At 58.8% G+C, this 115,343-nt stretch carries 109 protein-coding genes, 1 tRNA gene and 1 other RNA gene (1 of these 111 running past the window's edge); 37 read left to right on the plus strand and 74 right to left on the minus strand.

The annotated features are described in order from the left end of the window. Positions 1-68 precede the first annotated feature (68 nt). From guaA to DJ564_RS26650, 4 genes are all read right to left on the minus strand, one after another. The gene (gene guaA, locus DJ564_RS26635) at positions 69-1,646 is read right to left on the minus strand and encodes a glutamine-hydrolyzing GMP synthase (RefSeq protein WP_109634585.1); all 1,578 of its coding nucleotides are present in this window, start codon (positions 1,644-1,646) and stop codon (positions 69-71) included. A 99-nt stretch (positions 1,647-1,745) separates the two neighbouring features. Continuing rightward, on the minus strand, positions 1,746-3,215 hold the full coding sequence (gene guaB, locus DJ564_RS26640) for an IMP dehydrogenase (RefSeq protein ID WP_109634587.1): 1,470 nt from the start codon (positions 3,213-3,215) through the stop codon (positions 1,746-1,748). 117 nt (positions 3,216-3,332) lie between these two features. After that, positions 3,333-3,881, minus strand: coding sequence for a sugar ABC transporter ATPase (locus DJ564_RS26645; protein ID WP_109634588.1), 549 nt, complete (start codon positions 3,879-3,881; stop codon positions 3,333-3,335). A gap of 225 nt (positions 3,882-4,106) precedes the next feature. After that, on the minus strand, positions 4,107-4,874 hold the full coding sequence (locus DJ564_RS26650) for a sulfite exporter TauE/SafE family protein (protein ID WP_109634590.1): 768 nt from the start codon (positions 4,872-4,874) through the stop codon (positions 4,107-4,109). 100 nt (positions 4,875-4,974) lie between these two features. On the opposite strand from DJ564_RS26650, the gene DJ564_RS26655 reads away from it, so the two are divergent. From DJ564_RS26655 to leuA, 4 genes are all read left to right on the plus strand, one after another. Then, positions 4,975-5,925 carry a LysR family transcriptional regulator gene (locus DJ564_RS26655; RefSeq protein WP_109634592.1) on the plus strand — a complete coding sequence of 317 codons (951 nt, stop codon included), beginning with the start codon at positions 4,975-4,977 and terminating at the stop codon, positions 5,923-5,925. Between the two features lie 87 nt (positions 5,926-6,012). Continuing rightward, positions 6,013-7,392, plus strand: coding sequence for an exodeoxyribonuclease VII large subunit (gene xseA / locus DJ564_RS26660; protein ID WP_109634594.1), 1,380 nt, complete (start codon positions 6,013-6,015; stop codon positions 7,390-7,392). A 3-nt stretch (positions 7,393-7,395) separates the two neighbouring features. Beyond that, entirely contained in the window at positions 7,396-8,217 is an 822-nt protein-coding gene (locus DJ564_RS26665; protein ID WP_109634596.1) for a M23 family metallopeptidase, read from the plus strand. Between the two features lie 503 nt (positions 8,218-8,720). After that, positions 8,721-10,400, plus strand: coding sequence for a 2-isopropylmalate synthase (gene leuA / locus DJ564_RS26675; RefSeq protein ID WP_109634598.1), 1,680 nt, complete (start codon positions 8,721-8,723; stop codon positions 10,398-10,400). Between the two features lie 205 nt (positions 10,401-10,605). Here leuA and DJ564_RS26680 read toward each other — a convergent pair whose 3' ends face one another. From DJ564_RS26680 to trmJ, 21 genes are all read right to left on the minus strand, one after another. Continuing rightward, positions 10,606-11,397: an amidohydrolase gene (locus tag DJ564_RS26680; RefSeq protein ID WP_109634599.1), complete on the minus strand. Its 792-nt coding sequence runs from the start codon at positions 11,395-11,397 to the stop codon at positions 10,606-10,608. Beyond that, complete coding sequence (locus DJ564_RS26685; protein ID WP_109634601.1) at positions 11,385-12,533, minus strand: pyridoxal phosphate-dependent aminotransferase; 1,149 nt, start codon at positions 12,531-12,533, stop codon at positions 11,385-11,387. The genes DJ564_RS26680 and DJ564_RS26685 overlap by 13 nt, the downstream gene beginning before the upstream one ends. A 310-nt stretch (positions 12,534-12,843) precedes the next feature. Then, on the minus strand, positions 12,844-14,313 hold the full coding sequence (gene der / locus DJ564_RS26695; RefSeq protein WP_109634602.1) for a ribosome biogenesis GTPase Der: 1,470 nt from the start codon (positions 14,311-14,313) through the stop codon (positions 12,844-12,846). 140 nt (positions 14,314-14,453) lie between these two features. After that, positions 14,454-15,605 carry an outer membrane protein assembly factor BamB gene (gene bamB / locus DJ564_RS26700; protein WP_109634604.1) on the minus strand — a complete coding sequence of 384 codons (1,152 nt, stop codon included), beginning with the start codon at positions 15,603-15,605 and terminating at the stop codon, positions 14,454-14,456. Further along, a complete protein-coding gene (locus DJ564_RS26705; protein ID WP_109634605.1) occupies positions 15,598-16,239 on the minus strand; it encodes a tetratricopeptide repeat protein in 642 nt (213 codons plus the stop codon). Before DJ564_RS26705 ends, bamB begins: the two co-directional genes overlap by 8 nt. 42 nt (positions 16,240-16,281) lie before the next feature. After that, on the minus strand, positions 16,282-17,571 hold the full coding sequence (hisS, locus tag DJ564_RS26710) for a histidine--tRNA ligase (protein WP_109634607.1): 1,290 nt from the start codon (positions 17,569-17,571) through the stop codon (positions 16,282-16,284). A 37-nt stretch (positions 17,572-17,608) separates the two neighbouring features. Further along, complete coding sequence (gene ispG, locus DJ564_RS26715; RefSeq protein ID WP_010457850.1) at positions 17,609-18,718, minus strand: flavodoxin-dependent (E)-4-hydroxy-3-methylbut-2-enyl-diphosphate synthase; 1,110 nt, start codon at positions 18,716-18,718, stop codon at positions 17,609-17,611. A 3-nt stretch (positions 18,719-18,721) separates the two neighbouring features. Further along, positions 18,722-19,768, minus strand: coding sequence for a RodZ family helix-turn-helix domain-containing protein (locus DJ564_RS26720; RefSeq protein WP_109634609.1), 1,047 nt, complete (start codon positions 19,766-19,768; stop codon positions 18,722-18,724). Further along, the gene (gene pilW / locus DJ564_RS26725) at positions 19,768-20,526 is read right to left on the minus strand and encodes a type IV pilus biogenesis/stability protein PilW (RefSeq protein ID WP_109634611.1); all 759 of its coding nucleotides are present in this window, start codon (positions 20,524-20,526) and stop codon (positions 19,768-19,770) included. Before pilW ends, DJ564_RS26720 begins: the two co-directional genes overlap by 1 nt. A 17-nt stretch (positions 20,527-20,543) precedes the next feature. Next, the gene (gene rlmN / locus DJ564_RS26730) at positions 20,544-21,686 is read right to left on the minus strand and encodes a 23S rRNA (adenine(2503)-C(2))-methyltransferase RlmN (protein WP_007948172.1); all 1,143 of its coding nucleotides are present in this window, start codon (positions 21,684-21,686) and stop codon (positions 20,544-20,546) included. 28 nt (positions 21,687-21,714) lie between these two features. After that, positions 21,715-22,140 (minus strand): nucleoside-diphosphate kinase, encoded by a 426-nt coding sequence (gene ndk, locus DJ564_RS26735; RefSeq protein ID WP_007916882.1) that lies wholly within the window; start codon positions 22,138-22,140, stop codon positions 21,715-21,717. A 92-nt stretch (positions 22,141-22,232) separates the two neighbouring features. Beyond that, a complete protein-coding gene (iscX, locus tag DJ564_RS26740) occupies positions 22,233-22,433 on the minus strand; it encodes a Fe-S cluster assembly protein IscX (protein WP_017340315.1) in 201 nt (66 codons plus the stop codon). A gap of 14 nt (positions 22,434-22,447) precedes the next feature. Further along, entirely contained in the window at positions 22,448-22,789 is a 342-nt protein-coding gene (fdx, locus tag DJ564_RS26745; RefSeq protein ID WP_109634612.1) for an ISC system 2Fe-2S type ferredoxin, read from the minus strand. A 2-nt stretch (positions 22,790-22,791) separates the two neighbouring features. Beyond that, entirely contained in the window at positions 22,792-24,654 is a 1,863-nt protein-coding gene (gene hscA, locus DJ564_RS26750) for a Fe-S protein assembly chaperone HscA (protein ID WP_109634614.1), read from the minus strand. 51 nt (positions 24,655-24,705) lie between these two features. Continuing rightward, positions 24,706-25,227, minus strand: coding sequence for a co-chaperone HscB (gene hscB, locus DJ564_RS26755; protein ID WP_010457866.1), 522 nt, complete (start codon positions 25,225-25,227; stop codon positions 24,706-24,708). Between the two features lie 8 nt (positions 25,228-25,235). Continuing rightward, entirely contained in the window at positions 25,236-25,559 is a 324-nt protein-coding gene (gene iscA, locus DJ564_RS26760; RefSeq protein WP_007903589.1) for an iron-sulfur cluster assembly protein IscA, read from the minus strand. Between the two features lie 28 nt (positions 25,560-25,587). Further along, entirely contained in the window at positions 25,588-25,974 is a 387-nt protein-coding gene (gene iscU, locus DJ564_RS26765; RefSeq protein ID WP_003443374.1) for a Fe-S cluster assembly scaffold IscU, read from the minus strand. A gap of 82 nt (positions 25,975-26,056) precedes the next feature. After that, on the minus strand, positions 26,057-27,271 hold the full coding sequence (locus DJ564_RS26770) for an IscS subfamily cysteine desulfurase (protein ID WP_010457878.1): 1,215 nt from the start codon (positions 27,269-27,271) through the stop codon (positions 26,057-26,059). 51 nt (positions 27,272-27,322) lie between these two features. After that, positions 27,323-27,814, minus strand: a complete 492-nt coding sequence (gene iscR / locus DJ564_RS26775) for a Fe-S cluster assembly transcriptional regulator IscR (RefSeq protein ID WP_007903581.1) — start codon at positions 27,812-27,814, stop codon at positions 27,323-27,325. Positions 27,815-28,051: 237 nt separating this feature from the next. Then, entirely contained in the window at positions 28,052-28,828 is a 777-nt protein-coding gene (gene cysE, locus DJ564_RS26780) for a serine O-acetyltransferase (RefSeq protein WP_008147732.1), read from the minus strand. 2 nt (positions 28,829-28,830) lie between these two features. Next, positions 28,831-29,601: a tRNA (cytosine(32)/uridine(32)-2'-O)-methyltransferase TrmJ gene (trmJ, locus tag DJ564_RS26785; protein ID WP_109636211.1), complete on the minus strand. Its 771-nt coding sequence runs from the start codon at positions 29,599-29,601 to the stop codon at positions 28,831-28,833. 145 nt (positions 29,602-29,746) lie between these two features. Here trmJ and suhB point away from each other — a divergent pair, with 145 nt between their 5' ends. Continuing rightward, on the plus strand, positions 29,747-30,565 hold the full coding sequence (gene suhB / locus DJ564_RS26790) for an inositol-phosphate phosphatase (RefSeq protein WP_008014726.1): 819 nt from the start codon (positions 29,747-29,749) through the stop codon (positions 30,563-30,565). A 251-nt stretch (positions 30,566-30,816) separates the two neighbouring features. Here the strand turns inward: suhB and DJ564_RS26800 are convergent, their stop codons facing one another. The 6 genes from DJ564_RS26800 to queA form a co-directional block, all read right to left on the minus strand. After that, positions 30,817-31,365 carry a glycine zipper 2TM domain-containing protein gene (locus DJ564_RS26800; protein ID WP_010457893.1) on the minus strand — a complete coding sequence of 183 codons (549 nt, stop codon included), beginning with the start codon at positions 31,363-31,365 and terminating at the stop codon, positions 30,817-30,819. A 120-nt stretch (positions 31,366-31,485) separates the two neighbouring features. After that, on the minus strand, positions 31,486-32,400 hold the full coding sequence (gene secF / locus DJ564_RS26805) for a protein translocase subunit SecF (protein ID WP_109634618.1): 915 nt from the start codon (positions 32,398-32,400) through the stop codon (positions 31,486-31,488). A gap of 9 nt (positions 32,401-32,409) precedes the next feature. Then, positions 32,410-34,278, minus strand: a complete 1,869-nt coding sequence (gene secD / locus DJ564_RS26810) for a protein translocase subunit SecD (RefSeq protein WP_109634619.1) — start codon at positions 34,276-34,278, stop codon at positions 32,410-32,412. A gap of 63 nt (positions 34,279-34,341) precedes the next feature. Continuing rightward, positions 34,342-34,680 (minus strand): preprotein translocase subunit YajC, encoded by a 339-nt coding sequence (gene yajC / locus DJ564_RS26815; protein ID WP_109634621.1) that lies wholly within the window; start codon positions 34,678-34,680, stop codon positions 34,342-34,344. A gap of 43 nt (positions 34,681-34,723) precedes the next feature. Continuing rightward, entirely contained in the window at positions 34,724-35,839 is a 1,116-nt protein-coding gene (gene tgt / locus DJ564_RS26820) for a tRNA guanosine(34) transglycosylase Tgt (protein WP_162130724.1), read from the minus strand. 14 nt (positions 35,840-35,853) lie between these two features. Then, a complete protein-coding gene (gene queA / locus DJ564_RS26825) occupies positions 35,854-36,903 on the minus strand; it encodes a tRNA preQ1(34) S-adenosylmethionine ribosyltransferase-isomerase QueA (protein WP_109634623.1) in 1,050 nt (349 codons plus the stop codon). A 107-nt stretch (positions 36,904-37,010) separates the two neighbouring features. On the opposite strand from queA, the gene DJ564_RS26830 reads away from it, so the two are divergent. Together DJ564_RS26830 and DJ564_RS26835 are read left to right on the plus strand one after the other, a co-directional pair. Next, positions 37,011-37,095 (plus strand) — tRNA-Leu (locus tag DJ564_RS26830). Between the two features lie 149 nt (positions 37,096-37,244). Then, positions 37,245-37,574, plus strand: a complete 330-nt coding sequence (locus DJ564_RS26835; RefSeq protein WP_109634625.1) for a hypothetical protein — start codon at positions 37,245-37,247, stop codon at positions 37,572-37,574. Positions 37,575-38,007: 433 nt separating this feature from the next. Here the strand turns inward: DJ564_RS26835 and DJ564_RS32105 are convergent, their stop codons facing one another. From DJ564_RS32105 to DJ564_RS26850, 4 genes are read right to left on the minus strand one after another with little or no spacing between them, the layout of a single operon-like run. After that, a complete protein-coding gene (locus tag DJ564_RS32105; RefSeq protein ID WP_162556245.1) occupies positions 38,008-38,973 on the minus strand; it encodes a hypothetical protein in 966 nt (321 codons plus the stop codon). Then, positions 38,970-40,751, minus strand: a complete 1,782-nt coding sequence (locus DJ564_RS26840; RefSeq protein WP_109634627.1) for a hypothetical protein — start codon at positions 40,749-40,751, stop codon at positions 38,970-38,972. Before DJ564_RS26840 ends, DJ564_RS32105 begins: the two co-directional genes overlap by 4 nt. 5 nt (positions 40,752-40,756) lie before the next feature. Continuing rightward, the gene (locus DJ564_RS26845; protein WP_109634629.1) at positions 40,757-42,004 is read right to left on the minus strand and encodes a metallophosphoesterase; all 1,248 of its coding nucleotides are present in this window, start codon (positions 42,002-42,004) and stop codon (positions 40,757-40,759) included. A 15-nt stretch (positions 42,005-42,019) separates the two neighbouring features. Next, positions 42,020-42,817 carry a Dam family site-specific DNA-(adenine-N6)-methyltransferase gene (locus DJ564_RS26850; protein WP_109634630.1) on the minus strand — a complete coding sequence of 266 codons (798 nt, stop codon included), beginning with the start codon at positions 42,815-42,817 and terminating at the stop codon, positions 42,020-42,022. 737 nt (positions 42,818-43,554) lie between these two features. On the opposite strand from DJ564_RS26850, the gene DJ564_RS26855 reads away from it, so the two are divergent. Next, positions 43,555-43,866 (plus strand): DUF3077 domain-containing protein, encoded by a 312-nt coding sequence (locus DJ564_RS26855; RefSeq protein ID WP_109634632.1) that lies wholly within the window; start codon positions 43,555-43,557, stop codon positions 43,864-43,866. On the opposite strand, the gene DJ564_RS32225 is transcribed toward DJ564_RS26855, so the two are convergent. Further along, a complete protein-coding gene (locus tag DJ564_RS32225) occupies positions 43,755-44,132 on the minus strand; it encodes a hypothetical protein (protein ID WP_371921997.1) in 378 nt (125 codons plus the stop codon). The genes DJ564_RS26855 and DJ564_RS32225 overlap by 112 nt on opposite strands. A gap of 54 nt (positions 44,133-44,186) precedes the next feature. Next, on the minus strand, positions 44,187-44,546 hold the full coding sequence (locus DJ564_RS26865; RefSeq protein WP_109634633.1) for a potassium channel family protein: 360 nt from the start codon (positions 44,544-44,546) through the stop codon (positions 44,187-44,189). Positions 44,547-44,982: 436 nt separating this feature from the next. On the opposite strand from DJ564_RS26865, the gene DJ564_RS26870 reads away from it, so the two are divergent. The 4 genes from DJ564_RS26870 to DJ564_RS26885 are packed head-to-tail and all read left to right on the plus strand — an operon-like array spanning position 44,983 to position 50,115. Further along, on the plus strand, positions 44,983-45,459 hold the full coding sequence (locus DJ564_RS26870) for a formate dehydrogenase subunit gamma (protein ID WP_109634635.1): 477 nt from the start codon (positions 44,983-44,985) through the stop codon (positions 45,457-45,459). Then, the gene (locus DJ564_RS26875; protein ID WP_178082326.1) at positions 45,456-47,018 is read left to right on the plus strand and encodes an NADH-quinone oxidoreductase subunit NuoF; all 1,563 of its coding nucleotides are present in this window, start codon (positions 45,456-45,458) and stop codon (positions 47,016-47,018) included. The genes DJ564_RS26870 and DJ564_RS26875 overlap by 4 nt, the downstream gene beginning before the upstream one ends. Next, positions 47,015-49,897, plus strand: coding sequence for a formate dehydrogenase subunit alpha (fdhF, locus tag DJ564_RS26880; RefSeq protein WP_109634637.1), 2,883 nt, complete (start codon positions 47,015-47,017; stop codon positions 49,895-49,897). The genes DJ564_RS26875 and fdhF overlap by 4 nt, the downstream gene beginning before the upstream one ends. Beyond that, positions 49,894-50,115 (plus strand): formate dehydrogenase subunit delta, encoded by a 222-nt coding sequence (locus DJ564_RS26885; protein ID WP_109634638.1) that lies wholly within the window; start codon positions 49,894-49,896, stop codon positions 50,113-50,115. The genes fdhF and DJ564_RS26885 overlap by 4 nt, the downstream gene beginning before the upstream one ends. A 133-nt stretch (positions 50,116-50,248) precedes the next feature. Here DJ564_RS26885 and DJ564_RS26890 read toward each other — a convergent pair whose 3' ends face one another. From DJ564_RS26890 to DJ564_RS26900, 3 genes are read right to left on the minus strand one after another with little or no spacing between them, the layout of a single operon-like run. Next, a complete protein-coding gene (locus DJ564_RS26890; protein ID WP_083375797.1) occupies positions 50,249-50,617 on the minus strand; it encodes a PH domain-containing protein in 369 nt (122 codons plus the stop codon). A gap of 28 nt (positions 50,618-50,645) precedes the next feature. Beyond that, complete coding sequence (locus DJ564_RS26895; RefSeq protein ID WP_109634640.1) at positions 50,646-51,986, minus strand: ATP-binding protein; 1,341 nt, start codon at positions 51,984-51,986, stop codon at positions 50,646-50,648. Next, positions 51,983-52,693 carry a response regulator gene (locus DJ564_RS26900; RefSeq protein WP_109634641.1) on the minus strand — a complete coding sequence of 237 codons (711 nt, stop codon included), beginning with the start codon at positions 52,691-52,693 and terminating at the stop codon, positions 51,983-51,985. Before DJ564_RS26900 ends, DJ564_RS26895 begins: the two co-directional genes overlap by 4 nt. A gap of 166 nt (positions 52,694-52,859) precedes the next feature. Between DJ564_RS26900 and DJ564_RS26905 the strand changes: the two genes are divergently transcribed. The 5 genes from DJ564_RS26905 (at position 52,860) to DJ564_RS26925 (ending at position 56,944) form a co-directional block, all read left to right on the plus strand. Continuing rightward, positions 52,860-53,651, plus strand: a complete 792-nt coding sequence (locus DJ564_RS26905; RefSeq protein WP_109634643.1) for a VacJ family lipoprotein — start codon at positions 52,860-52,862, stop codon at positions 53,649-53,651. Continuing rightward, a complete protein-coding gene (locus tag DJ564_RS26910) occupies positions 53,641-53,904 on the plus strand; it encodes a hypothetical protein (protein WP_109634645.1) in 264 nt (87 codons plus the stop codon). Before DJ564_RS26905 ends, DJ564_RS26910 begins: the two co-directional genes overlap by 11 nt. A gap of 147 nt (positions 53,905-54,051) precedes the next feature. Beyond that, positions 54,052-55,974 (plus strand): alkaline phosphatase D family protein, encoded by a 1,923-nt coding sequence (locus DJ564_RS26915; RefSeq protein ID WP_109634646.1) that lies wholly within the window; start codon positions 54,052-54,054, stop codon positions 55,972-55,974. Positions 55,975-55,988: 14 nt separating this feature from the next. After that, a complete protein-coding gene (locus tag DJ564_RS26920; RefSeq protein ID WP_109634648.1) occupies positions 55,989-56,498 on the plus strand; it encodes an adenylate kinase in 510 nt (169 codons plus the stop codon). An 11-nt stretch (positions 56,499-56,509) separates the two neighbouring features. Further along, the gene (locus DJ564_RS26925; RefSeq protein ID WP_109634649.1) at positions 56,510-56,944 is read left to right on the plus strand and encodes a VOC family protein; all 435 of its coding nucleotides are present in this window, start codon (positions 56,510-56,512) and stop codon (positions 56,942-56,944) included. A 140-nt stretch (positions 56,945-57,084) separates the two neighbouring features. Here the strand turns inward: DJ564_RS26925 and DJ564_RS26930 are convergent, their stop codons facing one another. After that, positions 57,085-58,260, minus strand: a complete 1,176-nt coding sequence (locus DJ564_RS26930) for an aspartate aminotransferase family protein (RefSeq protein ID WP_109634651.1) — start codon at positions 58,258-58,260, stop codon at positions 57,085-57,087. A gap of 102 nt (positions 58,261-58,362) precedes the next feature. Between DJ564_RS26930 and DJ564_RS26935 the strand changes: the two genes are divergently transcribed. The 3 genes from DJ564_RS26935 (at position 58,363) to DJ564_RS26945 (ending at position 60,755) form a co-directional block, all read left to right on the plus strand. After that, the gene (locus DJ564_RS26935) at positions 58,363-59,268 is read left to right on the plus strand and encodes a LysR family transcriptional regulator (protein WP_109634652.1); all 906 of its coding nucleotides are present in this window, start codon (positions 58,363-58,365) and stop codon (positions 59,266-59,268) included. A 72-nt stretch (positions 59,269-59,340) separates the two neighbouring features. Continuing rightward, on the plus strand, positions 59,341-60,354 hold the full coding sequence (locus DJ564_RS26940; protein ID WP_109634654.1) for a sensor domain-containing diguanylate cyclase: 1,014 nt from the start codon (positions 59,341-59,343) through the stop codon (positions 60,352-60,354). Continuing rightward, a complete protein-coding gene (locus DJ564_RS26945; RefSeq protein ID WP_109634656.1) occupies positions 60,351-60,755 on the plus strand; it encodes a GNAT family N-acetyltransferase in 405 nt (134 codons plus the stop codon). Before DJ564_RS26940 ends, DJ564_RS26945 begins: the two co-directional genes overlap by 4 nt. A 12-nt stretch (positions 60,756-60,767) precedes the next feature. Here DJ564_RS26945 and msrA read toward each other — a convergent pair whose 3' ends face one another. Genes msrA through msrB form a run of 3 tightly spaced genes read right to left on the minus strand, consistent with a single transcriptional unit; the run spans position 60,768 to position 63,832 of the window. Next, complete coding sequence (gene msrA, locus DJ564_RS26950) at positions 60,768-61,475, minus strand: peptide-methionine (S)-S-oxide reductase MsrA (RefSeq protein ID WP_109634658.1); 708 nt, start codon at positions 61,473-61,475, stop codon at positions 60,768-60,770. 31 nt (positions 61,476-61,506) lie between these two features. Continuing rightward, positions 61,507-63,270: a cytochrome c biogenesis protein DipZ gene (locus DJ564_RS26955; protein ID WP_109636214.1), complete on the minus strand. Its 1,764-nt coding sequence runs from the start codon at positions 63,268-63,270 to the stop codon at positions 61,507-61,509. A gap of 43 nt (positions 63,271-63,313) precedes the next feature. Continuing rightward, the gene (gene msrB / locus DJ564_RS26960) at positions 63,314-63,832 is read right to left on the minus strand and encodes a peptide-methionine (R)-S-oxide reductase MsrB (RefSeq protein WP_109634659.1); all 519 of its coding nucleotides are present in this window, start codon (positions 63,830-63,832) and stop codon (positions 63,314-63,316) included. A 152-nt stretch (positions 63,833-63,984) separates the two neighbouring features. Between msrB and DJ564_RS26965 the strand changes: the two genes are divergently transcribed. From DJ564_RS26965 to DJ564_RS26980, 4 genes are all read left to right on the plus strand, one after another. Beyond that, the gene (locus DJ564_RS26965; protein WP_109634661.1) at positions 63,985-64,701 is read left to right on the plus strand and encodes a response regulator transcription factor; all 717 of its coding nucleotides are present in this window, start codon (positions 63,985-63,987) and stop codon (positions 64,699-64,701) included. Continuing rightward, positions 64,698-66,215: a HAMP domain-containing sensor histidine kinase gene (locus DJ564_RS26970; RefSeq protein WP_109634663.1), complete on the plus strand. Its 1,518-nt coding sequence runs from the start codon at positions 64,698-64,700 to the stop codon at positions 66,213-66,215. Before DJ564_RS26965 ends, DJ564_RS26970 begins: the two co-directional genes overlap by 4 nt. Before the next feature lie 53 nt (positions 66,216-66,268). Next, positions 66,269-67,012, plus strand: coding sequence for a DUF72 domain-containing protein (locus DJ564_RS26975; protein ID WP_109634665.1), 744 nt, complete (start codon positions 66,269-66,271; stop codon positions 67,010-67,012). 116 nt (positions 67,013-67,128) lie between these two features. Further along, on the plus strand, positions 67,129-67,833 hold the full coding sequence (locus DJ564_RS26980) for a hypothetical protein (protein WP_109634666.1): 705 nt from the start codon (positions 67,129-67,131) through the stop codon (positions 67,831-67,833). 174 nt (positions 67,834-68,007) lie between these two features. On the opposite strand, the gene DJ564_RS26985 is transcribed toward DJ564_RS26980, so the two are convergent. Then, on the minus strand, positions 68,008-68,502 hold the full coding sequence (locus DJ564_RS26985; RefSeq protein WP_109634668.1) for a RidA family protein: 495 nt from the start codon (positions 68,500-68,502) through the stop codon (positions 68,008-68,010). 121 nt (positions 68,503-68,623) lie between these two features. Between DJ564_RS26985 and DJ564_RS26990 the strand changes: the two genes are divergently transcribed. Then, positions 68,624-70,027 carry a PLP-dependent aminotransferase family protein gene (locus DJ564_RS26990; RefSeq protein ID WP_109634669.1) on the plus strand — a complete coding sequence of 468 codons (1,404 nt, stop codon included), beginning with the start codon at positions 68,624-68,626 and terminating at the stop codon, positions 70,025-70,027. Between the two features lie 101 nt (positions 70,028-70,128). On the opposite strand, the gene DJ564_RS26995 is transcribed toward DJ564_RS26990, so the two are convergent. The 9 genes from DJ564_RS26995 to hmpA all read right to left on the minus strand — a co-directional run bounded on the left by DJ564_RS26995 (position 70,129) and on the right by hmpA (position 79,101). After that, positions 70,129-70,581: a hypothetical protein gene (locus DJ564_RS26995; protein WP_109634671.1), complete on the minus strand. Its 453-nt coding sequence runs from the start codon at positions 70,579-70,581 to the stop codon at positions 70,129-70,131. Next, the gene (locus DJ564_RS27000) at positions 70,565-71,203 is read right to left on the minus strand and encodes a DUF6036 family nucleotidyltransferase (protein WP_178082327.1); all 639 of its coding nucleotides are present in this window, start codon (positions 71,201-71,203) and stop codon (positions 70,565-70,567) included. The genes DJ564_RS26995 and DJ564_RS27000 overlap by 17 nt, the downstream gene beginning before the upstream one ends. A 258-nt stretch (positions 71,204-71,461) precedes the next feature. Continuing rightward, positions 71,462-72,349, minus strand: a complete 888-nt coding sequence (gene cyoE, locus DJ564_RS27005) for a heme o synthase (RefSeq protein WP_109634673.1) — start codon at positions 72,347-72,349, stop codon at positions 71,462-71,464. A gap of 11 nt (positions 72,350-72,360) precedes the next feature. After that, positions 72,361-72,696, minus strand: coding sequence for a cytochrome o ubiquinol oxidase subunit IV (gene cyoD / locus DJ564_RS27010; protein WP_096481055.1), 336 nt, complete (start codon positions 72,694-72,696; stop codon positions 72,361-72,363). Beyond that, positions 72,697-73,323: a cytochrome o ubiquinol oxidase subunit III gene (locus DJ564_RS27015; RefSeq protein WP_109634674.1), complete on the minus strand. Its 627-nt coding sequence runs from the start codon at positions 73,321-73,323 to the stop codon at positions 72,697-72,699. A gap of 3 nt (positions 73,324-73,326) precedes the next feature. After that, positions 73,327-75,357: a cytochrome o ubiquinol oxidase subunit I gene (gene cyoB, locus DJ564_RS27020; RefSeq protein WP_109634676.1), complete on the minus strand. Its 2,031-nt coding sequence runs from the start codon at positions 75,355-75,357 to the stop codon at positions 73,327-73,329. A gap of 3 nt (positions 75,358-75,360) precedes the next feature. Then, a complete protein-coding gene (gene cyoA, locus DJ564_RS27025; RefSeq protein ID WP_109634678.1) occupies positions 75,361-76,305 on the minus strand; it encodes a ubiquinol oxidase subunit II in 945 nt (314 codons plus the stop codon). 826 nt (positions 76,306-77,131) lie between these two features. Beyond that, positions 77,132-77,641, minus strand: a complete 510-nt coding sequence (locus tag DJ564_RS27035) for a disulfide bond formation protein B (RefSeq protein ID WP_109634679.1) — start codon at positions 77,639-77,641, stop codon at positions 77,132-77,134. A 278-nt stretch (positions 77,642-77,919) separates the two neighbouring features. Further along, positions 77,920-79,101 (minus strand): NO-inducible flavohemoprotein, encoded by a 1,182-nt coding sequence (hmpA, locus tag DJ564_RS27040; RefSeq protein ID WP_109634681.1) that lies wholly within the window; start codon positions 79,099-79,101, stop codon positions 77,920-77,922. A gap of 156 nt (positions 79,102-79,257) precedes the next feature. Here hmpA and norR point away from each other — a divergent pair, with 156 nt between their 5' ends. The 5 genes from norR (at position 79,258) to DJ564_RS27070 (ending at position 83,777) form a co-directional block, all read left to right on the plus strand. Further along, positions 79,258-80,811, plus strand: coding sequence for a nitric oxide reductase transcriptional regulator NorR (gene norR, locus DJ564_RS27045; RefSeq protein WP_109634682.1), 1,554 nt, complete (start codon positions 79,258-79,260; stop codon positions 80,809-80,811). A 265-nt stretch (positions 80,812-81,076) separates the two neighbouring features. After that, on the plus strand, positions 81,077-81,979 hold the full coding sequence (locus DJ564_RS27055; protein ID WP_010458072.1) for a chemotaxis protein CheV: 903 nt from the start codon (positions 81,077-81,079) through the stop codon (positions 81,977-81,979). A gap of 27 nt (positions 81,980-82,006) precedes the next feature. Then, positions 82,007-82,465 carry a GNAT family N-acetyltransferase gene (locus DJ564_RS27060; protein WP_109636218.1) on the plus strand — a complete coding sequence of 153 codons (459 nt, stop codon included), beginning with the start codon at positions 82,007-82,009 and terminating at the stop codon, positions 82,463-82,465. A 152-nt stretch (positions 82,466-82,617) separates the two neighbouring features. Beyond that, a complete protein-coding gene (locus DJ564_RS27065; RefSeq protein ID WP_109634685.1) occupies positions 82,618-82,944 on the plus strand; it encodes a hypothetical protein in 327 nt (108 codons plus the stop codon). 83 nt (positions 82,945-83,027) lie between these two features. Continuing rightward, positions 83,028-83,777 carry a YkgJ family cysteine cluster protein gene (locus tag DJ564_RS27070; protein WP_109636219.1) on the plus strand — a complete coding sequence of 250 codons (750 nt, stop codon included), beginning with the start codon at positions 83,028-83,030 and terminating at the stop codon, positions 83,775-83,777. A gap of 155 nt (positions 83,778-83,932) precedes the next feature. On the opposite strand, the gene DJ564_RS27075 is transcribed toward DJ564_RS27070, so the two are convergent. Next, a complete protein-coding gene (locus DJ564_RS27075) occupies positions 83,933-84,190 on the minus strand; it encodes a hypothetical protein (RefSeq protein ID WP_109634687.1) in 258 nt (85 codons plus the stop codon). Positions 84,191-84,422: 232 nt separating this feature from the next. Further along, the gene (locus DJ564_RS27080) at positions 84,423-84,794 is read right to left on the minus strand and encodes a DUF6124 family protein (RefSeq protein WP_109634688.1); all 372 of its coding nucleotides are present in this window, start codon (positions 84,792-84,794) and stop codon (positions 84,423-84,425) included. A gap of 1,386 nt (positions 84,795-86,180) precedes the next feature. On the opposite strand from DJ564_RS27080, the gene DJ564_RS27090 reads away from it, so the two are divergent. From DJ564_RS27090 to DJ564_RS27120, 7 genes are all read left to right on the plus strand, one after another. After that, a complete protein-coding gene (locus DJ564_RS27090) occupies positions 86,181-87,341 on the plus strand; it encodes an efflux RND transporter periplasmic adaptor subunit (RefSeq protein WP_109634690.1) in 1,161 nt (386 codons plus the stop codon). Further along, entirely contained in the window at positions 87,338-90,439 is a 3,102-nt protein-coding gene (locus tag DJ564_RS27095) for a multidrug efflux RND transporter permease subunit (protein WP_109634691.1), read from the plus strand. Before DJ564_RS27090 ends, DJ564_RS27095 begins: the two co-directional genes overlap by 4 nt. A 9-nt stretch (positions 90,440-90,448) precedes the next feature. Further along, positions 90,449-91,126: a heavy metal response regulator transcription factor gene (locus DJ564_RS27100; protein ID WP_003228008.1), complete on the plus strand. Its 678-nt coding sequence runs from the start codon at positions 90,449-90,451 to the stop codon at positions 91,124-91,126. Further along, positions 91,116-92,477, plus strand: coding sequence for a heavy metal sensor histidine kinase (locus DJ564_RS27105; protein WP_109634693.1), 1,362 nt, complete (start codon positions 91,116-91,118; stop codon positions 92,475-92,477). The genes DJ564_RS27100 and DJ564_RS27105 overlap by 11 nt, the downstream gene beginning before the upstream one ends. A gap of 287 nt (positions 92,478-92,764) precedes the next feature. Then, complete coding sequence (locus tag DJ564_RS32970) at positions 92,765-92,989, plus strand: hypothetical protein (RefSeq protein WP_109634694.1); 225 nt, start codon at positions 92,765-92,767, stop codon at positions 92,987-92,989. 194 nt (positions 92,990-93,183) lie between these two features. Continuing rightward, the gene (locus DJ564_RS27115; RefSeq protein ID WP_109634696.1) at positions 93,184-94,521 is read left to right on the plus strand and encodes an OprD family porin; all 1,338 of its coding nucleotides are present in this window, start codon (positions 93,184-93,186) and stop codon (positions 94,519-94,521) included. A gap of 148 nt (positions 94,522-94,669) precedes the next feature. After that, a complete protein-coding gene (locus tag DJ564_RS27120; protein ID WP_109634698.1) occupies positions 94,670-96,166 on the plus strand; it encodes a sensor domain-containing diguanylate cyclase in 1,497 nt (498 codons plus the stop codon). 192 nt (positions 96,167-96,358) lie between these two features. On the opposite strand, the gene lpxC is transcribed toward DJ564_RS27120, so the two are convergent. From lpxC to rsmI, 18 genes are all read right to left on the minus strand, one after another. Continuing rightward, the gene (gene lpxC / locus DJ564_RS27125; RefSeq protein ID WP_095130494.1) at positions 96,359-97,270 is read right to left on the minus strand and encodes a UDP-3-O-acyl-N-acetylglucosamine deacetylase; all 912 of its coding nucleotides are present in this window, start codon (positions 97,268-97,270) and stop codon (positions 96,359-96,361) included. 112 nt (positions 97,271-97,382) lie between these two features. Next, complete coding sequence (gene ftsZ, locus DJ564_RS27130) at positions 97,383-98,576, minus strand: cell division protein FtsZ (protein ID WP_007943486.1); 1,194 nt, start codon at positions 98,574-98,576, stop codon at positions 97,383-97,385. A 71-nt stretch (positions 98,577-98,647) separates the two neighbouring features. Beyond that, complete coding sequence (gene ftsA, locus DJ564_RS27135) at positions 98,648-99,907, minus strand: cell division protein FtsA (RefSeq protein WP_033061341.1); 1,260 nt, start codon at positions 99,905-99,907, stop codon at positions 98,648-98,650. 15 nt (positions 99,908-99,922) lie between these two features. Beyond that, positions 99,923-100,792, minus strand: coding sequence for a cell division protein FtsQ/DivIB (locus tag DJ564_RS27140; protein WP_109634700.1), 870 nt, complete (start codon positions 100,790-100,792; stop codon positions 99,923-99,925). Positions 100,793-100,796: 4 nt separating this feature from the next. After that, entirely contained in the window at positions 100,797-101,753 is a 957-nt protein-coding gene (locus DJ564_RS27145; protein ID WP_095130490.1) for a D-alanine--D-alanine ligase, read from the minus strand. After that, positions 101,750-103,210: a UDP-N-acetylmuramate--L-alanine ligase gene (murC, locus tag DJ564_RS27150; RefSeq protein WP_109634701.1), complete on the minus strand. Its 1,461-nt coding sequence runs from the start codon at positions 103,208-103,210 to the stop codon at positions 101,750-101,752. Before murC ends, DJ564_RS27145 begins: the two co-directional genes overlap by 4 nt. Beyond that, on the minus strand, positions 103,203-104,273 hold the full coding sequence (gene murG, locus DJ564_RS27155; RefSeq protein ID WP_109634703.1) for an undecaprenyldiphospho-muramoylpentapeptide beta-N-acetylglucosaminyltransferase: 1,071 nt from the start codon (positions 104,271-104,273) through the stop codon (positions 103,203-103,205). The genes murC and murG overlap by 8 nt, the downstream gene beginning before the upstream one ends. Continuing rightward, positions 104,263-105,480, minus strand: coding sequence for a putative lipid II flippase FtsW (ftsW, locus tag DJ564_RS27160; protein ID WP_109634705.1), 1,218 nt, complete (start codon positions 105,478-105,480; stop codon positions 104,263-104,265). Before ftsW ends, murG begins: the two co-directional genes overlap by 11 nt. Continuing rightward, positions 105,477-106,823 carry a UDP-N-acetylmuramoyl-L-alanine--D-glutamate ligase gene (gene murD, locus DJ564_RS27165; protein WP_109634706.1) on the minus strand — a complete coding sequence of 449 codons (1,347 nt, stop codon included), beginning with the start codon at positions 106,821-106,823 and terminating at the stop codon, positions 105,477-105,479. Before murD ends, ftsW begins: the two co-directional genes overlap by 4 nt. 5 nt (positions 106,824-106,828) lie before the next feature. After that, positions 106,829-107,911: a phospho-N-acetylmuramoyl-pentapeptide-transferase gene (gene mraY, locus DJ564_RS27170; protein ID WP_109634708.1), complete on the minus strand. Its 1,083-nt coding sequence runs from the start codon at positions 107,909-107,911 to the stop codon at positions 106,829-106,831. Continuing rightward, positions 107,911-109,278, minus strand: a complete 1,368-nt coding sequence (gene murF / locus DJ564_RS27175; protein ID WP_109634711.1) for a UDP-N-acetylmuramoyl-tripeptide--D-alanyl-D-alanine ligase — start codon at positions 109,276-109,278, stop codon at positions 107,911-107,913. Before murF ends, mraY begins: the two co-directional genes overlap by 1 nt. After that, on the minus strand, positions 109,271-110,734 hold the full coding sequence (locus DJ564_RS27180) for a UDP-N-acetylmuramoyl-L-alanyl-D-glutamate--2,6-diaminopimelate ligase (protein ID WP_109634712.1): 1,464 nt from the start codon (positions 110,732-110,734) through the stop codon (positions 109,271-109,273). The genes murF and DJ564_RS27180 overlap by 8 nt, the downstream gene beginning before the upstream one ends. Further along, positions 110,734-112,473, minus strand: a complete 1,740-nt coding sequence (locus tag DJ564_RS27185; protein WP_178082359.1) for a penicillin-binding protein 2 — start codon at positions 112,471-112,473, stop codon at positions 110,734-110,736. Before DJ564_RS27185 ends, DJ564_RS27180 begins: the two co-directional genes overlap by 1 nt. Then, positions 112,473-112,766, minus strand: a complete 294-nt coding sequence (gene ftsL / locus DJ564_RS27190; RefSeq protein ID WP_010458132.1) for a cell division protein FtsL — start codon at positions 112,764-112,766, stop codon at positions 112,473-112,475. Before ftsL ends, DJ564_RS27185 begins: the two co-directional genes overlap by 1 nt. Beyond that, complete coding sequence (gene rsmH / locus DJ564_RS27195; protein ID WP_162556246.1) at positions 112,763-113,710, minus strand: 16S rRNA (cytosine(1402)-N(4))-methyltransferase RsmH; 948 nt, start codon at positions 113,708-113,710, stop codon at positions 112,763-112,765. The genes ftsL and rsmH overlap by 4 nt, the downstream gene beginning before the upstream one ends. Continuing rightward, positions 113,707-114,162 carry a division/cell wall cluster transcriptional repressor MraZ gene (gene mraZ, locus DJ564_RS27200; RefSeq protein WP_008147486.1) on the minus strand — a complete coding sequence of 152 codons (456 nt, stop codon included), beginning with the start codon at positions 114,160-114,162 and terminating at the stop codon, positions 113,707-113,709. Before mraZ ends, rsmH begins: the two co-directional genes overlap by 4 nt. A 354-nt stretch (positions 114,163-114,516) precedes the next feature. Beyond that, positions 114,517-114,870: RNase P RNA component class A (gene rnpB, locus DJ564_RS27205), an RNA gene on the minus strand. A 76-nt stretch (positions 114,871-114,946) separates the two neighbouring features. Continuing rightward, positions 114,947-115,343 carry the 3' end of a 16S rRNA (cytidine(1402)-2'-O)-methyltransferase gene (gene rsmI / locus DJ564_RS27210; protein ID WP_167362276.1) on the minus strand. The gene runs 509 nt beyond the window's last position, so the window shows 397 of its 906 coding nt (coding positions 510-906); its start codon lies beyond the right edge, outside the window; its stop codon occupies positions 114,947-114,949.

The raw sequence follows: 115,343 nt of genomic DNA on the forward strand, positions 1-115,343 counted from the left end.
GCAAAAGGCCCCGTGAACTCACATTCACGGGGCCTTTCGGTTGTCACGGACGATCAGTCAGACCGGGATCACTCCCACTCGATCGTCGCTGGCGGCTTGCTCGACACGTCGTAAGTGACGCGGGAGATGCCTTCGATTTCGTTGATGATCCGGCCGCTGACGGTTTCCAGCAGTTCGTAAGGCAGGTGCGCCCAACGCGCGGTCATGAAGTCGATGGTTTCCACTGCACGCAGGGCCACGACCCATGCGTAACGACGGCCATCGCCTACAACGCCAACCGATTTCACCGGCTGGAACACCACGAATGCCTGGCTGACCTTGTGGTACCAGTCGGCCTTGCGCAGTTCTTCGATGAAGATGTGGTCGGCGCGACGCAGCAGGTCGGCGTATTCCTTCTTCACTTCACCGAGGATCCGCACGCCCAGGCCCGGGCCCGGGAACGGGTGACGGTAGACCATGTCGTACGGCAGGCCGAGTTCCAGGCCCAGACGACGGACTTCGTCCTTGAACAGCTCGCGCAGGGGTTCAACCAGCTTGAGGTTCATTTCTTCCGGCAAGCCACCCACGTTGTGGTGCGACTTGATCACGTGAGCCTTGCCGCTTTTGGCGCCAGCCGACTCGATCACGTCCGGGTAGATGGTGCCCTGAGCGAGGTACTTGATGTTGTCCAGTTTGTTGGACTGGGCATCGAAGACGTCGATGAAGGTACGGCCGATGATCTTGCGCTTCTTCTCTGGGTCGCTTTCGCCAGCCAGGTTGTCGAGGAACTGGTCTTCAGCGTTGGCGCGGATCACCTTGACGCCCATGTTCTCGGCGAACATGGCCATCACTTGCTCGCCTTCGTGCAGACGCAGCAGGCCGTTGTCGACGAAGACGCAGGTCAGCTGGTCGCCGATGGCTTTGTGCAACAGCGCGGCAACCACCGAGGAATCAACACCGCCGGACAGGCCGAGCAAGACGTTGTCGGTGCCGACCTGAGCGCGCACTTGAGCGATGGCGTCTTCAGCGATCTTCGACGGCGTCCACAGGGCTTCACAGCCGCAGATGTCGAGGATGAAGCGCGACAGGATGCGACCGCCCTGCTTGGTGTGGGTCACTTCCGGGTGGAACTGCACGCCGTAGTAGCCGCGAGCGTCGTCGAACATGCCGGCAATCGGGCAGCTCGGGGTGCTGGCCAGGATGTGGAATTCCTGAGGCATCTTGGTAACTTTGTCACCGTGGCTCATCCACACGTCGAGGCCGAACAGGCCGTCAGCGTCGATGTGGTCTTCGATGCCGTCGAGCAGGCGGCTCTTGCCGACCACGTCGACACGGGCGTAACCGAACTCACGCAGCTCGGAACCTTCGACCTTGCCACCCAGCTGTTCAGCCATGGTCTGCATGCCGTAGCAGATACCGAAGACCGGTACGCCCAGGTCGAACACCGCTTGCGGGCAGCGAGGGCTGTTGGCTTCGTGCACGGACTCGGGGCCGCCGGCGAGAATGACGCCTTTTGGAGCGAATTCGCGAATCGCTTCTTCATCCATATCGAACGGATGCAGTTCGCAGTACACGCCGATTTCACGCACGCGGCGGGCAATCAGTTGGGTGTACTGGGAACCGAAATCGAGGATCAGGATGCGGTGAGCGTGAATGTCGAGGGCCATGATTCAGTCTCGTCTAAGTAATTCAGAAACAGTCGTGATTCAGAAACAACTCGGGGCTGAATAAAACAGCCCCGGTTACTTAACTTTTTGCTGGAAGCCTCAACCTACGCGGTAGTTTGGCGCTTCTTTGGTGATTTGTACGTCGTGGACGTGGGACTCGGCCATGCCAGCGCCGGTGATCCGCACGAACTCAGGCTTGGTGCGCATTTCTTCGATGTCGGCACTGCCGGTGTAGCCCATCGAGGAACGCAGGCCGCCCATCAGTTGATGGATGATGGCGCTCAGGCTGCCCTTATAAGGAACACGCCCTTCGATGCCTTCCGGAACCAGCTTCTCGGCGCCCGCGGAGGAGTCCTGGAAGTAACGGTCGGAAGAACCTTGAGCCTGGGACATGGCGCCCAGCGAACCCATGCCGCGGTAAGCCTTATACGAACGACCCTGAAACAGTTCGATCTCGCCCGGCGCTTCTTCAGTACCGGCGAACATCGAGCCCATCATCACGCAGGAAGCACCCGCTACGATGGCCTTGGACAGGTCACCGGAGAACCGGATGCCGCCGTCGGCGATCAACGGAACGCCGGTGCCTTCAAGGGCAGCGGCGACGTTGGCGATGGCACTGATTTGCGGGACGCCGACACCGGCGACGATACGGGTGGTGCAGATCGAGCCTGGGCCGATACCGACCTTGACTGCGTCAGCGCCGGCTTCGGCCAGGGCCTTGGCGGCAGCGCCGGTGGCGATGTTGCCGCCGATGACCTGCACTTCAGGGAAATTCTGTTTGACCCAGCGAACGCGGTCGATCACGCCTTTGGAGTGACCGTGTGCGGTGTCGACCACCACCACGTCAACGCCGGCATTGACCAGGGCAGCGACGCGGTCACCGGTGTCTTTACCGGTGCCGACGGCAGCGCCAACGCGCAGACGACCTTGATCGTCCTTGCTGGCCAGCGGGTAAGCCTTGGCTTTTTCGATGTCGTTGACGGTCATCATGCCTTTGAGGGCAAATTTGTCGTCGACGATCAGGACGCGTTCGATGCGGTGTTTGTGCAACAGCTCGCGAACGTCGTTCTTGTCGGCGCCTTCCTTGACCGTGACCAGACGCTCTTTAGGCGTCATCACTTCGCGGACAGTGGCTTCCAGACGATTTTCGAAACGCACGTCACGGGAAGTGACGATGCCGACCAGGTCGCCATTGTGCAAAACCGGAACGCCGGAGATGTTGTGCTGGCGGGTCAGTTCGAACAGTTCACGAACCGTGGCGTCGGCCTCGATCGTGATCGGGTCCTTGACCACACCGGCTTCGTAACGCTTGACCTTGCGGACTTCGGCAGCTTGCTGCTCGATGGTCATGTTCTTGTGGATGATGCCGATGCCACCTTCCTGAGCCATGGCAATTGCCAGACGGGCTTCAGTGACGGTGTCCATGGCGGCAGAAACCAGAGGAATATTCAGCTCGATGCCACGGGTTAGGCGGGTCTTGAGACTGACTTCGTTAGGAAGCACCTCGGAATAACCAGGCACTAGGAGAATGTCGTCGAATGTCAGAGCTTCTTGGCTGATACGCAGCATCGCGGGGGCTCCCGAGCGGGAAAATGGAAGCGCGCCATTATAGTCAGACACCCCCTCGGGTTCAATGTAAAACTCTGTCTATTATTAGCATTACTGATATACGGGGATTGTCGCTTCCTACAGCTCGACTTTCACCCAACTGACAGGCTGATCGAGCCAATCGGCAAATTCATCGATAAAGCTCTGCTTGAACCCGGCCTCGGCCCAGTTGTTGAAGATGAAACCCAGGTTGGAAAAACCGCACTCCTGCAGAAAAAGAAAGCCGTTGATGTCGTCTTCATGCCCGCATTCAGGGCAGGTGAAGTTATCGGTGCGCCCCGGCATCCAGTCTTCCAGGCTTTCGAACAGCGCTTCGCCGACTTCCTTGCGGCACTCGGCGCAACCCGCCTCCTCCAGGAAACCCTTGGCCGGCGTGTAGATGCAACGCTTGGTGATGATTTCCAGGCCATTGATCGGCTCGCCGAAAGGCAGGGCTTCCGGGTGAAGCACCACAGCGCGGGCACCGTCGCCGATGGCGTGAGCCATGCGATTACCCGTGCGGCCACAGGTGGTCAGTTCTTCTTTGACGATGTTCTTGCGCACCAGCCAGCGCACGACCGCCCGGGCCCGGGGTTCATGCACCGGCAGCGTGGAGATTTTCGGGACGATGATGCTTTGCGAATTCATGGATGCAGCCCTGCCAATACTGAATGACCACCCTTGTGGGAGCGAGCCTTTGTGGCGAGGGGATTTATCCCCGTTGGGTCGCGAAGCGGCCCCAGCACTTCAAAGTCCAATCGCATTAATGAGCTGACGTCTGCTTCGCAGCCGAACGGGGATAAATCCCCTCGCCACAAAGGCTCGCTCCCACAGGATTTTGCGGTCGGCAGCTTAATCCCTGAGGAAATCCGGTCAAGTACTCAAATAACGCCCGATCAAGGCAATCCCGCTGGCCAGCACCAGCCAGGTCACCAGCCGCACGAACGCCTCGCGGGACAATCTCATGGTCAATCGCCGCCCGACCCACAGCCCCAATGCCATGGCCGGCAACAAACACACGGCCAGCATCAATAAGGGTAGCTCGGCATAGACACCGGCGACGGCAAACAGGCTCAAGCGCACCACGGTGCTGCAACTGATCAGCGCACTCTGGGTCGCCCGCGCCGCCTCTTTCGGCAACCGGCTGTTCAGATAGATCGCATATAAAAAGCCGCCACTGCCAAACAATGCTCCGAACATCCCGCCCACCGTGCCCATCGGCACAGCCCAACCGGCGGACAATTGCGTCGGCCGGGTTTTGACCCACAAGCTGTAAATCGCGTAGGCGCTGATAAACAGCCCCATCAACAGCAACAACACATCGGATTTGAGGTTCAGCAGAAAGATCACCCCCAGCGTGCAGCCCACCGCCATGCAGGGCAGCAGCCGCAGCAACTCGGGTTTCGCCACATCCCGCCGCGAAGGCAGCAGATTGCCGAACGCCGCGACGAAATCCAGTAGCACCAGCAACGGCACAATCTTCGATAGCGGCATGAACAGAATCAGAATCGGCCCCGCCACCAACGCCGTGCCAAACCCGGCGATACCAAACACGATGTAAGCCAGTGCGATGCCCAATCCGATCACCAGCCAATCCGTGGCGCCGAATGGCCATTGGTGCAACAACTCAAGCACATTCATTTGCACGGCTTCCTTGAATAACTGTGATGACTTTAGCCAGCGCCGAGGCTTGCGACTAATATCTTCAACGCCACTCACCCATCTCAAAAAGGCATGCCTTGTGCTTTCAACCCGCCAATTGCGTTACTTCGTGGAAATCGCCGATTGCGGGAGTTTCAGTGCCGCAGCCGAACGGCTGTTCATTGCCCAGTCGGCCCTGAGCCGGCAAATAAAGGACATGGAAACCCGACTGCAAACGCCTTTGTTCCAACGTACTGCACGCCAGCCCCGACTGACGGCGGCCGGTGAAGCCTTCTTGCCCCGAGCCAGAAACCTGCTGAATGAACTGACTAAAGCCAGTGAGATGGCCACCCAGGTCGGCAGTGGAGAGCTCGGCACCTTGCGCCTCAGCCATTCCAGCACCGTGCCCATGAGTGGCCGTTTACTGCGAGGCATCAGCGACTATCTGGACCGGCACGTCGGCGTGTCCATGGAGATCGTCAAACTGTCTTCCGAAGCGCAACTCGAAGCGCTGGCCGACAATCGGCTGGATGTCGGACTGCTGCGCCTGCCGGTATTGCGCCAACGTGAAGGCGTGCAGATTGTTCCTCTATATAACGAGCGCTTGCTGCTGGCCGTGCCGCCCAATCACAGACTGGCTGTGGATAAGTCCGCGCAAGCCATCGACTTGGCGCAATTGAAGGATGAGGCCTTTATCTCCATTCCTCATCCGCAACGTGGCGGATTGAGCTATCTGTCCGCCGAGTTGTGCATGCGCCAGGGATTCTTCCCGAAAGCGGCGCGGGTGGTGTCGCGCAAAACCACGCAACTGCAATTGATTCAGGCCGGTTTCGGCATCGCCCTGCTGCCGGAATCGATGCAGGACATTGCACCGCCCGACATCCACTTCCTACCCCTGGCCGATCCGGATTGCCACAGCACCGTCGCCCTCGCCTGCAAGCAAAATCCCACCGCGCTGGTTCAACACTTCATCAATACCTGCACAAATCCCTGTGGGAGCGGGCTTGCTCGCGAAGACGGCGTGTCAGTCGACATACATGCTGAATGTTAATCCGCATTCGCGAGCAAGCCCGCTCCCACAAGGGGATTTTTGTTGGATCGTGGAGTTTGTTTGCCGAATGCCTTTAAACTGCGCCCCATGATTAAAGATCCCTTTGCAAGACTCGGCCTGGACCGTGAAGTCCTGACTGTCAGCCAGCTCAACGGCCGCGCGCGGGTGTTGCTTGAAGACGTGTTCAGCAACATCTGGGTCGAAGGCGAAATCTCCAACCTCGCTCGGCCGGCGTCCGGGCACGTGTATTTCACCTTGAAAGACAGCGGCGCCCAAGTGCGTTGCGCGCTGTTTCGGCAGAACGCGGCACGGGTCCGTCAGGCGCTGAAGGACGGCCTGGCGGTCAAGGTGCGCGGCAAGGTTTCGCTGTTCGAGGGGCGTGGCGACTATCAGCTGATCCTCGACACCGTCGAGCCGGCCGGTGACGGCGCGCTGCGTCTGGCTTTCGATGCATTGAAAGAAAAACTCAGCGCCGAAGGCCTGTTCAGCGCCGAGCGCAAAGTGCCGTTGCCGGCGCATCCGCAGCGCATCGGTATTATCAGCTCGCCGACTGGCGCAGTGATTCGCGACATCATCAGCGTCTTTCGCCGCCGCGCGCCGCAGGTTCAGCTGACGCTGATCCCGACCGCCGTGCAGGGCCGCGAAGCGACCGCACAGATCGTCCGCGCGCTGAAACTGGCGGACGCTCGTGGGTTCGATGCGCTGATCCTCGCCCGCGGCGGCGGCTCGCTGGAAGACCTCTGGTGTTTCAACGAAGAAGCCGTCGCCCGCGCCGTGGATGCCTGCGTAACACCGATTGTCAGCGCCGTCGGCCATGAAACCGACGTCTCGATCAGTGACTTCGTGGCCGACGTTCGCGCCCCGACGCCGTCCGCCGCCGCCGAATTGCTTGCACCGGATTCCAGCGACCTGGTGCGCCGGGTCGAAAGCCTGCATCGGCGCCTGGTGATGCGCATCCGCGACCGCCTGATGCGCGATCGGCTGCGCCTGGAAGGCATGTCCCGCCGTCTGCGTCATCCTGGCGAACGTCTGCGCCAACAAGCGCAACGTCTGGACGACCTGGACATGCGCATGCGCCGCGCCTTTGAACGCAGTTTGAATACCCGTCGCGAACGGCTGATTCGCCTGGAAACCCGCCTCGCCGGGCAACACCCGGGACGGCAACTGGCGATGCTTCGTCAGCGCCTCGACAGCTTCGCCGAACGCCTGCCGCGCGCCATGCGCGAAGGGCTCAAGGCTCGTCGCCTGCAATTGCAAAGTCAGGTGCAGACGTTGCAGGTGGTCAGCCCGCTGGCCACCCTCGCTCGTGGCTACAGCATTCTGCTGGATGAACGCGGCAACGCGATCCGCAGTGCCGAGCAAACCCACACCGGTCAGCGCCTGAAAGCCAAACTCGGCGACGGCGAGCTGCAAGTCCGGGTTGAAGACAATCACCTGACGCCTGTCACCCTTTCTTTACTGGATTGATCCATGTCGCGTTTTCTAGCTCCGCTGTTGTTGCTGTGCCTGACCTTCAATGCCCACGCCGACAGTTACATCACCCGCCTGTTGAACAAACCGGTGCCGGGTGGCGTGGCCGTGGTGGATCTGGGCGCTTCTGCCCAGGCACCGAAAGCCAGTTATCAGGGCAAACCGGTGCTGGTGGTCAAGGAACAGAACAACTGGCTGGCGATTGTCGGCGTGCCGTTGACCGTCAAGCCGGGCGCGCAGTCGATCAGCAGCGGCGGCCGTAATCTAGGTTTCACCGTCGGCAACAAGAAATACCCGGAACAGCGCATCACCTTGAAGAATACGCAGCAGGTCAATCCGAACCCGGAGAACCTTAAGCGCATCGAGCGCGAGCTGGCCGAGCAAATCGCCGCCTACCGCACGTTCAGTCCGAACACCCCGAGCAACCTGCTGCTGGACAAACCGGTCAACGGCCCGCTGTCGAGCAAGTTCGGTGTGCGCCGCTTCTTTAATGGTGAAGAGCGCAATCCGCATTCGGGCCTGGATTTCGCCGTGGGTGCCGGCACACCCATCAAGACCCCGGCGGCGGGCAAGGTGATCCTGATCGGCAACTACTTCTTCAATGGCAACACGGTGTTTGTCGACCATGGGCAGGGCTTTATCAGCATGTTCTGCCATATGTCGAAGATTGATGTGAAGGTGGGCCAGCAATTGGCTCGCGGTGGCGTGGTCGGGAAAGTCGGCGCCACCGGGCGGGCGACCGGGCCGCATATGCACTGGAATGTCAGCCTGAATGATGCGCGGGTGGATCCGGCGATTTTCATTGGCGCGTTTCAGCCTTAGTCATCTGTGAGTCTACTGGCCTCTTCGCGGGCAAGCCCGCTCCCACAGGTTCCGAGTTGGATTACGAATGTGTGATCCACACCCGTCCACTGTGGGAGCGTGGCTTGCCCGCGAAGACGGCCTCAAAATCGCCGAAGCATCTCCCGACAACTTGGGTCTTTGCATCGACACAGCTCGACTTCTTCAATTGCGCATCCCTCAAGCCTCGCGCAAACATAAAAACGATCATTCCCATTCAAAGCAATAAAATCGCGACAAAATCGCTTTTTCGGGTATTCCTCTCAATTTTTTTCGACTGCTTGCCATCCTCCACCCCCGAGGTTAGGGTTGAAGGCATGAAAACCTCTCACACCCTCATTCAGCTTCGCCAGCACCGCAGCCTGTGCCTCGTCAGCGCACGACTGCCGGGCTGAATCGCGGTGCCTCGCCCTACGCTTTTCCCCAAGAACAATTGATCCACCGGCAGGCCGCCTTTTTTCGGCCCACACAATAAGGATTTCCCGATGAGCATGCTCAAAGACCCGTCTTCGAAATACCGCGCGTTCCCGACCATCGATATCCCGGACCGCACCTGGCCATCGAAGACCATCACCGCAGCGCCGATCTGGTGCAGCTCCGACCTTCGTGACGGCAACCAGTCGCTGATCGAGCCAATGGACGCGGTGAAGAAGCTGCGTTTCTGGAAAACCCTGGTGCAGGTCGGTGTGAAAGAAATCGAAGCGTCGTTCCCGGCCGCGTCGCAAACCGACTTCGACTTCGTCCGTACCTTGATCGAAGGCAACCACATCCCGGACGACACCACCATTCAGGTGCTGACCCAGGGCCGTGAAGACTTGATCGAGCGCACTTTCGAATCCCTGCGCGGGGCGAAGAAAGCCATCGTTCACTTGTACAACGCGACCTCCCCGTCCTTCCGCCGCATTGTCTTCAACCAGGACAAGGAAGGGGTCAAGGCCATCGCCGTGAACGCGGCCAAGCTGTTCGTCAAATACGCCGCCCAGCAGCCGAACACCCAGTGGACGTTCGAATACTCGCCGGAAACCTTCAGCGCGACCGAACTGGAATTCGCCAAGGAAGTCTGCGACGCGGTGATCGAAGTCTGGAACCCGACGCCTGAGCACAAGGTGATCCTCAACCTGCCAGCCACTGTCGAATGCGCGACTCCGAACATCTATGCCGACCAGATCGAATGGTTCGGCCGTCACATCAACCGTCGTGACAGCGTGATCATCAGCCTGCACACGCACAATGACCGTGGCACTGGCGTTGCGGCCACCGAACTGGGCCTGATGGCCGGTGCGGACCGTGTCGAAGGCTGCCTGTTCGGCAACGGCGAACGTACCGGTAACGTCGACCTCGTGACCGTGGCGCTGAACCTCTACACCCAGGGCATTCATCCTGAGCTCGACTTCTCGGACATCGACGGCGTGCGCAAAGTCGTCGAAGAATGCAACCAGATCCAGGTGCACCCACGTCACCCGTACGTCGGCGATCTGGTTCACACCGCGTTCTCCGGCTCGCACCAGGACGCCATTCGCAAGGGCTTCGCCCAGCAGAAACCGGACACCCTGTGGGAAGTGCCGTACTTGCCGATCGACCCGGCCGACATCGGCCGCAGCTACGAGGCGGTCATCCGCGTCAACAGCCAGTCGGGCAAGGGCGGTATCGCCTACCTGCTGGAGCAGGAATACGGCATCAGCTTGCCGCGCCGCATGCAGATCGAGTTCAGCCAGGTCGTGCAGCGTGAAACCGATCGCCTCGGTCTGGAGATGACGGCACAACAGATCCACGCCTTGCTGCACAGCGAGTATTTGCAGGCCAACACCCCGTATGCGCTGGTCAGCCATCGCCTGCAGGAAGAGAACGGTCACAGCGCCGTGGAAGTGGAAGTCTCGGGCAAAGGCCAGGGCGAAACCAACCTGCACTGGCGTGGCAAGGGCAACGGCGCGCTGGAAGCCCTGGTGGCCGGCCTGCCAATTCCCGTGGAAATCATGGACTACAACGAACACGCAATCGGCGCGGGCACCAATGCCAAGGCCGCGGCCTACATTGAACTGCGTGTGAACGGTGAACGTGCGGTGCATGGCGTCGGCATCGATGAAAACATCACCACCGCGAGCTTCAAGGCCCTGTTCAGCGCGCTGAACCGCTCCCTGAGCCAGCCGGAAGCGAAAGCCGCGTAAAAGCGTTCGCTGAAATACAAAAGGCCCCTAGGTGAAAACCTGGGGGCCTTTTTGTTTGCCTGAAAATTATGCAGTGGCTGTCATGGCCTCTTCGCGGGCAAGCCCGCTCCCACAGTGATCGGGGTGAACATGATTTTTATGTACACCACCCATCCTTGTGGGAGCGGGCTTGCCCGCGATGGGGCCCTATCAGGCTGCCGAGATCTCAGGTGAACTCGAATGTATCGGCATCCAGATTCGCCGGAAACCGTGTGCGATAGGCTTGCAGATCCGCCGCATTCAGCACGACCTGGAACACACCATCGGCTTCGCCCGCACTGAGCAATGTCTCACCCTGGAAATCCAGCACCTGGCTATCACCAGTGTAGGCAAAGCCTTTGCCATCGGTACCAATGCGATTCACCGCCGCCACGTAGCACAGGTTTTCAATCGCCCGCGCCGGCAGCAAACGGTTCCAGTGCTGGCGACGTGCGCCGGGCCAGTTGGCGGTGTACAGCAACAGATCGGTGTCCTGTGCATCGCGGCTCCACACCGGGAAACGCAAGTCGTAGCAAATCAACGGTCGTACGCGCCAGCCCTTGAGCTCGAATTGCACCTGGCGCTCGCCCGGCGTGTAGTGGTTGTGCTCGCCGGCCATGCGGAACAGATGACGCTTGTCGTAATGCCAGACTTCCCCGTCCGGCCGTGCCCACAGCAGACGATTGCGATGGCTGCCATCGGCGGCCTGGACGATCACGCTGCCGGTTATCACCGCGTCGAGTTTCGCCGCCTGGACGCGCAGCCATTTGCTGGTCGGACCGTTTTCTGCTTCGGCGAGGGTTTCCGATTCCATGGAAAAACCGGTGGTGAACATCTCCGGCAGGATAATCAGATCCGCCCCGCGAGCCTGCTCAAGCAATTGCTCGAAATGCTCGAGGTTGGCCTGACGGTCGTGCCAGGCCAGGGTGGTCTGGATCAGCGCGACGTTCAGATTGGGCAGTGCACTCAGATCACGCATAGTTTTGCCGCTGCTTCACGCAACGTCTCCTCGCGTTTGGCGAAGCACAAGCGCACCAGGCGCTGGCCTTCAGGTGGTGTCTGGTAGAACACTGAAATCGGGATGCTCGCCACGCCATGTTCACGGGTCATCCACAGCGCCATCTCGACATCATTGAGGTCCGGGCGAATCTGCGAGTAATCGACCAGCTGGAAATAGGTGCCGGTCACCCGTTTGAAGCTGAAACGCGACGGTGCCAGCAGATCGCAGAACAGATCGCGCTTGGCCTGGTAGAAACCCGGCAGTTCTTCAATGTGTTCGGGATGTTCGGCCATGAAGTCGGCCAAGGCGTATTGCAGCGGGGTCACGCCGCAGAAACTGACGTACTGATGCACCTTGCGCAGCTCGGCGGTGAGCGCCGGCGGTGCGACCACGTAGCCGGTTTTCCACCCGGTGACGTGATAGGTCTTGCCGAAAGAACTGACCACGAAGGCGCGCTGATACAGCTCTTCGTGATTCAGCACGCTGACGTGAGGCACGCCGTCGAAGACCAGGTGTTCGTAGACTTCGTCACTGACGATGTAGATGTCGCGATCCCGAATCAACGCTGCCAACTGGTCCAGCTCGGCACGGCTGATCAGTGCGCCACTGGGGTTATGTGGCGAGTTGAGAACGATCATCCGCGTACGCGGGGTGATCGCTTCGGCGAGCTTTTCAAAGTCGATGGCAAAATCGTTCAGGCCCAACTGCACATGCACGCAACGACCACCGGCCAGCTCAACCGACGGCTCGTAACTGTCGTAGCACGGGTCGAACACGATCACTTCATCGCCGCTGTGGATAACCGCCTGAATCGCGCAGAAGATCGCTTGAGTGGCGCCGGGTGTGACCGTCACTTCATGGTCGGCATCCACGTTGACGCCGTAGCTGCGAGCAATCTTCGCCGAAATCTGCTGGCGCAGCCCCGGCAGGCCGGTCATCGGTGAATATTGGTTGTGGCCGTTGGCGATGTGCCGGCCGACCGCATCGCACAGGGCTTGCGGTGCATCGAAATCGGGAAAACCCTGGGACAGGTTGATCGCCCCGGTTTGCGCCGCGAGCTGAGACATCTGAGTGAAGATAGTGATGCCGACATTCGGCAGCTTACTGGTGATCATCGGTGATTCCCTGCTCTACACCCGGCTCTAACGGCGGCGCGGGAGAGCCCGAGGATAGCCCATCCGGCGCCCATAAAAAAAGGGCGCCTGGTGGGCGCCCTTCTTCTTATGCATTCACCACAGAACCTGTGGCGAGGGAGCTTGCTCCCGCTGGACCGCGAAGCGGTCCCATTACCTGCAACCGCGTTCGTTCAGCTAAACCGCGTGGGCTGCGTTGCGGCTGCTGCGCAACCGAGCGGGAGCAAGCTCCCTCGCCACATCAAGCTCGCTGACCACAAGATGCCCGCACCAATGTGCAGGCAGTAGTGAATCAACGCTTGTCGCGGCGCTTTTTGTCGGCCTTTTTGTGGTGCGACATCATGCGGCGTTTCTTGTTGACCTGACGGTCGGTGAGCGAGGTCTTGTTACCTTCATATGGGTTCTCGCCGCCCTTGAACTCGATGCGAATCGGCGTACCGACCAGCTTCAAGACACGACGGTAAGTGTTTTCCAGATAACGGACGTACGACTTCGGCACCTTCTCGATCTGGTTACCGTGGATCACGATGATCGGCGGGTTCGCACCACCCAAGTGGGCATAACGCAGCTTGATCCGGCGGTTGTTGACCATCGGCGGCGCGTGCTCACTGACCGCATCTTCCAGGATCGTGGTCAGGCGGTTGGTTGGCCAGCGGGTGACCGCAGACTTGAACGAGTTCTGTACGGAGGCGTAGAGGTTGCCCACGCCCGTGCCGTGCAGGGCCGAGATGAAGTGGATGTCGGCGTAGTCAACGAAGAACAGTCGACGTTGCAGCTCGACCTTCACGAAGTCGCGCTCGCTCGGCGTCATGCCGTCCCACTTGTTGATCGCGATGACCAGCGCACGACCCGACTCAATGGCGAAGCCCAGCAGGTTGAGATCGTGATCGACCACGCCTTCGCGGGCGTCCATCACAAAGATCACCACGTTGGCGTCTTTGATCGCCTGCAGGGTTTTGACCACGGAGAATTTTTCGACTTCTTCGTGGATCTTGCCGCGCTTGCGCACACCGGCGGTGTCGATCAGCGTGTACTTCTCGTCATTACGCTCGAACGGGATGTAGATACTGTCGCGGGTGGTGCCGGGTTCGTCATAGACGATGACCCGGTCTTCACCGAGCATGCGATTGACCAGGGTCGACTTGCCGACGTTCGGGCGGCCGATGATCGCGATCTTGATCCCGTCTTTTTCGCTTGGGCCAGGAATGCGCTTGGCTTCCTCGCCTTCGGCAACGATCTCTTCCTCGCCTTCTTCCAGCTCGTCATCATCTTTCGGGAAGTCGCTGAGGGCGATTTCCAGCATCTGGGTGATGCCACGACCATGTGCACCGGCGATCGGAATCGCGTGGCCCATGCCCAACGGGGCGAATTCGGCGCGGGCCATTTCAGGGTCGATGTTGTCGACCTTGTTGGCAACCACGTAGGAACGCTTGTTACGTTTGCGCAAATGCTCGGCGATCATCTGGTCGGCGGCGGTGAAACCGGCCTTGGCATCTACCAGGAACAGAACGACATCCGCTTCTTCAATGGCCAGCAGCGACTGCTCGGCCATTTTTTCGTCCATACCGTGCTCGTCACCGGAGATACCGCCGGTGTCGACCAGAATGTAGGAACGCCCTTGCCACTTGGCCTCACCGTATTGGCGATCACGGGTCAGACCGGACAAGTCGCCGACGATGGCGTCGCGAGTCCTGGTCAGGCGGTTGAACAAGGTGGACTTGCCGACGTTCGGTCGGCCCACCAGGGCGATTACGGGAACCATGCGGCTCTCCACTTCGTTATTTCAGAAAATACAAAAGCCGCTGCGAGGCAGCGGCTGGTGCTCGGGGCAGCGCTTGAAGGCGCCGCAAGCCTTGCAGAACAAGGCCGCCTGGGGGTTAAACCCCAAGCATAGTCAAATCTTTACTTAATGGTCAGGGCTTCCAGTTTGCCGCTGTTGCCATATACATAAATCGTGTCACCCACCACCAGCGGACGGGCACGCAGGCCGTCGCTGTCGATGCGCTCGCGGCCGACGAAACGACCGTCCACCTGGCTCAGCAGGTGCAGGTAGCCTTCCATATCACCGACTGCAACATAGCTGGAAAACACTTCCGGAGCCGACAGTTGACGACGGGCCAGCGAATCGTTGCTCCACAAGGCTGTGGTGGAACGTTCGTCGACGCCTTCAACGGTGCCCGAAGACAGGCTCACGTATACGCTGCCAAAACCTTGGGCGACGCCGGCATAGCTGGAAGCATCACGCTGCCAGAGCTGACGACCGCTTTCCAGATCCAGTGCCGCAACGCGACCCTGGTAGCTGGCGACATACAGCGTACCGCCGGACAGCAGCAAGCCGCCGTCGATATCAACCACACGTTCCAGTTCCGAACGGCCTTGTGGAATCGCGACCCGTTGTTCCCACACCGGCACGCCGTTGGAAATATCGAGAGCGACCACTTTACCGGTCGACAGGCCAGCCACCGCGAGGCGGTTGGTAACGATCGGTGCGCTGGTGCCGCGCAAGGTCAGGACCGCAGGGGTGCTGTCATACAACCAGCGCTGGTTGCCGGTAGCGGCATCCAGACCGATCAGACGGTCGTCCTGAGTCTGAACCACCACAACGTCACCGTTGTTGGCCGGCGGTGCGAGGACTTCGCTGGACACGCGAGCGCGCCATTTCTCTTCACCGTTGATCGCATCCAGGGCAACGATTTCGCCCTTGATGGTACCGAACATGACCAGACCGTAACCCACGCCAACGGCGCCGGAAACAGGCAGTTCAAGGTCCTTCTTCCATTTGACGTCGCCGTTGCTGCGATCCAGCGCCATCACCACGCCAGTGACGTCGGCGGCATAAATGGTATCGCCTTCGATCGCCGGAACCAGCATGTTGTAGGTTTCGCCCTGACCGTCACCGATCGAACGACTCCACTGCTTTTGCAGAACCACTTCTTCCTTGAAGTCGGTCAACTCGGCCGGTGGCAATTCTTTTTTGCTGTTGCTGCTGCAACCCGCGGCCAAAATGGCCAGAGCCAGCAATGCTGCATGTTTCCAACGGATCACGTCACGCATCCCCTTTGGCCAGGTCGTCCAGCTTGATTTGTAGGCCACCGACCGCCGCTTCATCCGACAGTGCCGCCTTGGCTTTTTGATACGCCGCGTTTGCTTCGTCAGTACGACCCAGCTGCACCAGCAGGTCGCCCTTGAGTTCTTCACGAGTGGCCAGGAACGCCTTGTCGGCATCGCCTTCGAGCAGCTTCAGGGCTTCATCGACCTTGTTCTGCGCGGCCAGCACCTGCGCCAGACGCTGACGGGCGATTTCGCCCAGCGCCGGGTTGGCCGGTTTGGCAACGATGGCTTTCAGCTCGGTGGCCGCGTCGTCCAGCTTGCCGCTGTCGACCGCGACTTTCGCCACGAACAGGCTGCCGTACTGCGCATAGGCGCTACCGCCGAACTCGCTGTTGAGCTTGCCGGCCAGGTCCGAAACGCGGGCGGCATCAGGCTTGCCGTCAGGCGTCAGCGTGGTTTCGAGCAATTGCTGATAGAGAATCGAGGCGCCTTGCGACTGATTGCTCTGATACTTCTGAAAGGCCTGCCAGCCGAACACGATGACCAGCGCCAACAGGCCGCCAGTGACCAGGGGCTTGCCGTTGCGTGTCCACCAGTCCTTTAAATCCGCCAGGTTTTCGTCTTCGGTACTCGACACCCCAATACTCCTTAATCGCTAAATCGGCTGTTTATGACAGCTTCAACCCTGCACGACGCAGGTGGCCAGGTGTGCAGCAAGCGCATCCCAGGCAATGCTTTGTTGTTCGCCCTGGCCACGCAGGGGTTTGAAACCTACCACTTGCTGGGCCATTTCGTCGTCACCGAGGATCAGCGCATACAGCGCACCGCTCTTGTCGGCCTTCTTGAACTGGCTTTTGAAGCTGCCGGCGCCGGCATTGACTTGCAGGCGCAGGTTGGGCAATTGATCACGAACACGTTCACTCAGGGCCAGACCGGCCAGCTCGGCGGCTTCACCAAAGGCGCAGAGGTAGACGTCGACCTGACGGGAGATCTCTTGCGGGATCTGCTCCAGGGTTTCAAGCAACAGCACCAGGCGCTCGATACCCATGGCGAAACCAACGCCGGGGGTCGGCTTGCCGCCCATCTGCTCCACCAGACCGTCGTAACGACCACCGGCACACACGGTGCCCTGAGCGCCCAACTTGTCGGTGACCCATTCGAAAACGGTCTTGCTGTAGTAATCCAGCCCGCGAACCAGCTTCGGGTTGATCACGTAAGGAATGCCGGCGGCGTCCAGGCGAGCCTTCAGGCCCTCGAAGTGCACGCGGGATTCTTCGTCCAGGTAATCAGCCATTTTCGGCGCATCGACCAGGACGGCTTGAGTGTCGGCGTTCTTGGTATCAAGCACGCGCAATGGGTTGGTCTTCAGACGGCGTTGGCTGTCTTCGTCCAGCTTGTCCAGGTGAGCGGACAGGAACTCGACCAGCGCTTCGCGATAACGACCACGGGATTCGCTGGTGCCCAGACTGTTGAGCTCGAGCTTGACCGCATCACGGATGCCCAACTCGCCCCACAGGCGCCAGGTCAGGATGATCAGCTCGGCGTCGATGTCCGGACCGTCGAGGTTGAACACCTCTACTCCGATCTGGTGAAACTGGCGATAGCGGCCTTTCTGCGGACGTTCGTGGCGGAACATCGGGCCGATGTACCAGAGTTTCTGCACCTGGCCACCGCCGGTGATGCCGTGCTCGAGCACCGCACGCACGCAAGCCGCCGTGCCTTCAGGGCGCAGGGTCAGGGAATCGCCGTTGCGGTCGTCGAAGGTGTACATCTCTTTTTCGACGATATCGGTCACTTCACCGATGGAGCGTTTGAACAGCTCGGTGAACTCGACGATCGGCATGCGGATCTGCTTGTAACCGTAGTTATCCAGCAGACGCGAGACGGTGCCCTCGAAATGACGCCACAGGGGCGTCTGTTCGGGCAGGATGTCGTTCATGCCACGTATGGCTTGCAGAGACTTGCTCACTATAAATCCTTAAATTCGTTCGGCTCTTCAGTCGGGCTCAGCCGCGGGCGATAACTGCCGCGTCGGCTTCGACCTTTTCGGCCGCTTTCTGGCGGATCAAGCGTTCAAGCTCATCCACCAGATTGTCATTCGTCAGTTTCTGCGACGGCTTGCCGTCGATGTAAATCAGGTTTGGCGTGCCACCGGTCAAGCCGATATGGGCTTCCTTGGCTTCGCCGGGCCCGTTGACCACGCAACCGATGACCGCGACATCCAGCGGCACCAGCAGATCTTCGAGGCGCCCTTCCAGTTCGTTCATGGTCTTGACCACATCGAAATTCTGCCGCGAGCAGCTCGGGCAGGCGATGAAGTTGATGCCACGGGAACGCAGGTGCAGGGATTTGAGAATGTCGTAGCCGACTTTCACTTCCTCGACCGGGTCGGCCGCCAACGAGATGCGAATAGTATCGCCAATCCCTTCGGCGAGCAGCATACCGAGGCCCACGGCGGATTTCACTGTGCCTGAGCGCAAACCACCGGCTTCGGTGATGCCCAGGTGCAGCGGCTGGACAATTTCCTTGGCCAGCAGGCGGTAGGCGGCGACGGCCATGAACACGTCGGAGGCCTTCACGCTGACCTTGAAGTCCTGGAAATTCAGGCGTTCGAGGTGCTCGACGTGACGCAGGGCCGACTCGACCAGCGCGGCCGGGGTCGGCTCGCCGTATTTCTTTTGCAGGTCTTTTTCCAGGGAACCGGCGTTGACGCCGATGCGGATCGGAATCCCGCGATCACGGGCGGCATCGACCACTGCACGCACGCGGTCTTCGCGACCGATGTTGCCCGGGTTGATTCGCAGGCAGTCAACGCCCAATTCGGCGACGCGCAGCGCGATTTTGTAGTCGAAGTGGATGTCGGCCACCAAGGGCACTTTGACCAATTGCTTGATCTTGCCGAAGGCTTCGGCGGCGTCCATGTCCGGCACGGAAATGCGCACGATATCGACGCCAGCGGCTTCCAGACGATTGATCTGGGCCACGGTGGCGGCCACGTCATTGGTATCGCTGTTGGTCATGCTCTGAACAGCGATGGGCGCATCGCCGCCAACGGGCACGTTACCGACCCAGATCTTGCGCGATTCGCGACGTTTGATTGGAGATTCGCCGTGCATGACTTATTGACCCAACTTCAGGCGAGCAGTCTCGCCACTGGTGAACGGAGCGACATCGACCGCCTGCCCGTTGTAGCTGACCTGCGCGCCACGGGCAAAGCCCAGACGTACGGCAAAGGGCGGCTTGCCGCTGACGGAAACGTTTTCGCCTTTACGCTTGAGACCGCTCAACAGCACCTTGCCAGTGCCATCAGTCACTTGGGTCCAGCAATCGGCGGTGAACTGCAATTGAACCTGGCCTTGGCCGGCCACCGGAGCAGCAGCTGGAGCGGGAATGGTCGGAGTGACCGATGCGCTTGCAGGCGGGGTCGACACAACAGGCGCAGTCGGTGCTGGCGCAACTGGAGTCGCGACAACGGGCGCAGTGCTGTGTGCCGGTGCAGCAGGCGCTGGGGCAGCAGGTGCAGGCGGGGCGGCAGCAGGCGGGGCGGCAGCAGGCGCGGTGGCTTCAGCCTCGGCCGGTGCTTCAGTGGAATTCTCGGCTTGCGGCAACGCGAGCGCGGTGGCGCCGTCAGCCTGACCTTCCGCGACGGCCTGGTCTTCCGGCTCGTCCAGCGGATGGATCTGGGTGGTCCCATCAGCGCCTTCGACTTCGACATGCTCCGGACTCGGGCTGATCAGGTCTTTGGTGCGCTGGGAGGTTTGATCCTGCCACCAGACAAAACCACCACCAATCACTGCAATCAGCAACAGCAGGCTGACAATGCGCAAAATAGTGTGTGAAACCCGAACCGGTTCTTCGATACGGCCCAGGCTGTGGACGCTGCTGCCCTGGGAGTCGGTGCCGGTGGATTGGTCGAACTGCTGCACCAGAACGGTCTGGTCCATGCCCAGCAACTTGGCGTACGCGCGAATATAACCGCGAGCAAAGGTGTGCCCTGGCAGCTTGTCGAATGCGCCGGCTTCCAGATTGCTCAAGGAATTAACGGTGAGGTTGAGCTTGAGGGCCACTTCGGCCAGCGACCAGCCATTGCTTTCGCGGGCCTGGCGTAAAGTCTCACCGGGGTTAACGCGATTCGCTGCTACAACTTCGGGATGCGCCGCTTTCATCATTGCTCCGACAGGTATTGCTGATATTCCGGCGTACCGGGATAGAGTCGTTTTAGTTGCAGGCCAAAACTGGCGGCCTTGTCGCGATCTTCAAACACTTTTGCCAGCCGAACGCCGAGCAATAGACTACGTGCATTTTGCTCGGTGAGCAGGCTAAAACGATCGTAGTAGTCACGCGCGGGCACATAATGCCTGTCTTCGAAGGACAACTCAGCCATTTCCAGCAATGCACGCGGTTGTTGGCGGTTCAAACGCAGGGCTTTTTCCAGTTGCTGCTGCGCCAGATCACGCTGACCCAGCTTTGAAGCGGTCATGCCCAGGTTCTCGAATACCCGCGAACGCTCAGGATACAGGGTATCGGCGGCGGCCTGTTCAAAGCGCTCGTAAGCCTCTTTGTAACGTTTTTCTTCGAAAAGAAAGCTGCCGTAGTTGTTCAGGATTCGAGCATCGTCGGGACGGGAAGACAGCGCCTTGCGAAAGTGCTGGTCTGCCAGCTCAGGTTCCATTTCCGCCTGGAACACCAATCCAAGCGCCGCATTGGCATCCGGATCGGAGTCATCCAGATCCAGGGCTTTCTTCAATGGCACTTTCGCCCGCTCGGTCATGCCTTGCTGAAAGTATCCCAAGCCCAGTTGCACGTAGGCATTACGCGCTTCATCGCGACCCTTGCTGGTTTTCATCGGGTTGAAATCGCCCGACAGGACGCAGCCAGCACACAGGCTGGCCAACAGCAAAAGCAGCGCGAAGCGCAGGGACATAGAGATCCTCTCTTGATTTATTTCGCGGCGTTTTGCGCCATATCGTTTTCGGCGCTCAATTCGCGCACGGCGATATAACGTTCGCTGCGACGGGTGCGATCCAGCACCTGCCCTACCAATTGGCCACACGCGGCATCGATGTCCTCACCGCGGGTGGTGCGTACGGTGACATTGAAGCCTGCATGGTGAAGCTGATCCTGGAACCGGCGAATCGCATTGTTGCTCGGGCGCTCGTATCCGGAATGCGGGAACGGGTTGAACGGAATCAGGTTGATCTTGCACGGGATGTTCTTGAGCAGCTCGATCATCTCGACGGCATGCTCGACCTTGTCATTGATATCTTTCAACAAGGTGTACTCGATGGTCAGCACGCGCTTTTCGCCCAGGGACGACATGTAGCGCTGGCACGACTCGAGCAGCATCTTAAGCGGATATTTCTTGTTGATCGGCACCAATTGGTTACGCAATGCGTCGTTTGGTGCATGCAGCGACAACGCCAGGGAGACGTCGATGTGCTTGGACAGCTCATCGATCATCGGCACCACGCCCGAAGTGGACAGGGTCACGCGGCGCTTGGAGATCCCGTAGCCCAGGTCATCCATCATCAGATGCATGGCGGCCACGACGTTGTCGAAGTTCAGCAGCGGCTCACCCATGCCCATCATCACCACGTTGGTGATGGCACGGTCGGCGGTCGCCGGGATGCTGCCGAACGATTTATTGGCAATCCACACCTGGCCGATGACTTCGGCGGCGGTGAGGTTGCTGTTGAAACCTTGCTTGCCGGTGGAGCAGAAACTGCAATCCAGGGCACAGCCTGCCTGGGACGAAACGCACAGAGTGCCGCGCTTGCCCTGGGGAATGTAGACGGTCTCGACGCAGCTGCCGGACGCCACGCGCACCACCCACTTACGGGTGCCGTCGGTGGAAATGTCCTCGCTGACGACTTCAGGACCACGAACTTCGGCAATAGCCTTGAGCTTGTCGCGCAAGGCCTTGCTGACGTTCGTCATGGCGTCGAAATCATCGACGCCAAGGTGGTGAATCCATTTCATTACCTGACCGGCACGGAAACGCTTCTCCCCGATTGAGTCGAAGAATTTTTCCATTTCCTGTTGGGTCAGACCCAGCAGGTTAGTTTTTACAGTCGATGTAGTCATGGATTCACCTTCACTCATAAGCCAATGCTTAGCGAGTGGTTACTTCAGTAGCTGCGAAGAAGTACGAGATTTCGCGAGCAGCAGCGGCTTCGGAGTCCGAACCGTGAACGGCGTTGGCGTCGATGGAATCAGCGAAGTCAGCGCGGATGGTGCCGGCAGCAGCTTCTTTAGGGTTGGTAGCGCCCATCAGCTCACGGTTCAGAGCGATAGCGTTTTCGCCTTCCAGAACCTGAACGACAACCGGACCGGAGATCATGAAAGCAACCAAGTCGCCGAAGAAACCACGAGCGCTGTGCTCAGCGTAGAAGCCTTCAGCTTCGGCTTTGGACAGTTGCTTCAGTTTCGAAGCTACAACGCGCAGGCCTGCTTTTTCGAAACGAGTGGTGATCTCGCCGATGACGTTTTTTGCAACAGCGTCAGGCTTGATGATGGAGAAAGTACGTTGAACAGCCATGGTGTAACTCCAGAAACGGTAATTTGCGAAAAATTAAACCCGCGAATTATACGCGGGTTCTTTGGTATTGCCTAACTGCGTACGGCGCAGACTCAGTCTGCTTCTTCGATCCAGGCGGCCTGAATGGCTTCAAGCACCTTCTCGCCACCGCGGGTCGGATCATCACTGAACTCCGGCAATGCCAGCACCCATTTGTGCAGATCGACGAAGTTCACGTAACGCGGGTCCACTTCCGGCTTGGATTCAGCCAGTTGGATCGCGATTTCCAGCACATCAACCCATTTCAGACTCATGTCACTTCCTTGAATCAGTGCGGCGCTTCGGCGGCATGGTTGAGCGAGTATTTCGGAATTTCAACGGTCAGGTCTTCAGTCCCGACTTTTGCCTGACAGGCCAGGCGCGACTGAGCTTCCAGCCCCCAGGCCTTATCAAGATAGTCTTCTTCCAGTTCATCAGCCTCTTCCAGCGAGTCAAAGCCCTCACGGATCAGGCAATGACAAGTGGTGCAGGCACAGACGCCACCGCAAGCGCTTTCCATCTCGATATGGTGCTCATGCGCCAGTTCGAGGATGGAGATGCCGGGTTCAGCCTCCACAACCATGCCGTCCGGGCAAAACTTCTCGTGTGGCAGAAAAATGACCTGCGGCATCGTTATTCCTCAATCTCATTCAGGTTGCGACCCGCCAGCGCGGCTTTCACCGTCGAATCCAGGCGGCGGGCAGCAAAGGCATCGGTCACTTGCGACAGACGCTTGGTCTGCTGCTCGATGGCGAAACCATCGGTGCCTTTCATCAGTTCGGTCAGTTCCTGCATCTGCAGCTCGATGACCATGCGCTCTTCGGCGTCGAGCAAGCGCTCACCGTCGACATCGATGGCGGCCTGCACCGCTTCGATCAGGCGCTGCGCATCGACCTGCTGCTCGCGCAGTACACGGGCAACCTTGTCGTCGTTGGCGTGCTGGAACGATTCCTTGAGCATCTTGGCGATTTCGCCGTCGGTCAGGCCGTAGGAAGGCTTGACCTGAATGCTCGCCTCGACGCCCGAACCCAACTCGCGGGCCGAAACACTGAGCAGACCGTCGGCATCGACCTGGAACGTCACGCGGATTTTTGCGGCACCGGCGACCATTGCCGGGATACCGCGCAATTCGAAGCGCGCCAGGGAGCGGCAGTCGCTGATCAGCTCACGCTCGCCCTGCAACACGTGAATCGCCATGGCCGACTGGCCATCTTTGTATGTGGTGAAGTCCTGGGCGCGGGCGACGGGGATGGTGGTGTTGCGTGGAATCACCTTCTCCATCAGCCCGCCCATGGTTTCCAGCCCCAGGGACAACGGAATGACGTCGAGCAAGAGCAATTCGCCGCCATCGCGCTTGTTACCAGCCAATGTATCGGCCTGGATCGCAGCACCGATGGCCACCACTTGATCCGGATCGATTTCAGTCAGCGGCTGGCGACCGAAAGCTTCAGCGACGGCTTCGCGAACGCGAGGTACGCGCGTCGAGCCACCAACCATCACCACGGCGTGCACTTCATCCAGCTCGATGCCGGAATCACGCACCGCGCGGCGGCAAGCTTTAAGGCTGCGGGCAACCATTGGCTCGATCAGCGCATCAAAAGCTTCGCGAGTCAGTTGCGCTTTCCAGTCACCGTAAGCGACTTCAACGGATGAGGCGTTGGTCAGGGCTTCTTTGGCTGCGCAAGCGGATTGCAGCAGATGGCGTTGCGCACCCGGATCAAGGTCGGCGGACAAACCGGCGCTCTCAATGATCCAGCCAGCGATCGCGTGGTCAAAGTCATCGCCGCCCAGGGCGCTGTCGCCACCGGTAGCGAGCACTTCAAACACACCGCCGGTCAGGCGCAGGATCGAAATATCGAAGGTACCGCCGCCCAGGTCGTAAATCGCGACCAGGCCTTCGGCGTGTTGATCCAGACCGTAAGCCACAGCGGCAGCGGTCGGCTCATTGAGCAAGCGCAGGACGTTCAGACCGGCCAGCTTGGCCGCATCCTTGGTAGCTTGACGCTGAGCATCGTCGAAATAGGCCGGAACGGTGATAACCGCCCCCACCAGTTCACCGCCCAACGCCTCTTCAGCGCGTTGACGCAGCACTTTCAGGATATCGGCAGAGACTTCGACCGGGCTTTTCGGGCCCTGAATCGTGTCGATGAACGGCATGTGCGACTCGCCACCGACAAAGCGGTACGGCAGTTGGTCGCCCAATTGCTTGACGTCGGACAGACCACGACCCATCAAGCGCTTGACCGACAGCACAGTGTTCAAAGGATCGGTCGCGGCCGCCAGCTTGGCGGTCTCGCCGACTTCGACGCGATCGGCGTGGTAGCGCACGGCGGACGGCAGAATGACCTGCCCGTCAGCGTCGGCCAGAGGCTCGGAAAGACCACTGCGCAATGCAGCGACCAGCGAATTGGTAGTGCCCAAGTCGATCCCCACAGCCAGACGACGCTGGTGCGGTTGAGGACTTTGGCCGGGTTCGGCGATCTGCAGTAGGGCCATCGTTATCAGGACTTATCTGTATATCAGGCGTGCGACCGGAGCGGCACTGGGTTAATCGTCGAGGCGCTCTTCTAGCTGGCGCACTTCGTAGGTGAGCTTGTCGAGGAACTGCATGCGTCGCATCAGGCGTTCGGCCTGCTCACGTTGCGCTGCATCATCCCAACAGGCTGCGAAGCTTTCGTTCAGTTCATCCTGAGCGGTCTTCAGGCGACGCTTGAACACTGCAACACCCGCCAGGTCGGCGCTGTCTTGCAGGTCTTCGAGCTCTTCACGCAATTCCATCTGCTGCAGAAGGAACTCCGGATCATGCACCGTGACCTCCAGCGGCAGCTCGCCCCCATTCAAAGCGAGCAGGTATCGCGCGCGTTTCGGGGGACTTTTGAGCGTCTGATAGGCCTCGTTGAGGCTCGCGGATTGCTCTAGCGCCAGCCGTTGCTCGCGCTCCGAAGCGTCTGCAAAGCGGTCCGGATGAACACCGCGCGCCAACTCACGATAGCGCGTGGCCAACTGATCGAGATCCAGACGGAAGCTCGGCTGCAGTTCAAATAAAGCGAAATGACAAGGAGTACCCACGAGCAGCCTCAGATGTTGAAGCTTTCGCCGCAGCCACATTCACCGCGTACGTTAGGGTTGTTGAACTTGAAGCCTTCGTTCAACCCTTCCTTGACGAAATCGAGTTCGGTGCCGTCCAGGTAGGCCAGGCTTTTCGGGTCGATGATCACTTTCTCGCCGTGACTTTCGAACACCTGATCCTCTGCAACCACCTCGTCGACAAACTCCAGCACGTAGGCAAGGCCGGAACAGCCCGTGGTGCGAACACCCAGACGAATCCCTTCACCTTTGCCGCGCCCGTTGAGGGAGCGTCGCACGTGTTGAGCAGCCGCTTCTGTCATGCTGATAGCCATCGTTGACTCCTTACTCGTCGCTTAATGCTTAGATCAAGCCTTTCTTCTGCTTGTAGTCACGAACGGCCGCTTTGATAGCGTCTTCAGCGAGTACGGAGCAGTGAATTTTTACTGGCGGCAGGGCCAGCTCTTCAGCCAGCTGAGTGTTCTTGATGGTCTCTGCTTCATCCAGAGTCTTGCCTTTCATCCACTCGGTTGCCAGGGAGCTGGAAGCGATTGCCGAACCGCAACCGTAAGTCTTGAACTTGGCGTCTTCGATGATGCCTTGCTCGTTGACCTTGATCTGCAGACGCATCACGTCGCCGCACGCCGGAGCGCCGACCATGCCGGTGCCGACATCAGGATCTTCCGCGTCCATCTTGCCGACGTTGCGCGGGTTTTCGTAGTGGTCGATGACCTTTTCGCTGTAAGCCATGGTTCTTAATCCTCACTCATCAGAGAGTCGCTCTTGAGCCCTGAAACCTTGGTTTGCAGGGCCGGTTTGCGGCGACTTGAAATCAGTGTGCCGCCCACTCGATTTTCGAAATGTCGACACCGTCTTTGTACATGTCCCACAGCGGCGACAAGGTGCGCAGCTTGGTAACGGCCTCGCAGACTTTCTGCGCGGCGTAGTCGATTTCTTCTTCGGTGGTGAAACGGCCGAAGGTGAAGCGAATCGAGCTGTGTGCCAGTTCGTCGTTGCGGCCCAGGGCGCGCAGTACGTACGAAGGCTCAAGGGAAGCCGAGGTGCAGGCCGAACCGGACGAAACCGCCAGATCCTTGAGCGCCATGATCAGCGACTCGCCTTCAACGTAGTTGAAGCTCAGGTTCAGGTTGTGCGGTACGCGGGCGGTCATGCTGCCGTTGATGTACAGCTCTTCCAGGCCTTCGACCTGTTTGAAGAAACGGTCGCTCAGGGCTTTGATGCGAATGTTCTCGGCCGCCATGTCTTCCTTGGCTACGCGGAACGCTTCGCCCATGCCGACGATCTGGTGGGTCGCCAGGGTGCCGGAACGCATGCCACGTTCGTGACCGCCGCCGTGCATGGTCGCTTCGATGCGAACACGCGGCTTGCGGCTGACGTACAGCGCGCCGATGCCTTTAGGGCCGTAGGTTTTGTGGGCGGAGAACGACATCAGGTCGACTTTCAGCTTCTGCAGGTCGATCTCGACCTTGCCAGTGGACTGAGCGGCGTCGACGTGGAACAGAATGCCCTTGGAGCGGGTCAGTTCGCCGATGGCTGCGATGTCGTTGATGGTGCCGATTTCGTTGTTCACGTGCATGACCGAGACCAGGATGGTGTCGTCGCGCAGAGCGGCCTCGATCATCGCTGGTGTAACCAGGCCATCAGTCTGAGGCTCGAGGTAGGTCACTTCGAAACCTTCACGCTCCAGTTGGCGCATGGTGTCGAGGACAGCCTTGTGCTCAATCTTGGTGGTGATCAGGTGTTTGCCTTTGGTCGCGTAGAAATGCGCCGCACCCTTGATTGCCAGGTTGTCGGACTCGGTGGCACCGGAGGTCCAGACGATTTCACGCGGATCGGCGTTGACCAGGTCAGCGACCTGACGGCGAGCGTTTTCGACGGACTCTTCAGCTTTCCAGCCGAACACGTGGGAACGGGACGCCGGGTTACCGAAGTTTCCGTCAACCAGCAGGCATTCACTCATCTTTTGCGCCACACGCGGATCAACCGGGGTGGTTGCAGAGTAATCAAGGTAAATCGGCAATTTCATGGACTATCTCCTAAATCAGGCTGGCTGGCGTACCGCTTGGCTCTGTGGCTGTCATTCGACGGCGGACGCTTCAATCTTGTCCAGGCGTGGCGCCTTGCTGTTGCAACGGCGCTGGTCCTGACGCTGGGCTACTTCTTGCACCTCACGGCGAGTTACAAGGTCAGCCAAGCTGATACCGCTCAGAAATTCGTGAATCTGCAGGCTCAGATCGCACCACAAGTGGTGGGTCAGGCAGGTGTCGCCTTGATGGCAATCACCCTGGCCCTGGCATTTGGTCGCATCGACCGATTCGTTCACCGCATCGATCACCTGGGCGACCTGGATGCCCTGCATGTCGCGGGACAGTTGGTAGCCACCGCCCGGGCCACGAACGCTGGAAACCAGATTGCTGCGGCGCAATTTGGCGAAGAGCTGTTCGAGGTAGGACAGGGAGATGCCTTGGCGCTCGGAGATATCGGCCAGGGACACCGGCCCGTGCTGCGCGTGCAACGCCAGGTCAAGCATGGCGGTTACGGCGTATCGGCCTTTTGTAGTCAGTCGCATGGACAATTACCACGGAGTTCGGAATGGGGCGAGTATGCAATTCCCGAGTATTTAAGTCAACTATAAGACCTAGTACTTTAGTCAGGATTACCCGCAAAAGAGCGGCCGCATCATAGCAAAGGCTGGCGGCGTACAGCCAGCAATTGCGCGTTATCGCTCTTCGCGAGCAAGCCCGCTCCCACAAGGACGATGAGCATCCTGTGGGAGCGGGCTTGCTCGCGAAGGGGTCAGCGCAGTTCAGCTGGCCTGACTCTGATCCTTGTCCTTCACACAGGCGAAGTCTTCTTCGCGCAGCTCAGGCAGATCTTTCGCACAGTAATTACTGCCCAGATCCTTCAACGCCCCGCACATCCCCTCCAGACGCCCATCAACCGCTTGCAAGTGGTCGAGCAACTGATTGATGGCTCGCGCCACCGGGTCAGGCATGTCTTCGCCAACACCGTAGGCATCGAAACCGATCTTCTCGGCCATGGCCTTGCGTTTGGCGTCTGTCTCTTCGTCGGATTTGACGATGATCCGCCCCGGAATCCCGACCACAGTCGCACCCGGCGGCACAGCCTTGGTCACCACCGCATTGGAACCGACCTTGGCCCCAGCGCCGACCGTAAACGGGCCGAGCACCTTGGCGCCCGCCCCTACCACCACGCCATCTTCCAATGTCGGGTGACGCTTGCCCTTGTTCCAGCTGGTGCCGCCCAGGGTCACACCCTGATAAAGGGTGACGTCATTGCCGATTTCAGCGGTTTCACCGATGACAATACCCATGCCATGGTCAATAAAGAAGCGACGACCGACCTTGGCGCCCGGATGGATCTCGATCCCGGTCAACCAGCGACCGAAGTTCGACACCAGACGCGCCAGCCACTTCCAGCCCATGCCCCACAGGGCCGATGACAGGCGATGTATCCAAATGGCATGCATGCCCGGGTAGCAAGTCAGGACTTCAAAGGCGTTGCGCGCTGCCGGGTCACGATGGAAAACACTCTGGATATCTTCACGCAAACGCTCGAACATTTTTAATCCTTCCGCTTTAGAAGCTCGCCACGGGCCGCTTTCTGGGTTTCCGTGAGGATGCCACGCAATATATTCATTTCCGCCCGGCTGACCGAGCTTCGACCGTACAACCGGCGCAGGCGCGCCATCAAGTGCCGCGGCTTTTCCGGATCGAGGAATTCGATGGCCACCAGGGTTTGCTCCAGGTGCTCATAGAATCGCTCCAGCTCATCCATGGTCGCCAGCTCACCACTTTTGGTGGAGGCCACTTCATCCTTCTCGACCTTGCTCGGCTGGCCTTGGGCCGCGAGCCAGGACATGCGCACTTCATAGCTCAACACCTGCACCGCTGCCCCAAGGTTCAGCGAACTGAACTCAGGGTCTGATGGGATGTGCACGTGATAATGACATCGCTGCAGCTCTTCATTGGTCAGGCCGGAATCTTCACGACCAAAGACCAAGGCGATCTCGGCACCCGACGCGGCTTCCTCGACCACCTTCACGCCGCATTCGCGGGGATCAAGCAACGGCCAGGGAATACGCCGGTCACGGGCGCTGGTACCGAGCACCAGATTGCAGCCGACCAAGGCATCTTCCAAGGTGGCGACGACTTGCGCGTTTTCAAGGATGTCCCCGGCGCCGGAAGCGCGAGCATCGGCCTCGTGGTGCGGGAACAGCCGCGGTTCGACCAGCACCAGCCGCGACAGGCCCATGTTCTTCATGGCACGCGCAGCCCCGCCGATGTTGCCGGGGTGGCTGGTATTGACCAGGACGACACGAATGTTTTGCAGCACGGGAGGCGTCTCGAACACAGAAATGGGGAGCAGAATCTTACAGTTCATCCTACCGTTAAGCTATGAAAGCGAACACCAACCTTCACCTGTAGAAAAGTTCTGATAGAATGCCCGGCTTTCTTTAACAACCTTAGGTGACACATCCATGCAGCCCATGCTGAATATCGCGCTGCGCGCCGCCCGCAGCGCCAGTGAATTGATCTTCCGCTCCATCGAGCGCCTGGATACCATCAAGGTCGACGAAAAAGACGCCAAGGATTACGTATCCGAGGTGGATCGCGCCGCCGAACAGAAAATCATCGACGCACTGCGCAAGGCCTACCCGAATCACTCGATCATGGGTGAAGAAACCGGCATGCACGCCGGCACCGGGATCGAAGGCGAAGAATACCTGTGGATCATCGATCCGCTGGACGGCACCACCAACTTCCTGCGCGGCATTCCTCACTTCGCTGTCAGCATCGCCTGCAAATACCGCGGTCGCCTGGAACACGCTGTTGTTCTGGACCCGGTTCGCCAGGAAGAATTCACCGCCAGCCGTGGTCGCGGCGCCCAACTGAACGGTCGTCGCCTGCGCGTCAGCGGTCGCACCAGCCTGGACGGCGCCCTGCTGGGTACCGGCTTCCCGTTCCGTGACGACCAGATGGACAACCTCGACAACTACCTGGGCATGTTCCGCGCCCTGGTGGGCCAGACCGCCGGCATCCGCCGCGCAGGTTCGGCGAGCCTGGACCTGGCCTACGTGGCTGCCGGCCGTTTCGATGCGTTCTGGGAGTCGGGCCTGTCCGAGTGGGACATGGCTGCAGGCGCCCTGCTGATCCAGGAAGCTGGCGGTTTGGTGAGCGACTTCACCGGCGGCCACGATTTCCTTGAGAAAGGCCACATCGTTGCCGGCAACACCAAGTGCTTCAAAGCAGTGCTGACGGCGATCCAGCCGCACCTGCCGGCTTCGCTGAAGCGCTAAGCGAACGCCCACAAAAAAGCACCCTTCGGGGTGCTTTTTTTATGCCTGGGATTCGTCCCCGAAAACACCGACGATTCCTGTGGGAGCGAGCCTGCTCGCGATGACTGAGCCACATTCAACATTAATGGAGGCTGACACACCGCTATCGCGAGCAGGCTCGCTCCCACAGGGGACTTGTGGTGAGGCATAAATTTCGGGCACAAAAAAAGCACCCCGCAGGGTGCTTCTTTTGAATCTGAATTTCAGCTTTGTTAGTGGGCCTGCTCATTCTGCGACAGGACCAGCTTGCCTTCCTTGTCGACCGGAATCTGGTTGCCCGGATCACGATCCATCCGCACCTTGCCTTCCTTGCCGTCCAGCGAATAACGAACGTCGTAGCCTACAACCTTGTCGCTGATGTCATTCACGGTGTTACAGCGAGTCTGAGTCGTGGTGTAGGTGTCACGCTCTTGCATGCCTTCCTGAACCTTGTTGCCCGCATAACCACCACCGACAGCGCCTGCGACCGTGGCAATCTTCTTGCCGGTGCCGCCGCCGATCTGGTTACCCAGCAAACCACCTGCCAATGCACCGACCACTGTACCGGCGATCTGGTGTTGGTCTTTCACCGGCGCTTGCCGGGTCACTGCTACATCCTTGCACACTTCACGTGGCGTCTTGATTTGTGTCTTGACCGGTTCAACGGCTAGCACTTGCGCATACTCAGGGCCGCTTTTAACCAGGCTGTAGGTGGCAACAGCACCCCCGGCAGTTACACCGACAGCACCCAATACCGCACCAACCAGCAACGACTTGTTCACATGAACCTCCTGACCATCACATGCGGGCAAAGCCCGCGCTTCTCCCAGCCTTGGAGCATAAAAAAAGGCGCGAGTTCAACTCGCGCCTTTTTCGGCTGACAGCTGGAAAAGCGATGGCCGTTATGGACGGTCGTCGACTTCCTTGTCAGTAACCACAGGAGCAATCAGATCTTCGCTGCTCAGGTTCAGCCAGATCAGCACCACGTTCGCGATGTAGATCGACGAGTAGGTACCCGCCAGAACACCGATGAACAGGGCGATGGAGAAGCCGAACAGGTTGTCGCCACCGAAGAACAGCAAAGCAGCGATCGCCAGCAAGGTGGAGATCGACGTCGCCATGGTCCGCAGCAGGGTTTGCGTGGTCGAGATGTTGATGTTCTCGATCAGGCTGGCCTTGCGCAGTACACGGAAGTTCTCACGAACCCGGTCGAATACCACGATGGTGTCGTTGAGCGAGTAACCAATGATCGCCAGTACCGCCGCCAGCACCGTCAGATCGAAGGTGATCTGGAAGAACGACAGGATACCGATGGTCACGATCACGTCGTGGATCAGCGAAACGATGGCACCGACCGCGAACTTCCACTGAAAGCGGAAAGCCAGGTAGATCAGAATGCCGCCCAGCGCCATCAGCATGCCGAGGCCGCCCTGGTCGCGCAGCTCTTCACCGACCTGCGGGCCGACGAACTCGACGCGCTTGACCATCGCCGGGTTGTCGCCGCCGACTTTCAGCAGCGCTTCGGCCACTTGATGGCCCAGCTGCGGGTCCTCACCCGGCATGCGCACCAGCAAATCGGTAGTCGCACCGAAGCTCTGCACGATTGCCTCGTGATAGCCCGAAGTAGCCAGCTGCTCACGCACCTTGGTGACATCGGCCGGACGCTCGTAGGTCAGCTCGATGAGCGTACCGCCGGTGAAGTCCAGGCCCCAGTTCATGCCCTTGGTGGCGACGCTGAACAAAGCCAGCACCGTAAGGAACAATGTGACGCCGAACGCAACGTTGCGAACGCCCATGAAGTTGATTGTACGTAACATGGCAGCCCCTTAAATCCACAACTTCTTGAAGTCACGACCGCCGAAGATCAGGTTGACCATCGCGCGGGTCACCATGATGGCCGTGAACATCGAGGTAAAGATCCCGAGGGACATGGTCACTGCGAAACCTTTGACCGGGCCTGTGCCCATCGCAAAGAGAATCCCGCCGACCAGCAATGTGGTCAGGTTGGCGTCGAGAATCGCAGTAAATGCCCGGCCGAAGCCTTCGTTGATTGCCCGTTGTACGGTCATGCCCGCCGCGATCTCTTCACGAATCCGCGAGAAGATCAGCACGTTGGCATCGACCGCCATACCCATGGTCAATACGATACCGGCGATACCCGGCAGGGTCAGCGTTGCCCCCAGCAGCGACATCAAGGCCAACAGCAACACCATGTTCACCGACAGTGCGACGGTGGCGATGATGCCGAAGAAGCGATAGATGGCGATGATGAACAGCGAGACAAACAGCATGCCCCACAGCGATGCATCGACACCTTTGATGATGTTGTCCGCACCCAGGCTCGGGCCAATGGTACGTTCTTCAGCGAAGTACATCGGGGCAGCCAGACCACCGGCACGCAGCAGCAGCGCCAGTTCGGACGACTCGCCCTGACCGTTCAGGCCAGTGATGCGGAATTGAGCACCCAGCGGCGACTGGATGGTCGCCAGGCTGATGATCTTCTTTTCTTCTTTAAACGTTTGAACCGCTACGTCTTTCTCGACACCGTTCACCATTTGTTTGGTGTACGTGGTGACCGGACGCTGCTCGATGAAGATCACCGCCATGCTGCGACCGACGTTGCTGCGGGTCGCACGACTCATCAGCTCGCCACCGTGGCCATCCAGACGGATGTTCACTTCTGGCGTGCCGTGCTCGCCGAAGCCAGCCTTGGCGTCAGTCACCTGGTCACCGGTGATGATCAGGCCACGCTCGATCTGTGCCGGCGGACGATTGCCTTCACGGAACTCGAAGCTTTCGGAAGTGGCTTTCGAAGCGCCCGGCTCAGCGGCCAGACGGAACTCAAGGTTGGCCGTCTTGCCGAGGATACGCTTGGCTTCTGCGGTGTCCTGTACGCCCGGCAGCTCAACCACGATGCGGTTGGCGCCCTGACGCTGAACGATCGGTTCGGCAACACCCAGTTCGTTGACGCGGTTACGTACCGTGGTCAAGTTCTGCTTGATGGAGTATTCGCGGATTTCCGCCAGCTTGGCCGGGGTCATCGCCAGACGCAGCACCGCCTGACCATTGAGGTCGGCCGGAACAATGTCGAAATCGTTGAAGTTCTTGCGGATCAGCGCACGGGCCTGTTCGCGGGAAGCTTCATCACTGAAACCCAGCTGAATGGCGCCGTTGAGTTGCGGCAGACTGCGATAGCGCAGTTTCTCTTTACGCAACAGGCTCTTTACATCGCCTTCGTACACTTTCAAGCGTGCGTCGAGGGCTTTGTCCATGTCCACTTCGAGCAGGAAGTGCACACCACCGGACAAGTCCAGACCCAGCTTCATCGGGTGCGCAGCGAGGTTGCGCAGCCATTGCGGGGTGGTTTGTGCCAGGTTCAGCGCGACGACGTAGTCATCACCCAACGCCTTGCGCACAACGTCTTTGGCCGGCAGCTGATCTTCAGCCTTGGTCAGACGAATCAGACCACCCTTGCCATTGGCCGCCAGCGTGGCTGCCTTGACGTTGATCCCGGATTCCTTGAGCGCAGCGCTCACACGATCCAGATCAGCCTGAGTGACTTGCAGCGAAGTGCTTGCGCCGCTGACCTGAATGGCCGGGTCATCAGGATATAAATTGGGAGCGGAATAAATCAGACCGACCGCCAGCACCGCCAGGATCAGAATGTATTTCCACAGAGGGTATTTGTTCAGCATCACGCCGCCCGCTTATGACGCGGGGCGCCTTGCGCGCCCCGTCGATTGAGTAGAAGTTGAAACTTAGATCGCTTTGAGCGTGCCTTTTGGCAGCGTGGCGGCGATGGCGCCTTTCTGGAATTTCATTTCGACGGTGTCGGAGACTTCCAGAACAACGAAGTCGTCGGACACTTTGGTGATCTTGCCGGCGATACCACCGGTGGTCACAACTTCGTCACCTTTTTGCAGGCTGCCCAGCAGGGTTTTCTGCTCTTTGGCGCGCTTGGCCTGTGGACGCCAGATCATCAGGTAGAAGATGACCAGGAAACCGACCAGGAAAATCCACTCGAAACCGCCACCCATTGGGCCGGCAGCAGCAGGTGCAGCAGCGTCAGCCATGGCATTAGAGATAAAAAAGCTCATTTAGCACTCCAGTTGCAAATGTTGAATCTTGGGGTCAGAAAACTCAGTCCAAAGGCGGAACAGGTAACCCGCGTTTGGCGTAGAAGGCATCGACAAAGGCGGCCAATGTACCCTGTTGAATAGCCTCGCGCAAACCAGCCATAAGCACTTGATAATGACGCAAGTTATGGATGGTATTGAGCATGCTCCCCAGCATTTCGCCGCACTTGTCCAGGTGATGCAGATAAGCGCGGGAGAAGTTCTGGCAGGTATAGCAATCGCAGGTCGGATCGAGCGGCGAATCATCATGGCGATGGAACGCGTTTCGGATCTTCAGCACGCCAGTATCAATGAACAGATGCCCATTGCGGGCATTACGGGTTGGCATCACGCAATCGAACATGTCCACACCGCGGCGCACACCCTCAACCAGATCTTCCGGTTTGCCAACGCCCATAAGGTAACGAGGTTTGTCAGCCGGCATCTGGCCCGGCAGGTAATCCAGCACCTTGATCATCTCGTGCTTGGGCTCGCCCACCGACAGACCACCGATGGCTAGGCCATCGAAGCCGATCTTGTCGAGGCCTTCCAGGGAGCGCATGCGCAGATCCTGGTGCATGCCGCCCTGAACGATGCCGAACAGCGCCGCCGTGTTGTCGCCATGGGCTTCTTTCGAACGCTTGGCCCAACGCAACGACAGCTCCATGGAGATACGAGCGACGTCTTCGTCGGCCGGGTAAGGCGTGCATTCGTCGAAAATCATCACGATGTCCGAGCCCAGGTCACGCTGGACCTGCATCGACTCTTCCGGCCCCATGAACACTTTGGCGCCATCGACCGGAGAAGCGAAGGTCACGCCCTCCTCCTTGATCTTGCGCATCGCGCCCAGGCTGAACACCTGAAAACCGCCGGAGTCAGTCAGAATCGGGCCTTTCCACTGCATGAAATCGTGCAGGTCGCCGTGCTTCTTGATCACTTCAGTGCCAGGACGCAGCCACAAGTGGAAGGTGTTGCCCAGAATGATTTCCGCGCCAGTCGCGGTGATATCCCGAGGCAACATGCCCTTGACGGTGCCATACGTGCCCACCGGCATGAAGGCCGGGGTCTCGACGGTACCGCGCGGGAAGGTCAAACGACCGCGACGAGCCTTGCCGTCAGTAGCAAGCAACTCAAACGACATACGACTTTGGCGACTCATTCTTTGTCCTCAGGGCCACGTGGTGCGGGGTTACGGGTGATAAACATCGCATCACCGTAGCTGAAAAAGCGGTATTCATGCTCCACGGCGGCTTTATAAGCGGCCATGGCTTCGGGATAACCGGCGAACGCCGAAACCAGCATCAACAGCGTGGATTCGGGCAAATGAAAGTTGGTGACCAGGGCATCGACCACATGAAACGGCCGGCCCGGGTAGATAAAAATGTCGGTGTCGCCACTGAACGGCTTGAGCACGCCATCGCGCGCGGCACTTTCGAGGGAACGCACGCTGGTGGTCCCCACGGCAATCACCCGACCACCACGAGCGCGGCAAGCGGCAACGGCATCGACCACGTCCTGGCCGACTTCCAGCCATTCGCTGTGCATGTGGTGGTCTTCGATCTTCTCGACCCGCACCGGCTGGAACGTACCCGCCCCCACGTGCAAGGTCACGAACGCCGTCTCGACGCCCTTGGCGGCAATCGCCTCCATCAGCGGCTGATCGAAATGCAGCCCCGCCGTCGGCGCCGCCACCGCGCCCAGGCGCTGGGCGTACACGGTCTGATAGCGCTCGCGGTCCGAGCTTTCATCCGGGCGGTCTATATAAGGAGGCAGCGGCATGTGCCCGACGCGGTCGAGCAGCGGCAACACCTCTTCGGCAAACCCCAGCTCGAACAACGCATCATGACGCGCCAGCATCTCGGCTTCGCCACCGCCATCGATCAGGATCTTCGAACCCGGCTTCGGCGACTTGCTGGAGCGCACATGGGCCAGCACGCGATGACTGTCGAGCACCCGCTCCACCAGAATCTCCAGCTTGCCGCCGGAAGCCTTCTGGCCAAACAGCCGCGCCGGAATCACCCGGGTATTGTTGAACACCATCAAATCGCCCGGGCGCAAATGCTCAAGCAAATCAGTGAATTGACGGTGCGCCAGGGCGCCGCTGACCCCATCAAGGGTCAACAGGCGACTGTTGCGACGCTCGGCCAAAGGGTGGCGAGCAATCAGCGAATCAGGGAGTTCGAAAGTAAAGTCAGCAACGCGCATGATGGGGTTCGTCTAGCAGGGGCCGGAAGTCTAGCCGAAATAGTGAAAATTCTCTATGTACCTGATTGACCGACGGTAATCTCATCTCTATACTTCGCCGCCATTGAGCCCTGATGGCGGAATTGGTAGACGCGGCGGATTCAAAATCCGTTTTCGAAAGGAGTGGGAGTTCGAGTCTCCCTCGGGGCACCAAAATTAAGAAAGGTCTTGCTTAGCAAGGCCTTTTTTTTCGTCTGCGATAAAGTGGCTGACACCCCGCCGACCTGTAGGAGCCGGCTTGCTGGCGATGCTTTTGATCTTCTCGTTCTCGGTTGGTACGACAATTCTCAAGGATTCACCCCATGGAACTGCTGCTGGAAACCGTCGCCCTGTTCTGCCTCAAGCTTGCTTATGAGACGGAGGATTCGAGTCCGATTCTTCGGGATGATCCGATCATGAGTGATTATGAGCGGGAGGTGTTTGGGTTGCTGGTGCGTAAGGGGGATGTCGAGACGATTCAGTTGAAAGTGGATGAGTGTGTGGGATTGGCACTGGAAGCCATCGGTGGTGTGGATAAGCCGCTGGGGCGGGAATTGAAGAGGTTGGCGGCTGAATTTGCCAGTATTCAGACGATGGAGAAGCTTGAAGCCCCGCTTATCGCGCTCAAGGATTATCTGAAAGACATTCAGTGAATAAATCGGCCCCACGCAATCGTGGATGCATAACAAGGTGCCCTTCCAATCCCGCCCTTGTTCGTTCTTACGCTCCGCGTGGCAATGCATCTCGCGCCGCTTTTCGCCGCGGATTGCCGCAACTCTAAAACGAGTAATACTTACCACATATCGCCCACAAAACTCGGAGTGCTATTAATGCGTTTGCACTTGTTTCGACGGATTACCACGCCAAATTGCGAAATGGCATCGACATCTAAGGATTTCCCGCAGAGTATTCACCCTCCTACTGTTTATCCTATACGGTTGTAATGGCAGACGATCCATCTCTGGAGAAAACGGGACAGCCCCCCCTTATGATTCATTAAAAAGTGGCCTGCCCCCTATTTCCAATACACCCCAAGATACCCCGCAGCGGAAGAAAATTGCTAATTACGCAACCATCTCCCATAAATCAAGAAAGCTTTTGATATGGTGAGTTTTCAAGTTTTAAAATACGACTAAGCACCAATTCAGTTGTTGGCTTTACGGGACAACCAGTACTACCCAAGCTTGAATATAAGCACGTAACTTCCGGGTAATTCATAGCTGCAACAATAGACGCTAACGCGTGCGGCTTTGGACCAAATGGAACAATAACTACAACAGCCGAATTTATATACGGGTAAAAAATCTCACGAATAGTATCGTAACACTGCTGCACACTTGTTAGTGGAGAAAAAACAGTTCCATTCGAGAAGTTATCTAAAAAAAACTTATTTATACTCAGAGTTTTGTCAGTGTAGTCATCTAACGCACCTGGTCGTGCGACAAGTGAAAAGGTTCTATCGGGTTCGATTTTATGATGCAGGCAGATTGGTCCACCCTCACTGAAACCCAAACTAAAAATCCCAATAGTTTCTCTATTATACGCAGATACCGCCTCACAGCCCGGCAAGACTATTGGCTCACTTAACTGACTTATAACATTGGATGATGAATGCTCACCAACCGAATATACAAAATCGCAAGCCACAGGCACACCGAAATCGAAACATTTTATAAAATTCAATATTTCGGAATACCACAATCGCGGCATTGAAGAGTAGTCAACAACAATTCTAACCGTTTTACCTTCACTTATTTCAATTTCAGAAAACGCACCAAGCAAACATTTAAATATTTGGTTAAGGTCGTTATATTCAAGAAAAATAGGGGAAAGAGAAAAATTCTGACGATAGAATTCTTTATTCAACAAAAAAACTTCATTAGTAGAACTTGACGAAAAACCTAACAACAAAACCTTGCCAAACTTTGAAGAGCGCATCCCTGGAAAAAAAACTGATCGCTCCTCATAGCCGCAAGCAAATATCGCCAAGTCGTATGAAGCTCCTTCAACCTCATTAAACGATATATCTGTTACATCCAAATAAGTACTCATAGCAAATCCATCTGCTGAAATGTTAAACCTCGATCCAATCCCCGATCGACACCAAAAGCCAAGATGGTGCTTAGTGCCACATCCTTCCCTCGGCGGGGTAGCAAATCAAAATGCGGGGACAATATATAAGACAGTCTAAATACACCGTTCATGACAGGCAACGTCTCGTAATCCGACCTCTCCACCATTGGCCTTACTAGCCCAAGACCTATGGCATCCGCAACGACTCCCCACAGAGCCTCATCATTCAGATTAAACCTAAAGGAAAGAGTCATATCAGTACCTAGCTTCTGATAATGAAGCAGATGTTTAAAGTACTTACCCACCAAGGAAATAATATCGTATATCTTCTCACCCTGATTAGGTTCAAATACCATCCGCCTGTACTCGTCAAAAGAATAAAGTCTTAATATCTTGTCTTGAGTAGCATTTGATATCGGTTTAAAACCCGAGGTTTCACTACTGGCATTGTAAAAGGCATTAAGCAGACTTATGAGGCGCCTAGGATTACCATCACTGCACCTTATAACCATTTCATAGCCAGAATAAGCCGTAATCCTGGAGTTCCCCTTATGAGTAGCACCGAAGTCCCTTAAAAGAAGTGCCCCCTTTAATTTCCTTCCTATCTCGTCGTCAAATTTTTTGGTCCCAAGCAAATCGTGAGCTCTTCGCTTGGTCCTATCATTCGCATATTTATCAATCAGTTTTATCATACCATCCTGGTCGACTTTCTCCTCATTTGACAGAAGATAAGAGCTGCTCAAAAGCGACTCTAAAGAAATACCGCTTCCACCCCAAACACTATCTTTTATTCGCTTTTCAAATATATCTTCACAAAACTTTTTAAGTGATTCAAATTCACTATTTTTCCCACCACGAGCAGCAACATCTATGTTATCCAAATAAATATACGTAAAATCATCCTTTCGATTCAACGGCACACTTGTATTGGTATCCAAAGAATAATGTTTATATGGCATGGTTGTGATCTTGAAAACCAAGCCATCTGCAAAGGTTCTAAGGTGCGAATTCAAGATTATATGATGCAGTTTACTTAAGTACTCCGCCTCGTCTAAGCAAACGGCCCAAGCTACATCAGCAGGAAAATCGATAAATCTCTTTGTAACATCTATAGCTCGCTTTAGCGGCTCAAACAACCCCAACTCAAAAGCAGCACCGACACTTTCAGGCGTTACATTGCTATCGACTCTAGCACGCTGTTCATTCAATAGCTTTTCGTATTCAATATCCGCAAGCGTCTCTCTTAACTCTCTTATACTGTAAATATTATCCTTACCAAACCAAGACTTACCCACTCTTTCAGCGATGTTACGCTCTGTAAGCGCTCTCTGCCCGGCATTCTCAGAATAACAATCAATGCAGCTGCGGAGAGTAGCCAAGTATGATGAGCAGCATGAAATATTCAATCTCCATTGAAAATGCCTCTCATGCTCGGCCTCGCTAAGCCAAACTTTATTCTTCAGGCCCCCTACCCATGAAAGCCTCATCGGAACATATATACCAACAAATTTCCGAGAGCGAATTATTTCTACCGCTTCCTTATTATTCAACTTCGAAAGATATTCATGTGACAGCATCTTAATTATCGCAGTCTTACCTGAACCTCTAGCCCCTAACACGATATGATTCTTGGCTGATATAAGACGACTAAATGCTTTCGTCCAAACAAACTGTTTTGGAAGATCTTCAACAGTACTATTTCTAGCATTATCATTTTCAAAAGGATTAGACGCTTTCAGAGAACCGGAAAATTCCATTTTCTTCACCTCTTGAGGATAACAAGCTGATCAAGATTTATATTATCAATTTCATGAAGGGTTGCATTTAGCTCCCCCTGAATTGCTTTTAGTGATGCGCGGAGTGACTCATTCGTGTAGTACTTGAGTTCCGGGTTTACGGAAACAAAACTTTTCCATTCAACAAACTTTTTTTCTTCAAGGATTGAACCAAGTCGTAACTGAAGCTCTGCTTGCAACTGAGGCAGAGGTAAAAAAGCACCAAAATAATGTTGCGAATCGACAGACCCCTTGGCTTGGCTTTGCATCCATCCAGGCCCAGAGTAGTGAGTCCAAGACTTGACGACACCTCGAGCATATTGCGTCTTAGAGCAACGATCATGAAATTCAATCAAGTGGAAATTATTACCTACAGCTTCAAAATACCTATTATCCAAACTAGCACTAAAGCTACCCGCGCACAAAATCCATAATGGATGACCAACTGTTTGAATCTGCATAGTAAATCGAGGAATGTGCTTATGACCATGTACGACAAAATCAAAACCATACTTCGACAAAATATCTAACAGACCTTCAGCATTTGTCATCGCGCTAAAATCTGCAAGTGGAAAAGTACTATCTAAATACTGTTTAGGGTGGTGGTGAAAGATAAAAATCTTTAACTTTTTCGTGGCAGATTTGTCACTCAAAATCTTATCAATCTGCATTAACTGCGCGGGCTTCACCTCTCCATGATGAGGTTTTTTGTCCGACTCATCGAATACAGCAGTATTCAACGAGCATACTAGGACATCCTCAAACTCCCACGACACCAGGTAAGGGGATTCGTCAAACCTACCATCTGCACTAGTCAGATTATCACTAAAAACAAGGCCGCCAGAGTGAAAATTCAGATACTTAGATCTAATTACATCACTTTCACTATGATGCAACGCTCTCAAAGCTGTAATCGTCTTCCAATCAACATCGTGATTTCCAGGACAGAAGAGTATTTTTTTCTCTTCCACACCCAGTGACACAGCAATCTGCTTTATCAACGAGGAGGCAAGCACAAACTCTTCTTTATCAGCACTATTGCTTATATCTCCGGGAACCACTAAATAATCTGCTTTAATATTCTCCTTAACCACGAACTCTTTAAACTGGTCAAGGTAATTGTCGATTACAGCTCCGGAGACATTATCAACAGAGAAGTCCTTGCTCTTGGCACCCCCACCAATATGCAAGTCACTTATTATTGCGACATTAATCTTTATCCCAGAACTTTCCATGTATAGTCTCGACAATCAATGGGAAAAATTACTGACTATTAACTCTTCAACAATTCTTCTATGCGCGCTGAATCCGGCTACGTGCCGCTTAACACTAATATTTTCCACATTCCATTTTTGCTTCAAGGCAGATCTAATTATTTCGCAATCGCTGTAAGAAAGAATGAAATAAGCTTTTTTTCTATCTATTTCTTCTAAAGTTGTAATCAGTCGATCTATATCGTCAAAATGAAAAGAATTCGGTCCATATTCCCCCCTCATTCGCCCCTCAGGCTTTGAGTAAGGAGGATCTAAATAGACAAGATCGCCTCGATTAACCCCTGGCAATATCCCACCGAAATCTCCATTCAAAAGAACAGCATTCTTTAAAGCTAAGGAATATTTTTCGATAACATCTCTTGTTGGCATCTTGCCTGTCTTTGTGCCCATCGGAACATTAAATAGACCCGCTTTATTAGTACGATAAACACCGTTAAAACAAAGGCGATTCAGGTAAATAAATCTGGCCGCGCGGGCTTCTAAAGACAAATTATCGATGCGAAGACTTCGAACTTCGTAGTACCGTTCTTTATTAACTTCAAATGCTTCCAGATGATCATATACCAAACCAGGCACTTCTTTAATCTGCCTATATGCAAGCATCAGCTCTTCGTTCATATCAGAAAGAACTGCATTCTTAGGCAAGACATCAAAAAAAAGACAGGCGGAACCACAAAATGGCTCGTGATACCGATTAAATTCTTTAGGAAACCGATCCTTAATGCTAGAAAGCAGTTTCTTTTTGCTGCCTGCCCATCGAAAAAGCGGATCCAAAGTTAAACCCTAATAAGACATTTTTTCATTTCGACAGGCTCAATTAACCTCGTCGTACTCGTTGGGAGCGAATCTCTCTCGTCACCCATTGCGCGGAGCCGGGTAAAACAGTGGGACAGAGCTCCATTCAACGTAGCGTACCCGCAAACTCAGCAGATAGACAGATTCGTTGAAAGAGTTGTGAAAACGGAGGACAGGCTACCTTTTCATCATAGAAATAAATGAGATCTGGGACGATTTCGGATCTCAGCCAACGGGATGTAGGGCTATTCCGAGATATGCGTAGGGATACTTTCTGCGTCGCATAATGCTGGCGATTTCCAACCCTAGTGGTTGATCTAGGGGCTCTCAAAGGTTGCAGGAACGGGGTCTGCACGATACCCTCCCACCGTCGCTGCCAATTCAGCGACCGGGTGTGGAAACCCGTGTAATTCAAGGCGCAACAGCGCCCCATCACGTCTGCCGGCGCTTTTTTTATGCCTGCGGCGTGAGTTATGGCGGCTGTGCGTGGGACGTCTTCGGGCGTGCCGGTTTCCTTGATTCCCGGTTTTCCACCCTGCGCACAGCTGTCACCCATTCGTGTGGAAACGAATGCGGCAGCTTCACATATCAAGGAGTCTGATAATGCGCAGCATCAATCCGTACAAAATTTGGCTTTCCCCTCAACGTGACTCCCAGTTGCGTAATGCCCCACTGTCCACCCTCTCCCATCGCCTCTCCGTCATTGGAGGCGGCAAATGACTGATCAACCAGAACTCCAAACCATTGGCCTGACACCCGCCATCTACTGCGCGGATCAACCACTCTTCCATGTCACTCGCGGCGTCCCGCTCGGCGATGCCCTATCCATGGCTTCTGACTTTCTGTTTCTCGCCAAGAAGCTGACCGAAGATGCTGCTTACGCCACAGACACCGACCGCCACGCCTGGGCCGCGCATTATCTGACGGCGATGAGTAAGGCGGTGGTGGATGATGCGGTGAAGGTGCTGAATCGGGATCGGGACAATGAGCTGGCGTCTAAGCGGGCGGGGGCGGAGTCTGAAGGGTAGTGGCTGGGAATGGCGGGATGGTTCTGATGTCGGTCGGCGAGGTGTGAAGTCTGGGGGAGCGGACTGCTTGGGATGATGGTAGGGCATTCAGGATTGATGTTGGATGGTCTGGCGCTTTCGCGAGCAAGCTTTGCTCCTACAGGGTTTGCGGTGAATTGACTGGCATTGTTAGCCCCGAGTTCTTTCGGGGCTTTCGACCTGCTGGTGATGCCCTGCCCGTTGACCGCGATGATGCGTTTGTTGGCAAACACCAAGCCGTCGCGCATGGATTTGCAGGAGGCGGTGATTTGCTCCCCTTCCAGTAGCAACCAAGTATGACTTCACGCCGTCGGCTTACCCGGCTCGTCCTGCCCCGCCGCCCGCACTGCAATCTCAATCGCCCGAACACTGATCGCCGCAAATATCGCGGTCATCAGCACCCCGTTGAACCCCAACAAAATCGCCAGAATCCGCGAGACGCCAAGTTTCGGCACGAGTTCTCCATAGCCAATGGTCAAACCGGTCACGAAGCCGAAATAGATGCCGTCAAAAGGATCCCACCCCTCCAGGTAGCTGATGATGAGGCCGAACAGCACGATAAGAAAAAACAGTACGGAAAAGATCGGCCAGACAACACGCAAGTAGAACCCGATTGCTTTGAAGAATTCTCGACGGACGTGCGATGCATGAGTGGGCTTCATGTCATGGGCTTCCTGAGGTTTGCCTGAGCGGCAGGCGTATTAACACTCCATCAGCTTGGCACAAGCGCTGGAAACTGGTGCATCAGCAGCGGGTCGGGGGTGGTTCAAGCACGATTCGCGATAGCGTTGCACATAGTCCCCGACCATTCAGGGACGACGCCTCCGGCCGCACTCTTCTAGACTCAATAGAAGGTCGTAGAAAGAACCGAACACGTCGCTTTGGTGCTGTTGAATCAAAAGCAGCGTGGCAAGCTGCCTTAATGCCCTTTAAGAGGTGCGGCAAAGACCGCAACGGGCACAACAAGATGCCCGCCAAGGGTGCCCTGGCCAACGGCCTGAAATTGCCACGATTCCGTGACGTGGTGTGAGTGCCGCAGCCGACACTTTCGGACGACCGACAACCTTCTGGTTTGTCCGTGACCGTGAGGATTGCTGAATGCCTGATGAGACGTTGCACGTGCCTTTGGTCAACAGCCTGCTGGAGCGCCACAAGGGCTCTGCGGGCGCACTGTTGCCCATTCTTCATGATATTCAGGAACGCATCGGTTACATCCCCGATGCGGCCGTCCCCGAGATTGCCCACGCGCTCAACCAGAGTCAGGCCGAGATTCGTGGGGTGATCAGCTTTTACCATGACTTCCGTACTGCGCCTCCGGCCCGACACATTCTGCGGTTGTGCCGCGCAGAGTCGTGCAAGAGTCGCGGTGCCGAGCAGCTTGCGGCGCAGTTGCGTGAACGTCTGCAATTGGACGATCACGGCAGCAGCGCCGATGGCAGCATCAGTTTGCGTCCGGTGTATTGCCTCGGGGCTTGTGCTTGCTCGCCCGCTCTGGAGCTGGATGGGCGGGTGCATGCGCGGCTGAGTGCTGAGCGTCTGGATGCTTTGCTCGACGCTTGCCGGGAGGACGCATGATGCCGTTGCTCTATTTGCCCAGTGATTCGCTGGCCCGTGCGGTGGGTGCCAATGAGGTGGCGGTGGCCCTGATCACTCAGGCCCGGGAACGCAATCTGCCACTGGAGTTGCAGCGCACCAGTTCGCGCGGCCTGTATTGGCTGGAACCGCTGTTGGAAGTGGAGAGCCCGCAAGGCCGGATCGGCTTCGGTCCGCTGACCACCGCCGATGTGCCGTCCGTGCTCGAAGCCTTGCAAGGTGAACCGTCCGCGCATCCACTGGCCTTGGGGCTGGTGGAAGAATTGCCTTATCTGAAGACTCAACAACGGCTGCTGTTTGCCCGCGCCGGTATTACACGACCGCTGTCGCTGGATGATTATCGGGCCCATGGCGGTTTCGAGGGTTTAACGAGGGCCGTGGCCGTTGGCGGTGAGCAAACCGCGACGGAGGTGTTCGATTCAGGCCTGCGTGGCCGTGGCGGCGCGGCCTTCCCCGCCGGGATCAAATGGCGCACGGTGCGCGCTACCGAAGCAGCGCAGAAGTACATTGTGTGCAACGCCGACGAAGGCGACTCCGGTACTTTCGCCGACCGCATGCTGATGGAGGGCGACCCTTTCCTGTTGATCGAAGGCATGGCCATTGCCGGCATTACCGTCGGCGCCACTTACGGCTACATCTATGTACGCTCGGAATATCCAGACGCCGTGGCGACACTGCGCCAGGCGCTGAACCTGGCTCGAGCCGCCGGTTACCTCGGCGCCAATGTCGGCGGCAGCGGCCAGGCTTTCGATATGGAAGTGCGGGTCGGTGCCGGCGCTTACATCTGCGGTGAAGAAACCGCGCTGTTGGACTCGCTCGAAGGCAAGCGCGGGATCGTGCGCGCCAAACCGCCGATCCCGGCGCTGAAGGGGCTGTTCGGCCTGCCGACGCTGGTGCACAACGTGCTGACCCTGGCCTCGGTGCCGCTGATTCTCGCCAAGGGCGCGCAGTTTTATCGCGATTACGGCATGGGCCGCTCCCTGGGCACCATGCCTTTCCAATTGGCGGGCAATATTCGTCACGGCGGCTTGGTGGAACGGGCGTTTGGCCTGACCTTGCGGGAACTGGTGGAAGACTACGGCGGCGGCACCGCCAGTGGCCGGCCGCTGAAGGCCGCGCAGGTGGGCGGCCCGCTCGGCACGTGGGTGCCGCCGTCGCAATTCGACACGCCGCTGGATTACGAAGCCTTCGCCGCCATGGGCGCGATGCTCGGTCACGGTGGTGTGGTGGTGGCGGATGACACGGTGGACATGGCTCAAATGGCGCGTTTCGCCATGCAGTTTTGCGCCGAGGAATCCTGCGGCAAATGCACGCCCTGCCGTATCGGCTCGACCCGGGGCGTTGAGGTGATTGACCGCCTGTTGGCCGCGCCGGACCAGAGCGGTCGCAATGAGCAGGTCATCATCCTCAAGGACCTGTGCGACACGATGCAATACGGTTCGCTGTGTGCCTTGGGCGGCATGGCCCCCTTTCCCGTGGCCAGCGCCCTCAAGTACTTCCCCGCCGACTTCGGTCTGCAATCTTCGGAGGCCGACCAATGATCACCCTCTTCGACCCGAAAACCGATATCGATCTTGGAACGCCGGCCCGCGACAGCGACGTGCAAGTCACGCTGAACATCGACGGCCGCAGCATCAGTGTGCCCGAAGGCACCTCGGTGATGCGCGCCGCCGCGCTGTTGGGCACCACCATTCCAAAACTGTGTGCCACCGACAGCCTGGAAGCCTTCGGCTCCTGCCGCATGTGCCTGGTGGAGATCGATGGCATGCGCGGTTATCCGGCGTCTTGCACCACGCCGGTCACCGAAGGCATGACCGTACACACCCAGACGCCGAAACTCGCGACCCTGCGCCGCAACGTCATGGAGTTGTACATCTCCGATCACCCGCTGGACTGCCTGACCTGCTCGGCCAACGGCAATTGCGAGCTGCAAACCGTCGCCGGCCAAGTCGGGCTGCGGGAAGTGCGTTACGGCTATGAAGGCGAAAACCATCTGGCTGACGTCAAGGACACCTCCAACCCGTATTTCGACTACGACCCGAGCAAGTGCATCGTCTGCAACCGCTGCGTGCGCGCCTGCGAAGAAACTCAGGGCACCTTTGCACTGACCATTACCGGGCGCGGTTTTGAATCCCGGGTAGCCGCTGCTGGTGGCGATAATTTCCTCGACTCGGAATGCGTGTCCTGCGGCGCCTGTGTGCAGGCCTGCCCGACCGCGACCTTGATGGAAAAAAGCGTGGTCGAACTGGGTCAGCCTGAGCGCAGCGTGATCACTACCTGCGCCTATTGCGGCGTGGGCTGTTCGTTCCGTGCCGAGATGAAAGGCGACCAGCTGGTGCGCATGGTTCCGGACAAGAACGGCCAGGCCAACCACGGCCACTCTTGCGTCAAGGGGCGCTTTGCCTGGGGCTACGCCACTCACCCGGATCGCATCACCAAGCCGATGATCCGCCAGCACATCAACGACCCGTGGCAGGAAGTCAGCTGGGATGAAGCGGTGACCTACGCCGCCAGCGAATTCCGCCGGTTGCAGCAAAAGTACGGTCGCGACTCGATTGGCGGCATCACCTCCAGCCGTTGCACCAACGAAGAAACCTATCTGGTGCAAAAACTGGTGCGCGCCGCGTTCGGCAACAACAACGTCGACACCTGTGCGCGGGTCTGCCACTCGCCGACCGGCTATGGCCTGAAACAAACCCTTGGCGAGTCCGCCGGTACGCAGAGTTTCGATTCGGTGATGCAGGCCGACGTGATCCTGGTGATGGGCGCCAACCCCAGCGACGCCCACCCGGTGTTCGCCTCTCAGCTCAAACGCCGCTTGCGTGAAGGCGCGCGGCTGATCGTCATCGACCCGCGCCGCATTGATCTGGTGGACTCGGTGCATGCCCGCGCCGAACTGCACCTGGCCCTGCGCCCGGGCACCAACGTCGCCATGCTCAATGCGTTGGCCCACGTCATCGTCACCGAAGGTCTGCTCGATCAGGCCTTTATCGACGAACGTTGCGAGGGCAGCGATTTTGCGCGCTGGAGTGAGTTCGTCAGCCGTGTGGAAAACGCGCCGGAAGTGCTTGGCGACATTTGCGGGGTAGACGCTGCCGATATCCGTGCCGCCGCCCGTCTGTACGCGGGTGCCGGCAATGCGGCGATCTACTACGGCCTGGGCATCACCGAACACAGCCAGGGCAGCACCGCGGTCATGGGTATCGCCAACCTCGCCATGGCTACCGGCAACATCGGCCGCGAAGGCGTCGGCGTGAATCCGCTGCGCGGACAGAACAACGTCCAGGGCTCCTGCGACATGGGCTCCTTCCCCCACGAGCTGCCCGGTTACCGGCACATCTCCAACGAAGTGGTACGGGCGCAATTCGAACAAGCGTGGAACGTGACCTTGCAACCCGATCCGGGCCTGCGCATTCCCAACATGTTCGAATCTGCGCTGGCCGGCAGTTTCAAAGGCCTGTATTGCCAGGGCGAAGACATCGCCCAGAGCGACCCGAATACCCAGCACGTCACCGCGGCCCTGTCGGCCATGGAATGCGTGGTGGTGCAGGACATTTTCCTCAACGAAACCGCCCGGTTCGCCCACGTGTTCCTGCCGGGCAGTTCGTTCCTGGAAAAGGACGGCACTTTCACCAACGCCGAGCGGCGTATCTCGCGGGTGCGCAAGGTCATGGAGCCGCTGGGCGGCAAGGCAGACTGGGAAGGCACGGTGGCACTGGCCAACGCGTTGGGCTACCCGATGAACTACACGCATCCGTCGCAAATCATGGATGAAATCGCCAGCCTGACGCCGACCTTCACCAACGTCAGCTACGCCGCACTGGACAGCCACGGCAGCCTGCAATGGCCGTGCAACGCCGCGGCACCGGACGGCACGCCGACCATGCACATCGATCAATTCGTGCGCGGCAAGGGGCGCTTCATGCTCACCGGTTACGTGCCCACCGAGGAGAAGGTCAACAATCGCTATCCGCTGCTGCTGACCACCGGGCGCATCCTCAGTCAGTACAACGTGGGCGCTCAGACGCGGCGTACCGAAAACGTCGCCTGGCACGACGAAGACCGTCTGGAAATCCACCCGACCGACGCCGAGAGCCGCGGCATCAATGAAGGTGACTGGGTTGGCATCGGCAGCCGCGCCGGCCAAACCGTACTGCGTGCGCGGGTTACCGAACGGGTCGCCCCGGGCGTGGTGTACACCACGTTCCACTTCCCGGAATCGGGGGCCAACGTCATTACCACCGACAACTCGGACTGGGCCACCAACTGTCCGGAGTACAAGGTCACCGCCGTCGAAGTCAGCCGCGTCTACCACCCTTCCGAATGGCAAAAACGCTATCAGGCCTTCAGCGACGAACAGGACCGTCTGCTCAAGGAACGCCGGCATGCCCGTGGCGCTAAAGCGGAGGTGCGCCGATGAGTACGGAGAACCTGATCAAGATGGTCAACCAGATCGCCCTGTACTTCGCCACCGAACCGGACGAGCAAGCGGCCGTGCTCGGTGTGCGTAATCATCTGCAGATGTACTGGACGCCGGGCATGCGCAAGGAATTGCTGGCCTGGCAGACGGAACATCAAGGGGCAGATTTGCACCCGTTGGCGCAGGCTGCGGTCAGTGGCGCGGGGTGGGAGGCTTAGGCTCCCACGATCTTGAGACTAGCTAAAAACCTGTGGGAGCGAGCCTGCTCGCGATGAGGCCAGTACATTCAGCATCAATGTTGACTGAACTGACGCTATCGCGAGCAGGCTCGCTCCCACAGGGGTTGTGTGTTCAGAGCAAATGCTTGGAAATCAGCTTCGAAATTTCCACCATCGATGTCTTCCCGGTGAACTCGAACTTCACCTTCCCCAACGACGAAAAATAAATCTCCAATTCGGAGTCCAGGTCAAACGTGCCGGACGTTTCCACCGAATACGCCACGATGTTTTTGTACGGCAACGAGGTGAAGTCTTTCTTGCTGCCGGTAAGGCCCTGGACGTTGACGGCGATGATCCGCTTGTTGGTAAACACCACGCCATCGCGCATGGATTTGTAGGAGTCGATGACCTGCTCCCCATCCAGTAGCAGCGCAGTGACGCGTTCGGCGTATTCGTCGTTCTGCTTGAGTTTGAAGAAGCCTTTGTTGTTGAAATCAATCATCTGTCATTCCCTGTTTTCAAATGAACCTCTAAACCGGATGCACCGGCAACACCACCAACGCTTCCAGCCCGCCCTTCGACCGATTACGCAGTTTCAGTTCCCCGCCGTGCTCCAACACTATCGCCCGCGCCGCCGATAATCCCAAGCCCACGCCGCCGGTGCTTTTGTTTCGCGATCCTTCCATGCGAAAGAACGGCGCGAACACTTGTTCAAGGCTGGCCTCCGGAATCCCCGGCCCACGGTCCAGTACTTTGATCCGCACTTCCCCGGCATCAGGGATCAGCTCAATCGTCGGCTCACTCCCGTACTTGATCGCGTTATCCAGCAGATTGGTCATCACCCGCTTAAGCCCCAGCGGTCGCCCGAAATACACCAGCCGCAACGGCCCGCTGAAGGCCATCTCAACACCTTGATCGCGATAATCATCCAGCAAGGTTTGCAGCAGTTCAGCCAGATCAAACTGGGTCGCCGGTTCCAGCCGCGCATCATCCCGGAAGAATTCCAGCGCCGAATTAATCATTGCCTGCATTTCATCCACGTCACGAAACAGCCGTTGCTGTTGCTCGCTGTCTTCAATGAATTCCCCGCGCAAGCGCATCCTCGTCAGGGGCGCGCGCAGGTCGTGGGAGATCGCGGCGAGCATTTGCGTGCGGTCGCGGATGAAGTGTTGCAACTGCGCCTGCATGGCATTGAAGGCGAGGATCGCCTGGCGGATTTCCTGGGGGCCGAGGGGTTCGATGGGTGGGGCGCGGAAGTCCACGCCGAAACGCCGTGCGCCTTCGGTGAAGTGTTGCAAAGGTGTGGCGAGGCGGCGAGTGGCAATCAGTGTGACGAGGGTGGTGGAGATCAGCACCAGCAGGATGACGATCAGGTAGCGTGGCGTATCGTCGAGGCCCCAATTGCGCGAGTGTGCGGCGAAACTCAACCAAGAGTGGTCCGGCAGTTCGATCAGCAGCGCGTAATGCGCGTCCGCCGAGTTTTCCGTCCAGTCAGACGGCTCATAGACCTGGATTCGACCGGCGAATTTAAGCAGCGGCTGCAGGACGGTCGAGCCGATTTCGGAGTCCAGATCCTCCACCGGTGGCAGATCGAGTTCACGCCGATCAAGGTGCCAGCTAACGGTGAAGCCATCATCGCTGACGGCTTGCGCCATTTGACTGCGCAGCGGCGCCGGGGCGGCCTGGATGATGCGGGTGATGGCGGCCATTTTATCGAGCAGCCCGGTTTCGGTCAGCGGCGGACGTGCCCACACGCCGGCCAATTGTATAAACAGTCCATTGAGCGCCAGAGAAATGAGCATCGCCAGAATGATGGTCAGGGCGATCCAACGCGCCACCGTGTCCCGGCGAATCCGCTTCAGCCAGATCATCGCCGCGTCACGCTGGGGGTGAACAGGTAACCGCCATTGCGCACCGTGCGAATCATCGCCGGGCGCTTGGTGTCGGACTCGAGTTTGCGGCGCAGGCGGCTGATTTGCACATCAATGCTGCGATCAAACGCGTCATGGCAATGCCCGCGCGCCAGGTCCAGCAACTGCTCGCGGGTGAGGATGCGCTGGGGGTGTTCGACGAAGACCAGCAGCAAGTCGAACTCACCGGCCGAGAGCGGGATCATCACGTTGTCCGGCGAACGCAGTTCACGGCGGGTGACGTCGAGGTGCCAGTCGGCGAAGTCGATCAGTGGCCGCGGGCGCTCCTGCACGACCGGGCGGCGCTCGTCCACGCGCCGCAACACGGCGCGTACCCGGGCCAGCAGTTCGCGAGCGTCGAAGGGTTTGGTCAGGTAATCATCGGCGCCGAGTTCGAGGCCGACGACCCGGTCGCTGAGTTCGCCCATGGCGGTCAGCATGATCACCGGCATGGCGTAGCGAATCCGCAGTTGCTGGCACAGGATCAATCCACTGTCACCTGGCAACATCACGTCAAGAATGATCAGGTCCGGCGGCTGTCGCTCGATGGCCGCCCACAGCGACGCGCCGTCGGTGGCGACCTCGACGCTGTAACCGTGTTGTACGAAGAATTTTTTCAGCAGATCGAGGACTTCAACGTCGTCGTCCACAATTAAAAGGCTGTTCACCGAAGGTCACTTAAGGGCCGAATGGAACCGCCATCTAAAACCATTCACGGCAGCGCGTCATATATTTCAATCCTGCAATAAAACATCAGCGCCGCAATAAACCGGACATCTTTGCGCAAGGCTTGGGGCTCAGCATCTCGGCGAATTCCTCCCGAGACTTGCGTCCATGTTGCCTTTCAAATGTGCTCCCTGGCTGGCCCGCAACACTTCGATTGCCGTGCTGGCCGCAGGGCTGGCGGGTTGCAGCAGCCAACCGCCCGCGTCCGCCACGGTGGCCTGCGCCGAAATCAGCTATTCGGTGTACGACCCGGTGGAGCCGTTCAACCGCGGCGTCTTCGCCTTCAATCGGGTGGCCGATGACTATGCCTTGGCGCCGGTCGCTCGTGGCTATCGTTACTTGCCGGACTTTTTCCAGACGGGTGTGCATAACTTCGTGGCGAACTTTGGCGAACCCAAGGTCTTTATCAATGACCTGCTGCAAGGCAACCCGATGCGCTCGGTCAACACGTTGGGGCGTTTCGCGCTCAATACCACGGTGGGTGTGGTGGGCTTGATCGATGTGTCCGGCATGGCCGGCATCCCGCGTCACGACGCGGACTTTGGACAGACGTTTGGCGTGTGGGGCATCGGCGGCGGTCCGATCGTCGAGCTGCCATTGTTCGGCACCTCGAACAGCCGCGATGCGGCCGGGCGAGTGCTGAGTTTTGTGGTCGACCCGTTCGGCAGCAACAGCGACACCGTGGATACGCTGTCCACCATCAATACGGTCGGCGGCATCGTCGATGGTCGAGCAGAAGCGTTACCGCTGACCGACAGCCTGCAAAAACTGCCGGATTACTACAGCGCGTTGCGCAACGTGGTGGCCGAGCATCGTGCCGCTTATGTGGCGGATGGCAAACAAGGCTTAGCGCAAACCACCAAACCTCAATGCGAAGGAGCACCGGCCGATGGTTTCTGAAAGCAATCATTTAACGCTGCAACAACGAGTGACCCGGCAGGACTCGGTCAATCTGCACTGCCGGGAAATCACCCTGCGCCTGTCACCGGACTGCCGCCAACTGGTGCTCAGCCGCTACACCGAACACTACGGCCCGGCAGTGGTGCGCTGGATCGAGCGCAGTCATACGGTGTCGCTGAGCGAGCTGTTTCGCTGGCTGGTGGCCAATGGGGAAACGAGTGTCATGAGAGGGGACAGCCTTTCGCTGCCTTGATGAACCCCTTAAGCCTTCGGGTGTGAGTGATGCCGAAACGATCACCGCTTGTTACAGATTCAGCAGCAAGCCAGTGGCCATCAGATAATCCTGGGCGCTGGCTGCGCTATCATCGCGCGCTCTGTGCACCAAGAGTCTTGAACCTGCATGCCCATGTCTTCGCCATTCCCCGACAGCCATCGCTCTCTGCCTCCGGTCCTCGCCGGCCCGCTGTTGCGGCGTCTGGAGCCCACGCGCCTGGTGTTCTGGCTGGTGGGAAGCCGGGCCTTGTCACTGACCTTGCGCCTGCAAGACGTCGGCGACATTCGCCTCGACGCCGGGCAATGCACGGTCATCCCGATTGGCAAGCATGCCTTCGTTCATCTGATCGATGTGCCGCTGACGACCGCCCTGCCCTGCGACACCCTGATCGACTATGACCTGCTGATAGATGACGCGGCGGCCGGTATTGCCGACTGGGCGCCTCATCTGCTGTATGGCGAAGCCCGTTGCCCGAATTTCGTGTTGCGCTCGCGCATTGATCAGTTAATGCACGGTTCCTGCCGTAAACCTCACCACCCGGCAGCCGACGGCTTGCTGTGCGTCGATCGTTTTCTGGCGACAGAACATGTCGCGACAGAGCGCCCGGCCCTGCTGATGATGAGCGGAGATCAGGTCTACGCCGACGACGTCGCCGGCCCGACGTTGCGAGCGATCCATGCCCTGATCGAGCAACTGGGATTATTCGAAGAACACCTCGAAGGCGCGGTGGTCAGCGACAGCGCCAAGCTCTACGAGCACCCTGCCAGTTACTACCATCGCGCGGATTTGTTACCGGCGCTTGAGAGCAACAAAACCCTGCGCGAACGATTTTTCGGCGGGGCGCGTAAGCCGATTTTCACCAGCAGCAGTGCCGACAACCATCTGGTGACGTTCGCCGAAGTCATGGCCATGTACCTGCTGGTCTGGTCGCCGACACCCTGGACGCTGATCGCGCCACAACCCCCGGCGCTGACGCCCGAAAGACAAAAGCGTTATGCCCTTGAGCAAACCCGTATCGATGACTTCAAGGCAGGGCTGGGCGGTGTCGCGCGTGCGATGGCGCATCTGCCGTGCTTGATGATTTTCGACGACCATGACATCACCGATGACTGGAATCTGTCCGCGCAATGGGAGGAAACGGCCTACGGCCATCCGTTCTCCAAGCGCATCATCGGCAACGCGCTGCTCGCCTACATGCTGTGCCAGGGCTGGGGTAACAACCCGGATGCGTTCGGCGGTGTGCTGGAAAAAGCCCGCTTATTGAGTGCCACCGGGCATGACCACTATCTCGACAGCGATGCTCAGGACGCTCTGATCGATGAGCTGCTGGTTTTTCAACACTGGCATTACGTGCTGCCGACCAGCCCGGCGCTGGTGGTCATCGACACCCGCACCCGACGCTGGCGCAGCGAGATGAATATCAAACAACCCTCGGGTCTGCTGGACTGGGAAGCGCTCAGCGAACTGCAACAGGAACTGCTCGATCACCCGTCGGCGATCATCGTTTCGCCGGCGCCGATCTTCGGCGTCAAACTGATCGAAACCGTGCAACGCGTCTTCAGCTGGTGCGGTTATCCCCTGCTGGTCGACGCGGAAAACTGGATGGCCCATCGCGGCGCGGCGCAGGTGATCCTGAACATTTTCCGACACTCGCGCACACCGGGTAACTACGTGGTGCTGTCGGGCGATGTGCATTATTCCTTCGTCTACGAAGTCCTGATCCGACACCGCAAGGCCGGTCCGAGGATCTGGCAGATCACCAGCAGCGGCATCAAGAACGAATTCCCGCCCGCACTGCTCGAATGGTTCGACCGCCTCAACCGCTGGCTCTACTCACCGCGTTCGCCCCTGAACTGGCTGACCAAACGCCGCCGCATGCGCATCATCCCGCACACCCCCGAACATGCTGAAGCGGGCGAACGGTTGTGGAATTCGGCGGGGATCGGCCAAGTGTTCTTCAATGAGAAAGGACAACCGCAGGAAATCTATCAGCACAACTCAAACGGTGCGCCGAAGACGCGGATGATTGCGCCTGACAACGACGACTGAAAATGTGAGCCACCATGGACCTCACCCGAACCCTGATCATCGGCAACTCTGGCGCTGGCAAAAGTTGGCTGGCTAAACGACTGGCTGAGCAACTGCATGCGCCACGGACCGATCTTGACCGGGTTCATTGGGTGTCGGATGAATGCAGCATCGCCCGCCCTCGCCCCGAAGCACTCGCCATGGCGCGCGTCGCGGCGGATGAACCGCGCTGGGTGATCGAAGGGGTGTACGGCTGGATCGTCAACGAACTTATCCACCGCGCCACTGCGCTTGTCTGGCTGTGTGTTGACGACGAAAGCTGCGTCGCCAATATTCGCCAGCGAGAAAACCGGCAGGACAACGACGAGTTGCTGATCGCGTTGCTGGAATGGGCCGGCAGTTACCGTGTTCGCGAAGACTCCAGTGGGTTTTCCGCACACCGGCAATTGTTCGAAGGATTCAACGGTTCAAAAATCAGGCTCATGGATCGGAGTGAAATCGCGGCCTTCGCGAACACCCCTCCCGACTCATCTCACGGTTTTTAAAAAGGATAGGTATGTTTGCACGGAGCAAGTTGGTGCCCGAACTGATGGTCACCGACATCAAGAAAAGCCTGCATTTCTGGACCTCATTAATCGGTTTCAAGATCGCCTACGAGCGTCCGGAAGCGGGTTTCGCCTACCTCGATAAAAACGGCGTGCAGATCATGCTGGAGCAATACGCGCCGGACGAAGGCCAGTGGATGACGGGGGCATTGGAAGCGCCGTTTGGCCGGGGCATCAACTTTCAGATCACTGTTGATCTTGTCGAACCGATACTCAAACGATTGGCGGATGTTGAATGGCCGCTGTTTCGTCCCTGCGCCGACGTCTGGTATCGCGCCGATGCGGTGGAAGTCGGGCAGCGGGAATTTCTGGTGCAGGACCCGGATGGGTATCTGGTTCGGTTCGTGGAGAGTTTGGGGGAGCGGGTGTGTTTGTCAGGTTGTTGAGGTCGCAACAACCATTACCCCGAGCAAGATCGTTCCTACGCTCTGCGTGGGAATGCAGCCCGGGACGCTCCGCGTCCAAAAAGCGGACGCAGAGCGTCGATTGAGGCATTCCCACGCCGAGCGTGGGAACGATCCTTTCACTAGGCGGTGATTAGAGCCCGACAAACCCCTCTGACAATCATCTCCACTTCCCGCTCATCAAGCGTCAACGGTGGCAGCAGGCGAATGGTCTTGCCCCGTGTCACGTTGATCAGCAAGCCGTGGTCCCGTGCGGCGATCAGGGTCAGGTCGCGGATCGGTTGCTTGAGCTCGATGCCGATCATCAGGCCTTGGCCACGAATCGCCAGGACGTTCGGGTCGTCGGCCAGTTCGGCGCGCATTCTGGCCAGCAGGCGTTCGCCCTGGAGTCGGGCGTTTTCCAGCAGGCCTTGTTCTTCGACGATGTCCAGCACCGTGCAGCCGACGCGGCACGCCAGCGGATTGCCGCCGAAGGTGCTGCCATGGCTGCCGGGGGTGAACAGCTCGGCGGCTTTGCCCCGGGCCAGGCAGGCGCCGATGGGGATGCCGTTGCCGAGGCCCTTGGCCAGGGTCATGACGTCCGGAACGATGCCTTCGTGCTGGAAGGCGAACCACTGGCCGGTACGACCGATGCCGGTCTGGATTTCGTCGAGCATCATCAGCCAGCCGCGCCGGTTGCACCGTTCGCGCACGGCTTTCAGGTAACCGGGAGGCGCTAACTGCACGCCGCTTTCGCCCTGAATCGGTTCCATCAGAATCGCCACAATGCGCGGGCCGTGGGCTTGCTGCACCTTTTCCAGCGCGTTGAGGTCGCCGAAGGGCACTTTGACGAAATCGCCGGGCAATTCATTGAATCCCAAGCGCACGGCCGGGCCGTCGCTGGCGGATAACGTGCCCAGCGTCCGGCCATGAAAGGCGTTCTCCATGACCACCACCAGCGGCTGCTCGACGCCTTTGTGCCAGCCGTAAAGCCGTGCGAGTTTCAGCGCGGTTTCATTGGCTTCGGCACCGGAGTTGTTGAAAAACGCCCGTTCCATGCCGGACAGCTTCGTCAGCTTCTGCGCCAACCGCTGCTGCCAGTCGATGCTGTAGAGATTGGAGGTGTGCAACAGCAGCCCGGCCTGTTCGCTGATCGCCGACACGATTTTGGGATGAGAGTGGCCGACATTGGTCACCGCCACACCGGCCACCGCGTCCAGATATTCACGACCCGCCTGATCCCACAGTCGAGTGCCCAGGCCTTTGCTGAAACTCAGGGCCAGGGGTTGGTAAGTGGTCATCAGGCAGGCGGCGGTCATGACATCAAGCTCCATCAATTGTCGGTGTTTTTGCAGTATGGTTAGCCACCTGAGCTGGATAAACGCTGCAACACTTCAATCATCTTAAAGCTGAGCTTGATAATGGATTTGTTCCAGGCAATGACGGTTTACGTCCGAGTGGTCGAAGCCGGCAGCATGACCGCCGCCGCCCAGCAGTGCGAAATGTCGACAACCATGGTCGGCAATCACCTGCGCGCGCTGGAGCAACGTCTGGGTGTGCGCTTGTTGAATCGGACGACACGGCGCCAGCGACTGACGGAATTCGGCTCCGCCTATTACCAGCGCTGCCTGGAGGTGCTGGGGTTGGTGGAGGATTCCGAGCGGCTGGCCGAACAGAGCCAGGACACGCCGAGCGGGACCTTGCGGATCACGGCGCCGTTGACCTTCGGCACTGAAAAGCTTGCGCCGGCGCTTAGCGAATTCGCCCTGCGTTACCCGCAAGTCAAACTGGACGTGGTGCTCACCAACGGGCGACCCGACCTTCTAGAGAACGGTCTCGACGTGGCTTTTCGCCTAGGCGCAATCGAACCGTCCAACCTGATCGCCCGCCCGCTCATCGACTACACGCTGACCATGTGCGCCTCGAAATCTTATCTGGCACGCCGGGGCACACCGGAAAAACCCGAAGACCTGCAACATCACGACTGCTTGTCTTTCGCTTACCCGGTCGGCGATGACTGGCAATCCGTGGAAAAGCAGTGGCGCCTGAGCGGGCCGGAAGGCGAAGTCATGGTGGCCGTCAAAGGCCCGATGCTGATCAACAGTTCGGCGGGGCTTCATCAGGCCGCTCGAACCGGGATGGGCATCGTGATGTTGCCCGATGCGTTGGTCGAGCAGGATTTGCTGAACGGAAAACTGGTGGCGTTGATGCAGAACTATCAATTGCCGAGCCGGCCGATGCACTTGGTGTACGCCCAGGATCGCTACCGCTTGCCGAAATTACGTCGCTTCGTCGACTTTGCCATGCAGTTGTGGGCCAAGCACTAGCCGGAGCATTACACCATGCACTAATCTCCCGAACTGACGGGTCACTTTGATATCAGTGCAGGGAGAGCGGTGATGGGTGAGGCATCAAGTATCGAGCCGTTGAAATTCAATGTGTCGGATTTGAACGAGGACATGTTGCACACCATTCTGGAACTGGTCAGTGATGGCATATGGGACTGGAACGCCAACACCGGGTTCGTCTACCGCAATCCCGGGTGGTACGAAATGCTCGGCTACGCGCCTCACTCCCTGGACAACACCGTGTTTACCTGGGAAAACGTGATGCACCCCGATGACTACCCGCGGGTGATGACGGTGTTTGATGATTACCTGAATCAACGAGCGCCGGGCTACCAGGCTGAGTATCGCTGCCGCAAGCAGGACGGCAGTTATATCTGGATCGAAGATCGCGGCTACGTGCTGGCACGCAATGCCGACGGATCGGTGGCGCGGATGGTCGGTGCGCACCGCAGTATCGAAGACAAGAAACGTCTCTTCGAGGAAATGGAGCGGCGCAATCAATCCCTTGAAGCCATCGTCGAAGAACGCACCCGCGAGTTGTCGCGGGTCAATCAGCAGCTGCAAATTCAATTGGAAGAAAACCGCAAACTGGCGGAAACCGATGCACTGACATCGATTGCCAATCGCTATCGTCTGGAAAAAACCCTGCCCCAGGAATGCGACCGTGCCCAGCGCTTTCGGCAGCCACTGTCACTGATTGCGATGGACATCGACGACTTCAAGAACATCAACGATCACTACGGCCATGCCCTGGGAGATGCGGCGTTGGTGCAGGTCGTCAAGAGCGTAAAACGCTGCGTGCGCTACGGCGACCTATTGGCGCGCTGGGGCGGCGACGAGTTCATCATGATCCTGCCCAATACGTCGCTGGCCGACGCCAGATCCTTCGCCGAGCAAATTCGACATGGCCTGTCGAGCCTTCCGCCTGTGGGAGAGTTTCAGGTCACCATGAGTTTTGGCGTAGTCCAGCGCTTTGAAGAAGAGCAACAAACCGGTCTTCTGGCCAGAGCCGATCAGGCGCTGTATCGGTCAAAAGTCGCGGGCAAGAATGTGATTTCCGGGTGAGTGCCGTCCTGCATGTCCGCGATGTACTGCCCGTGGAAGTGGAATCCGTGCGGCTTTTTCTTGAGCAGAACGGATGGGCTCATCGCCTGGGATCAACTGACCATTTTGCGCAGTTGATCGCCAACTCCCAACGCACAGCGCTTGCCGTGAAGGACTCCCACATCGTCGGGTTTGCCCGTGGCATTACCGACGACCTGTCCAACGGTTATCTGTCGATGGTTGTCGTGTCCGGGCAGCATCGACGTGAAGGCGTTGGTCGGGCGCTGGTCGAGCATGTCATGGGCGAGAACACCGACATCACCTGGGTTCTGCGCGCTGGCCGCGAAGGCGCTGCGGAATTCTTTTCGCGCCTGGGTTTTGAACCGTCGAGCATCGCGATGGAGCGCCCACGCAGTCGATAGCCAAAACGCCCTTCACATCCCCGACTTCACCAGCACCGGTTTCTCCTGATACCGATCCGGGTACAGCTGCTTCAGCTGCGCCACTTTCGGCAGGTCATTGATCACGATGTATGGATACGTCGGGTGCTCGGTCAGAAAGTCCTGATGCTCCTCCTCCGCCGGGTAAAAACCGTTGTAGGTTTCAAGCTTGGTCACAATGGGTTTGTTGAACGAATGGGCGGCGTCGAGCTGGGCAATGTAGGCCTGGGCGACGCGCTGCTGTTCAGTGTTCGCCGGGAAGATTGCCGACCGATACTGGGTGCCGCTGTCGGGGCCTTGGCGGTTCAACTCGGTGGGGTTGTGCGCCACTGAGAAATAGATCTGCAGCAAGGTGCCGTAACTGACCTGCGACGGATCGAAAGTGACCTCGACCGATTCCGCATGACCGGTATCGCCGTCGCTGACGCGCTCATACCGAGCGGTGTTCGCTTCACCGCCGGCGTACCCGGAGACGGCTTGTTTCACGCCTTTGACGTGCTGGAACACCCCTTGGACGCCCCAGAAGCAACCGCCAGCAAAGACTGCGGTTTCACTGTGGGCCTGAGTGGTTTCGTCCAGGGCAGGCGGCGGGATGATGACCGCCTCCTCCGCTGCACCGAAAGAGAACGCCGAGCATTGGCCGATGACGCCAGCGGCTGCCAAACCCAACAAGGTACGGCGCCATACAACTGGGATCTTCATGAGTCTGACTCCTGAACAAATGATAGGGCTATCAACCGAAGGTAAAGGCATAGGCCGACACACCCGGATCGAGAAACTCGATGCTGAAGGTCCGGTCCGTCACGCCGCCGTTCTGGCGCACCAATTGATATAACCGTTGCTCGGTGACACTGCCGCTGCCATCGGGTGCCACGTCGGTACCGTGGGCATCGCCGGGGGCTTTTCCGTCGATCAGCACTTTGAAGCGCACCGGTTTGCCGTCTGCTCCGGGGCCCAGTACGAGGTGCAAATCGCGAGCGTGGAAGCGGTAGACGATGCGGCTGGCGGGCGCAGTTGAGGTCGCGCGTTCAGAACCGACGTTCCATTGACCGTCCAGCCCCCAATCGTTGAGTGCCAATTGCGGTGGGGTGGTGTACGCCGACGCTTTGTCCGGTACCAGACCGGTTGCCGGTACGAAGTGCTCCGCCCGCTGGTAGCCGACGTAGGTCTCCGGTGACTGAACTTCATTCATGTCCGGGGCTAGTTGAACCCCGGTGGCGTCGGCTTTGATCAGCCCATCGGCGACCTTTGTGGCGCCCGCTTCACGCAGCAGTTGCTGGATGACCCGTTCCGATTCGGCGTAATCGCCTTCACCAAAGTGGTGATAACGAATGCGCCCCTGTGCGTCGGCAAAATAATGGGCTGGCCAGTATTCGTTGTTGAATGCACGCCAGATCTTGTAGTCGTTATCGATCGCCACCGGATAGGTGATGCCCAGGTCTTTCATGGCTTTGGTGACATTGCCCACATCACGCTCAAAGGCGAACTCAGGCGCATGCACACCGATCACCACCAGGCCCTGATCGCGGTACTTCTCGGCCCAGGCTTTGACATAAGGCAAGGTGCGCAGGCAATTGATGCAGGAGTAAGTCCAGAAATCCACCAGCACGACCTTGCCCTTCAACGCCTGTGCGGTCAGAGGGGATGAATTGAGCCACTGCACGGCACCGTCCAGCGGCGGGAGGTTACCCTCAATCGGCAATGCGCCCGGCGCTTTCGCCGCCATTTTCATCGCCCCGCCAGCGGCCATCATCGCTCCGCTGTTGCTCGGTGACTTACCGGCTAACCGACCCACCAAGGCCTGCTCGATGCCGCCGGTGGAAGCTGTCGAAATCCGCGCCAGAATCCCGGTGTCCAGCCCAAGGGCAATCGCCGCCACGCCGGCCAGCATCGCCGCGCCCAAACCTCGGCGCAGCCATTCACCCGCGCCGATCGAGCGCTTCATCGCCGCAAAGACTTTACCGCCCAGCAACAACGCCACGGCGAGGGAAGTGGCGGCACCCGCGGCGTAGGCCAGCAACAGCAACGTGGTGGCGATGCTTGCCCCTTGCAGCGCTGCGCCGGTCAGCAACAGGCCGAGAATCGGTCCGGCACACGGCGCCCAGAGCAGGCCCGTGGCGACGCCGATCAGGAACGAAGCGCCGGGACGCGGACGAGCATCGGCGCCCGCCGCTTCCGACAGTCGGCTGCCGGCCGCCACCAGTGGACGTGTCAGGCGCTCGGCCAATCGAGGCAGCAGCAGCGTCAGCCCGAACAGTGCCACGAACAGCAACGCGAGCCAGCGACCGTACTGATTGACTTGCACCACCCAACCGCCGCCCACCGCCGCCAACGAGGCGACGAGCGCGAAGGTCAGCGCCATCCCCGCCAACAGCGGCAAGCCACTTTTCATAAACGGCTGCCCGGTGCGAGCGAAGACAAAGGGCAATACCGGCAGAATGCACGGGCTGACAATCGTCAGCACACCACCGAGATAAGCGAGAACCAGAAGCCACATAGCATCGACCTGCATTAAATGAGTGAAAGGAAGTGCCCATGGGTCACGCCGCCTGGGGCTCGAAGGTCATCGCCAGACCATTCATGCAGTAACGCAGGCCGGTGGGCTTGGGCCCATCGTCGAAGACATGGCCCAGATGCCCACCGCAACGCCGGCAATGGACTTCTTCGCGCAGCACGCCGAAGGATCGGTCCTGACGAGTCGCCACTGCCTTGTCCAGCGGCGCCCAGAAACTGGGCCAACCGGTGTGGCTATCAAACTTGGTGTCGGAAGAAAACAGCGGCAAGGCACAACCGGCACAGGCAAAAATCCCCTCGCGATGCTCGTTGTTCAACGGGCTGCTGTAGGCCCGCTCGGTGCCCTCTTCCCGCAGGATTTCGTACTGTTCGGCACTGAGCAGGGCGCGCCATTCGCTGTCGGTGTGAGTGACCTCGAACACCTCCGACGCACTGGCGTCGCTGATCAGCTCGGTACGGGCGGCAAATTTTGGCAACACACCGACCACCAGGGCTGCAGCGCCCAGCCCGCCGCTCGCTACAAGAAACTGTCGCCGTGAAAACATGGCCTTCTCCAAAATTCCAGATGCCTGATAGGGAGCACAGCCTAGGCTTGGGTTGATCGCCAAATCCTCACGGACAGTTAAACAATTCGTGATAACTCGACCCGAGGAAAACCCGCACAATGTGCCCATTGCGCTACAAAGGATTGAGCTTTATGGAACAGACCAAACGTGTCCTGGTGGTCGAGGACGACCTGCACATCGCCGACCTTATCTGCCTGCATCTGCGCGATGAGCAGTTCGAGGTGGTGCACTGCGCCGACGGTGGTGAAGGCATGCGACTGCTGCAGCAAGGAAGCTGGGACGCATTGATCCTCGACCTGATGTTGCCCGGTGTCGACGGCCTGGAAATCTGCCGTCGGGCGCGGGCCATGGCCCGCTACACACCGATCATCATCACCAGCGCCCGATCCAGTGAAATGCACCGGATCCTGGGGCTGGAACTCGGTGCCGACGATTACCTGGCCAAGCCTTTCTCCATGCTTGAGCTGGTCGCCCGGGTCAAAGCCCTGCTGCGACGAGTCGACGCCATGGCCCGCAACCTGAAAATGGACGCTGGCAGCCTGATCACAAATGGCCTGTCCATCGACCCGATCACCCGCGACGTCTCTCTCGACGGTCGTCGCCTGGACCTGACTCCACGCGAGTTCGACCTGCTGTATTTCTTCGTCCGTCAGCCTGGCAAGGTGTTCTCGCGGATGGACCTGCTGAACGCGGTCTGGGGCTACAGCCACGAAGGCTACGAACACACGGTCAACACCCATATCAACCGCCTGCGGGCCAAGATCGAAGCCGATCCGGCACAACCCGCGCGCATCCTGACGGTGTGGGGTCGCGGCTATAAATTCGCGGCCAGGGAGGAGCAGCCATGAGGCTGACCCTGACACAGCGCCTGTCCCTGGTGTTCGCCGTCCTGTTACTGGTGTGCTGTAGCACCTCGGCCTGGATGCAAGTGCGCTCCAACAAGATGCACGAACTGGAAGTGGTTCAAGGGCTGTCGCGCGATCTCGCCCAACACATCGCTCGCGACACCGTGCTGATGGACACCAATGGCCTGATGCCGAACGCCGTGCGCGAACTGTTCAGCAAACTCATGCTGGTCAATCCCAGTGTCGAGGTCTACCTGCTCAACACCGAGGGACATGTCGTCGGCAGCGCTGCCCCCGAAGGCCGGATGCGCCGGGACCGGGTCGATCTGGCACCGATCCAGCGGTTGCTAAAAGGCGATGCGCTGCCGATTCTCGGCGACGATCCGCGCAGCGTCGACGGACGCAAAGTGTTCAGCGCCGCGCCGTTGCAGGTCAACGGCAAACAGGAGGGTTACCTCTATGTGGTGTTGCTCAGCGAAGAACACGACCGCTTCGCCGAACGCGGCGCCACCAGCGCCGCGCTCGATACCGCGCTGCTGTCCATCGGTCTGGTGGCGTTGTTGTGCCTGATCGCTGGCCTCGCGGCATTTGCCCTGATCACCCGACCGCTGCGTCGGTTGACCGAACGAGTCAGCCAGTTCGACATCGACGGCGTCCCCTCCTCCCCGCCCGTCACGGACCCGGTAGAAAAAACGTCCAGTCATGATGAGATTGCCGTACTCGACGCCGCCTTCCGCCAGATGCAAACCCGCCTCAGCGAACAGTGGCGCTCGCTGACTCGCCAGGATCAGGAGCGCCGCGAACTGGTGGCAAACATTTCCCACGACCTGCGCACACCGCTGGCCTCGCTGCACGGGTATCTGGAAACCCTGTCGCTCAAAGACGCCACGCTGTCCCCCGTCGACCGCCGTCGCTACCTGGGCATCGCCCTGGATCAAAGCCGCAAGGTGGGTGGCCTGGCGCAATCGCTGCTGGAACTGGTTCGGCTGGAACACGGTTTCGTGCAACCGGTGCTGGAGCGTTTCTCCCTGACCGACCTGGTGCAGGACATCTTCCAGAAATTCGAACTCACCGCCGAATCACGGCAGATCGAACTCAAGGCCACCTTCGCGCCCAACGTTTCGGCCGCCTGCGCTGACTTGGGGCTGATCGAGCGCGTATTGACCAACCTGTTCGACAATGCCCTGCGCGACACACCTCAGGGAGGCGAAATCGAACTGAGCCTGCGCCCTCAGGGGCCCTTTATCGAAGTCACCGTCAGCGACACCGGCCCCGGCATCGCACCCGAATTGCGCGAAGGTTTGTTCCTGCGTCCGTTCAACATTGGCGGTGCCCGGCGCGATGGCGGGCTGGGGCTGCGAATCGTGCATCGGATCCTGCAATTGCACGGTCGCGAGATCCAGTTGATCGACGTTCCGGGTCGTGGCGCGACCTTCCGTTTTTCCTTGCCGGTGGATGAGCAAACGGCGGAAAAGTGGGCCGTACGGTCCATGAACCTGAATTCGATGGGGAAATAGCCAGATTTCAGCGGTCACAGTTTTGAACCTGATGCTGAGGCGAAAAAACGCTGATGACTGACACCACGCTCCTGTATATCGGCTGCGCCGGATGGAGCCTGCCCCGCGAACAATGGGAGGCATTTCCTGCCGCAGGCACACACTTGCAACGGTACGCGGCGCAGTTGACGTGTGTGGAGATCAACAGCTCGTTTTATCGGCCTCACCGCCCGGCGACCTATGCACGATGGGCCGAGAGTGTGCCGGAGGGTTTCAGGTTTTCAGTCAAAATCCCCAAGCAGATCACTCACGAAGCTCGCTTGCTGGATTGTGAAAAGTTGATCAATGACTTTGTCGAGCAATGCTCCCATCTGGGTCAGAAGCTTGGTTGCCTGCTAATCCAGATCCCGCCCTCCCTGTCCTTCGAAATCAAAACCGCCGAAACCTTCTTCACCACATTTCGTTCGCGTTACTGCGGCTTCGCAGTATTTGAACCGAGGCATGTCAGCTGGCAAACACCTGAGGCGCAAGCGCTACTGATTGAGCATCGAATCGGCCAAGTGGCAGCCGATCCTTCGCCGCTGCCCGAAGGTGATGTGCCCGGAGCCTGGCCGGGCATCCGCTACTACCGATTGCACGGATCACCGCGAATCTACTACTCAAACTACGAGATGCCATGGCTTGAATACCTGGCCCACAAGCTACAACCCCAAGCCGACGGCGTCCCCACCTGGTGCATCTTCGACAATACCGCCAGTGGCGCGGCGACGGCCAATGCGCTGGAGCTTCAGCGAATGACGCCTCCCCGCCAAAAATGATGACCAACCGCCTGTTCATCCGTGACAACTCAGGTCAGGTCCAATAGATTAGGCGGCCTGAAAAGGCCCCGTGCTTTCTCGCCTAAACCCAAGCTAAAAGAAGTAGTGAAATTTCAATGTCCGATTCCAATACCGCTGAATCCGTAGTCACCTTGTCGTCCAAAGCGGAATACGAAAACTCCATCAATCTTTCACAGCATGTGCCACAGGCCAAGACCATCAGCGAGATGGTCCTGGACGCTTTTCAATCGACCCGGGAAAGCGACCAGATCCGCGAGCTGCGCGCCGCGATTCGCCAGGCTCACGACAGCTTCGACGACGATAAAGCCTATGAACTGATGGGCGAACTCAAACAACTGAAAGACGCCGAAGCGTCCGACATTGCCGCGCTGGAAGACCTGAGCAGCAAGTTTCCGATCAGCCGTATTCTGTCCAGTTTCAAGGAAGACCCGGCGTTTCAGGAAATCGTCTATGGCCTGGCCTTGAAGGTGCTGAACCAGACGCATCAGGCCATCAGCAACCCAAGCACCGGCAAGAGCAAAGTGGCTCGCGCCAAGAAAGACCTCGAAGTGTTTACCATCAGCAAGGATGGCGCGAGCGTCACGCTGCCGCTACGCACGCCTCGTGCGAGCCTGAACGTAGATCGCAAAGCGCTGGAGTTCCTCGGTTTCACTTTCGTCGGCGAAGGCGAGGATGCGCAGATTGAAAGCGAAACGTTCCTGGACAACACCGGGGCCGAACAAGCGGTCAACCGCAAAAACATCATCACCGCACTTCAGCAGCAAACCGCGTTCGACGGCTACAGCATCGCCGCGCAGTAACACGATCGACCTGAAAGCTTTCAGTCAGTAAGCAACCTGTGGCGAGGGAGCTTGCTCCCGCTGGGCTGCGTAGCGGCCCCAAAAAAATGTGGCAACAATGCCGATTCTTGTGAGTGCTACGCACTCAAGCGGGAGCAAGCTCCCTCGCCACAAAAGCAGATATGCCCAAAAGACTTACCGCTCGGACGGATACAAGGCCGCGATCATATCCACTTCTATCGGCGCGTTTTTCGGCAACTGGTAAACACCGACGGTCGTTCGTGTGTGCTTCCCGGCTTCACCCAACACATGCGTAAAGACGTCGGACGCGCCGTTGGCCACCTCGCTGAGGTCCACAAAGTCGAACGTGGATTTCACGTAGACGGTGATGCGCAGCAGTGCCTTGACGTTATCCAGTGAACCGATGGCCTCACGGATCAGTGCAAGCCCACGGATCGCGCTGATACCCGCGGCCTCTTGGGCATCGGCCAGGTTGAGTTCCAGCCCCACTCGGCCGGGGTACTGGATTTTGCCGTTCATTCGCGGCACCAGCCCGCTGACATACAGTTCGTCATCGTGCCGGATCAGCGGCGCGTAATGCCCGCCAGCAGAGTTCTCGTCGTAGATATCAAAGCCGAGTTCTTTCGCCATCGCGAGGAAGCGCTCGTCGCGACTCATTTGATTACTCATTAACCGAACCCTCTTAATCAATCATGCATACGCGCAGGTGATGGTAGAGAGAGATGCGTGTCTTGATCAGGGCAACTTCGTATAAGATCCAACAAACTTTACTGCCAGGGAGACCAGTAAAATGCAGCGCGCCGTCATCGCCGCCATCGAGTTCCAGCCAGGAGTGCCGCTGGTGCAGCAGATCGTCGATCAGTTGTCTGCGGCCATCAGCCAGGGAGGCCTGCCTAACGGGGCCAAGTTGCCGCCGATTCGCGAACTCTCCGAGTTGATGAACGTGGGTAAATCCACTGTGGTCGACGCCCTCGACCGCTTGCGGGCCAAGGGGCTGGTGGTCTCACGCCAAGGTTCGGGGCATTACATCCATCGCCCGAGCCCCTCTCCCCAACACGCAGCTGCCCCAAATCTACAACCCCAAGACACGCTCAGCCGGGTCCGCCGCGCAATGCTGCTGGACAACGGTGCGCTGCGTCCCGGCTGCGGATTTCTGCCGGCCTCGTGGCTGCCCGCCGACGAATTGCTCAAAGCCGTGCGCAGCACCCTTCGCGCGACCGCGCTGCGCATGGGCGAATACGGCGAGGTCGGTGGTTACCTCCCGCTGCGCGAGGCGTTGCGGGTCAAGCTGTCGACCGTCGGCATCGAGGTGCCAGTGGCGCAGATCATCACCACCGCCAACACCGTACAGGCCATCGACCTGCTGATGCGCCTGTTGATAAAACCCGGCGACACCGTGCTGCTCGACGATCCGTGTTACTTCAACATGCACACCAACCTGGCGTTGCACGGCGCCAAGGTCATCACCATCGCCCGCGATTGCGACGGCCTGGATCTGGAAGCCTTCGAGCAATTGCTGATCGCCCATCGCCCCGTGCTGTACATGACCAACAGCACGCTGCACAACCCGACCGGGCACTCGTTCTCCGCCGCACAGGTGTATCGCTTGCTGGAGCTGAGCCACCGTTACGGCGTCCACATCCTCGAAGATGACTTGTATGGCGACATCCAGCAAAGACGCACCCCGCGCCTGGCCGCGAGCGGTCTGGACAATGTCAGTTACGTCTCCGGTTTCTCCAAGACCCTGACCGCCAACAGCCGGGTCAGCTATACCGCGCTATCGCCACAATTGGCCGCACGACTGATCACTTTGAAGATAGCCTGCGGCGGCGTGACCTCGGAACTGGCGGAGCAGATCACCTGCACCATGCTCAGTAACGGCAGCTACGCCAAACACACCCGGCGCACGGTTGATCGCCTGTATGAATCGAGCAGTCGCGTGACGAAATGGCTGACAGAGGCTGGATGCTCGGTGTCATCGATACCGGGTGAAGGGCTGTTCATCTGGACACGACTGCCCGAAGGACTGCATGCCGAAACGCTGGCCAGCAAAGGCCTTGAAAACCATCTGGTGCTGGCGCCTGGCACTCTGTTGAGCAAAGCCGCTGATGCCAGCAGCTTCCTGCGTTTCAACGTGGCGCACAGCGATAGCCCGCAGGTGCGCGAGCGGTTCTTCCGGCTGCTTGATCGCTGAGTTTTTCTGATGCCATTTTGCTGTTCCAACAAAAAGCCCCGCTCTTCTCTCAAAGGCAGGGCTTTCAATCGACTGTCGGATTTTTGTTACACAACGCAGGCTCAGGACAATACTGCGCGCTGCTCTGCCTCGTAATGTCGAGTCTGAAAAGGCATGAGGGTTTGAGCCTTTAGGCCTAGACCTTCACTCAACCCCCAGGAGGCTGCCAGTTCATCACGGCGTCGGCGAAGCGGCGCGGCTGTTTCCGGCTTCAAGTCTTGCTTGATAGTCGAGTAGGCAAAAAGCTCAAGGGCATTGAAGGTTTCCAACACGCGGCTATCAGACACGCATGAAAAACGTGTAAAGCGTTCGAGCAGGTAGCCTGCGCGACGAACCTCGACCTCATCCGAATGGCCACTCAAAAAAGCCGAGACTTCATTTGCGAGGTTCGAGCTTGAGTACCAGACAGCTTTTGCAGCGCTCACAAGCGCAGCATCATCTGCCTGATTCAAAGGGCTTTTGACCAGGGTGTCCAAAGCGGATGAGAGGACGTGGCCACTAAGGGGCTTCGCCATCTGTATTCTCCAGATAATTGTGCAAAATATTTTCGAGAACAGAGGTTGGTGACTCTTTATTGCCAACATATACATCAATCGCCTGCAGCGCCAGCCGGCGCAGCTCGGTGGTGAGTATGAAACCACATCTGAGCAGCGCCATGATATCGCCAATGTCTTGATCCGTAGCTCTGCCCAATTTAGAAATGGCAATGTCGATCGGCGATGCAATGTGAACATGCAGAGGAGACTCACTCGCAAACTCGGCAAGTGGAAGGCTTCGCTCCCAGTAATCCTCGTGAACGGGCCCAAAGCTTGTGTTGTATTGAAGGTCGTAGTTCAGCTCCATCAGTCGACCGGATCGCTCATCGAAAAATTGTTCGGGAACCTCTGCGAGCATGGTTTGAAGGTGGAGACTTTTGGGGACATTAGCCTCGTAAATCTCGGCATCGACATCCGTGGAAACACGGTGATTTGTATATAAGTGAACCGCACACCCACCGAACACAATAATTTTTACCGCCCCAGTTTCTGCATACTCAAGCACCAACTCAGCTTCGACAGATTTGAACATTGAAATCAAAGCCTGCCCTAACGCTGTGCTCGTATTAACACGGGGAATGATTACGTCCGGCAAATCCATATTCGAACCTCTAACAACTAAACGCCAGACAGCTGTTTCAGCTGATTTGGCAAAGTCCTGAGGTTAGAAAGGCGACTTCCGACCGACAACCTGAAAGGTTTGTAGGAAGGTTCTGCCACATTGGTAGGCAGGAGAACTGGACCTCGCTTCAGTTGCGTGCCTGTTTCGAGACTTGGTGTGCAAACAACTGAATCGCCCCCAATAAAAAGCCCCGCTCTTCTCTCGAAGGGCGGGGCTTTTCTTTACAGCATCCGACGTTTAAGGCGCGTACGTCAGCAACAACTCGCTCGGCACTTTGAAGTCCAGGGACATCATCACGCTCAACGCGGTAATGGTGAAGATCGAGAACACGAACAGCTTGCGTGCCCAGACCGTGTCATCCACTGCCTTGTAGCCGGTCCAGGCCATGTACAACCAGTACATGCCCATGGCTGCGGCGACGGCGAGGTAGCTCATGCCGGCGTAGCCGCTGAAGGTCAGCATCAAGGTCGCCACGAGGAAGGCCAGGATGTAGATCAGGATGTGCTTCTTGGCCACTTGAATCCCGCGCTTCACAGGCAGCACCGGAATCGATGCGGCCAGGTAATCGTTGAAGCGGAAGATCGCGATGGCGTAGGAATGCGGCATCTGCCACAGGCTGAACATCACCAGCAGCGTCAGTGCGGCCATGTCGAAACTGTTGGTCACAGCCACGTAGCCAATCACCGGCGGCATTGCGCCCGACAGACTGCCCACCAGCGTGCCGTGAACCGACTTGCGCTTGAGGTACAGGCTGTAGAAGCCGACGTAGATGACAAAGCCGATCACCGCGAACAACGCGGCCAACGGGTTGGCCACTTTGTACAACAGTGCAACGCCGAAAACACCCAGGACGGTCGCAAAAGCCAGGGCCAGTTTCAGGGAGATCAAGCCCTGGACCAGCGCCCGGTTTTTGGTGCGTTCCATCTTCAGGTCGATGTCGCGGTCGATGCAGTTGTTGAACACGCAACCGGAAGCCACTACCAGGGAGGTGCCGATCATTGCGGCCAGGAAAATGGCCAGATCGACATGCCCTTTCGAGGCCAGGAAAAATCCGCCTGCCACAGAAAGCACGTTACCGAAAATGATCCCCGGTTTGGTGATTTGGATAAAGTGCTTCAAGGACATCCGGATTTACCTCAGTGCGCCATCATGTTGGTGTGGATGCTGAACATGATCCACAGCGACAGGCCAACCAGCAGGACGATCACGATGGCGGCGAAAACAAACGCAATCACGTTGTTACGCTGCGCGGCCGAACGGTCCAGGTGGAGGAAGTACACCAGGTGCACCAGCACCTGGATCACTGCGAAGGCCAGTACGATCCACAGGGTCATGGCTTTCGGCAGCGATGGGTACATCACCAGGCCGAAAGGAATGACGGTCAGGATCACCGACAGAATGAAACCGATAGCGTAAGACTTGACGCTGCCGTGGCCGGCGTCGTGGCTATCGTGGGAATGAGCGTTAGCCATTTACATAGTCCCCATCAGATAAACAACGGTGAATACGCAGATCCACACCACGTCCAGGAAGTGCCAGAACAGGCTCAGGCAGCTCAGACGGGTCTTGTTGGTCGCCGTCAGGCCGTTTTTCTGCACCTGGTACATCATGATCGCCATCCAGATCAGACCACTGGTCACGTGCAGACCGTGGGTGCCGACCAGGGTGAAGAACCCGGACAGGAAGCCGCTGCGGCTAGGGCCGTAACCTTCGGCGATCAAGATGTGGAACTCGTTGATCTCCATGGCGATAAAGCCGGCGCCCAGCAGGAAGGTCATGCCCAACCAGCCCAGGACCTGATTCTTCTTGCCCTTGAACAACGCCAGCATGGCGAAGCCGTAGGTGATCGAACTGAACAGCAGCAGAGCGGTTTCGCCCAGTACGTATGGCAGTTCGAAGATGTCGTGGCCCGACGGGCCACCCGCTACGTTGTTAACCAGTACCGCGTAGACCGCGAAGATCGACGCAAACAGGATGCAGTCGGTCATCAGGTAGAGCCAGAAACCGAATACGGTCATCTCGCCCGAGTCGTGGTGATGGTCATCGTGCCCATGTCCATCGACATGGGTGTGTCCAGCATTGGTCACTAAGTTCGACATGGTTTAAGCCTGTTCCAACGAGGTTTCAACACGGGTGGCGGTGGCTGGGATTTTCCCGGCCGCTACCAGACGCTTGTGCTGCTCGGCTTCGATGCGTTCGATTGTCTCGACCGGCACCATGTAGCCTTGGTCATCACGTGCAGCGTGGATCACGAAGTAGACCACGGTGCCAACCAGGCCAACGATGGCCAGCCACCAGATGTGCCAGATCATCGCGAAACCGAACACAGTCAACAGAGCGCCCATGACCACACCGGTCGCGGTGTTGTTTGGCATGTGGATCGGCTCGTACTTGGCCGGAGCCTGGTACGCGGTACCGTTTTCCTTGGCTTCGGTGAACGGGTCGATGGTTTCGGCTTTTGGCAGCACAGCGAAGTTGTAGAACGGTGGTGGCGACGAGGTCGACCATTCCAGCGTGTGGGCATTCCACGGGTCGCCGTGTTCGCACATGTTTTCCGGCTTGTTGCGATCACGCACACTCACGTAGAGCTGGATCAGCTGGCAAGCGATACCCACAGCGATCATCACCGCACCGAACATGGCGACGTACAGGTACGGCACCCACTCAGGGTTGGTGGTGGCGTTCAGACGACGGGTCATGCCCATGAAGCCCAGTGCATAGAGCGGCATGAACGCGACAAAGAAGCCCGAGATCCAGAACCAGAACGCTGCCTTGCCCCAACCTTCGTGCAGCTTGAAGCCGAACGCTTTAGGGAAGTAGAAAGCGAAGCCGGCGATGTAGCCGAATACCGCGCCGCCGATGATCACGTTGTGGAAGTGAGCGATCACGAACAGGCTGTTGTGCAGGACGAAGTCAGCACCCGGGATGGCCAGCAATACGCCGGTCATGCCGCCGATGGCGAAAGTCACCATGAAGCCCAGGGTCCACAGAACCTGGCTGGTGAAACGCAGACGGCCTTGGTAAATGGTGAACAGCCAGTTGAATAGCTTCACACCCGTCGGGATCGAAATCAGCATCGTCGCCAGACCGAAGAAGGCGTTGACGCTGGCACCCGAACCCATGGTGAAGAAGTGGTGCAGCCAGACCATGAAGCCCAGGATCGAGATCGCGCCCGATGCGTAGACCATCGAGTGGTGGCCGAACAGACGCTTGCCGGTGAAGGTCGAGATGACTTCGGAGAAGATCCCGAACGCCGGCAGAATCAGGATGTAAACCTCAGGGTGACCCCAGGCCCAGAACAGGTTGACGTACATCATCGGATTGCCACCAAGTTCATTGGTGAAAATGTGGAAATCCATGTAACGGTCAAGCGTCAGCAGTGCCAGGGTAGCGGTCAGGATAGGGAACGAAGCCACGATCAGGACGTTGGCCCAGGTGCAGGTCCAAGTGAAGATCGGCATGTCCATCAGCTTCATGCCAGGGGTACGCATCTTCAGCACGGTGGCCAGGAAGTTGACCCCCGTCAGCGTCGTACCTAACCCGGATAGCTGTAGCGCCCAGATGTAGTAATCCATCCCCACGCCAGGGCTGTATTGCAGGCCCGACAGCGGCGGATAGGCAACCCAGCCGGTCTTGGCGAATTCGCCGACGCCCAGGGACAGGTTGATCAGCACCACGCCCGATACCAGCAGCCAGAAGCTCAAGGAGTTCAGGAACGGATAGGCAACGTCACGCGCGCCGATCTGCAGCGGCACTGCAAGGTTCATCAGGCCGGTGAAGAATGGCATCGCCATGAAGATGATCATGATCACACCGTGAGCGGTGAAGATCTGGTCATAGTGTTCAGGTGGCAGGTAGCCAGGCGAACCCTCGGTGGCCATGGCCAGCTGGGTACGCATCATGATGGCGTCGGCAAAACCGCGCAGCAGCATGACCATGGCGACGATGATGTACATCACGCCGATTTTCTTGTGGTCGACCGAGGTCAGCCACTCGGTCCACAAATAAGTCCACTTCTTGAAGTAGGTGATTGCAGCGAACAGCGCCAGACCGCCGAGCGCGATCATGGCGATGGTAATCATCACGATCGGTTCGTGGAACGGGACCGCTTCCCAACTTAATTTACCAAACATCGTTTACTCCTCTGCCCCGGCAGCTGAATGCGAGTTCATGTCCATTCCTTGCGTAGCGGCCACTTCTTTCTCTTTCTTCTCGTGCTTGACCTTCGGACCCGGTTTCATGCCTTCGTACTTGTCGACGATGATCTGGAACAGGTTCGGAGTGACCGAGGAGTAGAGCTCGACTGGGTTGTTCTGGCTCGGCTTGGAAAGGGCTGCGTATTCAGCTTCTTCAAGCTGTTTAGGTGCCTTTTTGACTTCACTTACCCAGGCGTCGAAATCTTCCTGGGAAGTGGCGATAGCCTTGAATTTCATGCCGGTGAAACCAGCGCCGCTGTAGTTGGCGGAGATACCGTCCATTTCAGCGTTCTGGTTGGCGATCAGGTGCAGTTTGGTCTGCATGCCGGCCATCGCGTAGATCTGGCCACCCAGGGCCGGGATGAAGAACGAGTTCATCACGGAGTCCGAAGTCACCTTGAAGTTGATCGGCGTGTGCGCCGGGAACACGATCTTGTTGACGGTGGCGATGCCTTGCTCCGGATAGATGAACATCCACTTCCAGTCCAGCGCGACCACTTCAATGGTGATCGGCTTGACGTCGGATTCCAGCGGCTTGTATGGATCCAGCGCGTGGGTCGACTTGTAGGTGATGTAACCCAGGGCAATGATGATCAGTACCGGGATCGTCCACACTGCGATTTCGATCTTGGTGGAGTGCGACCACTTCGGTGTGTAGACGGCATCCTGGTTAGACGCGCGGTATTTCCAGGCGAACAGGAAGGTCATGACGATGACCGGTACCACGACCAGAAGCATCAGCAGCGTTGCGGTGATGATCAGGTTTCGCTCATCCAGGCCAACCTGGCCCTTGGGATCGAGCAAGGTCATGTTGCAGCCTGACAGCAACAACGTGCCGAGCAGCGGCAATAAGCCTAGTAGTCTGGGGTACCTGTTTTTACTCATCTCACGACCTCTAAAGCAGCTTGCGCAATGCAGTTGGGTTTTGATCGCCAACACTTCACCCTGCCAAGGGTTGGCATTTTTCTTGGATTGAATAAGGGCTGCCCGTCGCGCGTCAGACGCTGTTCGACAAATCCTGGGCTAGCGGTAAGTTCTTATTCGAATTCGTGGTCAAAGGCCTTGTTACAGACCAATTCCATTTGGTGCGGATAGTTGGAAGGCTCCGACACCTGGGAGTCGCACGAAGCGTTCAGCTCCTCGACGCCCTGTTTTCCTGCTCAAGGTGAGCAGTGCCGGAATTCAGTGCGGGCGATTGTAGATACGTAGCGATCCATAAACCATGTCTCATCCCGAAATAATTTTTATCCATTCCAGCAACAATCATTAACGGTTTTTGCAAAAGTGCGGCATCTTATCGAAATTCATTCTCAACAAAAACACCAAAATTTGTAGGTCTACCGCACGCAGTTCAGACAGCTATCAGGGCTTGTGCAGACACTTCGAGGATGCCCTAGCCCCTATCAGACAAGGGCTCTGGCGATTCGCCAGCCCCTGTTAAAACTGCCTGCTTGCGCGTGATAGCCTTTAAATCGACAGACGCCTGAGCAGGCCAATTTCGTTGTCTGGCTATGCACCAATCAGGCACCTTGAAATGCCTTGCGACAGCCTCGCTGTGACAACATGTCGCACACGTGTCGCACCCTTCGCTGCCGCACATCACTAACTTTTTACGCCGACCCTGAAATGCAAAACGCCCCGGTCCTCTTGATGAAGGACCGGGGCGTTTTTCGTTTCAGTAACGGATCGTCCGCGCGAGTGGCGGATGACCTCAGCGCAACGCTTTGCGGTTACGCGAAGTGAGCAGCGGCACCAGCACCACGATCAGCACGAACGCAACCAGCGCCCACTGCGCCAGCGACAAACCGAGGACCGGCGGGTACGGCGTGGAACAGAAACCGTCGACCTGGAAGCCCAGCGGGAAGATCTTCGCCAGCGGCAGGCCATCAACAATCGGTTGCAGCACATCGATGCCACAACTCACTGCCGGGTAGAACTGGGTGTAAACGTGATGCCCGGCCACGGCGACGCCTGCGATGGCGCAGATGACCACCAGCGTCTCGAACACCGTGATGCTGCGACGGGTGCGCATGGCCGCGCCAATGAAGGCAAACAGCGCAATCAGCAACAGCGCATAACGTTGCAGGATGCACAGCGGGCACGGCGCCTCGCCCAGCACAATTTGCATGTACAGCGCGCCACCGATCAGCGCCAGGCAGATGATGCCCAGCAACACCAGATAGCGCCGTTCACGTCCCAACCGCATCGTTTCCTCGCTCATCGCGTTTCCCTTGTAAAGATCGATTGCCCGGAAGTCTACACGCAGGCTCCAACCTTTGAGAGCCCGGCGCGTTCCGGTGGTGATCGGGGAATAGACGATAAAGCGGTTAAGGAGGGATTAACTTTCGAAGGTTTTTACGAATGAAGACCGAGGTGGGCCAATCGCGAGCAGGCTCGCTCCCACATTCGATCGCATTCCCCTGAAAGAACGCGGTCAAGTGTGGGAGCGAGCCTGCTCGCGATGAAGGCGACTCGCTGTTTCCGAGTCGCCGCAGCTGATTATTCCAACGCCGAAGCCGGCCCGAAGAACTCGTAACGGCTCTGCTTCTCCGGCACACCCAAGGCTTTCAAGTGACGCTTGGTCGCCGCCATAAACCCTTTCGGCCCCAGGAAGTAAGCATCCACATCACGCTGCTCGGGCAGCCACTCACCCAATTGCTCCCGGCTCAACAACCCGACCTTGTCCGCCGCCGGGCTCACGCCGTCATCTTCGGCGTAGCAATAGAAGCGCTTGAGCTGCGGGTGACGCGCGGCCAAGGCATCGATCCAGTCGCGGAAGGCGTGAACACTGCCGTTGCGCGCGCAGTGGATAAAGTGCACCGGCCGCTCAGTCGCCAGCGCCGCTTCCAGCATCGCCAGCGTCGGGGTGATACCGACGCCGCCGCTGATCAGCACCAACGGTTTGTCACTGGCGGTCAGGGTGAACTCGCCCGATGGCGGGAACAGCTGAATGCTCGAGCCGACATGCAGTTGATCGTGCAAGTGGTTAGAGGCGCGGCCACCGGTCTCTCGCTTGACGCTGATGCGGTATTGACCTTTGTTGGCCAGCGCCGACAACGAATAGTTACGGCGGATCTCTTCGCCATCGAGGATCAGTTTCATGCCGATGTACTGGCCCGGTTCAGCCGCCAGAATCGCGCCTTTGTCCGCAGGTTCGAAGTAGAACGAGGTGATTTCCGCGCTTTCCTCGACCTTGGCCGCGACGATGAATTCACGCGCCCCGCGCCAGCCGCCGGGGGCTTGTTCCTTTTGATCGTAGATGCTGGTTTCGGCGCCGATCAGGATATCGGCCAATTGACCGTAGGCCGCGCCCCAGGCACTCATCACTTCAGGGGTGGCGATTTCGTCGCCCAGCACTTCGGAAATGGCGCGCAGCAGGCAATTGCCGACAATCGGGTAGTGTTCGGGCAGGATTTGCAGGGCCACGTGCTTGTTGATGATCTTGGCGACCAAGTCGCCCAACTGATCGAGCTGGTCGATGTGGCGCGCGTACATCAATACGCCGTTGGCCAGGGCGCGTGGCTGATCACCGCTGGCCTGGTGGGCCTGGTTGAACAGCGGACGCACTTCCGGGTATTCGGAGAGCATCATGCGGTAGAAGTGAGTGATCAGCGCTTCGCCACCGCTTTCCAGCAGCGGCACGGTGGATTTGACGATGGCACGGTCTTGAACGCTAAGCATAAAGTGACTCCTGGGCTACTTGGGTTACTAACTGATTGCCCTAGACTTATCACTTTCCATGCCAGAAATTTAAACGTTTAAAATCAATATCTTATAAACAAGATAGTCATATCGACACACACTGCCTTATAGTCATACCGACTACACGGAGTCACTATGACTGCAAAATCTCTGCTCACCGCCCTACTGCCGCTGGTCTCCGACCTGTCCCGCGAACTGCCCGAAGGCGAGCGCTATCGACGCCTGCTCGAAGCCATGCGCGCCCTGCTCCCCTGCGATGCCGCCGCCCTGCTGCGCCTGGATGGCGAATGGCTGGTGCCGCTGGCCGTCGATGGGTTGAGCACCGACACCTTGGGCCGGCGTTTCAAAGTCAGCGAACACCCACGCTTCGAGGCGTTGCTCAGCAGCCACGGCCCGACCCGGTTCGCCGCCGACAGCGACTTGCCTGATCCTTACGACGGTTTGGTCGACGGTCTCGACGAGCATCTGGAAGTCCACGACTGCATGGGCTGCCCGCTGTTTATCGACGAGCGACCGTGGGGTTTGCTGACCCTCGACGCCCTCGACCCGGAACAATTCGAACCCATCGAACTGGACGCCCTGCAAGCCTTCGCCAGCCTCGCGGCGGCCACCGTCAACGCCGCCGAGCGCATCGAGCGCCTGGCCAATCGCGCCGAAGACGAACATCAGCGCGCCGAGGTCTACCGTCAGGCCAGCGGCCAGCAGAACCGCGAGATGATCGGCCAGAGCAAGGCGCATAAACGCCTGGTGGAAGAGATCAACCTGGTGGGCGGCAGCGACCTGACCGTGCTGATCACCGGCGAAACCGGGGTCGGCAAGGAACTGGTGGCGCAGGCGATTCACGCCGCCTCGCCTCGGGCCGACAAACCGATCATCAGCCTCAATTGCGCCGCCCTGCCGGACACATTGGTGGAAAGCGAATTGTTCGGCCATGTGCGCGGCGCGTTCACTGGCGCCACGAACGATCGACGCGGCAAGTTCGAACTGGCCAATGGCGGCACATTGTTTCTCGATGAAGTCGGCGAACTGTCGCTGACCGTGCAAGCCAAGTTGTTGCGGGTGCTGCAAAGCGGTCAGTTGCAGCGCCTGGGGTCGGATAAAGAGCATCAAGTCGACGTGCGGCTGATCGCGGCGACCAACCGCGACCTGGCCGAAGAAGTGCGCAGCGGCCGCTACCGTGCTGACTTCTACCATCGCCTGAGTGTTTACCCGCTGCTGGTGCCTGCCCTGCGTGATCGCGGGCGCGATGTGTTGCTGCTCAGCGGTTATTTCCTGGAACAGAACCGCTCGCGGATGGGCCTTAATAGCCTGCGCCTGAACAGCGACGCGCAAGCGGCACTGCTGGCGTATGGTTGGCCGGGGAATGTGCGGGAGCTGGAGCACTTGATTGGTCGCAGCGCGTTGAAAGCGTTGGGCAACTGCAAGGAACGGCCGAAGATTCTCAGTTTGAGTGCGGCGGATCTGGATTTGCCCACTGGCAGCGTCGAAATCGCCGCCACCGAGCAACCGGCGGCCAGCCCTGCCGTTTTGGTCGCGGGAGATTTGCGTGAAGCCACCGAAAACTATCAGCGACAATTGATCAGCGCTTGCCTGGAACGGCATCACGACAACTGGGCGAGCGCGGCGCGCGAGCTGGGCCTGGACCGAGCGAATCTCGGGCGGATGGCGAAGCGACTGGGCATGAAATAACGCCCCTGTGGCGAGGGAGCTTGCTCCCGCTGGAGTGCGAAGCGCTCCCCAATCAGACGACGCGTTTTGTCGGGCAATCCGCAGGCGCAGGTTTTGCGACTGCTGCGCAGCCGAGCGGGAGCAAGCTCCCTCGCCACAGAGGATCACCGTTTGGCTGCCAATGGGTATTTAGCCTAAAGCCTGCCCCCAACAAGTCGATAACCCGGCATCAATAGCTTTTGGCGACTTTTTCCTCGCCGATCACCTTTTTCCACAGAAGGTTTTTATGTCCACCACCAAAGCCCGCGCAGACTCACTTTCGCTTCTGCTGTTTACCTTGCGCAGCGGCAAGCTGATGGCAATCAACCTGCTGAAAGTCAGCGAGATCATCCCCTGCCCGCCGCTGACCAAGCTGCCGGAGTCGCACCCCCACGTCAAAGGCATCGCCACCCTGCGCGGCGCCTCGCTGTCGGTGATCGACCTCAGCCGCGCCATCGGCGAGCGGCCGCTGGAAGACCCGAACGGTGGCTGCCTGATCGTCACCGACGTCAGCCGCTCCAAGCAGGGCCTGCACGTTCAGGCCGTGAGCAAGATCGTCCACTGCCTGACCACCGACATCCGCCCGCCACCCTTCGGCTCCGGCGGCGTGCGCTCGTACATCACCGGCGTGACCTCGGTCGACGGCACCCTGGTGCAAGTGCTGGACATCGAAAAGGTCATCCACGGCATCGCCCCGGCGCAGATCGAAATGGCCCCGACCGAACTGAGCATGGAAGACGCCGAAGTGCTGGGCAATGCGCGGATTCTGGTGGTCGACGACAGCCAGGTCGCGCTGCAGCAATCGGTGCACACCCTGCGCAACCTCGGCCTGCAATGCCACACCGCCCGCAGTGCCAAGGAAGCCATCGACTGCCTGCTGGACCTGCAAGGCACGGCGCAGCAGATCAACCTGATCGTCTCAGACATCGAAATGTCGGAGATGGACGGCTATGCCTTCACCCGCACCCTGCGCGAGACGCCGGACTTCTCGCACCTTTATGTGCTGCTGCACACGTCGCTGGACAGTGCGATGAACAGCGAGAAAGCGCGCCTGGCCGGGGCCAACGCAGTGCTGACCAAGTTCTCCTCGCCAGAACTGACCCGATGCCTGATCGAGGCGGCCAAAGCCGTCGCCGAACAAGGTCACTGAGTCTTGGCCGAGCAATTTTGCTTTTTGATGCGGCGCAACCTTGCTGAGGTTGTGCCCGCGATCACCTGGCCCGAGGGAATAGTCCTCGTCGAATACCGCCCCGAACTGGCTGACGCCGTTCATCACTTGATGGAACAGGGGCATAGAGAGGGCGGTGGTCGTGTGCCGGCACTGGATGTCTGGCAACAGCGATTTGAGACCGATCCAGAATACGATCCGAGCCTGTGTTTCATTGCTCTGGATGGCGGAAACATCGTCGGTGTTTGCCAGTGCTGGACCAGCGCGTACATCAAGAGTTTGGTGGTGCATCCACAGGCTCAGGGCCTCGGATTGGGTCGTGCGTTGCTGCTGCATGCTTTCAAGGTGTTTCAGGATCGCCGGGAAGGCTTTGTGGATTTGAAGGTATTGGAAGACAACCTTCGGGCGCAACGGCTGTATGAAAGTGCCGGGATGTATGTGGTCCGCCGAGAGCAGGTTCCCGTCTGATACACCGCCATCGCGAGCAGGCTCGCTCCCACATTTAATCGCGTACCCCCTGTGGGAGCCAGCCTGCTGGCGATGAGGCCGACACATTCAACCCAACACCATCAGGCATACTCCCCCCCTCGGCCAACTCACCGCCCAAGGATGCCAGCCCCATGAAAACCGCCACCCTGACCTTCCTCTGCCTTACCGCCCTCGCCACCCAGGCCCACGCCTCCAGCCCTGACGCCTGGGCTGCCTACGACAAAGCCGTGCTCGCCAGCTGCAGCAAAGCGAGCGGCCTGAAAAACGCCAAACCCGTCGGTAACGCCGCGCAATTCGACGACCGCGTTGGCTACACCGCGCTCCTGCTGCAAGGCCAATACCCGCAAAAACACATGAAAGGCCAGCAAGGCACCGAGCTGTGCCTCTACAACAAAAAGACCAAAACCGCCTACGTGACCGAGTGGGACTCCATCCGCCCCACCGCCAAAGCCCAGTGAATGGCGCATAACTTGCTTCGAAACGTGCTTTCGCGGTGTCTTTCTGGCGCCGTTTCATGCCTTCGGAAGCGACCGGCCGTTCAATGAATACGACATTTTCCTGCGTAGGTTGCGGCAAATGCTGCAACGACCACCACGTGCCCCTGACCCTGGCCGAAGCCCGTATGTGGGCGGCCGACGGCGGTCAGGTGATCGTGTTGGTGGAAGGTTTCCTGGGCAACGGCCTGGGCCTGCCCGTGCAGCAACGCGAACACGCCGAACGCCGTTCAGTGGTGGTCCGAAGCGGTACGTCCGAGGCGTACGTGGCGATCACCTTCGCCGCCTACAACGTCGGCCCCTGCCGGAATCTTGACGAAGACAACCTCTGCCGCATCTACGAACGCCGCCCGCTGGTGTGCCGCATCTACCCGATGGAAATCAATCCGCACATTGCGCTGAACACGGCAGTGAAGGAATGCCCGCCCGAATCGTGGGAACAGGGCCCGGACTTGATCATCGGTGGTGAGCTGGTGGATCAGGAACTGGCAGGATTGATCCAGCGTTCACGTCAGGCGGATCGCGATGACATCCAGACCAAGGATGCGATTTGCGGGTTGCTGGGGATTCGGACTACAGCATTGAAGGGGGATGGGTTTACGGCTTATCTGCCGGATATGAATGCGTTTGCCATGGTTATTGATCAGCTTGCCGGTCAGCCGCTGGCGGGCTCAGACAGTGAATGGCAGTTCCATGTGTCGGGCGACGATATCGCCGGACAAGTGCTGGCGGCTGGAGCGCAAGTGGCGACTGAAGCGCCGGTGAACTATGCGTTTATTTCGTTGCGGGCGGCTTGATTCAGAAGATATGTCGCCTGTTATGGCCTCATCGCGGGCAAGCCCGCTCCCACAGGTGATCTCTATAAGACACAGATTTTGTGTACGACAAAGATCCACTGTGGGAGCGGGCTTGCCCGCGATGAGGCCATAACAGATACCGCAAAAGCTAAAACTCAGCGCTTACCCATCGACCGACGAGTCCCAGGAGGCGCCGCCCCAGGCGTCTTGGTATGGCCATTCTTCGCGCCATTCTTGTACCAAGGCTGGCTGGCGTTCTTCGCGGCGGCCAGATCACCCGGTTTGAACGGGAATTTGAACGCCGGGATCGCGGCTTTGGATTCGCTGTCTGCGCTGGAGTCGACGCTGTCTGGCAGGTCTGCCTGGTCGTCGCTCAAAGCGTCGGCAACCGGCGGTTGTGTCGGGGAAGTCATGAAAGCTCCGGGGTGATGCAAAAAGTCGGGCCCGGTCAGCGAGCCGCGAAAGGCGGCAGTATACCTGTGTCCAGAGCCGCAAGCTTCACGCTGCAAGCGAGTCCGTCGGGTTTTGTGTCCACTGACACACCGCCTTCGCGAGCAAGCCCGCTCCCACAAGAACACCGCAGTACCTGTGGGAGCGGGCTTACTCGCGAAGAACGAAACCGTGGTTTACCAGACCAAACGCAATCTAAGCCGGAAGCTCAACCCTATCCAACACCCGATTCACCGCCAACTCCGCCAGCATGAGGACCTGCTGAATCGCCATCAGCGTATGCCGCTGCGCCCCCTCCAGACTCATCGCAAAATCACTGCTCATCACACTCGCCGACGCCAAAGATTCACAGGCATGGGCCAACAGACTTTCAGAATCAACATCGGGGGCGACCACAAACATCGTGCTCGGGCGACGCGGTTTTGCGCTGTAGCGCTCGGGGGGATCGAGGTAGTAATCGAGCGCGCGTTTTATGGCTTCGTGGTCTTTGATCAGCGATTCGGCCTGGGTGGTCTCTTCGCGGGGAGTGGTGGTGTCGATGGGTGGATCGGGGATTAACTTATCCATGCAAACTCCTACTGAAATGGGTGCCACCATTCGCCGGATCTCAAGCGGCGAAGAGGTGGCAGCTATGTGCAGTGTGAGATCACCGGTAGTAGGCACCCGGCCAGACCGAAGTCTGCCCGCACACAGCCGCCATAACGCATTTACAGGCAGCGGATAAGCTGGCGCCAATTATGGTGACATTGGCGCTAGATGCATACTAGTTGCCGGGGATCTCACGCCCGGTCGCTGAATTTGCAGCGACAACCAAAGGTTAGAGAACACGCTTCCTACCCGGCAACCTGAAAAATGCGTGGGAAAACACTGTGTTTCTTACACATCTTTCAACACACAAAAATGGAACGCGGAGCGTCCCGGGCGGCATTCCCACGCGGAGCATGGGAACGATCAATCGAGGCAACGGGAAGAGATTGGTTGACTGTCAGTCCGCCATCGCTGGCAGGCCAGCTCCCACAGGGGGTTGGTGTACATCTGCAAGAAATTGGTCGGCTGTCAGGCCGCCATCGCTGGCAAGCCAGCTCCCACAGGGTTTGGTGTACATCGGCTAGAGACTGGTCGGCTGTCAGGCCGCCATCGCTGGCAAGCCAGCTCCCACAGGGTTTGGTGTACATCTGCAAGAAATTGGTCGGCTGTCAGGCCGCCATCGCTGGCAAGCCAGCTCCCACAGGGTTTGGTGTACATCTGCAAGAAATTGGTCGGCTGTCAGGCCGCCATCGCTGGCAGGCCAGCTCCCACAGGGGGTTGGTGTACATCTGCAAGAAATTGGTCGGCTGTCAGTCCGCCATCGCTGGCAGGCCAGCTCCCACAGGGGTTTGGTGTACATCTGCAAGAAATTGGTCGGCTGTCAGGCCGCCATCGCTGGCAAGCCAGCTCCCACAGGAATCGGCGTGTACCGCTCGCTTCTCACCACTCATCAGGCCGAGCGTTAGCTCGCCTGCAGCTTTTGATCTTGATCCACCCGCCCCTTCGGGAGGCTGAGTGGAGGTGTTCATCCGGGGAGTGGCGCGTAGCGCCGTTCGACGCAGTCGAACACGCTGCATGTAGGTCGTCGCGAAGCAGACCGGAGGGCAGTGTCCCCGGATGGATACCGGAGCGAAGGAACGCCGAGCCTTAGCGAGGGGCCGGACGCTTGGGGCGAGCGTTTTTTTGCTTACTTTTTTTAGGCGCTTGTAAAAAAAGTGAGTCGCCGTAAGGGCGAAACCCTAAGTGGCCGTTACCGCTGGAATGGATATGCACCCGATCAACCACAACATGGTCGGCCCACAGGCCGCCAAGCCCAAACTGACAGCGCCGTCAGTTAGCAGTCACCTTCCTGACCAGCGAACAGGTTTATAAAGGAGGGTATAAACCTGACCCGACTCCGACCACCCAGCCCGGCGCCCCCCTCGCATGCGAATTCAGAAAAAACCCGCCTTGATCGCAGGTCTGCTGATTGCCCTGGCAGCAGGAGGCGCGTGGTACGCCACCAAACCCGCCACCGCCAAACTCGCCGCGCCCACGGCAATCCCGGTTCGGGTCGTCAGCGTCACCGAAAAAGACGTCCCCCGCTATGTCAGCGGCATCGGCTCGGTCCTGTCCCTGCACAGCGTGGTAGTTCGTCCGCAAATCGACGGCATCCTCACCAAAATCCTGGTCAAAGAAGGCCAACGGGTGAAACAAGGCGACCTGCTCGCCACCATCGACGACCGCTCGATCCGTGCCAGCCTCGACCAGGCCCGGGCCCAATTGGGCGAAAGCCAGGCCCAACTGCAAGTCGCCCTGGTCAACCTCAAGCGCTACAAACTGCTGAGCGTCGACGACGGCGTATCCAAACAGACCTATGACCAGCAACAAGCCCTGGTCAACCAGCTCAAAGCCACCGCCCAAGGCAATCAAGCGTCAATCGACGCCGCTCAGGTGCAGCTTTCCTACACACAGATTCGCTCCCCGGTCACCGGCCGCGTCGGTATTCGCACGGTCGACGAAGGCAACTTCCTGCGCATGACCGACACCCAGGGCCTGTTCACCGTGACGCAGATCGACCCGATCGCCGTCGAGTTCTCCCTGCCGCAACAAATGCTGCCGACCCTGCAAGGCCTGATCGGCGACCCCGAGCGTGCACAAGTGAAGGCTTACATCGGCGCCGACACCGACGGCGAAACCGGCAACCTGCTGGGCGAAGGCCACCTGACCCTGATCGACAACCAGATCAACGCCAACACCGGGACCATCCGCGCCAAGGCCGAATTCAACAACCCCGGGCAGAAACTCTGGCCGGGCCTGCTGGTGACGGTAAAAATTCAGACAGCCCTGGATAAAGATGCGCTGGTGGTCCCGCCCACCGTCGTACAGCGTGGCCTCGATCAACATTTCGTGTACCGGGTCAACGGCGACAAGGTCGAAACCGTCACCGTCCAAATGGTCCACCAAGGCAGCGGTCAGGACATCATCAAAGGCGTGAAACCGGGTGACGTGCTGGTCAGCGACGGCCAGTCGCGGCTCAAACCCGGCTCGACCGTGCAGGTGCTGACCGAGCCGCCGCAAGTGGTGCAATCGGAGCCCAAGCCATGAAGGGCCACGGCTCGGTCTCGGCCTGGTGCATCGATCATCCGGTGGCGACGATCCTGCTGACCTTTGCCCTGGTATTGCTCGGCGTTATCGCTTTCCCGCGCCTGCCCATCGCGCCGCTGCCGGAAGCCGAATTTCCGACTATCCAGGTCGCTGCGCAACTGCCCGGTGCCAGCCCCGAAACCATGGCGTCATCGGTGGCAACGCCCCTTGAAGTGCAATTCAGCGCCATCCCCGGCGTGACCCAGATGACCTCGAGCAGCGCCCTCGGCTCGACCAACCTGACCCTGCAATTCACCCTCGATAAAAGCATCGACACCGCCGCCCAGGAAGTGCAGGCCGCGATCAACACCGCCGCCGGTAAACTGCCCAAGGACATGCCGAACCTGCCGACGTGGCGCAAGGTCAACCCGGCCGATAGCCCGGTGCTGATCCTCAGCGTCAACTCGACGCAAATGCCCGGCACGGAACTCAGCGACCTGGTGGAAACCCTGCTCTCGCGTCAGATCAGTCAGATCGACGGCGTAGGCCAAATCAACATCACCGGTCAGCAACGTCCGGCGATCCGCGTTCAAGCCTCGGCGGACAAAATCGCGGCTATTGGCCTGACACTGGCGGACATTCGCCTGGCGATCCAGCAGGCCAGCCTCAACCTGGCCAAAGGTGCGTTGTACGGTGAGTCGAGCATTTCCACGCTGTCGACCAACGATCAGCTGTTCCATCCCGAGGAATACAGCCAGCTCATCATTTCCTACAAGGACGGTGCCCCGGTTCACCTCAAGGATGTCGCCAATGTCGTCAACGGCTCGGAAAATGCCTACGTGCAAGCCTGGGCCGGTGACAAGCCGGGGGTGAACCTGGTGATTTCCCGGCAACCGGGCGCCAACATCGTTGAAACCGTGGATCGCATCCAGGCCGCCCTGCCCGGCCTCGAAGCCATGCTGCCGGCTTCGGTGCAGGTCAAGGTGCTGGTCGACCGCACGCAGACCATCCGCGCGTCGTTGCATGAAGTGGAAGTCACCCTGCTGATCGCGATCATGCTGGTGGTGGCGGTGATGGCGCTGTTCCTGCGCCAGTGGTCGGCAACCCTGATCGTGTCCGCCGTATTGGGTGTTTCGCTGGTCGCCAGTTTCGCCCTGATGTACATCATGGGCTTCAGCCTGAACAACCTGACGCTGGTGGCGATCGTGGTGGCCGTGGGGTTTGTGGTCGACGATGCGATTGTGGTGGTGGAGAACATTCACCGCCATCTCGAGGCCGGCGACGGCATGCGCGAGGCGGCGATCAAGGGCGCCGGCGAGATTGGTTTTACGGTGGTCTCGATCAGCTTCTCGCTGGTGGCGGCGTTCATTCCGCTGCTGTTCATGGGCGGCGTGGTCGGGCGGCTGTTCAAGGAATTCGCCCTGACCGCCACCTCGACCATCATGATTTCAGTGGTGGTGTCACTGACATTGGCGCCGACCTTGGCCGCGCTGTTCATGCGTGCGCCGGTGCATCACGCCCACAGCAAACCTACATTTGGCGATCGCTTGCTGGCAGGCTATGAAAAACTTCTGCGCCGCGCCCTCTCCCATCAAAAGCTGATGATCAGCGTTTTCTTTCTGTCTTTGGGCCTGGCGGTCGCCGGTTACATCTTTATCCCCAAAGGCTTCTTCCCGGTGCAGGACACCGGTTTTGTCCTCGGCACCACGGAAGCCGCCGCCGATATTTCCTACGGCGACATGGTGAAAAAACACCTGGCGATGGCCGAAATCGTCGCGGCGGACCCTGCGGTCCAGGCGTTTTCCCACTCGGTGGGCGTCTCGGGCAGTAACCAGACCATCGCCAACGGTCGCTTCTGGATCGCCCTGAAAAAACGCGGCGACCGCGACGTTTCGGCCAGCCAGTTCATCGACCGGATTCGTCCGCAACTGATGAAAGTCCCGGGCATCGTGCTCTATTTGCGCGCCGGCCAGGACATCAACCTCAGCTCCGGCCCGAGCCGCGCGCAATACCAATACGTACTCAAGAGCAACGACGGCGCGACCCTCAGCACCTGGACCCAGCGCCTCACGGAAAAACTGCGCGCCAACCCGGCGTTCCGCGACATTTCCAACGACCTGCAACTGGGCGGCAGCATCACCCACATCAGCATCGACCGCAGCGCCGCGGCGCGTTTCGGCCTGACTGCCAGTGACGTCGACGAAGCGCTGTACGACGCGTTTGGCCAGCGGCAAATCAACGAGTTCCAGACCCAGATCAACCAGTACAACGTGATTCTGGAACTGGACACCAAGCAACGCGGCAAGGCCGAAAGCCTCAACTATTTCTACCTGCGCTCGCCCCTGAGCGGAGAAATGGTGCCACTGTCGGCGCTGGCCAAATTCGATGCGCCAACGGTCGGCCCGCTGTCCATCGCCCATGACGGCATGTTCCCGGCCGCCAACCTTTCGTTCAACCTCGCGCCCGGCGTGGCGTTGGGCGATGCGGTGATCATGCTCAACCAGGCCAAGGCCGAGATCGGCATGCCGGCGGCCATGAGCGGCAACTTCCAGGGCGCGGCGCAAGCGTTCCAGAGTTCCCTGGCCAGCCAGCCGTGGTTGATCCTGGCGGCGCTAGTGGCGGTGTACATCATTCTCGGCGTGCTCTACGAGAGCTTCGTCCATCCGCTGACCATCATCTCGACCCTGCCGTCGGCAGGCCTCGGCGCGGTGATCATGCTGTGGATCTGCGGCCAGGACTTTTCGATCATGGCGTTGATCGGGCTGGTGTTGCTGATCGGCATCGTGAAGAAGAACGGCATCCTGATGATCGACTTCGCCCTCGAAGCCCAGCGTAAGGGCGGTTTGCCACCGGAAGAGGCGATTTACCAGGCCTGTATCACACGATTCCGACCCATCATCATGACCACCCTCGCCGCCCTGCTCGGCGCGCTGCCGCTGATGCTCGGCTACGGCGCTGGCGCCGAACTGCGCCAACCATTGGGCATCGCGGTGGTCGGCGGCTTGCTGGTGAGCCAGGCGCTGACGCTGTTCACCACTCCGGTCATATACTTGTGGCTGGAGCGGCTTTTCCATAAGCCCAAACCCGCACCGATGCCGGCGCTGGCAACCACAGACTGAGGCGGGGTCATGCGCGTTCTGATTATCGAAGATGAAGAAAAAACCGCGGACTACTTGCACCGCGGCCTGACGGAACAGGGTTACACCGTGGACCTGGCGCGTGACGGCGTCGAAGGCCTGCACCTGGCGCTGGAAAGCGACTACGCGGTGATCGTCCTCGACGTCATGCTGCCGGGCCTCGATGGCTTCGGCGTACTGCGCGCGCTGCGTGCGCGCAAGCAAACCCCGGTGATCATGCTCACCGCCCGCGAGCGTGTCGAAGACCGCATCAGAGGCCTGCGCGACGGTGCCGACGATTACCTCGGCAAACCGTTTTCTTTCCTTGAACTGGTCGCGCGACTGCAAGCGTTGACCCGGCGCAGTGGCGGCCATGAACCGGTGCAAGTGAGCATCGCCGATCTGTGGATAGATTTGATCAGCCGCAAGGCCACCCGTGCCGGCACCCGTCTGGACCTGACCGCCAAGGAGTTCTCGCTGCTCAGCGTGCTGGCCCGTCGGCAGGGTGAAATCCTCTCGAAAACGGCGATTGCCGAAATGGTCTGGGACATCAATTTCGACAGCGACGCCAACGTCGTCGAAGTCGCGATCAAACGCCTGCGGGCCAAACTCGACGGGCCGTTCGACGAAAAACTGCTGCACACGATCCGTGGCATGGGTTATGTGCTGGAGAGCCGCGGTGTCCAGTAATTCGATTGCCCTGCGCCTCAGCGGCATGTTCACGCTGGTGGCGCTTCTGGTGTTTCTGTTGATCGGCTGGGCCTTGTACCAGCAGGTCGATAAGGGCCTGGGTTTGCTGCCAGAGGCGGAGCTGGATGCGCGTTACAGCGTGCTCGAATCCACCGTCGGGCGTTACGGCACACCCGAGCATTGGGTGAAGATCAACAACAAGCTCAAGTTGCTCGGTGAAGAAGACAAGCGCATCAGTTTCTGGATCATCAGCGGCGATCCGCACTATGAATACGGCAACCTGACGCCGCAAATCCGCGCCTTCGCCGAAGGGCCGCTGGGGATGCGCGACATGTTGCCGGACCAGCCTTATCCGCTGAAAGTGTTGGTGAGCCAGTTCCCGGCCAAGGACCAACGTCCGCCGCTGCGCTTCATGATCGGCATCGACACCGAGACGTTTCTCCAGACCCAGCATCATCTGCTGATCGCGCTGATCAGCCTGGCGATTGTCGGTGTGTTGCTGGCGTCGGCGCTGGGTTATTGGGTGGCGCGCATTGGTCTCAAACCGTTGATCAAGTTGTCGCAGGAAGCCCAGCGACTGGCGCCGCCGTTGCGTTCCGGGCGCTTGCGCTTATCGCCTTTGCCGCCGGAGCTGAATCAATTCGTCAATTCGTTCAACTCGACCCTGGAGCGGGTCGAACAGGCCTATTCGCGCCTTGAGTCGTTCAACGCCGACGTCGCCCATGAACTGCGCTCGCCCCTGACCAACCTGATCGGCCAGACCCAGGTCGCACTGACCCGTGGACGCTCGGCGGAACACTACTTCGAAGTGTTGCAATCGAACCTTGAAGAACTGGAGCGGCTGCGTTCGATCATCAATGACATGCTGTTTCTTGCCAGCGCGGATCAGGGCAGCAAGGCGACCAAACTGACCTCCACCTCGCTGGCCGATGAAGTGGCGACGACGTTGGAGTATCTGGATTTCATTCTGGAGGACGCGCAGGTTCAGGTGCAGGTCAGTGGTGATGCGCAGGTGCGGATCGAAATTGCTCATCTGCGCCGGGCGTTGATCAATTTGCTGAGCAATGCGGTGCAGCACACCGGGCCTGGGCAAGTGATCGAGGTGCGAATCGAGGTTGAGGATCATCAGGTCAGTATCGGCGTAGCCAACCCCGGGTCGCCGATTGCCAGCGAGCATCTGCCGCGCTTGTTCGAGCGCTTTTATCGGGTGGATGCCTCGCGCAGTAACAGTGGCAACAACCACGGGTTAGGGCTGGCAATCGTCAAGGCGATTGCGCTGATGCATGGCGGGGATGTGTTTGTGCGCAGTGATCACGGCATGAATACCTTCGGCATCCACCTCCCGGTCTGACAGAGTTCGACTCGTGCCCCCCCTCACCCTAACCCTCTCCCAGAGGTAGAGGGGACCGACCGAGGTGTTTTTTCGAGTGACATCGACCTGAAATATTGAGTCGAACTCAGGTTTTGAATGCAATCGAGATCAGCTCCCTTTCCCCTCTCCCCCTTTCGCTACAACGCAAAGCTCGACTGTTGCTTTTAGCGCAACAGTCCTTTCATGAATCCGCTCTTTTTCCCTTCTCCAATCCCCCTTATCTTTGCCGCACCAAACAGCACTTGCCAAGCAAGAAGGTTTTAAAGATGTCCAACACTATGGGTATTGCCAGCGCTTTCGTTTTGTCCTCTTTATTCCTGTCTCCGTTCGCCCTGGCTGAAGAGTCGCAAACGTTCGTCGCGCAAAATGCAGCGCGCGCCGCGGCGTATGAAGAGCATCAGAGCGAAATGACAGCCAAGGCCCAGGACGCTGCGCAAACCCCTCAAACGTCCACCTCTACGACCCAGCAACGGGTTGAGAAAGACAGCTGATCCCGCGTATTCGCTCCTTTTCCCTCGACACTTTTCATCGGCTCTTCCCTTTGAAAAGTTGTCTTCAAAGCCGCTGCTATCAGCGGCTTTTTTTCGTTGTGGTTTAAACACCGTCCGGTTCGTCTTCACTAACAAGAACATTTTGTACTTCATGCATACGAAGTGCTTAGTTGACCCAAGGAGCTTTTCCGCAAGTGCGTTTCCCTCTCCGCTGCACCCCGCTGTTCATTGCAATCGCTGCAACGATGCCCCCCGCCGCCCACGCCGCCGACGCCGCCGACGCCGCCGACGAATCCAGCCATGAAGGTTTTGTGCAAGGTTCGAGCCTCAACCTCAATGCCCGTAACTACTACATGAACCGCAACCGCCTGCAGCAGGCGGACGACAACATCGAATGGGGCCAGGGTTTCCTCGGCATCTTTGAATCGGGTTTCACCCAAGGCACCGTCGGCTTCGGCGTTGATGCCCACGCCATGCTCGGGCTCAAGCTCGACGGCGGTGGCGGCACGGATGGCTCAAGCATCCTGCCGATCGGCGATGGCAACGGCAAAGCGCCGGGGTCGTTCTCGACCGCAGGGGGAACGTTGAAAATGCGCGCCTTTGATACCGAGTTGAAGGCCGGCGACCTGTTCCTCGCCAACCCGGTGATTGCCGGCGGTGAAACCCGCATGCTGCCGCAGACCTTTCGTGGCGTCAGCCTGACCAACCACAGCTTCGACGGCTTCCTGATCGAAGGTGGCCAGGCGAGCTTCACCAAGCCGTACAACCAGAGCGGTCACACGCGCATCGGCACTTCCTACGGCAGCCTGGCGGACGGTGACGACAGTCAGCACCTGAACTGGGCCGGCGTGGCCTGGAGCGGTCTGCCGGGATTGACCAGCAGCCTGTATGCGTCCGAACTCAAGGACATCTGGAACCAGTACTACTACGACCTGGATTACACCTACGCGCTGAACGACCTGGTCAGCCTCAACCCGGGCCTGCACTTCTATCACACGCAAGACACCGGTGATGCGCTGCTGGGCAACATCGACAACAACACCTACAGCCTGCATTTCACCGTCGGCGTGGGCTTTCACAGCGTTACGGCGGCGTATCAGCGGGTCAACGGCAACACGCCGTTCGACTACATCAGCCAGGGCGACAGCGTGTTCCTCGACAACTCCCAGCAGTATTCGGACTTCAACGGCCCGAACGAGCGCTCGTGGAAGCTCAAGTACGCCTACGACTTTGCCGGCCTCGGCCTGCCCGGCCTGACCTCGGCACTGTCGTACTCCCGGGGCGAACTGGACTTGACCAAAGTCGATCCGGACAGCCACGGTTACGCCTCGTGGTACAGCGCCGACGGCAAAAATGCCAAGCACTGGGAGCGTGACGTCGATCTGAAGTACGTGGTCCAGGGCGGCAAGGCCAAGGATCTGGCGGTACGCCTGCAATGGGCTACCAACCGTGGCGGCAATGGCTACGGCGCGCTGGATCAAGACACCGATGAATACCGGGTGATCGTCGACTACCCGCTGAATGTCTTCTAAGCTTTATTAAGCAAAAGGCCAGCATGTTTTGCTGGTCTTTTTTTTATCCGCCATTTATACAAGCGCTCTGGACGCGACCGGTTTCTGGGACTCTGCCCGATTCTTGTAAGAAAACTTTCATAACACCTTATTTGCAGAAGTCAGAACCATGAGTGTGAGCAGTGTGAAATCTCAAGATCCGATCGGCTCGACACGATCGGAGCGACTTCTTATTCTCGGCAGTATGCTGTTGGTGGTTGCGATACTCAGCATCGTGACCTTCCTGCTGATCCGTGAACGCGCCAATGCCGAGTTGTCCGCCACTCGCGCCGCCAACAACATCGTGCAATTGATCGACGCCGATGTGCTGCGCAATGTCGAACTCTATGATATTTCCCTGCTGGGTTTGATCGCCGCCTCCCGGCGAGAAGACCTCAAGAGCGTTTCTCCAGCCATTCGCCATATGGCCTATTTCGACCGCGCCACTGCCGCGCCGTACAAGGGCAACATTTTGTTGCTCGACAACAAGGGAGACGTGATCGCCGACTCGGCTTCGGTGGAGCCCAGGCAAGGCAACTACGCCGACCGCGAATACTTCCAGTCTCACGTGAACAACCCGGACCCGGGCATGTTCATCAGCCCCCCCTTCAGGGCCAGGGCGCCAGAACAGGATTGGCGTATCAGTTTCAGTCGACGGGTGAGCGGGTCCCAGGGTGAGTTTCTGGGGGTCGCCGAAGCCGCCATGCGCTTGAGTTACTTCGATCAGTTGTTCAACAGTTTAAGCATCGGCCGCGACAGCACGGTCAATCTGATCAGCAAGAACGGGATTCTCCTGGCCCAGCAACCCCGTCTGGCCGAAGAGCTGGTCGGCAAGGATTTCAGCAACCGCCCCAATTTCCAGCGCATCGTCAAAGAAGGCAACGGCAGCTTCACCAGCATGTCCGATCTATACCGTGACAAGCGCCTGTATACCTTCTCCAAGGTCGGAAATTTGCCATTGATCGTCGTCGTTGCGCTGTCCAGTAATGAAGTCTTTGCGGCCTGGAAGCGCACGGCGGTGGTGGTCAGCTCTGCAACCATGGCCTTGTGCGTGAGCCTGCTGTGGCTGACATGGTTGCTTCGCCGGGAACTGCGTCGGCGACACCACGCCGAACACGAGTTGGCGCAACTGGCCGCCACCGACGCGTTGACCGGCCTGGCCAACCGCCGAACACTGGATCAGGCCCTGCGCCACGAATGGTTTCGTGCCCAACGTTCCGGCATGCCGTTGTCGGTGATGATGATCGATGCCGATCACTTCAAGGCGTTCAACGACCGCCATGGCCATCAAGCCGGCGACCAAGCACTGCGCTCGTTGGCCAATGTCATCAGCGCTAACGTCCGACGACCGGCGGACCTGGCTGCCCGTTACGGCGGCGAGGAGTTTTCGGTGATCTTGGCGGAAACCGATAGCGCGGGTGCGCGGCAGCTTGCCGAAAACATCCGCAAGGCGGTTGAGCAGTTGCCGATGGTTGAGGGCGCCGAGTCGCCGATGACTGTCAGTATCGGGATCAGCACCTGGACGACAGCGACAGATATCAGCCTGGAGAGTTTGCTGTTCGCAGCGGACAAGGCGCTGTATCAGGCGAAGGAAGGTGGTCGGAATCGGGTTGTGGCTTCTGTCTGAAGTTATTGTGCTGATGCGAGCGGCCCCTTCGCGAGCAAGCCCGCTCCCACAATTGACCGAGTTGCCCAGACGGACGCGGTTTAATGTGGGAGCGGGCTTGCTCGCGAAGGGGCCAGCCCGGACACCGCAAAATCAGCGCATAAAAAAAGGCCACCCGAAGGCAGCCTTTAAAAACTAGAGAGGTTTTTTTACTTACACGGCCGCAACGGGACGCATGTAAGAGATCGGTGCTGTGCTGGCGTCTTCGAAAGTCACGACTTCCCAAGCATCTGTCTGCTCAATCAACTTGCGCAGCAGCTGGTTGTTCAATGCATGTCCGGACTTGAAGCCCTTGAACTCACCAATCAGGCTATTGCCCAGCAGGTAGAGGTCACCAATTGCATCGAGGATCTTGTGCTTCACGAATTCGTCTTCATAGCGAAGGCCGTCTTCGTTCAGTACACCATCCGCGTCGACCACAATAGCGTTTTCAACGCTGCCGCCGAGTGCGAGGTTGTGCTTGCGCAGGTACTCGATGTCACTCATGAAACCAAAGGTACGGGCGCGGCTGACTTCTTTTACGAACGAAGTACTGGAAAAATCCACGCTTGCACTTTGTGTGCGGTCACGGAAAACCGGGTGATCGAAATCGATCTCGAAGCTCACTTTGAAACCTTCGAAAGGGACGAAAGTGGCGCGCTTGTCGCCGTCTTCCACTGTCACTTCCCGCAAGATCCGGATGAACTTCTTGGCGGCGTCCTGTTCTTCCAGGCCCGCCGACTGAATCAGAAATACGAAGGGTCCAGCGCTACCATCCATGATCGGGACTTCAGACGCGGAGAGCTCGACGTAGGCGTTATCGATGCCCAGGCCAGCCATGGCCGAGAGCAAGTGCTCCACCGTATCCACTTTGGTGTCACCACTGACCAATGTGGTCGACATCGTGGTTTCACCAACGTTTTCCGCGCGGGCAGGAATCTGCACGACCGGATCGAGGTCGGCACGAACAAACACAATGCCGGTGTCGATAGGTGCGGGCTTGAGGGTCAGGTATACCTTTTCCCCGGAGTGCAGGCCTACACCTGTAGCACGGATAATATTTTTCAGTGTGCGTTGTTTAATCATGGCTTGGGCCGCTTCAGCGCAAATTGCGAACTGGTATCAACAAAGGCTGGCGATAATAGCAGACCAGACCTTTGCTGAACACCAATCACCTTCATAGCCCTGATACATTCCATCAATCAGCCTGACGACGCAGGAAAGCCGGGATGTCCAGGTAATCCAGATCATCTTGCGGATTCATCTTCGCGGCAGTCGCAGCACCGGCCTGAGCCTGGTTGCGCATGACGGTCGGACGGTCCAGATCACGGTAGTTTACCGCCGGTTGTTCCTGACGAGCGGGCGCCGATTGTTGCGGCTGCGAAGCCATCGAGGTGTGAACGGTGTTGTCGATGACCTTCACAGGCTTCTCGATTTTTGCGCCCAGACCCGTGGCAACCACAGTCACGTGCAGCTCGTCGCGCATGTCCGGATCGATAACGGTACCGACCTTGACCATCGCGTGCTCGGAAGCGAAGGCTTCGATGATGCTACCCACGTCGGAGTACTCACCCAGGGACAGGTCAGGACCGGCGGTGATGTTCACCAGGATGCCGCGTGCACCTTGCAGGTTCACGTCTTCGAGCAATGGGTTGCGAATGGCCGCTTCGGTGGCCTCACGTGCACGGTTCGGACCGCTGGCGCAGCCAGTACCCATCATCGCCATGCCCATTTCGCTCATCACGGTGCGTACGTCGGCAAAGTCGACGTTGATCATGCCCGGACGTTTGATTATGTCGGAGATACCGCGAACGGCACCGGCCAGTACATCGTCAGCCTTGGCGAACGCGGACAGCAGGCTTGCGTCCTTGCCAAGGATGGTCAGCAGTTTCTCGTTGGGAATGGTGATCAACGAGTCGACGCTTTCAGACAGCAGACGGATACCTTCGTCGGCGATCTGCATGCGCTTGCGGCCTTCGAACGGGAACGGACGAGTCACCACCGCAACGGTGAGAATCCCCATTTCCTTGGCCACTTCAGCAATGATTGGCGCAGCACCGGTACCGGTACCACCGCCCATGCCTGTGGTGATGAACACCATATTGGTGCCCTGCAGGACTTCGGCAATGCGCTCGCGATCTTCGAGAGCGGCCTGACGACCTACTTCAGGGTTGGCGCCGGCGCCCAGACCTTTGGTCACACCGGTACCGAGTTGCAGGATGGTCCGCGCGCCGATGGATTTCAGCGCCTGGGCATCAGTGTTGGCGCAGATGAATTCAACGCCTTCAATGTTGCTCTTGACCATGTGGTTGACAGCGTTGCCGCCGCCTCCGCCAACACCGATAACTTTGATTACCGGGCTTGCGGGGATGTTGTCTACGAGTTCGAACATTTTCCCTCTCCTTTACGTTCTCTAGTTTTTTCGCCTACTGCGTGTATCTACAACGGTGCTGCGGTAAATCTTCAGAAGTTGCCTTGTACCCAGCTCTTGAAGCGATCGAGCAAGGCGACTTTCGGTTCTTCATTGCTGTAGCTGTCGCGGCTGCTGATGCCCGAGAACGAAATCCCGTCGGACTGCTTCTGCAGGCCGTACATCAACAGGCCAACGCCCGTGGAATAAATCGGGTTGCGCACCACATCGTCCAGGCCCTTGACGCCGTGAGGCACGCCCAGGCGGACCGGCATGTGGAAGATCTCTTCGGCCAGTTCGACCGCGCCTTCCATTTTCGAGGTACCGCCGGTCAGCACGATGCCGGCCGGGATAAGGTCTTCGTAGCCGCTGCGGCGCAGTTCGGCCTGGATCAGCGTGAACAGTTCGTCGTAACGCGGCTCGACCACTTCGGCCAGAGCCTGGCGGGACAGCTCGCGCGGTGGACGGTCGCCAACGCTTGGCACCTTGATGGTTTCACCGGCACCGGCCAGTTTGGCCAGGGCGCAGGCGTAGCGAATCTTGATTTCTTCGGCGTACTGGGTCGGGGTGCGCAACGCCATGGCGATGTCGTTGGTCACCTGATCGCCCGCAATCGGGATCACAGCGGTGTGACGGATCGCGCCTTCGGTGAAGATCGCGATGTCGGTGGTGCCGCCGCCGATGTCGACCAGGCATACGCCCAGCTCTTTCTCGTCGTCGGTCAGGACCGAATAGGCCGAAGCCAGTTGCTCGAGAATGATGTCGTCGATTTCCAGGCCGCAGCGACGCACGCATTTTTCAATGTTTTGTGCAGCGTTGACGGCGCAAGTCACCACATGAACTTTGGCTTCCAGACGCACGCCCGACATGCCCAGCGGCTCACGGACGCCTTCCTGGTTATCGATCACGTAATCCTGCGGCAAGGTGTGCAGCACGCGCTGGTCAGCCGGGATCGCCACGGCCTGGGCAGCATCGAGGACGCGCTCAAGGTCGGCGGAGCTGACTTCGCGATCACGAATCGCCACGATGCCGTGGGAGTTCAGGCTGCGGATGTGATTGCCCGCCACGCCGACGAACGCCGAGTGGATCCGGCAACCGGCCATCAGCTGCGCTTCTTCGATCGCGCGCTGGATCGATTGCACGGTGGACTCGATGTTCACCACCACGCCTTTCTTCAGGCCACGGGACGGATGAGTGCCGATCCCGACGATTTCCAGCGTGCCGTCGTCCGAGACCTCGCCGACCAGCGCCACCACCTTGGAGGTGCCGATATCGAGACCGACGATCATTTTGCCGCTTTGCACGTTTGCCATGGGTCCTGCCTCTTCTTAATTCTTCGCGACAGCGGGTTGGGCTGTCGTGGGCGCTACAGGTTCCCGCCAGCCAACAGCGAGGCCGTTGGCGTAGCGCAGATCGATGCGCGCAATGTTCGTAATCTGTTCTTTAAGCGTCTTGTCGTAGATGGCAATGAAGCGGCGCATCTTTTCCACCAGCTTGCCGCGTCCCAGCAGCAGTTCGATCCCCGGGCCCGCACTGCCGGCTCCGGTGGTCAGGAACCAGCTGCCTCGTTCACGCAATTCCAGGCGTGCAATCGAGAAGCCCAACGGCCTGAGCATCTGGCTCAGCACCTGGTATTGCTGCATTACCTGCTGTTGAGCCCGTTGTGGGCCGAACAGCTGTGGCAAGTGTTCGTAGTTCGCCAGCTCACGCGGGGTGAACGCCTGACCCTGGTTGTTCAACAGCGATTCATCGCCCCAACGTGCCACCGGCAGTTGTTCTTCCAGGCGGATCACCACTTGATCCGGCCACACCCTGCGCACTTCGGCGTGGGCAATCCATGGCATCGTTTCAAGCTCGGTGCGCATGCTCGCAAGGTCGATGGTGAAGAAGCTCGACGCCACGTACGGGGCGATCCGCTGCTGCACCGCTTGCTGGCTGATGTAACTCAAGTCGCCCTGCACCGCGATTTTGCTGATCGGCCGGTCGGCGTACGGCAGCAAACGCTGCGCGCCTTCGTAAGTGCCGAACCCCAGCGCCACCAACAGCACCGGCCAGAACAGGCTTTTCAGAAAACCAAAATTGGCTTTCGGCAGGCGCGCAGACATCGGCTCTTTAGCCACCATTCGGCTGGCACCCCGAGGCACCGGCTTGCGGCCGGGTGCTGGAGGGGGCTGATGTCTCAGCTGTGCGCCTTGCATGGTCTTACCCTCGTGGCTCAATACTTGCGGCCAGAATCGCCAGAACCAGTTGCTGGAAATCCAGACCGGCAGCACGCGCTGCCATCGGCACCAGGCTGTGATCGGTCATGCCCGGTGCGGTGTTGACTTCGAGGAACCAGAACTGCCCGTCGGCGTCCTGCATCACGTCTGCCCTGCCCCAACCGGCGATACCCAGCGCCTCACAGGCTTTCGCCGTGAGGTCCATCAGTTCTTTTTCTTTGTTGCTGTCCAGGCCACACGGGATCCGGTACTGGGTATCGGAAGCCACGTACTTGGCGTCGTAGTCGTAGAAGCTGTGCGTCGTGCCCAGGGCAATTGGAGGCAACACCTGGTCACGCAGGGTGGCGATGGTGAACTCCGGACCTTGAATCCATTGCTCGACCAACACTTGCGAATCGTAGGTACTGGCCGCTTTCCACGCATCGATCAACTCCGACGCGGAGGTCACTTTGGCCATCCCGATACTTGAACCTTCATGGGCCGGTTTGACGATCAAAGGGAAGCCCAGTTCCGTCGCCGCGGAAATACAATCGGCCTCGGAGCTCAATACGGCATGGCGTGGCGTCGGAATACCGAGGCTGTGCCAGACCTGTTTGGTGCGCAGCTTGTCCATGGCCAGGGCCGAGGCCAGAATGCCGCTGCCGGTGTACGGAATACCCAGGCATTCCAACAGGCCCTGCATGCTGCCGTCTTCACCGCCACGGCCGTGGAGAATGATGAAGGCGCGATCGATTTTTTCGTTCAGCAAACGCTGCAGAAGGTCATCGCCCACGTCGAGGCCGAACGCATCCACACCGGCGCTCAGCAGTGCGTCGAGTACAGCGTTGCCCGACTTCAGGGACACTTCACGCTCGGCACTCTTGCCGCCGAACAGCACGGCGACGCGGCCGAAGTCTTTCGGCGCGATCGTGGAGACGAGGTTGGCGTATGCAGCAGTCATTTCAACTTCCCCGCAGTCGGCGCGGCAACAGCTCCCGCGAATAGTGGACTGGCCAACAGTTTCGGGGCGAGGCCACCGATATCACCGGCGCCCTGGCACAGCAGGATGTCGCCGGCACGCAGCAGCGGCTTGACCAGCGGCGCTAGGTCGACACCGCGCTCGATGTAGATCGGGTCGAGCTGACCGCGCTGGCGAATGCTGTTGCACAGCTTGCGGCTGTCGGCGCCCGGGATCGGCTCTTCACCGGCCGGGTAGACTTCCATCAGCAGCAAGACGTTGGCATCGGCCAGTACATTGACGAAATCGTCGTACAGGTCGCGGGTGCGGCTGTAACGGTGCGGCTGGTAAACCATCACCAGACGGCGCTCCGGCCAGCCACCGCGTACGGCCTGGATCACGGCCGCGACTTCGGTCGGGTGGTGACCGTAGTCGTCGACCAGCATCACGTTGCCGCCGTCTACCGGCAGTTCGCCGTAGACCTGGAAGCGTCGGCCGACACCCTGGAAGCCGGACAGGCCCTGGACGATGGCTTCATCGCTGACGCCTTCGTCGGTGGCGATGCAGATGGTCGCCAGGGCGTTCAATACGTTGTGGTTGCCCGGCATGTTCACCGAGACATCCAACGGCTCGCGATCCGGGCGCAGCACCGTGAAGAAGGTTTGCATGCCTTGCTGGCGCACATTGATGGCGCGTACGTCGCAGTCATCGCCGAAGCCATAAGTGACCGTCGGGCGTTTCACCAGTGGCAGGATTTCACGCACCACCGGATCGTCCAGGCACACCACCGCCAGACCGTAGAACGGCAGGTTGTGGAGGAACTCGACGAAGGTTTTCTTCAGTTTGTTGAAGTCACCGTCGTAGGTCGCCATGTGGTCGGCGTCGATGTTGGTGACCACGGCCACCAGCGGCTGCAGGTGCAGGAAACTGGCATCGCTTTCGTCGGCTTCGGCGATCAGGTAGCGGCTGGTGCCGAGCTGGGCATTGGTGCCCGCAGCATTCAGACGACCACCGATGACGAACGTCGGGTCCAGGCCACCGGCCGCGAACACCGAAGCGATCAGGCTGGTGGTGGTGGTTTTGCCGTGCGTACCGGCAACGGCGATGCCGTGGCGATAGCGCATCAGTTCCGCGAGCATTTCGGCTCGCGGCACCACAGGGATACGGCGTTCCAGAGCAGACGCGACTTCCGGGTTGGAGGTGTTCACGGCGCTCGATACCACCAGCACGTCAGCGGCAGAGGCGTTTTCGGCACGGTGGCCGATGAAAATGTGCGCGCCAAAGGACTCGAGACGCTCGGTCACCGGCGACGCTTTCAGGTCGGAACCGGACACTTCATAGCCCAGGTTCAGCAACACTTCGGCGATGCCGCACATGCCCACGCCGCCGATGCCGACGAAGTGGATGCGACGGATGCGGCGCATTTCCGGTTGCGGCATGGCTTTCTGTTTCTCAACCATGGGCCACCTCCAGACAGGTATCGACCACGTTACGGGTTGCATCGGGTTTGGCCAGGCGGCGTGCCGCGGTGGCCATGTCGTTGAGTCGTTGTGGTTGCATCAGGACCTCTGTCAGGCGCGCGGCAAGATCCGCTGCGCCAGTCGTTCTTTGCGGCATCAGGAAGGCAGCGCCTTCACGGGCCAAATAATCGGCGTTGCGGGTCTGGTGATCGTCGATCGCGTGGGGCAACGGCACCAGCATCGAGGGCAGACCGGCGGCAGCCAGTTCACTGATGGTCAACGCGCCTGCGCGGCACACCACCAGGTCGGCCCAGCCATAGGCTTGGGCCATGTCTTTGATGAAAGGCTGCACTTGCGCCTCGACGCCAGCCGCGCGATAGCGCTCTGCAGTCACTTCATCGTGGTTTTTGCCGGCCTGATGAAACACTTCCGGGCGCAGGTCGGGGGCGACTTGCGACAGGGCTTCAGGCAGCAACTTGTTCAACGGCTCTGCGCCCAGGCTTCCGCCCAGGATCAGCAAACGCGCCTTGCGACCCGCCAGGGCGGGACGCTGTGTTTCGAGGAACAGCTCGGTGCGCACCGGGTTACCGGTGGTCCGACGGCTGTCCGACAGGGTAAAGGTGTCGGGGAACGCTTCACAGACTCGGGCGGCCAACGGCACCAGCAACCGATTGGCGGTACCGGCCACGGCGTTCTGCTCATGAACGATCACCGGCACACCGGCCAGTTTGGCGGCAACGCCACCAGGACCGGTCACATAACCACCGAAGCCGACCACACACACCGGCTGCAGCTGACGAATGATCGCCCGCGCCTGCCAGACCGACTTGAGTACCATGAACGGAGCCTTGAGCAGGGACAACTTGCCCTTGCCGCGCAAACCGGTGGCATTGATCCGGTGCAGCTCGATACCGGCCATCGGCACCAGGTCGTTCTCGATGCCGCGTGGCGTTCCGAGCCAGTGCACGGTGTAACCGCGGGCCTGGAATTCGCGGGCGCACGCCAGCGCCGGGAACACATGGCCACCGGTGCCGCCCGCCATGATCAAGACGTTAGCGCCCATGGGTCGGCTCCTCGGCGAAGTCGCTCTCATGGAACTCCATCTCTTCGCTGCCCAGGTGGGTTCGACTCTCCCACTCGATGCGCAATAACAAGCCGAGACAGGCACCGCAAATCACCAGCGAACTGCCGCCATAACTGAGGAACGGCAGGGTCAGGCCTTTGGTCGGCAGCAGGCCGACGTTCACCCCGATGTTGATCAGGAACTGGCCGATCCACAGGAACGACAGGCCGTACGCAATGTAGGCGGCGAAGAACTGCTTGGCCTTCTCAGCCCAATAACCGATGTACATGCCACGCACACAGACGAAGACGAACAGCGCTACGGTGCACAAGGAACCCACGGCGCCCAGCTCTTCGGCCAGCACCGAGAACACGAAGTCGGTGTGGGCTTCCGGCAGGTAGAACTGTTTCTGCACGCTGTTGCCCAGGCCAACGCCCAGCCATTCGCCGCGACCGAATGCGATCAATGCTTGCGACAACTGGTAGCCGGCACCGAACTGGTCGGCCCACGGATCGGCAAAGTTGGTCAGACGCGCCATTCGATACGGCTGCACTTGAATCAACAGCACCACCGCCCCGACCGCGAGGACCACCATTAAGGAAAACCGGAACAGCCCGACCCCGCCGAGGAATAGCATCGCCGCTGCCGCGCCCATCATGACAACGGTGGCACCGAAATCCGGCTCCATCAGCAACAGACCGGCCATGGGCAGCAGAACGATGAACGGCTTGAAGAAGCCCATCCAGCTTTCGCGCACTTCTTTCTGGCGACGTACCAGATAACCGGCGAGGTAGATCACCACGAACACCTTGGCGATCTCGGACGGCTGGACGTTGAAGAAACTGAAGCCGATCCAGCGCATCGAACCGTTCACTTCACGGCCGATCCCCGGGATGATCACCATCACCAGCAAACCGAATGCACCCAGCAGCATCAGCCAGCCCAAGCGTTGCCAGGTGGCGATCGGAATCATCATGGTGATGACGCAGGCGCCCAGGCCCAGCACGATGTAGATCAGGTGGCGAATCATGTAGTACAGGGCACTGCCCGACTGCACGGCCGCCACTTCGGTCGAGGCCGAGGCAATCATCACCAGCCCGAGACCGATCAAGGCCAGGCAACCGGCGAGCATCGGGAAGTCGAGGTCGATCCCGCGCCCAGTGATGATCGGCGACGGGTATGGCTTGATGATATTGAGCAGGCTCATGCCAGTTCCTCCACAGCGCGGACGAACTGATGGCCACGGTCTTCGTAATTCTTGAACATGTCGAAACTGGCGCAGGCAGGCGACAACAGCACGGCGTCGCCTGGCTCGGCGACGGCGCGGCACTGTGCGACCGCTTCCTCCAGTGAACTGACGCGAATCAGCGGCACGGCATCGCCGATGGCCTGACCGATCAGGTCACTGTCACGGCCCATCAACACCACGGCGCGGCAGTTGACCGCCACCGGGTCACGCAAATCCTTGAACTCGGCACCCTTGCCATCGCCACCGGCGATCAGCACGAGTTTGCCGTCGATGTCCGCGCCCAGCCCTTCGATGGCGGCCAGTGCGGCGCCGACGTTGGTGGCTTTGGAATCGTTGTAATAGCTCACGCCACCCAGGTCACGAACCCATTGGCAGCGATGCTCGAGGCCAGCGAAGGTGCGCAAGCTCGAGAGCATGGCGTCGAACGGCAGACCGACGGCGTGGCCCAGGGCCAAGGCCGCCAGGGCGTTGGACTGGTTGTGGGCGCCACGAATCTTCAACTCGCGCACCGGCATCAGGTTCTGGAATTCGAAGGCCAGGTACTTCTCGCCGTCTTCTTCGCGGATCCCGAAGGCCTTGAAATCGGGTTTGCTCAAACCGAAAGTCCAGCACGGCTGGCCCTCGCCCATCAGCGGACGGCTCAGGGCGTCCTGACGGTTGACCACAAACTGTTTGGCGCCACGGAAGATCCGGTGCTTGGCCAGGTGATAGGCCGGCAGACCGCTGTAGCGGTCCATGTGGTCTTCGCTGACATTAAGCACGGTCGCCACTTCGGCGTTGAGTTGATCGGTGGTTTCGAGCTGGAAGCTCGACAGTTCCATCACGTACAACTCGACGTCGTCGTCGAGCAGATCCAGCGCCGGCGTACCGAGGTTGCCACCGACAGCGACACGCTTGCCCGCCGCCACTGCCATCTCGCCAACCAGGGTGGTGACGGTGCTTTTCGCGTTGGAACCGCTGATGGCGACAATCGGCGCCTTCGCGTTACGCGCGAACAGCTCGATGTCGCCGGACAATTTCACGCCACGGGCGGCGGCAGCCTGCAGGGCCGGGGTCGCCAGCGCCAGGCCGGGGCTCACGTAGAGCTCGTCGGCACGGCACAGGAATTCGACGTCCAGCTCGCCACAACGCACTTCCACGTGCGGATAGTCACGCTTGAGCGTGGCCAGTTCCGGTGGATTTTCCCGCGTATCAGCCACAGCAAACGACGTGCCCCGGTTCGCCAGGAAGCGAACCAGGGACATGCCGCTCTTGCCGAGGCCGACAATGATGCGGAAGTGGTCAGAAGCGATCAGAGACACTCGTTCTACCTCAGCTTCAGGGTGGCAAGGCCGACCAGTACGAGAATCACGGTGATGATCCAGAAACGGACGATCACGCGTGGTTCAGGCCAGCCCTTGAGTTCAAAGTGGTGGTGAATCGGCGCCATGCGGAATACGCGGCGACCGGTCAGCTTGAAAGAAGCAACCTGGATAACGACAGACAGGGTTTCCATCACGAACACGCCGCCCATGATGAACAGGACGATTTCCTGGCGGACGATCACCGCGATCGTGCCAAGCGCTGCGCCCAGCGCCAGTGCGCCGACGTCGCCCATGAAGACTTGCGCCGGATAGGTGTTGAACCAGAGGAAACCGAGGCCCGCACCGATCAAGGCACCGCAGAACACGATCAACTCACCGGCACCCGGCACGTAAGGAATCAGCAGGTATTCAGCGAATTTCACGTTACCGGACAGGTAGCAGAAGATCCCCAGGCCGCCGCCGACCATCACCGTCGGCATGATCGCCAGACCGTCGAGGCCATCGGTCAGGTTGACCGCATTGCTCGAGCCGACAATCACGAAATAGGTCAGAACGACAAAGCCTATGCCCAGCGGAATGCTGTAGTCCTTGAGCATCGGCAGGATCAGGGTGGTTTCTACCGGCGTCGCAGCGGTCATATAAAGGAAGATCGCCGCGCCGAGGCCGAACACCGACTGCCAGAAATACTTCCAGCGGCTCGGCAGGCCTTTAGAGTTTTTCTCGATCACCTTGCGATAGTCGTCGACCCAACCGATAGCACCGAACAGCAACGTCACCAGCAACACGGTCCAGACATAACGGTTGCTCAGGTCAGCCCAAAGCAAGGTGCTGACACCGATAGACGACAGAATCAGTGCGCCGCCCATGGTCGGGGTGCCCGATTTTGAAAGGTGCGATTGTGGACCGTCATTGCGAACGGATTGACCGATCTGACGGTTCTGCAACGTGCGGATCATCCACGGGCCATAGCACAGCGACAAAACCAGCGCGGTCAGCACACCGAGGATCCCGCGCAGGGTCAGGTACTGAAAGACCGCGAAGCCTTTGTAGAACTGTTGTAGGTACTCCGCTAACAGCAGCAGCATTAATGTTTCTCCAGGCTGGACCCGCACAAAGCGGCGACGATGTTTTCCATCGCAGCGCTGCGCGAGCCCTTGATCAAAATGGTGGTGTTGGTGTCTTGCTCGGCGCCCAAGGCCTTGATCAGCTCAGCCTGAGTGCTGAAGTGAAAGGCCTGGGGACCGAAAGCGTTCACGGCGTGAGCCATCAGTGGCCCGACAGCGTAAAGCGCGGAAACCTTGCCGCGGGCGTACTCGCCCACATCGCGGTGCCCCTGCTCCGCCCAATCGCCCAATTCGCCGATATCTCCGAGCACCAGAACGGTGCGGCCGGAAAAGCCGGCGAGTATATCAACGGCGGCGCACATGGAGGTGGGGTTCGCGTTGTAGGTGTCATCGATCACGCGTATGCCATTAGTGGCCAGTTGCGCGACGGTACGACCCTTGACCGGTTGCACCGCGCCGAGACCGGTAGCGATGCCGAACAGCGACACGCCCAGAGCATACGCGGCAGCGGCGGCGGCCATGGCATTGGCGACGTTATGGGTGCCGAGCAGGTTCAGTTGAACGCGCTCCACACCTTCAGGACTGTGCAGGTTGAAGGCAGGGCAACCACGCGCATCGCGATCCAGCTCGCTGGCGTAGAAGTCGGCGCTTGGATTGTTCAGGGCGAAAGTCAGCACTTTGCGACCGCCCGCACGAGCCTTCCAAATACCGAACGCTTTGTCGTCAAGATTGAGCACGGCGACGCCATCGGCATCCAGCCCTTCAATGATCTCGCCCTTGGCTTCAACGATTTTTTCCGGCCCGCCGAACTCGCCGACGTGAGCGGTCCCGGCATTGTTGAGCACGGCCACGTGCGGCTTGGTCATGCCCACGGTGTAGGCAATTTCGCCGAGACGCGAAGCACCGAGCTCGATCACGGCGGAGGTATGTTCCGGCGAGAGTTCGAGCAGGGTCAGCGGCACGCCGAGGTCGTTGTTCAGGTTGCCACGGGTCGCCAGTACCGGACCGCGGGTGCGCAGGATGCTCGCGAGCATTTCCTTGACCGTGGTTTTACCGCTGGAACCGGTGATCGCCGCCACTGGTTGAGTGAACGCGGCACGGTTCATAGCGCCCAGTTGACCCAACGCCTGACGAGTGTCCTTGACCAGCAATTGCGGCAATGCGCTGTCGGCGACTTCGCGCTCGACCAGTGCAGCGACCGCGCCTTTGCTGGCGACATCGTTCAAATAGTCATGACCATCGAAACGCGGGCCGGTCAGGGCAATAAACAGCTGACCCGGTTTGATCGCGCGGCTGTCGATGCTGACGCCATCGAATGTGGCATCGCCCGCGATCAATCGTGCATTCAGTGCGCCGGTCAGTTCGCTCAGTTTCAAGGCTTTAAGCATGAGCCACCTCCCACGCGGTCAAGGCATGATCAGCCTCGACCAGATCGGAGAAAGCGTGACGCTCGCCGTTGATTTCCTGATAGTCCTCGTGACCTTTACCGGCCAGGACAATCACGTCATCCGCCGAGGCGCTGGCGATCAACTGGGCAATCGCCTGACCACGGCCGGCGACAAAGGTGACTTTATCCACAGCGGTAAAACCAGCGCGAATGTCATCAAAAATCAGCGAAGGATCTTCGGTGCGCGGGTTGTCATCGGTGACCAGCACACCGTCGGCCAGACGCTCTACCACTTCGGCCATCAGCGGACGCTTGCCGCGATCGCGATCACCGCCGCAACCGAACAGGCACAGCAAACGGCCTTTGGCGTGTGGACGCAGAGCCATCAAGACTTTTTCCAGCGCATCCGGCGTGTGGGCGTAATCGACCACCACCAGCGGCTGGGTGCCGCCGCCGAGACGCTGCATGCGACCGGCCGGACCTTCGAGTTTCGGCAGGACCTTGAGGATTTCGTCCAGCGCGTAGTCCAGGCCGAGCAAGGCGCCGACTGCGGCCAGCACGTTGCTCAGGTTGAAGCGACCGAGCAAGGTGCTGCGCAAATGATGCTCGCCCTGGGGCGTGACCAGCGTGGCGCGCACGCCTTCGTCGTCGAACTGCGCTTCACGGCAATAGAGGTAGGCGCTGGCATCTTCCAGGCTATAGGTGATCAGGCGCGACTCACGTTTGTCCGCAGCCAGTTGGCGGCCGAACTCGTCGTCGAGGTTGATCACCCGGCACTTCAAATCGTTCCAGGCAAACAGCTTGGCCTTGGCTTCGCCGTAGGCTTGCATGGTGCCGTGGTAATCGAGGTGATCGCGGGACAGGTTGGTCATCACCGCCACGTCGAACGCCAACGCCGTCACGCGACCTTGATCCAGGCCGTGGGAAGACACTTCCATGGCGACGGCTTTGGCACCGGCCTTTTTAAGGTCAGCCAAGGTCGCTTGTACGGCGATCGGGTTCGGCGTGGTGTGCAGGCCGCTTTCCAGCGCGCCGTAGAAACCGGTGCCCAGGGTGCCGACGATGCCGCAATGCTGTCCGAGCAAGTCCAGGGCCTGCGCAACCAACTGCGTGACGCTGGTTTTGCCATTGGTGCCGGTTACGCCAACCAAGTTCAGGTGCCGGCTCGGGTCGCCATAAAAGCGACCGGCGATGTCCGACAGTTGCGCCGCCAGGCCTTTGACCGGAATCAGCGGCACGTCGGTGATCGGCAATACGGTAGCGCCTTCGACTTCATAAGCCACCGCAGCAGCACCGCGCTGCAAGGCGTCGGCGATGTGCGCGCGCCCGTCGAACTTGCCGCCAGGAACGGCAAGAAACAGATCGCCAGCCCGCACGTTGCGGCTGTCCAGGGTCAGTTCGCGGATCAACAGATCGCGGCCAGCGTGGGCGAAAATTTTATTCAGACTAAGAGACATCAGCCGCGCCCTCCATTGGCTTTCAGTGGAACGACCGGTGTGGCGTTAGCGGTTTGCGTCGGCGGCAGGTTGTCCGGGGTGATGTTCATCAGGCGCAACGTCCCGGACATCACCTTGCTGAACACCGGCGCCGAGACCAGACCACCGAAGTAACCGGCCTTGGTCGGTTCATCGATCACCACCACGATCGCGTAACGCGGATCGCTCATCGGGCCGAAACCGGCGAACAGCGAGCGGTAGGAATTCTCGGCGTAGCCTTTGGTGCCGACCGACGTCTTACGCGCCGTACCCGACTTGCCAGCCACGTGATACGCCGGCACCTGCGCACGGAACACACCGCGCGGGGCTTCGATCACCTGGGTCAGCATGGTCTGCATGGTTTTCGCGACGGCTTCGGGCAGCACTTGCGTGGTTTGCGCCGGCTTGTCGGTCTTGATCAGGGTCAGCGGCGCGAGTCGACCATTGTTGGCCAGGGCCGAGAAGGCGTGGACCAACTGGATCGCGGTGACGGAAATACCGTAGCCGTAGGACAACGTTGCGGTTTCAGCCTTGCGCCATTCGCGGTAGTTCGGCAGGTTGCCGACGCGCTCGCCCGGGAAGCCGAGGCCGGTGTCCTGGCCGAGGCCGACTTTCTGCGCGAGGCGGAAGATGGTTTCGCCGCCGATATCGAACGCGACCTTACTCATGCCGACGTTACTGGAATTGATCAGGATGCCGGTCAGGTCAAGCACCGGGCCTTCGGACTTGGAGACGTCCTTGATGGTGTATTTACCAATCTGCAAAGTGCCCGGGTACACCTCGACGGTGTCGCTCGGCTTCCAACGCCCGGTTTCGATCGCGGCACTCATGGAAATGGCTTTCATGGTCGAACCCGGCTCGAACACGTCGATCATGGCGCGGTTGCGCATCATCGCCGGTTGCAGGTGGCGACGGTTGTTCGGGTTGTAGGTCGGCTGGTTGACCATGGCGAGGATCTCGCCGGTCTTCACGTCCATGATCACCAGGCTGCCGGCCTTGGCGCCGTTCTCAATGATCGCGTTACGCAACTCGCGGTTGGCCAGGTATTGCAGACGCAGGTCAATGGACAACGCCAAGGGCTTGCCGGCCTTGGCGTTTTTGGTGACCTGGACATCCTTGATAAGTCGGCCACGCCGATCCTTGATGACCTGCCGCTTGCCAGGGACCCCGGCCAGCCATTCGTCGTAGGCCAGTTCGACCCCTTCACGACCATGGTCATCGATGTCGGTAAAACCGACCATGTGCGCGGTGACTTCACCGGCCGGATAGAAGCGCCGGAATTCTTCGATGCCGTAGACACCCGGCACTTTCAGATCGAGTACAGATTGGCCCTGCTCGGGGGTGAGCCCGCGCACGAGGTAGATGAATTCTTTGTTGGCCTGGGCTTCGAGGCGCTCGGCCAGGGCTTTAGGGTCTTGGCCCAGAGCCGCCGCCAGTGCTGGCCACTTCTCTTTGGCCAGCTGCATTTCCTTGGCGTTCGCCCACAGCGTGGTGACCGGCGTACTCACGGCCAAAGGCTCGCCGTTACGGTCGGTGATCAGACCACGGTGAGCCGGAATCGGAATGTGACGAACGCTGCGCGCATCGCCCTGGCTTTTAAGGAAGGCGCGGTCGACGACTTGCAGATCGATGATCCGCCAGCATATAGCCGCAACCATGACCCCGAGCAAGCCCAGCACCAGGCGGAAACGCCATGGAAACAGTGCGCCCTCGAGTTTCATCATGGCGCCACCATCTGCACTTCAGCGGCGCCGGGAATGCGCATCTTCAGTTGCTCGGTGGCCAGCACTTCGATACGGCTGTGGGCAGTCCAGGTGCTCTGCTCGAGAATCAACCGGCCCCACTCCGCCTGCGCCTTGTCGCGCACACTCAACTCGGCGTACAGCGAGTTCAGCAACTGCCGGTTCCAGTGGGCGCTGTACGACACGCCAATGGCCGACACGAGCACGCCAATAAACAGCAGCAGCATGAAAAAGCTTCCGCCGGGAAGAGGCTTGGCGAAAAGCTTGCTCACCGCAGCTTCTCCGCGACGCGCATGACGGCGCTGCGCGAACGTGGGTTGGCTTTGAGTTCGGCCTCGGAGGCGGACTGCGCTTTGCCATGAATTTTGATGATCGGTTCGAAAGCGACGTGACGGACCGGCAGGTTGCGCGGCAGGTTGTCGGCTTCGCCTTTTACCAGTTTGCGCATGAACAGTTTGACGATGCGGTCTTCCAGCGAGTGGAAGCTGATGACGACCAGGCGGCCACCGATTTCCAGGCAGTCCAGTGCAGCTTCGAGGCCGGCTTCCAGATCACCCAGTTCGTTGTTGACGTGAATACGCAGGCCCTGGAACGCACGGGTGGCGGGGTTCTTGCCCTTTTCCCATGCGGGGTTGGCGACTTTCAAGACTTCAGCCAGGTCGGCTGTGCGCTCGAACGGCTTGATGTCTCGGCGCTCGGCCACGGCACGGGCCATGCGGCCAGAGAAACGCTCTTCGCCGTATTCCTTGAATACCCGGGCGATTTCTTCCACCGGTGCGGTGTTGACGAATTCGGCAGCGCTGATTCCGCGGGACGGGTCCATGCGCATGTCCAGCGGGCCATCATTGAGGAAACTGAAGCCGCGCTCAGGGTCGTCGAGCTGCGGCGAAGACACGCCTAGGTCGAGCAAAACGCCGCTGACCTTGCCGTGCAGACCGCGTTCGGCCACTTCCGAACCGAGCTCGGCAAAGCTGCGTTGCACAACGACAAAGCGGCCGTCTTCGGCCGCTAGCGTTTGCCCGGTGGCAATCGCTTGAGGATCTTTGTCGAATCCGAGGACCCGACCATCGGGGCCCAGCTGGCGGAGGATCAACCGACTGTGCCCGCCGCGCCCGAACGTGCCGTCCAGATAGCAGCCATCAGGACGTACGGCGAGAGCCTCCACGGCTTCGTCGAGCAGTACGGTGATGTGGTTAAAGCCGCTATCAATAGTCACAGGATCAAATCACGCAGTTCATCAGGCATGGCGCCCGGTTGTTGAATAGCAGCCAGGTCAGCGGCAGAAACCGCATCCCAGGCATCCTCGTCCCACAATTGGAACTTGTTCAGTTGGCCTACCAACATCGCGCGCTTATCCAACTTGGCATATTCACGAAGACGCGGTGGAACCAGAAAACGACCACTGCCATCGAGCTCGAGGTCGACGGCATTACCAATCAGTAAACGTTGCAGGCGGCGGTTCTCTTCGCGAAGCGAAGGCAGTGCGCGCAGTTTGGTTTCGATAATTTCCCACTCATCGAGGGGGTAAACACACAAACACGGATCAACGGCATCAATTGTGACGATCAACTGACCGGAACTACGCGAAACGAGCTCGTCACGGTACCGGCTCGGCATAGCGAGACGGCCCTTTGCGTCGAGACTGATAGCGTTAGCTCCGCGAAACACGTCAGCGTTTCTCCAAATATTAGCGTTTTACGCTCAAAAAACCCACTTCATGCCACTTTCCGCCACTTGCGCACACTATAGGAATGCGGCCACCGCACCGTCAAGGCGCGGTTTAAAGGAAAACCCTTACAGAACTGAGATTTAGGAGGGTAAACAGAGGTGCAACGAGAATCTGACGTGTGATTTTGCTCAATAACTTGAATCAGCACAGAAGGCTGCGTTCGAAAGTTAAAGTAATTTGTTAAGAGTAAGATTTTTTCGGTATTACGAAAGTGTTCTGGCAACGATTCTGGAAGGAGGGAAATTGCTACTACCAGCACCCTGCTCAATGATTAAAGCAGGGGGAGAAAAAAGGTGGAGAGTCGATCTGTAAGCCGGGTTCTGTCTTGAACAGTCATTCGTCTACGATGGCCATCACTGGACATCTTTAGCAACCTACCCGGTCCCAGCGCGGGCCACGCCTTGGGACCCTATTTGGTCTTGCTCCAAGTGGGGTTTACCTAGCCACGAACTGTTGCCAGACGTGCGGTGCGCTCTTACCGCACCTTTTCACCCTTACCGGCGCCGAAGCGCTTAGGCGGTTATTTTCTGTGGCACTTTCCGTAGGCTCACGCCTCCCAGGCATTACCTGGCACTTCGCCCTATGGAGCCCGGACTTTCCTCCCCCCCCTAATTTTCATAGAGGGCAGCGACTGTCCAATCGACTCTCCGCCGCGAAGGTTAACGGCAGAGCGGCCGAAGAACAAGCGCTAAACGCCTTCAGCTGATCCTGCGCGTCGGGTTTTTACTCGCCCTTCTGTTTATCCAGCGCCACCTGATAGAGCACATTCTTGCGCTCACCGGTAATTTGCGCCGCCAATGCCGCCGCACGCTTGAGCGGCATTTCTTCAAGCAACAGATTGAGGATGCGCATGGCTTCGCTGCTGACCGCGTCCTCGGTCTCAGGAACCGACCAGCCGGCCACCAATACCACGCACTCGCCGCGCTGCTGATTGCTGTCCGACTCGACGAACTCGCGCAACTCGGCCAGCGGCAAACCTTTGAGGGTTTCGAACGTTTTGGTGATTTCACGGGCCAGCAACGCCGGACGCTCGGGGCCGAACACCAGCTCCATGTCTTGCAGGCACTCAAGGATGCGATGTGGCGCTTCATAAAAAATCAGCGTGCGCGGCTCTTCCTTG

The sequence above is a fragment of the Pseudomonas sp. 31-12 genome, assembly GCF_003151075.1.
Classification (GTDB): domain Bacteria; phylum Pseudomonadota; class Gammaproteobacteria; order Pseudomonadales; family Pseudomonadaceae; genus Aquipseudomonas.

Bases quoted from the DNA above. Each gene is read 5' to 3' on its own strand.
- guaA (WP_109634585.1), bottom strand. From the start codon at position 1,646: ATGGCCCTCGACATTCACGCTCACCGCATCCTGATCCTCGATTTCGGT.
- guaB (WP_109634587.1), bottom strand. From the start codon at position 3,215: ATGCTGCGTATCAGCCAAGAAGCTCTGACATTCGACGACATTCTCCTA.
- DJ564_RS26645 (WP_109634588.1), bottom strand. From the start codon at position 3,881: ATGAATTCGCAAAGCATCATCGTCCCGAAAATCTCCACGCTGCCGGTG.
- DJ564_RS26650 (WP_109634590.1), bottom strand. From the start codon at position 4,874: ATGAATGTGCTTGAGTTGTTGCACCAATGGCCATTCGGCGCCACGGAT.
- xseA (WP_109634594.1), top strand. From the start codon at position 6,013: ATGATTAAAGATCCCTTTGCAAGACTCGGCCTGGACCGTGAAGTCCTG.
- DJ564_RS26665 (WP_109634596.1), top strand. From the start codon at position 7,396: ATGTCGCGTTTTCTAGCTCCGCTGTTGTTGCTGTGCCTGACCTTCAAT.
- leuA (WP_109634598.1), top strand. From the start codon at position 8,721: ATGAGCATGCTCAAAGACCCGTCTTCGAAATACCGCGCGTTCCCGACC.
- DJ564_RS26680 (WP_109634599.1), bottom strand. From the start codon at position 11,397: ATGCGTGATCTGAGTGCACTGCCCAATCTGAACGTCGCGCTGATCCAG.
- DJ564_RS26685 (WP_109634601.1), bottom strand. From the start codon at position 12,533: ATGATCACCAGTAAGCTGCCGAATGTCGGCATCACTATCTTCACTCAG.
- der (WP_109634602.1), bottom strand. From the start codon at position 14,313: ATGGTTCCCGTAATCGCCCTGGTGGGCCGACCGAACGTCGGCAAGTCC.
- bamB (WP_109634604.1), bottom strand. From the start codon at position 15,605: ATGCGTGACGTGATCCGTTGGAAACATGCAGCATTGCTGGCTCTGGCC.
- ispG (WP_010457850.1), bottom strand. From the start codon at position 18,718: ATGCACGGCGAATCTCCAATCAAACGTCGCGAATCGCGCAAGATCTGG.
- DJ564_RS26720 (WP_109634609.1), bottom strand. From the start codon at position 19,768: ATGAAAGCGGCGCATCCCGAAGTTGTAGCAGCGAATCGCGTTAACCCC.
- pilW (WP_109634611.1), bottom strand. From the start codon at position 20,526: ATGTCCCTGCGCTTCGCGCTGCTTTTGCTGTTGGCCAGCCTGTGTGCT.
- rlmN (WP_007948172.1), bottom strand. From the start codon at position 21,686: ATGACTACATCGACTGTAAAAACTAACCTGCTGGGTCTGACCCAACAG.
- ndk (WP_007916882.1), bottom strand. From the start codon at position 22,140: ATGGCTGTTCAACGTACTTTCTCCATCATCAAGCCTGACGCTGTTGCA.
- iscX (WP_017340315.1), bottom strand. From the start codon at position 22,433: ATGAGTCTGAAATGGGTTGATGTGCTGGAAATCGCGATCCAACTGGCT.
- fdx (WP_109634612.1), bottom strand. From the start codon at position 22,789: ATGCCGCAGGTCATTTTTCTGCCACACGAGAAGTTTTGCCCGGACGGC.
- hscA (WP_109634614.1), bottom strand. From the start codon at position 24,654: ATGGCCCTACTGCAGATCGCCGAACCCGGCCAAAGTCCTCAACCGCAC.
- iscA (WP_007903589.1), bottom strand. From the start codon at position 25,559: ATGGCTATCAGCATGACAGAAGCGGCTGCTCAACACGTGCGACGCTCC.
- iscU (WP_003443374.1), bottom strand. From the start codon at position 25,974: ATGGCTTACAGCGAAAAGGTCATCGACCACTACGAAAACCCGCGCAAC.
- DJ564_RS26770 (WP_010457878.1), bottom strand. From the start codon at position 27,271: ATGAAATTGCCGATTTACCTTGATTACTCTGCAACCACCCCGGTTGAT.
- iscR (WP_007903581.1), bottom strand. From the start codon at position 27,814: ATGCGACTGACTACAAAAGGCCGATACGCCGTAACCGCCATGCTTGAC.
- cysE (WP_008147732.1), bottom strand. From the start codon at position 28,828: ATGTTCGAGCGTTTGCGTGAAGATATCCAGAGTGTTTTCCATCGTGAC.
- suhB (WP_008014726.1), top strand. From the start codon at position 29,747: ATGCAGCCCATGCTGAATATCGCGCTGCGCGCCGCCCGCAGCGCCAGT.
- secF (WP_109634618.1), bottom strand. From the start codon at position 32,400: ATGTTACGTACAATCAACTTCATGGGCGTTCGCAACGTTGCGTTCGGC.
- secD (WP_109634619.1), bottom strand. From the start codon at position 34,278: ATGCTGAACAAATACCCTCTGTGGAAATACATTCTGATCCTGGCGGTG.
- yajC (WP_109634621.1), bottom strand. From the start codon at position 34,680: ATGAGCTTTTTTATCTCTAATGCCATGGCTGACGCTGCTGCACCTGCT.
- tgt (WP_162130724.1), bottom strand. From the start codon at position 35,839: ATGTCGTTTGAGTTGCTTGCTACTGACGGCAAGGCTCGTCGCGGTCGT.
- queA (WP_109634623.1), bottom strand. From the start codon at position 36,903: ATGCGCGTTGCTGACTTTACTTTCGAACTCCCTGATTCGCTGATTGCT.
- DJ564_RS26835 (WP_109634625.1), top strand. From the start codon at position 37,245: ATGGAACTGCTGCTGGAAACCGTCGCCCTGTTCTGCCTCAAGCTTGCT.
- DJ564_RS32105 (WP_162556245.1), bottom strand. From the start codon at position 38,973: ATGAGTACTTATTTGGATGTAACAGATATATCGTTTAATGAGGTTGAA.
- DJ564_RS26840 (WP_109634627.1), bottom strand. From the start codon at position 40,751: ATGGAATTTTCCGGTTCTCTGAAAGCGTCTAATCCTTTTGAAAATGAT.
- DJ564_RS26845 (WP_109634629.1), bottom strand. From the start codon at position 42,004: ATGGAAAGTTCTGGGATAAAGATTAATGTCGCAATAATAAGTGACTTG.
- DJ564_RS26855 (WP_109634632.1), top strand. From the start codon at position 43,555: ATGACTGATCAACCAGAACTCCAAACCATTGGCCTGACACCCGCCATC.
- DJ564_RS32225 (WP_371921997.1), bottom strand. From the start codon at position 44,132: ATGCGCGACGGCTTGGTGTTTGCCAACAAACGCATCATCGCGGTCAAC.
- DJ564_RS26865 (WP_109634633.1), bottom strand. From the start codon at position 44,546: ATGAAGCCCACTCATGCATCGCACGTCCGTCGAGAATTCTTCAAAGCA.
- DJ564_RS26870 (WP_109634635.1), top strand. From the start codon at position 44,983: ATGCCTGATGAGACGTTGCACGTGCCTTTGGTCAACAGCCTGCTGGAG.
- DJ564_RS26875 (WP_178082326.1), top strand. From the start codon at position 45,456: ATGATGCCGTTGCTCTATTTGCCCAGTGATTCGCTGGCCCGTGCGGTG.
- fdhF (WP_109634637.1), top strand. From the start codon at position 47,015: ATGATCACCCTCTTCGACCCGAAAACCGATATCGATCTTGGAACGCCG.
- DJ564_RS26885 (WP_109634638.1), top strand. From the start codon at position 49,894: ATGAGTACGGAGAACCTGATCAAGATGGTCAACCAGATCGCCCTGTAC.
- DJ564_RS26890 (WP_083375797.1), bottom strand. From the start codon at position 50,617: ATGATTGATTTCAACAACAAAGGCTTCTTCAAACTCAAGCAGAACGAC.
- DJ564_RS26895 (WP_109634640.1), bottom strand. From the start codon at position 51,986: ATGATCTGGCTGAAGCGGATTCGCCGGGACACGGTGGCGCGTTGGATC.
- DJ564_RS26905 (WP_109634643.1), top strand. From the start codon at position 52,860: ATGTTGCCTTTCAAATGTGCTCCCTGGCTGGCCCGCAACACTTCGATT.
- DJ564_RS26910 (WP_109634645.1), top strand. From the start codon at position 53,641: ATGGTTTCTGAAAGCAATCATTTAACGCTGCAACAACGAGTGACCCGG.
- DJ564_RS26915 (WP_109634646.1), top strand. From the start codon at position 54,052: ATGCCCATGTCTTCGCCATTCCCCGACAGCCATCGCTCTCTGCCTCCG.
- DJ564_RS26920 (WP_109634648.1), top strand. From the start codon at position 55,989: ATGGACCTCACCCGAACCCTGATCATCGGCAACTCTGGCGCTGGCAAA.
- DJ564_RS26925 (WP_109634649.1), top strand. From the start codon at position 56,510: ATGTTTGCACGGAGCAAGTTGGTGCCCGAACTGATGGTCACCGACATC.
- DJ564_RS26930 (WP_109634651.1), bottom strand. From the start codon at position 58,260: ATGACCGCCGCCTGCCTGATGACCACTTACCAACCCCTGGCCCTGAGT.
- DJ564_RS26935 (WP_109634652.1), top strand. From the start codon at position 58,363: ATGGATTTGTTCCAGGCAATGACGGTTTACGTCCGAGTGGTCGAAGCC.
- DJ564_RS26940 (WP_109634654.1), top strand. From the start codon at position 59,341: ATGGGTGAGGCATCAAGTATCGAGCCGTTGAAATTCAATGTGTCGGAT.
- msrA (WP_109634658.1), bottom strand. From the start codon at position 61,475: ATGAAGATCCCAGTTGTATGGCGCCGTACCTTGTTGGGTTTGGCAGCC.
- DJ564_RS26955 (WP_109636214.1), bottom strand. From the start codon at position 63,270: ATGTGGCTTCTGGTTCTCGCTTATCTCGGTGGTGTGCTGACGATTGTC.
- msrB (WP_109634659.1), bottom strand. From the start codon at position 63,832: ATGTTTTCACGGCGACAGTTTCTTGTAGCGAGCGGCGGGCTGGGCGCT.
- DJ564_RS26965 (WP_109634661.1), top strand. From the start codon at position 63,985: ATGGAACAGACCAAACGTGTCCTGGTGGTCGAGGACGACCTGCACATC.
- DJ564_RS26970 (WP_109634663.1), top strand. From the start codon at position 64,698: ATGAGGCTGACCCTGACACAGCGCCTGTCCCTGGTGTTCGCCGTCCTG.
- DJ564_RS26975 (WP_109634665.1), top strand. From the start codon at position 66,269: ATGACTGACACCACGCTCCTGTATATCGGCTGCGCCGGATGGAGCCTG.
- DJ564_RS26980 (WP_109634666.1), top strand. From the start codon at position 67,129: ATGTCCGATTCCAATACCGCTGAATCCGTAGTCACCTTGTCGTCCAAA.
- DJ564_RS26985 (WP_109634668.1), bottom strand. From the start codon at position 68,502: ATGAGTAATCAAATGAGTCGCGACGAGCGCTTCCTCGCGATGGCGAAA.
- DJ564_RS26990 (WP_109634669.1), top strand. From the start codon at position 68,624: ATGCAGCGCGCCGTCATCGCCGCCATCGAGTTCCAGCCAGGAGTGCCG.
- DJ564_RS26995 (WP_109634671.1), bottom strand. From the start codon at position 70,581: ATGGCGAAGCCCCTTAGTGGCCACGTCCTCTCATCCGCTTTGGACACC.
- DJ564_RS27000 (WP_178082327.1), bottom strand. From the start codon at position 71,203: ATGGATTTGCCGGACGTAATCATTCCCCGTGTTAATACGAGCACAGCG.
- cyoE (WP_109634673.1), bottom strand. From the start codon at position 72,349: ATGTCCTTGAAGCACTTTATCCAAATCACCAAACCGGGGATCATTTTC.
- cyoD (WP_096481055.1), bottom strand. From the start codon at position 72,696: ATGGCTAACGCTCATTCCCACGATAGCCACGACGCCGGCCACGGCAGC.
- DJ564_RS27015 (WP_109634674.1), bottom strand. From the start codon at position 73,323: ATGTCGAACTTAGTGACCAATGCTGGACACACCCATGTCGATGGACAT.
- cyoB (WP_109634676.1), bottom strand. From the start codon at position 75,357: ATGTTTGGTAAATTAAGTTGGGAAGCGGTCCCGTTCCACGAACCGATC.
- cyoA (WP_109634678.1), bottom strand. From the start codon at position 76,305: ATGAGTAAAAACAGGTACCCCAGACTACTAGGCTTATTGCCGCTGCTC.
- DJ564_RS27035 (WP_109634679.1), bottom strand. From the start codon at position 77,641: ATGAGCGAGGAAACGATGCGGTTGGGACGTGAACGGCGCTATCTGGTG.
- hmpA (WP_109634681.1), bottom strand. From the start codon at position 79,101: ATGCTTAGCGTTCAAGACCGTGCCATCGTCAAATCCACCGTGCCGCTG.
- norR (WP_109634682.1), top strand. From the start codon at position 79,258: ATGACTGCAAAATCTCTGCTCACCGCCCTACTGCCGCTGGTCTCCGAC.
- DJ564_RS27055 (WP_010458072.1), top strand. From the start codon at position 81,077: ATGTCCACCACCAAAGCCCGCGCAGACTCACTTTCGCTTCTGCTGTTT.
- DJ564_RS27060 (WP_109636218.1), top strand. From the start codon at position 82,007: ATGCGGCGCAACCTTGCTGAGGTTGTGCCCGCGATCACCTGGCCCGAG.
- DJ564_RS27065 (WP_109634685.1), top strand. From the start codon at position 82,618: ATGAAAACCGCCACCCTGACCTTCCTCTGCCTTACCGCCCTCGCCACC.
- DJ564_RS27070 (WP_109636219.1), top strand. From the start codon at position 83,028: ATGAATACGACATTTTCCTGCGTAGGTTGCGGCAAATGCTGCAACGAC.
- DJ564_RS27075 (WP_109634687.1), bottom strand. From the start codon at position 84,190: ATGACTTCCCCGACACAACCGCCGGTTGCCGACGCTTTGAGCGACGAC.
- DJ564_RS27080 (WP_109634688.1), bottom strand. From the start codon at position 84,794: ATGGATAAGTTAATCCCCGATCCACCCATCGACACCACCACTCCCCGC.
- DJ564_RS27090 (WP_109634690.1), top strand. From the start codon at position 86,181: ATGCGAATTCAGAAAAAACCCGCCTTGATCGCAGGTCTGCTGATTGCC.
- DJ564_RS27095 (WP_109634691.1), top strand. From the start codon at position 87,338: ATGAAGGGCCACGGCTCGGTCTCGGCCTGGTGCATCGATCATCCGGTG.
- DJ564_RS27100 (WP_003228008.1), top strand. From the start codon at position 90,449: ATGCGCGTTCTGATTATCGAAGATGAAGAAAAAACCGCGGACTACTTG.
- DJ564_RS32970 (WP_109634694.1), top strand. From the start codon at position 92,765: ATGTCCAACACTATGGGTATTGCCAGCGCTTTCGTTTTGTCCTCTTTA.
- DJ564_RS27120 (WP_109634698.1), top strand. From the start codon at position 94,670: ATGAGTGTGAGCAGTGTGAAATCTCAAGATCCGATCGGCTCGACACGA.
- lpxC (WP_095130494.1), bottom strand. From the start codon at position 97,270: ATGATTAAACAACGCACACTGAAAAATATTATCCGTGCTACAGGTGTA.
- ftsZ (WP_007943486.1), bottom strand. From the start codon at position 98,576: ATGTTCGAACTCGTAGACAACATCCCCGCAAGCCCGGTAATCAAAGTT.
- ftsA (WP_033061341.1), bottom strand. From the start codon at position 99,907: ATGGCAAACGTGCAAAGCGGCAAAATGATCGTCGGTCTCGATATCGGC.
- DJ564_RS27140 (WP_109634700.1), bottom strand. From the start codon at position 100,792: ATGCAAGGCGCACAGCTGAGACATCAGCCCCCTCCAGCACCCGGCCGC.
- DJ564_RS27145 (WP_095130490.1), bottom strand. From the start codon at position 101,753: ATGACTGCTGCATACGCCAACCTCGTCTCCACGATCGCGCCGAAAGAC.
- murC (WP_109634701.1), bottom strand. From the start codon at position 103,210: ATGGTTGAGAAACAGAAAGCCATGCCGCAACCGGAAATGCGCCGCATC.
- murG (WP_109634703.1), bottom strand. From the start codon at position 104,273: ATGGGCGCTAACGTCTTGATCATGGCGGGCGGCACCGGTGGCCATGTG.
- ftsW (WP_109634705.1), bottom strand. From the start codon at position 105,480: ATGAGCCTGCTCAATATCATCAAGCCATACCCGTCGCCGATCATCACT.
- mraY (WP_109634708.1), bottom strand. From the start codon at position 107,911: ATGCTGCTGCTGTTAGCGGAGTACCTACAACAGTTCTACAAAGGCTTC.
- murF (WP_109634711.1), bottom strand. From the start codon at position 109,278: ATGCTTAAAGCCTTGAAACTGAGCGAACTGACCGGCGCACTGAATGCA.
- DJ564_RS27180 (WP_109634712.1), bottom strand. From the start codon at position 110,734: ATGTCTCTTAGTCTGAATAAAATTTTCGCCCACGCTGGCCGCGATCTG.
- DJ564_RS27185 (WP_178082359.1), bottom strand. From the start codon at position 112,473: ATGAAACTCGAGGGCGCACTGTTTCCATGGCGTTTCCGCCTGGTGCTG.